This window comes from Paenibacillus sp. LT-B23, assembly GCF_059417685.1.
This window is the reverse complement of the sequence record NZ_JBSQBM010000002.1, coordinates 367,415-463,698: the sequence shown is the minus strand read 5'-3', so window position 1 is coordinate 463,698 and position 96,284 is coordinate 367,415. Positions and strand designations below refer to the sequence as shown.

Sequence of the window (96,284 nt, the reverse complement as noted above, 5' to 3'; positions counted from 1 at the left end):
CGGGTGTGGAACGGGTCTCGTCGGAATGAACTTGTTAAACGATTTTAATTCTATGCTTTTTCTGGATACTTCACAAAACATGATTAATCAAATAAAGCAAAAAATTACTGATTTTAATATTCATAATGCAGATACAATATGCTTTGATTTTGAAAAGGAAGGTCTATCGGATTTGCATGCTGACTATATTTTTATGGCTCAGGTTCTGCTCCATATTCATGATGTTGAATTCGTTTTATCCAGATTATTTGATGTTCTAAATGAAGGAGGACATTTATTAATCGTAGATTTTAATAAAAATGAAAAAGTAGTTTCAGATATAGTTCATAACGGATTTAGTCAAGAAGAGCTGACTGACATTATGACTAAAATAGGATACAGAGATATTCAGTCCAAAACTTTTTTTAACGGAAGTAAAATATTCATGGGACATGATGCATCTATGTTTATTCTTGATTCTAAAAAATAAACTTTTATGCAGAAATGATCCCGTTAGTAGATTTGAGACTATTGAGTAGCGGCAAGTTTTTTTGGAAATAATGAGTTAAAAGGAGAGATGGAAATGCCCTATATCGTTGATTTTAATAATGTGTCTACGGTTGGTTTAGAGTCTTCACCTGTAGTAGAAGCGCTTGCTGGTTTGCGTGCTAATGAAGCCCGTTACTTTATGAACAAATACAAGCATGAATTTACGGTTGTGCCAGCTAGTGAAAGTCAGGAGACCCTTGATTATGTGAACCTAGTTTTGAAAGAGCGTGATATTGAGTTTGCGGCCAAACCTTTAGAAACGTCACGTTTTCAAGTTGAAAATATTAAATTTGCTTATGTCTTTTATGAGGATGGTCTTGAGGTCAACGTCATGTATACGGTTGATGATACTAAGAAGCGGGCCGTTGGTTTTAAGCTTTCTGAGGGGATGGAGGTACCAAAGGAGCTAGAAGGGAAGTTTAAGTTTGCTAGGCAGAAGTCAAAACTAGCTGGAACAATTCGGGGTTCGTTTTTTGTAATTAAAGGAGAATATTAAAGTAAGCAAAAGTGCAATTGGAGAAATCCATCCACTTTTTCTATTTGTAAAAAAGATGCGAGATCAAAGAAAGGGCTATCCCGCAAAATGATGGTCCTAAATCTTGCCGTTACAAACAGCACGGAGATCCGTATTATAAGCAGGGACGAATTTTTTCCAAGGAAAGGATTGGGCGATCTTCCGCATTTCAACCCTGATCTCGATTTCGATGAAGGACCTGCTTCGGTAAGAGAACTACGGACACAGCTTAGGGAGGCAAATGATGTACTTTTATGTACATCTGAATATGGGAATGGCGTGCCCGGTGTGTTAAAAAATGCCTCGGATTTGAATGCTGGGATTGTAGAAAGAGGGAGCTATTTAATATTTTTCTTTAGTAACAGTAGACGTTCCAATCCCACTGCTCATTTTTTTGAATAGCAAGATGGCAAGAAGTAATGCAACGCTTACAGCAGCCAGACCTACCCAATTTAAATTCAGAACAGAGGTACGGCTGATGACAAGGCCGCCTAATCCAGATCCTAGCGCAAAACCAAATTGGATGAAGGAAGTATTTACGCTCAGGGCAATGTCTGGATTTCGAGGTACCAGAGTGACCAAAAATAGCTGCTGAGCAGGGGAAATACTCCAGGTTGCTAACATAAAGATCATTAAAACCAAGATTAATACAATGATATTGACACCAGCTACAGTGAATAAAAGGAGCATTACTCCCTGTAACAGGAGTCCAATACAAATTGTGAATTTCGATCCCTTTGTATCTGCCAATTGTCCACCCACTTTGGATCCGATAAAGCTGCAAATTCCCGCTAGGAATAAAACACCGCTAATTTCGGTTATGGAAAGAGAGGATGCGGCTTGCAAGAAAGGTGTAATATAAGTAAAGAGCGTAGAGTAACCACCAATATAAAATAAAGTAATAGCCAAGGCAGTTACAATTTTTGAATCCTTTAAAATAGAGAGCTGCATCCTGAGGGTAACAGCTTCTTCTTCTCTGATTGCAGGAACCTTTTTATAGATGATAAACAATGGAAGAACGCTTATTATACCGATCAAAATAAACAAAACTCTCCATCCAAACATCTCGCTAAAAAATGTACCAGCTGGAACACCCAGAACTAACGAACTACTGAGCCCCATCAAAATAATACCGATGGCATTGCCCCTTCTTTCTTTTTCGACGAGTCGTGTCGCTACTGCCATGGCTACTACGGTAGCGATTCCTCCGCTAACCCCTTGAATAATTCGTACCCATAGTAATGTTTCGTAAGAAAGGTTTACAAGCATAAGTCCGTTGCTGGTAATAAACACACTGAGGGCAGCCATCAGTAGCTTCTTGCGATCCATATTTATTGTTAATGCAATCAGAATCGGAGCAACAATGGCCGCTGCGAGAGCAAATACAGTCACCAGTAAACCAGCTTCGGAAGTAGATACTCTCAAGTCCATGGCGATCATTTCAATGACTCCTGTAATAATGTATTCAATGGTTCCGATTAGAAAAACAGCAAGTGCTAGGACATATATAATCAATTTATTTTTCAATTTAATCCGCTCCTCCTCAGTTTCATTCAAGCAAGAAACTTTTTAGACTTTTATCTATAAATACGGAATCTGGTTCATGCTGTCCAATGCCTGCGCAATGCCCCCACTTGGATTCAATCGGGAGGAAGAATGCATTTGGCATATGTGATGCTTCAACTTTGTTATCCTGGGGAGGGAAGAAAAGGTCTGTACTTCCCGGCATAACCAAGGCCCGTGCTGTTATCCTGCTTAATGCAAGGTCAAAATCGCCGTTATACGTCGGATTAGCGCTAATGTCACCTGTAATTCCGGTACGTAACATGGTGATCAGGTCATTAGCGTCAAAGGTCAAAAATACTTGATCCCAGTAATCGACGAGATATTCCTCCAGTGTGTGGTAGCCCTCTTGCTGATAGAGCTGCTCTAGATAATAAGCCTGAGAGAACCCCCAAGCTGCGTAGACTCGACCCATGGCTGCCAATCCCGTTTTGGGTTTCTGCGTGTAGAAGCCATTTTTCCAAGCAGAATCAGCCTGAAGAGCAGCGATCATTCCTTCAAATACAACCTTTGCATGTGGCCGGGTCATGGCAGTCCCGCCGAATGGAGCGATTCGTTGTACCATATCAGGATAACTTGCCCCCCACTGAAAGGTCTGTACAGCCCCTAGTGACCAACCTACAACGAGGGCGATTTCTTCAATACCAAACTTTTGATTCACCAGTTGATGCTGCAGTCGCACATTATCATAAATCGAAATCAGCGGGAAATTTGCTTGATGATAAGGTGGTGGCGTATTGCTTGGCGAGGAGGAGAGTCCATTGCCCAACATATTGGGGACGATGATAAAATATTTTTCTGGATCCAGTGCCTTGCCAGGTCCGATTAACCATTCGTTATCAGTATGCAAGCCGGCAAACCAGGTGGGATAGACAATCACATTATTTTTGGCTGCATTTAGCATGCCGTATGTTTTGTAGGCGAGAATGGCATTTGGCAGAGTGTCACCGGATTGCAGCAGAACATCTCCTAATTCATAAATTTCATAATCCCTCATATAAAAAACTCCTTTTCATAGCTAAAAGTATGAACTACCTTCCTTGTCATCACTCTACGATGCTGCTATTGTTAAGTCAAAGAAACGTTTATAAAGAGAACGTTCATTTTTTTTGAATTAAGGAGCGGAACTCCATGGAATTGCGCCAATTAAAAACCTTTTATACGCTTGCTTCCACACTCAACTTTACCCGAGCTGCCGAAGTGCAGAACTATGTCCCTTCCACGGTTACGATGCAAATGAAGGCCTTAGAGGAAGAATTGGGTGTCAAGCTGGTGGACAGATTGGGTAAAAATGTGACTTTGACCGATGCAGGGAGAACGTTCCTGCGCTATGCAGATAACATATTGAGTGTGGTTGAAGAAGCACAGCATGCCGTCAAGCAATCCGGCGAATTGACGGGTACGGTAATCATAAGTGCCGATGAAACGTTGTGTACGTACCGGCTGCCGGCTGTATTGCGCCAGTTTCGTTTGAGCTATCCAGGGGTTCGGTTAATGTTCCGACCGCTGCCTAATTCGAACCTCAAACAGAGCTTGCGTGAAGGGGACGCTGACATTATTTTTACGCTGGATGAGGACAAGGGCGAGACCGGATTTTGCGGTGAAAAAATGCTGGATGAGCCCTTTTATCTATTGGTATCACCGGATCATCCTTTGGCAGCACATCCTGCATTGGCCATTGAAGATTTTCATGGCGAGACCTTTTTGTTGACGGAGAAGGGATGCTCCTATCGCACTTTTTTTGATCGAAGTCTGTCACAGAAGGGCATGGGGGGAATTACCGAATTGGAGTTTTACAGTGCTGAGGCTATTAAACAATGTGCGAAAATAGGAATGGGCATTGCCATACTGCCTGAAATGGCCGTAATCGGAGAAGTGAATCGGGGAGAACTGGTTCCGTTGCCTTGGGATCTGACCGCCACATCGTTTGCAACGCAAATGTTTTGGCATGAAGAGAAGTGGATCTCGCCTGCAATCGAAGCCTTTTTGAGCTTGACCAGAGAAACATTTTTGAAAAATAACACCTAAAGAGATTTCGCGCACAGGTGTGCAATTAGAATGATACTTTATCCGACATGGGGGTCGTAAAGGGTACGCCGGACAGTTTATTCAAACCGAACGCTAATGCGACTATCGCGGTGAACTGAGTAGACAGTTAGGAATAAGCCCCTTACTGTATATACTCAGGAATTCAAGTTGGAAATTGTAAAAATGTACTTGGCAGAGGAAAAAAACCTATCAACTATCCAAAAATCTGAATCTGGAGGGGCTTTTTAAAGGTCCCTTAAATATTACGGGTTTTGTACTCGTTTAGGCACTCATTTGAAGTGGCGTTGAACTTCTTACAGGGGATAATGAACATCGAGTTAACGTCTTTAAAAATGCACTCAAAAGAGTGAAAATAATTACAGACTAGTTTAAAGTTAGTCTGTACATGTATGGTAAATGAAGTGGGTGTATACCCACAATGAAAAAGCACTTAAATATGTTCTACCTAGTTGTCTAAAAAACATGAAGATAGGGAGAATACTGCATTGCACGGCTGGATAAGGTGCTGTCAGAAGCGTTGAAGAAATTGGTTACTGACGTCTCGTTGAACGGACAGTATATCCAGAAATACCGCCTAAAGTCTGTTATAAGATCATGGAATATGGAATGACACTGAGTTCGATCTTTGAAGTGTTGCATGAATGGGGAAAAGAACACAATAACCAGTCGAACTAACGGTACGGTTAGTTTTGCTTCCAACGTTTGGAGCAGACTAATGCCCCGGTGACGGCGAGCCCATCAAGCAATTTTGGGCGTGCACATGCCCCATTCGCACAAGCAGCCCGCCCGCCCCTGGCGTAAACTGAATTATAATCAGTGAGCGAGGTGAACTTCCATGGCACAGTCGAAAGAGATGCGCGCACGGGCTAAGAAGCTTCAGGGCCGTCCGGTCTGCGTCACCCTGCACAGCGGAGAGACTTACGTCGGCTACATCACCGACGTTAATTGCGGTGGGTTGGTACTTGCCAGCCCTGGAGCCCCCCCACGCGCTTCTTCCGGGAAGCAAGGCTCCCGATCTCCCAAACGCAGAGCCGGTTCGCCAGCCCCGGGCGTCCGTCTCGGCAACCGGAGAAGCGGCGCGCGCAAACCGTCCGTCCGTTCGCGCTCCCGCAAACCGGACGCCAAGGTGTCGGCATTCCTGCCGATGATGGGCTCGTTGCTCGGCGGCCTGGGCGGCGCCAGTGCGGGCGCAGGTGCGCTCGGCGGTGCGCTCGGTGGCGGCCTGCGGCTGTTCGGCATGATCCAGAAATTTGTTCCGGTCGTGAAGATGGGCTACGGCATGATCAAGTCCATTCGTCCGTTCTTCGGCGCCGTTCAAGGCTTGATGACCCCGGCCGCGCCGGATAACGAATAATCGTATATCTGTCAAAGGGGGCTATTCGCGATAGGTGCGGACGCATATTCTGCGCGGATCAAGGGGGCGTCTCCAGCTTCTCGTGAAATTAAAGTTGACCATTGACCATTTTCGAGTTTGTTAACGCCTAAATTGAAAACACTGACCGTAACTGTCAGTGTTTTTTTTGTATGCTGGTATTGCTTAAAGCCAATAATGAAATAGAGGGATGAAAAATGTTTACTAGGATTGAAGATTTTGCGTTAGAGTGGACTGGCGAGGCAGAACTAACCGCTAGTGTGCTGGATTTGCTCACGGATGCTTCTTTGGGACAGGAGGTTATCGAAGGTCGGCGTACGCTTGGACAAATCGCGTGGCATTTGGTACATTCATTGCATTATATGACGAACCTGGGGCTCGTATTCGATGCTCTCTCTGGAGGAGAAGAGGCACCGGCTTCTGCCGTATTAATAGCATCGGAGTATCGGCGGATCAGCAACGATCTGCTGCATGCGGTTCGTACGCAGTGGAATGATGGAACTTTGTTCGAATCGGTCGTAATAAACAAGGAAGCTTGGCTGATTGGAAGCTCTCTTCGTTATTCGATCATGCACCAATCGCATCATCGCGGACAGATGACCGTTCTCATGCGTCAGGCTGGCCTTCAATTGCCGAATATCTATGGCCCTACTTACGAGACCTGGATCGAAAAAGGGGTAACACCTTTAGCCTAAAAAATCTTTACAATGAAAGTATTGAAGGAGTAAAAGTTTAAAACGAGAAACTGGCTCAGGGAGTGAAGTGCGGCATGTCCAAAGCGGATAATATGCTATCCATTCTATGGTTGCTTCGTTCAGGGAAGCGGGTGACGGCGCAACAGCTTGCGGATGATTTGGAGATTCATGTCCGCACCGTTTACAGATGCATCGATTCACTGTGCGCAAGCGGTGCCCCGATTATAGCCGATTCCGGTCCGAACGGCGGTTACCGGCTGCTCGGCGAGTTCGTCAGTTCCCCGCTGCTCTTCGATTCCGAAGAGCAGAAGGCGCTAGTGCATGCGTCGGTCTTCGCCCGGGAAGCAGGTTATCCCTTCACAGATGCGCTCGTCCGAGCAGTAGATAAGCTGAAGCGATACACCAATGAAGAGCAACTTGAATGGATCAACAGACACAGCGACGGGCTCGCCGTCATCCACCCTCCCACGGACGCGCGCGAGCTTGAGCTGCTCAAACATCTAGAGGAGGCCGCAGCGCGGGGAGAGTCGCTGGACATGGTCTATGCCAAAGGACCGGAGCTGGCCCGTACCAACCGAGTCCTCAATCCCTACGGCATCGTGCATTGGAAAGGGATTTGGTACGTTGTCGGATTTTGCTGTTTGCGGCAAGAGATCCGGAGCTTTCGCGTGGATCGAATAGTCCATTTGGAAGCAACGGGGACACGCTTCGAACGTCCATCCTCCTTCTCCGCAAGGGATTTCCTTTTGCGCTCTTTGCTCCCGGATTCGCTCGATGCCGAGACTTTGGTCACGGTAAGGCTAAAGGGGCATGAACACGCGCTTAACGAGCTATGCAGACATTGGCTATTCGGGCATGCGTTAAGCGAGCGCAGGAGACCCGACGAAGCTCTCTTTAAGATCGGGGAACCGTCTTTGAAGACGTACGTGCCTTACTTTCTTCTCCCATATGGGAAGTCTTTTGAAATACTTGAGCCCCTCATGCTGATCGAAAGAATGGCGGAGGTAAGCCTGGAAATGTGGAAGCACTACGAAGCGATGCCATTTAAAACGGCTAATAAGAAAGGATGAAAAAAGAGATGGACAAGTTCACTATGTATGGTAAGTTGACGGCTCACCCCGGGAAGCGAGAGGAACTCATATCATTATTGCTGGAGGCTTCCCGGAGCCTGAACGATATGGAGGGCTGCGAGCTCTATATTATCAATGAATCTGTGGACGATCCTGACACGGTTTGGGTCACGGAGCTGTGGCGCGATGCCCAAGTTCATGCCGACTCTCTCAAGAATGAGCAAGTGGTGGCAGTCATTCGGCGTGCAAATCCTCTAATCGCGGGCGTAGAGCCGATACGACTACGTCCCGTAGGCGGCAAGGGATTGGGCGTATAACGTGAAATCTCATGCTCACTAAAGAAACAAGGCCATCCTAACAGTCCGTAAATTTGTCTTGACTCTCTTTTAGACCAACGAAGCGACGACGTTTACGGATGTGAAGGCTGGTGACGGGTACAGACAGCGTAGGTTCACGCCATTTTGGCAATGGTACTCATAGCTCATTTGATGGAGGCTGCTGTTGGCGTAGCAGCCAGTTCCCATATAGAACAACTTGAACGTGGAAAGAGTTAGTAGTAATTATCAGTATTATGAATATCGCTCTTTTTTCCGATAATCTATTTAGATAGTTGTTTGGATAGGAACTCAAAGCTCACCGAGCATTTTGTGATTCAAGTAATACCTTACATATCGGGGCGGAGGAGATTTAAAGTGGATAACAAGAAACAAGAATGGCAAAATTCTTATAAAAACGGGGAAAATCACGTTTTTTATCCCCATGAAGAAGTGATACGTTTTTTTGCGAAATATATTACAAAACGAGTGGGACTCCAAGATTACAAGACCATCCACACTCACCAAGCACAACCAAGATTCCTAGATGTAGGTTGTGGTATAGGCAGACATATTATTTTCAGCAAGCAGATGGGTTTGGATTCCTACGGGATTGACTTGTCGGATGAAGCGGTAATGAAAGCTCGTGAATGGGCTTCAAGCGCTGGCATTGATCATATAGAAAGTAAAATTGTAGCAGGCAGTATTACCGAGATGCCTTGGAACGATGGTTTTTTTCAATTTGCGGGCAGTAACGGTGTATTCGATAGCATGAACTTCGAAATTGCTAAAGAGGGTATACGAGAGACTGCAAGGGTGTTAGAAAAAGAGGGGTTATTTTATTGTGATTTAATCTCTGGAGATGATTCGAACCATTCGAGGGAATTCACTGGCGAAGAAATTTGCGGTACAGGGCACGAACAAGGAACTGTGCAAATGTATTACAATTACTCAAAAATTTTGGACCTGATTGGCAGCAACTTTACTATTGAAGAGATTGTGATGATTCGTAATGAAAATATATTAACAGGAATTTTCCATTCCAGGTATCATTTGGTGCTAAGAAAACGGATGAATTCAGGAGGCTAAATCCATAGGTGGCCGAGAATTGAGCTGTGGGTCCTGTGTTTTGAGTTATACGAGTTAAGGGAAGGTGTACCCCACGCCTTCCTTTTTTTATGAGAAAAAGGAGTACCCTATTGGGAAGATGGCTATGATTCTGGACATGCAGTCTTTTCGTTGCTGTTTCAGACAGCGCGGTGAACCATATTATAAATAATGGAAAATTTTTGGTATAATATTCTGGGAGGGAGAAAAACATGCACACGATAGAGAGCTTAATGAAGCAGTTAGAGCAGCTGGGCATTGACAGCAAAGGGACGTTGTTGGTCCATTCTTCGATGAAAAGTATGGGGCTGGTCGAGGGTGGTGCGGACACAGTCTTGGATGCGTTTACAGAGTATATGAAGGATGGGCTGCTGGTGTTACCTACCCATACGTGGTCCTACATCAATGCGGATAATCCGAGATTTTACGTGGATCAGTCAGCTTGCTGCGTTGGTATCCTACCTGAACTTTTTCGCAAACGGCCTGGCGTGGTGCGTTCGTTACACCCCACCCATTCGGTGGCAGCATTAGGTCGGGATTCCATAGCTTTCACCAACGACGATCATCGTTATGATACACCATGCGCAAGAGGCTCCGCCTGGGGGAAGCTGCTCGATCGAAAGGCGACCATCTTGTTGGTTGGGGTCGATTTAAAACGCAACACATTTATCCATGGAGTTGAAGAATGGGTGGACATCCAGGGCAGGTTAACGGATGAGCATGAGATGCTTTACACGGTTCTACCTGATGGAACGGAAATCCCTGTACCTTCCCGCAGACATTGCGGGTTGTCGTGGTCGGAGCATTTTTGGAAAGTAGATGAGGTCCTTGAACGTAAAGGTGCGATGTATAAGGGAGAGCTTGGCGATGCGGTTGTAAGGGTTTGTGATGCGGCTATGGTGGCGGAAGTCATCACGGAAATGCTCAAGGACAATCCGGATTTGTTCTCGGATAATCTTCCCTTGGATCATTAATATGGATTATGAAAGGGCCGTCCGGTAACGGATGGCCCTAAAAACTTGCCGTTACAGACAACGTGGTGAACCGTATCATAAGTGATAGTAGAGCGAAATATTGCGATATAAGGTGTGTTTTTGATTAAAGTACTGACTTCCTCAGTGGGATGCTAAGTTCTACAGTGCAGATGATAGTTTACCTTATAGAGTAAAACAAGATATATAGAGCTTCTTTCAGTTAGAATTGGTTGGTTTGTATGATAGCTGGACTGTGGGGAACTAAAGGTGCTCCCGGCATTAATCCAAGATTGGATAAAGGCTGACCAATTAGATTACAAAAAACTCTGGGTTCCTTGGTGCAGGTACCCAGAGTTTTGCTTTGTTGATCGTATGCAGGGAGCCGTGCGGCCCCACTCTTCGGTCATCAATCGGCTTCCGATCTCTCCGCAAACATTGTCATGACTTGGATTAATTATCTTTGGAGTGTCGTTCCCCCACTTGGTACTCATTCGCATGTTCAAACATATATTTCACCGTTACGGGATCTTGGCCCGTCAGCTTCTTGAAGTCGTCCGTAAATATATCCATTTTCCCTAAGCGAATTGCTTGTCCAAAGGTAACCATACCTTCAGAAGAGAAGGGGGCTTCGGAATCTTCTGCAAATTTGCCATCCGTTGTTCTGGGAACTCCCATGGCATCAAATACGCCGTAATTTTCTTCATCCGTGATATGCTTGTAGGTTACATGATGACCCGTTACTTCATTTCCAATCTCGATAAAGTCGGACATTGTTATTAATTCAGGACCATTTATATTTAATATCGCCTCATGATAATTGCTTGCTGCTAATGCATAAGCGACAGCTTTTGCACAATCTTTCCGTGAGATATAGGCCATCTTGCCGTCACCCTGGTTATTTTTCAACACGCCGTCCGACTTCACAAAGGTGAAGTAATTGGTAACCATGGCTTCCGCATATTGCGAATTACGCAGGAAAATATAATCTAACCCGACACTTTTGATATAATCCTCCGTATACACATGGTCCAGTTTTTCAACACTTGGATTGGATTCATCAGCCGCGTTAACCAATGAAGTATAGATGATTTGTTTTACTCCAGCTTCTTTCGCCGCATCGACCACGTTTTTGTGTGCATTTTGGCGTTTTATCCCTACAAAAGGCATGGAGATTAAAGCAAGCTTATCTGCATTAGCAAAAGCTTTTGCAAGACCGTCTATTTTATTGAAATTGGTCACATGCGTTTCAATGCCTTGTTCTGCATACTCTTGTAAAGATGCTGGATCATATGCGCAAAAAATAATTTGGTCTTTTTCCACTATTTTCAATAAATATTCAGCCGCTTGTCTGCCCAGATTGCCATCCACACCCGTTAATAATAACTTACCCATGTTTGTCGTCACTCCTTGCTGAAATGATCTATACTTATATATTATGTGAAAAAAATAACAATGTATAACACAAAAAACTTATGGACTATTGCTAAAACGAATTTTGTATTTGCCGTAGGAATGAGTATAATGCCGGATTTGAATTATTTTTTAAGTAGCCGATTTCGATTTTAAAAGTATGGTTTGAATCATGTATAGGAATGAGTCGGACCTCTTCTTTCAGGTCAGCAAGATCATAGTTATCTGGAAAAAAGCCAATTAAATTCTCCGTAATGATATAAAACAGCTCTGTTTCGACATCATCTGCGGTTCGAAGGATGCTTGGCTGGTAACCATCTTCCATGGTATGTTGAATCATTAAATAATAGGAGTCTCCAATAACCATTGGATTCAGCATAACAAGCGGATGCTCATATAATTGATCCTTTGAGATGGATTCAAAACAGAAGAGAGGATGTTGTTTACTTACAGCCGCGCAGTATCGTCCGCTATATAATGTATGGGTTAGGATTTCTTCTTTCCCTTGAAACTCTGAGTCAAAGGCCACGGCCACGTCATATATTCCTTTTTGCAGATACTCAGCGATATCCTTTAGCAATACTTTATTTAATTCAAGTTTAATCTTTGGATGATTTTCTTTAAATGAAGGAATGAGTTTTAACAAGCTTTGGATATCTGTGATCGCAGCATATTCGATGCTCAATAGTTGGGTATTATTTTTCTGGAAATTTTCCATGCTTGTTTTCATATGATTATATTGCTTCCAGAGCACGACGGCCTCTGCATAAAACAGCCATCCCGCTTTTGTGGGCTCAATCGGAATTTGTTTTCTGTCAATTAACTGAATGTTGAACTCATTCTCAAGTGCGGCAATTTGTTGGCTAATTGTAGTCTGCGATACAAAATTTTTCTTTGCTGTTTCTGTAAAGTTTCTACATTCAACGAGATCTATAAAATATTTTACCCTTTTTAGATTCATGTGTACCTCCAATTGTATGAAATTTATTATACCTTACGTTCCCGCCATAAATTCAAGCCAGTATACCCTAATGTTAATGGCAAACCGGCGGTTCATAATTTGGAGGTAATTAGTACAAGATAGTCGCCAAAATTATCACTATCATGAGGAATAATTTCATAGGGAAAATCGTAGATGGAACACATTATAATCCATCATTAGTATATCACGCTTACAGGTTCTTAGACACACCAAGCAGACCTGCAAAAGCGGAATCAGTAAGGATGTTCCATTCAGATTAAGGCTCGGTTTTATATTCTTGGAGCCCTGTGGACAACTTATCACTTTTTTTTCCATATTCAAATGGTTTATAATTATCAGATAATAGTCGATATAATTTTTAATAGACTATATTTTAGTTATAATAGAGATAGAAAAGGTATGTTCCTGAGTGGAGCCTTGCTTCTTGTATCACCTAAGCAGGAGGGCCTGCTCTTTTTTGCAAAATAAGAGATAAGGAAGGTTTTTATGAGTAGCATACAGAGAAAAACAGACGTTATCTTAATTGGTGCCGGAGTCATGAGTGCGACTCTGGGATCATTGCTGAAAGAGTTAGCACCGGAATGGGAAATTAAAGTGTTTGAGAAACTCGCAAACGCAGGAGAAGAAAGCTCTAACGAATGGAATAATGCGGGTACGGGTCATGCTGCACTGTGTGAGTTGAACTATACATCCGAAAAAGCTGACGGATCTATAGATATTAGTAAAGCTGTAAACATTAATGAGCAGTTTCAGCTCTCAAGACAATTTTGGTCTTTTCTTGTAAACAGCAATTTGATTCGTAATCCGCAGGACTTTATCAAGCCAATACCTCATATGAGTTTGGTAATAGGGGAACAAGACGTATCTTTTTTGAATAAGCGATTTAAAGCGCTATCAAACGTTCCTCTGTTCCAAGGAATGGAATTTTCTGATGACCCTGAAAAGCTGAAGGAATGGATTCCGCTGATCATGGAAGGCCGTACATCGAGTGAACCGATCGCGGCAACCAAAATCGACTCCGGAACAGATGTCAACTTTGGTGCTTTAACACGCATGTTGTTTGATCATTTACAAAGTAAAAACGTCGAGATCAAATACAAGCATAGTATTAAGAATATTAAACGTACGAGCGACGGTTCGTGGGAAGTCAAAGTGCATAATCTTGAAAGCGGTAAAATCGAATACCATACTGCCAAATTTATCTTTATCGGTGGTGGTGGCGGAAGTCTGCCTTTACTACAAAGAACCGGTATTCCTGAGTCCAAATATATTGGAGGATTCCCGGTAAGTGGACTGTTTATGGTGTGTAACAATCCTAAAGTTGTCGAGCAGCATCATGCAAAAGTATACGGTAAAGCTAAGCTTGGTGCTCCTCCCATGTCTGTTCCGCATCTGGATACAAGATACATCGGCAGCAAAAAAGCACTGTTGTTTGGACCGTTTGCCGGCTTCTCACCAAAGTTTTTGAAAACGGGTTCAAATTTGGATTTGATCTGTTCTGTCAAACCCAATAACCTCTTCACGATGTTGGCGGCAGGCGCAAAAGAGATGGCATTGACCAAATACCTGATCCAGCAAGTGATGTTATCGAATGAAAAGCGTCTGGAAGAATTACGCGAGTTTATTCCGAACGCCAAAATCGAGGACTGGGAGATCGTGATAGCGGGCCAACGTGTGCAGGTGATCAAAGATACGGAGGTCGGTAAAGGAACCCTTCAATTTGGTACGGAAGTGGTTAGTGCCGCTGATGGCTCGGTAGCTGCATTGCTCGGTGCTTCTCCGGGTGCTTCTACTGCTGTTAACGTTATGCTGGAAGTATTAGAAAGATGTTTCCCACAACATATGAAAGAGTGGGAACCGAAGATAAAAGAAATGATTCCTTCTTATGGTGTGTCACTAGCAGAAAACCCGGAGCTTTTCCAGGAAATTCATGCTTCCACAACACAGGCGCTTGGTTTGGGCGAAAAAGAACCGCTTCATCGTTAATTTTGGATGTAGAAACAAAGATATCTCGGGCTTGTATTCCTTTCTTTAGAAGCAGTTCGTTGATGGATTGACTCTCGGGGAGGCCTGAGCGAAAACAACTAAAAGCATTGCAGACATTATTGATATATCCTTTTTACCGTACTTTTACCTTTCCTTTGGTATCCTAAACTTATTATTCTACGTTCGGCGGTGAAACTAGGTGAACATTCTTCTTGCTGAAGATGATAAAAAACTGGGGAAATTGGTGAAGTACATGCTGGAGAAGAAAGGCGGTTACCATGTCGATTGGGTAGAAACCGGTGAGGATGCATTGGATTATGCCGGAGGCTCATCCTATGACGTACTGATTTTGGATTGGATGATGCCCCTTACGGATGGAATTGAAGTTTGTAAGAGCTTACGAGCTGCGAACTATGGCCAGGCCATCCTCCTGTTAACTGCGAAAGATGCATTACAGGACAAAATACTCGGATTGGATGCCGGAGCTGATGACTATCTGACGAAGCCCTTTGAGATGGACGAATTACTCGCTCGCCTCCGCTCGCTCACACGGCGAAATTTCGCACCCATTCAAACGGATGTTGTGACGTTCGGGGAATTTACGTTAAATCGGACGTCTCATCAATTGTCCAAAAATGGGGAGGAGATCCTCCTCAGTCAACGGGAGTATCAACTGCTCGATTTATTTCTTCAAAACATCGGCAATGTTCTGACGAGGGAAGTCATTCTGGATCGTGTATGGGGGATCGGCAGTGAGGTATCCTATAAGAATGTGGATGTCACAGTTAAAATGCTTCGGTACAAATTGGAGACTGCGAAAGGGGAACCGATGATCCACAGCGTCAGGGGGGTAGGCTACCGCTTTGAAAAATAAACGTGTGAAAAAGATAGACTTGTTTGTTCAAACGCAAAAAAAATTAACTTTCACCTATACCTGGCTGATCATCCTCTTCTTGGTGTTGTTTTCTATGATTGTTTCCGTGTTCTTTGTAGGGATGGTGTATCGGGAGCAAAGCCAAACTCTCCTGTCAACTTTGTATGCGACGGAGAATGGAAGCGTGGTGATTCCTGATCTGTCCAACTCCCGTGATGAGGATTTGTATTTTTTTTATATAGTGGATACCGATGGTAACGTGGTAGCGGGTAGTGAAGCCTTTCCGCAAAACGATAACGTCAATCTGGAGAAGATTGAAATGTGGCATCCACATCGGGATGAGTTTCGATTGGTATGGCTGCCGGAGCACGATAACCACCGTGACGCCAAAAAATCCAGGGAAAGGGAAAGGCTGCTTTTTGTAGGGGCGCGTCCGTCTATGACGGATGACGGGAGAACGGCCGCCATCTATGCGGCGAAAGATGTGACCTTTTACTTTGAGGTGTTTCAAAATCTTCTCGTTGTGTTTCTCTTTATTCTCATTCTCTTTTTTATCGCTGCCGTATGGTTAAGCTATTCCATGTCCAAGAAAGCAATGATTCCGATACAACGGGCGTATAGGCAGCAGCAGCAATTTTTAGCCGATGCGTCACACGAGCTTCGAACGCCCCTTAGTATTATGAATACGTCTTTGGATGTCATCGAGCTGGAGAACGGGGAAGACTTCTCTTCCTACACCAGGGAAGTAGTGTCGGATATGAAAGAAGAAGTAGGGCGGATGAGCCGAATGGTTCAGCACTTGCTGATGTTGGCCCGTTCCGACTCAGGCTCGGTCGAATTTGAGATGGTTTCTTTTGACTTGGTACCGAAGGTCCGCCAATGGGTGCTGGCTTTTGAAGCCGTCGCACACAAGAAACAGATCACAATCAAGACCCAACTGCCTGGGGAGATGGCGGTTACAGGAGATATCGAGCGCATCAAGCAACTGGTGTATATTCTCTTGGACAATGCCATCAAGTACACGCCAGAGAACGGGATAGTCGACGTTGCCATAGGCAGCAATCCCAAACAATGGTGTCTATCCATTCGGGATACAGGCATCGGGATTCTGGAGGAAGAAAAGCAACGGATTTTCGACCGGTTTTATCGGGCGGAGGAACATCGTTCGCGTGAGGAAGGAAGTGCAGGGCTTGGTTTATCGATTGCGAAGTGGATTGTGGAAGCACATCAGGGATCGATCGAAGTCGAGAGTTTTCTTGGTGAAGGAAGTACCTTTATTGTGAAGTTCCCCCATGTATAGAATGTTGTGCCCTTTCTCTGTACAAGTAGAGAAAAGGGTATTTTTTTGTCCATTTACCGTACTTTTACTTTTCGAGGCTATAGTGAGATATGTCAAGAAGATAAACGTAACGAAAGGATGGATGGAGCATGAGATCCGGTAAACCTTGGATCAAGAAAGTACTTCTCATCGCCGTGATAATCGCCATTGTCGGAGCCGGAGTGAACTGGGTTGCAGGGATGGACAGGTCCAACTATAAGCAGGCATTCGATCAGGCGAAACAAAATGCCGAACAGTACATTTCGGGAAGCGGTGAAAAAGTTTCGGTTGGACCCAAGGACCATCATGAAAGAGAGATGAGCGAAGGGGGTCAACACCACCATGAATGGGATGCCGGAATGGCCGTAGGCGGAACCATTCTCGCTGCCGGATTGCTATACTGGACCATCAAGAGAAGAAAGAGATCCAGCAGAAATACTGCAGCGAATGCAACAACTCCTGTGATCCCTTCCACTTCCGATTTCTTAGATCAATGGGAAAACAATCAAATCAATACAAAGGAGTCGAATTAACATGGGTATCTTAAGACGGGTAAAAGATGTATTTTTAGCTGAGACGAATGGGCTTTTGGATAAGTGTGAACAACCCCTCAACATGGTCAATCAATACATTCGTGAGTTCGGACAAGAGCTTGCGAAAGGACAGAGGGCTTTGGCAAATCAATTGTTTATTGAAAAAAGACAAGTTGCTCTTATTGCCGAGACCGAAGCAACCATTGAAAAAAGAGAACGCCAGGCTAAGCTTGCCGTGGAGCAAGGTGAGGATCATATTGCGAAGCTGGCGTTGCAGGAAAAGCTACTGCAAGAGAAAAAACTGGCTGCCTACCGTGCGCAGTATGCAACGATTCAGGAGCAAACCAAGACATTGGAAGAAAGAATCGACCAACTTCTCGTACAATCTGAAGAATTCAATCATCGCCGACTTCTGTTGATTTCTCGGGCAAATGTCGCCAGTTCCCTTAAGGAGATGAACCAGAGCGCAGTTTCTTTTCAAACGGATAATGTAACAAAAGGGTTTGCTCGTGTGGAAGAAAAAGTATTGATGATGGAAGCAGAGGTGGAGGCGATGGCTCATTTCTCTTCACCAGCCAAGCGTTCCGCTCCTCAATATTTGGATCCAAGTCTTACGGTTGATATCGAAAAAGCCTTGGACGAACTAAAACAACAAGCATAAGAATAGACTGTATTGACTTGGCTCTTGGTGTCCAAGCAAATGTTTCGGCGCAAACATATCAATCTCGGTCTTGGAAATGTTTGCCGACGTCAAACCGTAATCTAATTTGCAAACCATTCATGCCTCCGCAAGATGGTCATGTCATCTGCGGGGCTATTTTATTTCAACATGAGCTATGAGTCTGCGTACTCCTTTGCTTTCGAGCATCGTGTAAAAGACATTCCCCGTGTATTCCATCGGTTGTCGTACGCTTACTGCCAGCGGCCCTAACAGCCTTATTGTAATGTCGATCAAGTACCCGCCAGAGTGCTCCCGTCCCTATATACTGATGTGATTTTTAAGGTCAAATGATATGTTTTAATACAGTAACCTGCTATTAATATGTGTACTATCTGCGATGGTAAAGTGAAGAATCGGCAGGTGTTGAATTGCCTTAAATTTTACAGGGGAATCGTATCATAGGTAGTAGCAGTTAAAATTGAACTCATTCCGAATTACTTAAGCAGTGTAAGTGTCACCGCTATCGTGTTATCAATAAATGATCGCTCTGGACGAGACTTCATCATTACGGTCAGTCCAATTAACGATACGATTAGCGCCTGTGATACAGCCTTCGCATCTAGCCCGATCTCAAGCTCACCTGATTGTATTCCTCGTTCAATGGTTTCTTGAAATATGACCGATAGGTACATTTGATGTTCCCTTGTAAGAATTTCAAATTTCTCATCATGAGGCGCAAGTTCGACCATTGTATTGATGCAAAAGCATCCTTTTCTAGGGTCTCCTGTATATTCCTCATCGACCACACCTTCAAAAAAAGTGCGAAATGCCTCTTTTACAGATGGGTTGATTTGAAGTCTGGTTCGAACCAGAGAAGCACGGGTCATCATGTATTTGCGTAGCGCGACTTCGAACAATTCTTTTTTGCCCCCAAAAGCTGAGTATATACTGGGGCGTTGAATTTCCATTCTGGAAGTTAAATCACTTAATGAGGTAGCCTCATATCCCTTCTCCCAAAATAGTTGCATAGCTGCATCTAATACTTTTTCTTCGTCAAATTCGCGGGTTCGTCCCATAATCAATACCTCTCGTTACTCTTGATTTTATTCTTAATTCAATGACTCTGATCATGTGCAATTGTCAGCGGTCTTTATTTGCGTACCAATTAGTATGTTATTATCTTATAATTAGCCGTTTATATTGTCAAATGCAGTTTGGTTTATCTCGACAAGGGGAGATCAATATTAAGATGAATCAAAGTTATTGTACTATAGTTATTGACAGTATTCTTTTTGATGAGTTATATTTACTGGGAATTATATCTTACTGATCGGTATGATATTTTACCGCTATTTAATTGGCATACAAAGAAAGCTATTAGAATAGGAGAGATTGACCATGGAGATAGGTATTACTTCGTTTGTAGAAACGAAACCGGACGTTCAGACAGGTGAAGTGATGAGTCACGCACAGCGATTGCGCGAAGTTGTCGAGGAAATTGTCCTTGCTGATCAAGTGGGACTTGATGTGTTTGGCGTAGGTGAGCATCATCGGAAGGATTATTCGGCATCTTCACCAGCAGTTGTGCTGTCTGCGGCTGCATCGCAGACGAAACGGATTCGGCTGACCAGTGCAGTGACGGTGCTTTCTTCAGCTGATCCGGTGCGCGTTTTTCAGGATTTTGCTACGCTGGACGGCATTTCAAATGGACGTGCGGAGATTATGGCGGGCCGGGGCTCCTTTATTGAATCTTTTCCACTGTTTGGCTATGACTTGGACGACTACGATGAGCTGTTTGAACAACATTTGGAATTGCTCCTTAAGATACGGGAGTCCGAAAAAGTAACCTGGAAGGGCGGGCATCGGCCAGCGATTAACAATTTGGGCGTGTATCCAAGGCCGGTTCAGAATCCTTTACCGATATGGGTTGGCAGTGGGGGCAGACAGGATTCTGCTATCCGAGCAGGTCTGTTAGGACTGCCATTGATGCTGGCGATCATTGGTGGAAACCCGACGAATTTTGCACCGCTCGTGCAGCTTTATAAGAAAGCAGCAGCACACGCTGGTCATGATGAATCGCAGCTTAAGGTTGGGTCGCACTCGATAGGATTTGTCGGAGAGAATACTGAACGAGCTGCAGATACATATTTCCCTTCTACGATGGCAGGTATGAATAGATTAGGCAAGGAGCGGGGCTGGGCGCATTACGATCGTTCTAGCTACGATGCCGCGCGCAGCTTTGAAGGTGCACTGTATGTCGGCGATCCGGAGACTGTTGCCCAGAAGATCATCCACCTTCGCAAAAATGTAGGCGTTACACGCTTCATGCTGTATGTTCCGTTAAGCACGATGCCGCATGCCGAGGTGATGAGAGCCATTGAGCTGCTAGGAACAGAGGTAGCACCCCGAGTCCGGGAGGAAATAACCAAGTGGGAAGCTGAGACGGGAAAAAGATCATAATTCAAATATAGGAGTGATTCGAATGGATTTTGAAAGTCGGGTATTACCAGAATTAAGGACTATATTAGCACAATTTCCTGGTTTTCAACTGGAAGAAAATTTAGCATTGAGCAGAAGCTATTTGTCGAGTCCTCCCATTGAGAAATCGGAGCACGTACATACGACAAGCCGGATGATTCCAAGCGTAGCAGGCGAAATATTGGTCAAAATCTACGAACCTGTCCAGCGCACTGACGCTAAGCTTCCGGCCATGCTGTGGATTCACGGGGGAGGCTATGTGATGGGGCATCCTGATATGGACGACGCTTTGTGCGAACGCTTCGTGCAGGCGGCTAAATGTGTCGTCGTATCGGTCGATTATCGACTTGCTCCGGAGCACCCCTACCCAGCTGCCATCGATGACTGTTATGCCGGCTTGACGTGGATGACGGGCGAAGCTGAGCTGCTGGGCATCGACTTGGATCGGATCGCGATTGCTGGTGCAAGCGGGGGCGGCGGTCTGACCGCAGCGCTTGCTTTAATGGTTCGCGACAAAGGCGGGCCAGCCCTCGTCTTCCAAATGCCGCTGTATCCGATGATCGACGACCGCAATATTACGGCGTCAAGCCGTGAAATTACGGCCGATAACGCAACATGGAACCGGACGAACAATTTGGCGGCCTGGAACATGTACTTGGGTGATCGTACCGAAGACAGCGAGATGTCCCCATATGCGGTGCCGTCGAGAGCGGAAAGCTTGGCGGGGCTGCCGCCGACCTATACGTGCGTAGGCCAGCTCGATCTGTTCCGAGATGAGACGATCGAATATGTGGCACGTCTTGCTCAAGCGGATGTAGACGTCGAATTTCATCTGTATCCCGGCACATTCCACAGCTTTGAAGGGATGGTTCCGCAAGCGGAAGTAAGCCAGCGCGCCAGCCAAAGTTATGTGGACGCCGTTGCAAGAGCGCTTAATCCTTAAATAATCCAGGGGGCTGTCTCCAAAGGTCTGAAACGACTTGGGAGATAGCTCCTTTGTAATACACAGTTCAGGATTTTGCAAATTCCTCAGTTATCAAAGATGGTAGGGAATGAAAGGCACCTTTTCCGTAGAAAATTAATACAATGAAGCATGACATTAGCCCAGAAAGGTGTGTGATTATGGACGGAACGATCCTTAATTTCTATGCCAGCGGCAATACGGCTGAAGGATTTGCCAACCTGTATAATTCGTCACTTCAAGGATTAACACGTTTGTTTGTCTTAAAAGGAGGCCCTGGTACGGGGAAATCAAGGCTTATTCGAGAAATTGGAGAGCATATGGCACAGCAAGGCTATGAGATATGGATTCTCCATTGCGCAGCGGATAACGATTCGTTGGACGGAGTAATTATACCCAAGTTAAAAGCAGGAATCGTGGATGGAACGGCACCACATGTCATTGAGCCCGAACTGCCTGAGACAGTCATCGTACACGTGGATGTAGAGCAGGCAGCCGATAGGCTTCAGTTGAATCTGCAGAAGCAAGAAATAGACAGCTTGACCGAACAGATCACGCAAGCACATAACCAAGCCTATTCTGGCTTTGCCGAAGCACTCCGTATTCACGACGAATGGGAAACCATATATATAGCCAGCATGAATTTCCAATTAGCTGATGAACTGACCCAGGAGTATATTGAACTTCTCTATGGTGATCGGAAACTGGAGAGAGTAAGTCGGGTAGACCGTCGTTTTCTAGGTGCGACTACGCCGAAGGGGGCTGTTGATTACGTCCCTAATCTGACTGCGGGCTTAAAGAGGTATCTGGTTAAAGGCCGCGCCGGATCCGGTAAATCTACTCTGTTAAAGAAATTAGCGGATGAAGGAATACAACGTGGCTTTGATATCGAAATCTACCATTGTGGCTTCGATCCGAACAGTCTCGATATGATTATCGTGCGAGAGCTTGGGTTTGCTATTTTCGACAGCACGGCACCGCATGAGTACGAGCCCGTCCACGCCACCGATGAAATCGTCGATATGTATTCGCGATGTATACAGCCCGGCACAGATGAAGCGCATTCGGATGCTATTGCCGACATTAAAGAGCGATACTCTAAAGCCATGAAGCAATCCATACAGCATCTGACACAAGCTAAGTCCTTACGGGATGAGCTAAAGGAAATCTATGCGGCGACGATGGATGTCCACCTTGTAGATCAGATAATATCCCGGATAGAACAGGAAATTGGGGGATAGCTGGCAGTCATGAGCAGGAACAACTGACCTCCATAAATAAAAGGGCTAGAGGAAAGGTACGTCTATAGCGCCTTTCTTCTAGCCCCTCTTTTTTACCGTGTAATCTCTACTTATTCCCCTTGCGTACCTTTAACAGTTTACCTTTTACGGTCGTATTCTTCATAATCTCCAGCACAAGTGGGCCCTTACCATTCAGAATCTCAACATCGGTTACATGATCAAAAATCGTAATGATCCCGATATCGTCTGCGGTTACCCCGTCAAGCTTAGCGATGGTTCCCACAAAGTCTACGGCTCTAAATTTCTTCTTCTTGCCGCCATTGAAGTTAAGCTTCATAATCTGTTGGTTTAATTGCTCACGCTTGTCTTTTTTAAGTACAGTTCTGACATGCAGCCTCTGCTCAAAATCTTCTCTACGGCGATCTACAGCCTCTTCTGAGGGTGCCTTTACTTTCGGAATTGAGAATCCAATGTATGCTTCAATATCGGCTAATCGTCGGTCATCCTTAGGCGTAACCAGGGTAATGGCTTTCCCCGTCTTCCCTGCACGTCCCGTACGTCCTGTACGATGAACATAGCTTTCCTTCTCAAGGGGAATATCATAGTTTATGACATGGGTGATATTCGTGATATCAATACCTCTAGCAGCTACATCAGTCGCAATCAAGTAACGAAATTGTCCTCTTCTGAACGCATTCATCACCTCGAAACGCTCCTCCTGCTCCATCCCCCCATGAATACGATCACACGGATACTCGAGATCAGCCAAGGCTCTGAATAATGTATCTACATTCTCCTGCGTACGACAGAAAATAATGCAGCTCTCAGGATTCTCAACAATGAGCAGATTTTGAAGTAATACCAGCTTGTCCGCCTCTGCCACCTGAATCAAAGAGTGATCAATTGTAGCTGTCGTTATACCGGCTGCTTTTATTTCAATTTCAACAGGATCGTTCATATACTTGTGTGACAGTTTGGCTACATCTTCAGGAAAAGTAGCGGAGAATAACATCGTAACCCTGTCATCAGGCAGAGCCTGAATGATCGACTGAACTTGCTCGATAAAGCCCATATTCAGCATTTCGTCAGCCTCATCAATCACGAGATAGGCAATCCGATCTAACGATAGCGTGCCTCGTTCAATATGGTCCAGTACACGTCCTGGCGTACCTACAGCCATATGTGTTCTTTGTTTTAACTCGGCCTTTTGTATATGAAAAGGATGTTTCCCATAAAGGGGCATTGCTTTTATCCGCTTAAAGCGTCCAATATTCGTGATGTCTTCGGTGACCTGTAATGCGAGTTCACGGGTTGGCGTCAGGATTAAAGCTTGGGGTTTATTCTCATTCCAATCTACTAACTCGCAAAGTGGAATACCATATGCCGCTGTTTTGCCGCTACCTGTTTGCGATTTGGCGACAAGATCCTTCTTCTCAAGTGCAACTGGAATGACTTCCGTCTGAATTTCGGTGGGCATCTCATAACCCAAGCTATTCAGCGCTCGCACAATTTCTTCACTTAATGGGTAATCTGTGAAATGCTTTTGACTCATTTTCAACCTCTTCTGCGCTGTATTTGGAATACCTATACATATAGAATGTCATCGTGTATCTAACTTATACTTATATAGTATACTCTATATCCAGATTCACTCTAATACATATCGAATATTCCCCAATCTTGCCGTACAGACTGCAAAAGCAATTTTTCGCTTAGATTTAATCGAAACGATGTATAGCAAAGAATCGCAGATGTTTGGCTGTCCCGCAATGATGTAAAGTTTTTCGAGCTAAATCTTTATTTTCACAGGTAGCAGAAAATAATCACTCATTCTTATAATTATAAATGTAAGCGTTTTATTTTAAGAGGAGAGGTATTAAAAACTATACCTATGAGGAGGAGATTTTATGTTGAGGCTTAAAGTAGGCAAATTGGTGAGCAGTTTGGCGTTGGCAGGTGTGTTGTTATCGTCTGTTCTGGTGAATCAGGCTGATGCTGGTCTGGCGAAGGGAAGCAAATTCCTCGGGAATGTCATTGCCGGCAGTGTCCCTCCTAGTTACGGAACGTACTGGAATCAGGTGACGCCGGAGAATTCAACCAAGTGGGGCTCGGTTGAAGGCAGCCGTAACAATATGAACTGGTCGCAGGCGGATACGGCTTACAATTATGCCCGTAATAATGGCTTCCCATTCAAGTTTCACACCTTGGTATGGGGTGCCCAGGAGCCAGGATGGATTGGCGGATTGTCGGCTGCTGATCAGAAGGCGGAAGTGACCCAGTGGATTCAAGCTGCCGGTCAGCGCTATCCGAATGCGGCGTTTGTAGATGTGGTGAATGAGCCACTGCATCAGAAGCCGTCCTTCCGCAATGCCATTGGTGGTGACGGGTCGACCGGATGGGATTGGGTAATATGGTCGTTCCAACAGGCCAGACAAGCTTTTCCAAATGCCAAGCTACTTATAAATGAATATGGAATTATCAACGATCCTTCATTAACCGACCAATACGTTAATATTATTAATCAGCTCAAGAGTAGAGGCTTAATTGACGGAATTGGCATTCAATGCCACCAGTTCAGTATGGACACCGTCTCAGTTAACACGATGAACACTGTACTGAACAAGCTATCGGCAACAGGATTGCCAATCTATGTGTCGGAGCTGGATATGACCGGCGACGACAACACCCAGCTTGCCAGATACAAGGAGAAATTCCCGGTATTATGGCAGCATTCTTCGGTGAAGGGCGTTACGCTCTGGGGATACATCCAGGGGCAAACCTGGATATCGAATACGCATCTGCTGAACTCGAACGGCTCGGAACGTCCTGCGCTCCAATGGCTGAGACAATATCTGGGCAGCTAATGCCAATGGCGGTGCTAAAAACCCCGGATGTGGGAGTTTTGCCAAATGTCTGGGCTGGGTAGATGTTTATTTGACGAAGTCTTGGCTGAAATGTTATACGCCCAAGGCTTCTTTTTATTTAGCTTAAACGTAACGTATCAAAACCTAATCCAACTCAATTAGGCTTACATACCCAATCCATCACTTTAACCCACTTGAAATAAAACCGTCTGGACGGTATAATAAAAGGGGGGTGATCAATATGAATACAACTAAAAAAGCATTAAAAAGAGAATTAATTCTTAAAGCGGCCTCGATGATTGTGCACGAAGAAGGAGTAGAGAAATTAACGTTAGAAGCGGTGGCTAAGAAAGCGGGAATAAGTAAAGGAGGATTGCTTTACCATTTTCCTAATAAAGATGAATTGATTCTGGGAATGGTTGAACAACTATCGACCAGCTTTGTCACCGAATTTAATGAGAGAGCAGAAAACGATATGCATTCCCAAGGAAGATGGACTCGTGCTTATATGAATACATCATTTTCTGGCGATCGGAATGCAAGTGACCTGTATACCGCTCTCTCAGCAGCACAGTTTACGAACCCTCAAATGCTAAAGTTACTTCAGGATGAGTATGAGAATATCCAAAATAAAATTGAAAACGACGAATTGGATCCCGTTCATTCCACGATAGTCCGATTAGCTGTAGACGGTTTGTGGTTTGCCGAAATGTTTGGGCTTGCTCCTCCCAATGAGGAAATGAGGCAAAAAATGATGAAAGAACTGAAGACATATATAAAGGAGAATGAATAATGGCTTATCTTTTCTTGGCAATCTCTATTGTTGGTGAGCTTATTGGAACTTCAATGCTTAAAGCTTCAGAAGGCTTTACCAGACTGTACCCGACTTTATTTACATTTGTCGCGTTTTTTATTTCCTTCTTTTTTCTCTCTTTAGTTCTCAAAACGCTCCCTCTAAATATGACTTATGCAATCTGGTCAGGTGTAGGAGCTGTTGCTACAACGCTGATTTCAGTATTGATTTGGAAAGAAAAAATCAATGCAGGAAGTATCGTAGGCATTTCTTTAATTGTTATTGGCGTGGTGGTGCTGAACATGTTTGGTGCAGGACATGGTGAGGCAAAAGGTACAACAGAAGCAACGAGTTCAATCGTTCAAAAATGAGATGAAATAGCATAGACACAAGAACATTCTGGAGAAAATGTATTCCAAAGGAGAGCCCTAATGAAGGGAAAGAACCACTTCATTAGGGCACTGGAGATTTAGGCACTGGAGATTTATTACCACTATCGATCACTGCCAGTTTGTGTGAAAGGATCCTGCTGCATCACTTCGTTCATAAGTATGGGCACCAAAATAATCCCTTTGTGCTTGCAAAAGGTTAGCATTCGAAATGCCTGTCCGGTAACTATCGTAATAAGTAAGTGAAGCACTTAAACATGGAAACGAAGTGCCAGAATTAATACCCTCACAGACAACTTTTCGTAATCCTTTTTGATACTCTTTAACCTTTTCAGCAAAATACGGGGCGATTAATAGATTAGCCAAATTCGGCTGTTCTTGATATGTTTCGCTTATTACGTTTAAGAATTCGGCACGAATGATGCAACCACCACGGAAAATAAGGGCTATATCCTTTAAAGGTAAATTCCATCCGTAAAGTTCAGAAGTCATTTTATATTGTATAAATCCTTGCGCGTAGGCACAAATTTTACCCATATAAAAAGCTTGTCTAATGTACTCAATCCACACATCTTTATTTAAACTTCGCTGATCAATCTCTGGTCCTGTTAGAATATTTTCTGCATAAACTCGTTCTTCTTTTAAAGAGGAGATGTAACGGGCAAACAATGACTCTGTAATAATGGATGATGGGATCCCATTGTCAATTGCTTGAATGCTTGTCCATTTACCTGTGCCCTTTTGCCCTGTTTTATCAAGAATCACATCGATTAGTGGTAAGCCTGTTACATCATCCTTTTTCCGTAAAATCTCTGCTGTGATTTGGATTAAATAACTTTTCAGCTCCCCTTGATTCCATATTTCAAAGATATCAGCAATTTCATACACAGATAAACGTAACCTTTTTCTTAAAAATGTATAGGTTTCTGCGATTAACTGCATATCTGCATACTCGATTCCGTTATGTACCATTTTTACAAAGTGACCGGACCCTTTTGGACCCATATAAACACAGCAAGGGTCTCCGTCCACTTGGGCTGCTATTTTTGTTAGAATAGGAGCTGCTTTTTCATATACGTTTTTATCTCCACCAGGCATGATCGAAGGTCCATTTAAAGCCCCAACTTCACCGCCGGAAATACCGATTCCTAAATAACCGATTCCTTTTGACATCAATTCATCATATCTACGTTCCGTATCTTTGTAATGGGAGTTACCACCGTCCATGATCACATCGCCTGCTTCAAGAAAGGGTACTAATGTACCTATTACCGAATCGACCGGTTTGCCCGCTGTTACCATAAGGAAGATTTTTCTTGGAGTTTTTAAGGAGTAAACAAAATCTTGAATTTCGTAGTAGGGATGGATGGGGTGGCCTTCACTTTTTTTAACAAGATCGTCAGTTAAATCCCTCGTATAATTATAGACAGCGACTTGCTCACCCTTACCAGCCATGTTTAAGGCGATATTACGGCCCATTACCCCTAAACCAATGACACCAATTGTGTTGGACATTTTTTCTGCTCCTTTTATTTGAAATAATAGGCCGTAGATCCTCACTTATAGGCTTAGAAGATTCTAAGAAAAATAAGTGGGGGGATCTACCGCCCGGGAATCATGGTTTATACGAATAAACTTAGTACTAAAATAAATCCTAATCCAGCTACAGAAATGATGGTCTCAAGCAATGTCCATGTTGCAAATGTTTCTTTCATACTTAAACCAAAATATTCTTTAAACATCCAGAAACCAGCATCGTTAACATGTGAAGCTATTAAACTACCCGCCCCCGTTGCAAGCACAACTAAAGCAAGATTAACGTCGGATTGTCCTAACATCGGAATAACTAAACCAGCGGTTGTTAAAGCTGCAACAGTTGCAGAACCTAAGGAAATACGTAATATTGCAGCGATGATCCAGGCAAGCAAGATGGGTGATAATGTAGTTCCATTGAATAATTCAGCTACATAGTCACCTACGCCGCCATTAATCAGTACTTGTTTGAAGGCTCCGCCACCCCCAATGATTAAGAGCATCATCCCAATATGAGTAATAGCAGTTGTACAAGATGCCATTACATTTTTGATTGGAATTTTCCTTGCTATTCCCATGGTGTAGACAGCTACCAGTAAGGAAATTAACATGGAAGTTGATGCATCACCAATAAAACGGATCGCTGCTAGTAAACTACTATCTTCAAATCCCATTGTTTTTTGAAGCAAAGTAATAACCGTAGCAATAGACATTAAAATAACAGGAAGCATTGCAGTAAATACACTGATACCAAATCCCGGAGTTTCCTCGGATTTAAATACTTTTTGTTCACCTAAAGAGGCAATATTACCCGTTTTCGTAAATGATGCAGGTACGAGTTTTTTGGCAAGCTTAGTAAATACAGGTCCAGCTAAAATAACAGTTGGAATGGCAATAATGAAACCGTAAAGTAAAACCTCACCAAGGTTTGCGCCATATTCACCAGCAATAACTGTTGGCCCTGGATGTGGAGGTAAGAAACCATGTGTTACGGATAAAGCTGCAACCATCGGAATACCGAGATATAAGATAGAAACCTTTAATTCTTTTGAAATGGCAAATATGATTGGAATTAACAATACTAATCCTACTTCAAAAAATAACGCCACACCGATAATGAATGAAGCAGCTACGACTGCCCATTGGATATTTTTTTCACCAAATTTGTCTACGAGGGTCATGGCAATTCGTTGAGCACCACCAGAATCAGCGATCAACTTACCTAACATCGCTCCAAGTCCAAAGATTAACGCTAAGTGACCAAGGGTTCCGCCTAATCCGGCTTCGATGGTTTTGACAATTTCCTCTAATGGCATTCCAAGTGCTAAAGCGACGCCGAACGATACAATGATTAATGAAATAAAGGTGTTCAATTTGAAACCCATTATTAAAACTAATAATGCTAAAATTCCAATCGCTACGATAACTAATGGCATTGTGATTACCCCCTGTTTTTATCTTTTTAGTGTTCTATTAAGCTTCTTTGATAGTTGGAAATTCGTGTATAATCATCTTCTAATACTCTGGATAGGTTAATGAAAATCGGCAGCAATTTCCTATATTCCTTGGTTGCTTCTTCTTTTGGTGTATGTTTGTTGGTACTGCCAACCATTTCAGAAACGACTTCAAAGGACTGGATTTGTCCGGTGGCATACAAGCCTAAAATACAAGCTCCTAGACAAGAACTTTCGTAGCTTTCTGGAACGACGACTTCAGATGCGAATATATCGGACATCATTTGCCGCCAAACAGCTGACCTTGCGAAGCCTCCAGTAGCTTGGATTCGGGTCACGGGACTGTCCATGCATTCAGTTAATGCCAAAAATACGGTGTACAAATTGTAAATGACTCCTTCTAGGGCTGCGCGAATCATATGTTCTTTCTTGTGTGACATCGTTAAACCGAAGAATGAGCCACGTACGTCTGGATTCCATAATGGCGCACGTTCACCAGCCAGGTATGGATGGAATAACAATCCGTCAGATCCTGGTCTTACACGTTCAGCAATCTTGGTTAGTACATCATATGGATCAATTCCTAGTCTTTTCGCTGTTTCTACTTCTGATGAGGCAAGTTCGTCACGGATCCAGCGAAGGACCATCCCGCCATTGTTCACCGGCCCCCCAATAACCCAGTGCTTTTCTGTTAAGGCATAACAAAATATTCTTCCCTTTTCGTCTGTTTGAGGCTTGTCTATAATGGTTCGAATAGCTCCGCTTGTCCCGATTGTAACGGCAACTTCGCCTTTTCGTATCGCATTTACACCTAGATTAGAAAGGACTCCATCGCTAGCTCCAATGACAAACGATGTTTTTGGATCGATCCCCATCTTTTTTGCTAAATCTGAATCACAGTTGGTAAATATCCTGGTTGTTGGCACGAGCTCAGATAATTGAGAAGGGGTTATACCAGCAATTTTTAATGCTTCTTCATCCCAATCTAATTTTTCTAGATTCATCATGCCCATGGCAGAAGCTAGGGAATAATCCACTACATATTGATCAAAGAACTTTTTAAAAATATATTCTTTAATTCCGATATACTTTTTAACCTTGACAGCGGTTTCAGGAAGGTCATTCACAATCCAGGCTATTTTCGTTAAGGGTGACATGGGGTGAATGGGTGTTCCTGTTCGTTTATAGACTTCATGGCCATTCAGCTCATCTTTTATTTTATGTGCCCATGCTTCACTTCGATTATCTGCCCAAGTGATACAAGACGTCAGTGGGCGGTCATTTTCATCCATCGCAATGACACTATGCATGGCACTGCTAAATGAAACAAACGATAGCTTTTTTTGTGAGTGATGTTTCATAATATTCGAAGTGGCTTGCAGGACAGCCTGAAAGATCTCTTCTGGGTTTTGTTCAGCTGTCGCTATATCCGGTGTATAAAGTGGGTATCCAATATTCTCTTGTTGGATGACTTCGCCTTTTTCGCTAAATAGAACGGCTTTCGTACTTGTGGTTCCGATATCTATACCTAACATATAGTTAGTCATTTTGTTGCACTACTCCTTTAGATAGCATTTGTTGTGACATCCATAGGTCTTCTACTTTACCTTGAACATCATCAAAGTTTTCATGTAAAGACTTGATCATGAGGTCTCTATCTTTTGCTTTGATTGCTTCAATATAAAGTTCGTGATTGTTTATAATCCGTGTAAAATCTTCATACTTTTCTTTGAAACGCATACGCATCGACAAAAGAATGAGACTTTCCATAACAGGCTTTAAATTATTCCAGATCATCAGAATATGCGAATGATTGACTGCACGAATAATCGTTTCATGGAACAAGACATCTTGATATGAAAACTCATCAGCATCACTATATTTAACGGCGACTTTCATCATTTCGAGTATTTTACTAAGTTCCTTCGCCAAATCATTAGTGTCCATCTTTACAAGACGTTCAAATACGAAGGATTCTATGAGCAGACGGACATCATAAATTTCTTCTATTTCTTTTTCTGATAGGCCAATAACAACGACTCCCATTCTTTCTAATCGAATGATATTTTCGGATGCCAGTATTTTTAACGCTTCACGAATGGGTGAGCGACTTACAGTGAAATCAGCAGCTAGTTTATTTTCAGATAATATGGTACCGCTTTCAATCCCGCCAGAAATAATGCGCATTCTAAGCTCGGATGTTACGCGATCACCAGCAGAGGCTTTTAAAAGCCATTTGGAGGGATATAGGAATTCTGATTCGACCATCATTTCACCTTCTCTATTAATCAAGTATACTTGTATACAGGTATTATAATCTGAAATTTAAATTTCGCAAGCGTACACATTAAATTTTTGTGTGTTCGTCCGATATTTTTCTAAGCTTGATGGGTTTACGAATATTATGTGGCAGCGAGTATTTAATATGAAGATATAAATTTTTCGTAAGTCCGGATTCTAATTGAAGAACATGGGCTTTTTTATGTGCAAATGCACAATCAATTTCGTCTGTTCTTCAATATTTTTAACGTGCGGCAATCGATATAATGAAAGCGTAATCAAAAAATTGCCCGGGGGGTTAGACAGATGGAAGGATTGACGATCAGTTGGATAGGAGCTCTGGCAGGGCTGGCTATTGCAATTATTCTGATATTAAGAAAGCTGAATCCGGTTTACGCTTTATTTTTGGGAGCTATTGTAGGCGCTTTATTGGGCGGAGCCAATCTGGAGCAGACGATCAGCGTGTTAATAAGCGGTACGCAAAGTGTGATGGGGACGGTCATTCGTGTGCTTGCCGCAGGTGTATTGGCAGGCGTAATGATGGAATCCGGGGCAGCGGAGACAATTGCGCAGGCTATTGTGAAGAAGTTTGGCGGTAGCAAAGCGATTCTCGCACTGGCCCTGGCGACGATGATTATTACGGCGGTAGGCGTATTTATTCCCGTTGCCGTGCTGATTGTGGCACCTATTGCATTGTCGGTCGGTAACAAAATGGGGATTTCCAAGCTGGCGCTCCTGTTGGCTTTGTCTGGAGGCGGAAAAGCGGGGAACATCATCTCTCCCAATCCTAATACGATTGCAGCGGCGCGCGGATTTAATCTGGATTTAAGCCACGTTATGTTGGCGGGTGTGGTTCCTGCGATATGTGGTTTAATCATGACTGTTTTGGTGGCGTCTATGTTGAAAACCAAAGGTGTGAAGGTGTCCGATCAGGATATCATGGACAGTGATGTCGATACATCGAAATACCCGGCGTTGGGACGGGCGATTGTAGCCCCGCTGGTAGCTGTTATTTTGCTGATGATTAACCCGATTGGTTCCATCTCTGGTATTGAAGCACTTTCGAGTTTCAAGGTGGATGCGATGTACATTTTGCCGATTGCTGGGATTGTGGGTATGCTGGCCATGGGGCAAGGGCGTAATATCTTGAAGTATTCGGCCTCCGGTTTGAATAAAATGACGGCGACCGTGCTAATTTTGATCGGTGCAGGCGGGATTGCGGGTCTGATCTCTGCCTCCAACTTGTCTGCTCAGGTGGTTGGCCTGATTGAAGCTTCGGGAGTTTCCGGTACATTTTTGGCACCGCTTGCAGGTATTCTGATGGCAGCTGCCACGGCGTCCACCTCGACGGGAGTTATTTTGGCGACAGGCTCGTTTGGGGAAGCCATTCTGAATATGGGAACGGCCCCGCTTGCTGCAGCTGTGATGGTGCATACAGGAGCTACAGTCATTGATTCTTTGCCGCAGGGCAACTATTTTCACGTCACGGCAGACAGCATGAAAATGAGTATTAAACAACGGATGGGACTCATCCCTTATGAAGCTATTGTGGGTGGAACGATGACGATTGTGGCGACATTGATATATGGATTTTTACTTTAACATTGATGATGAGGTGAGAAGATGAGAGAGAAGACATTTGTGCTGGCACCGGATTCTTTTAAAGAAAGCATGACGGCTAAAGAAGTGTGTATTGCGATGGAGAAGGGACTGCGCAAGGTCTATCCGGCAGCGAATTATGTCCACGTACCGATGGCGGACGGCGGTGAAGGAACGGTGCAGTCACTGGTGGATGCGACAGGGGGACAGATTCGTTATATCGAGGTGACAGGACCGCTTGGAGAACCTGTAACTGCTGCATACGGCCTGCTGGGAGACGGCACTACGGCGGCAATCGAGATGGCGTCCGCTAGTGGAATCCATCTGGTCAACAAGGATAACAAAAACCCGCTAAAGACAACAACCTACGGCACAGGGGAGTTAATCCGTGAATGTTTGAACCAGGGAATTCGAAAAATTATTATCGGCATTGGTGGAAGCGCGACGAATGATGGTGGTACAGGAATGGCGGAAGCGCTGGGCGCCAGATTTCTGGATGCAACAGGCAATACTCTTCCGCGCGGCGGCGGTAGTCTGGGCGAGCTGGCCAGTGTTGATATTTCATCACTGGATGATCGCTTGCAGCAGGTACAACTGATTGTAGCCTGTGATGTAACAAATCCGCTGTGCGGAGAGCATGGGGCATCTCAAGTATTCGGGCCACAAAAAGGGGCAACTCCGGAGATGGTGCAGCAATTGGATGCCAATCTTGCTCATTACGCCGATGTGGTGAAGCAGCAACTGGGCAAGGATGTGCGCGATCTCCCAGGCGCAGGCGCAGCAGGTGGATTGGGTGCGGGACTGTTGATTTTTACTCAGGCAGCGCTGCAAAAAGGCATTGAAATTGTGATCGAATACACCGGGTTAAAGCAAAAGCTGGCGAAGGCGGATATCGTTTTTACGGGGGAAGGCGGCATTGATTTTCAGACCAAATTCGGGAAAACTCCATATGGGGTAGCTCAGGCTGCCAAACAATCCGGCAAAAAGGTCATTGCAGTCGCTGGCTATATCGGGGAAGGGATCGATACGTTGTACAAGGAAGGAATAGATGCGGTGTTCGGCATCGTGCCGGGAGCCTCGGAGCTGGATAAGCTGTTGGTAGAAGGGCCGCAAAACGTAGAGCGTACGTGTGAGAATATCGCAAGGGTGCTTCAATTCGGCGAGAAATGAACAATCGATAAGCGAGGTAACATAAAACGGCATAATACAAATACGATATAATACGAGCGCTCGCCTGTAATCCCGAACTTAGCCAAAGCCGGATTGACTGAGAAACTTGGGAGTGACGGCGAGCGGAAATATGGTATTACTGGCGTATGGTCTGGCGTGATACAGGAGTTCATTGATACAGTGCCAATAAGCCGTGCGTAAGCTCAAAAAGCTGAAGGAGATTCCGGGGATCTTTACCGGTTAAGGTATGGATGCGCTTCAGGCGGTATTGCAGCGTATTTCGGTGAATATTTAATTCATCTGCGGTAAAGGAGACACTACCGTTATGGTTAATAAAGCTTCGCAGCGTATCCAGCAAATCCACGGTATCTTCCAGCTTGCTAACCGGATAGATCGTGTTCGTCAGGTTCGTTTGACTCAATCTGACCAGAAATTCGACTTCCGCAAAAGAAATTTTTTGCACAGGCGGGCGCAAAGCCAGTAAAACATTCATAGCTGACTTGGCTTGCATATAAACATCCGCAATGTTGTGCTCTTGTCTGCTGACCGTAATCAGCACATCGGGATGGCTGCGCACAAGTGGCTCTAGCAGTTTGTCTGTCGGCTCCTGATTTTGTATCAGAATGAGATAGCAGTCTTCCTCCATACGAAAGGATGGATGCTGCATGAATATATTGGACAACTCGGCTAAATGAGCTGGATCAGCAGGCAGGTACTTTACATATACAGCCGAAGTTTTTAAAAGCAAATCAATGTGATATTGAGCTGCTTCTTTTTTTATTTTTTGCGTGTAGGCTCCCTGATGATTTAACAACATTTCCAGCACAGATTTTTTGCGATTGGCTTCGTGGGCCAGATGCTCCAATGAGATGCGCTGTTCAATCAGGAGAGACACCGTCGTTTTAACAATATTGCAAAAAGGCCGCACTTCATCAGGATTGCCTGAAATACCAATGACACCAACTAACTCATGATGAATGACAATCGGTTCATTGGTTCCCTTTTTCTCATAGTGGCCGTCCTGCCACACTTCAACCATTTTCCCAGTTTCGAGCGCCTGAACAGCGCCTTGGTGAATGGTTCCGATTCGTTCACTCTCGCCGCTGCCAATGATGATGCCTCGTTCATTCATAATATTGATATTGTATGGAATATCTTTCATCATTTTGTCTACGATGTCTTGGGCTTGTTTTACGGAGAGCTGAAACAAATCAGGATTCCTCCTTTATCTATAGTAATATAGTGTATTTTAATGTACCACCTTTATGAAAGGGTTTCCAATTTATTGTGCATCTGAACAATATGATAAGGCAGGTCGCCGATCATGTCAGTCAATTTTATCATAGATGTGAAATTGCAGCGTATTATGATAATCCATTAAATGATGTTATATATTTTAGTATTGAGTTGTAATCTATGGAGGAGAGTGTAGTTGTACGCAAAAAAACAGGGCTCTAAGGAGCACCTGCTTTTTGTGTCTTATCCTTTTTATTGCCAGCCACGCTGTCTAATGATGAACCTCGCGGAAGCTATAGGTAATGTCGTGCAGTTCTTTCTTTAAACGGCCGTCTTTAGACGCTGGTGCATATCCAAGCACCTGGTAGTAATTCCTTTCGGTCTCAATAATCGCTACATGGGTGACATATTTGTCCACATCTTTCTTGCCTTTAATCACGAACTCAAGGGCAGGATATCCATAAATGGTTGTGTTAGAGACAGGTCCTACACTGGACAGGTTCCACTCTTTGGTTAAGTTATTTTCAGCTTTCTTACCATACTGTTGGAGAGTTATATTGCCCAATTGCTTTTTTGAGTGGGATAGTACCACAACGGACTTTTGGATGTACGGATTAAATATCGCAATCTCTGCTTTTTCTTCACGGTCCGGGTCTGTTGACCAGTCCAGCGGGGCCGTGATTTGAAACCGTCCATCTTTACTTACATAGCTTTGCTCTTTCTTGCTCACCGGAACTTCAGGAGGTACGTAACTGTCTGCAAGTATAAAAATAGCATTTACAAGCGAGGCTCCCAAGATCACCATTGCGGTAAAAAATATAAAGAGCGAACGTTGCATTGTCTTTTTGCTAATCGGCTCTAAATCCCGTACCTTTACAACATATGTACCTGCAGCTAAATCACCAATTCGTTGTCTTGATGCAGTTACTAACACACTGATACCAGCAGGTATCCCACCCATTAGCAACGGATTGGTGTCTATTAGCCTGAGCAGCGTACGAATGAGTGATTTAAGAAAACCAGGAGGCTTTCCTTCCCCGTTAACCACCTTAATACGAAAAACGAACTTACCAAGCGTGTAGCCTGTGTAACCTTCCAAAAGCAAATAATAGCTGAAGAAAGCAACAAGCAGAATACAACGGGATGCAATCGCTAAAGGCAAAAACCATCTATCCGTTATTTGAATGACAGAAATAAAAAAACAAACATACCCGATTAAAAAAAATATGAAATCAAAAACCGTTGCTCCCCACCGTCTAAACAGAGTAGAATTACCGTACGTTTTTGATATTTCGGCCATCCTGTTGGTGTCTGCCCCATAATTTTGACCATGCCGAATGTACATCTGTCTTGAAGTTTCCTGCGGATTGTGTGATACGTGCTGTTCGTCCAAAAAATACACCTCTTCTTAATAATTAAAAACATACTCCTTATATTAACGGTCATTTTACAATCCATGTTTAGGAAAACATTCTATAAACAAAGAAATTATTATAAATATCCCTTCCTCTCATTGAACCGCATTCAGGCGCTAGTAGAGCCAGAGAAGGCACAATCCTTGCGTTTGCTTGAAAAAGCAGGCTTTCGGCAAGAAGGGCTCCTCTCCCAATATGAATTTACGTCCGGGAAATATGATGATCTTTACATGTGCGCCTTAGTCAAATCAGAGTATATCAATCGTTCTCAGAAATGATAGATGTAGGTGGATCAAACGGGGGAGCATGGATGGGAAGAAGGTTGATCATTATACAACATGATCAACCTTCAGCGGCATACACATTTCATATTGCTCAATGGGGTCTTTCGAGAGACCTATTTTTTGGATAAAGCCTTCAAGAGAGTCATTGTCGGACAGACAAATGTATACCTTCTCAACCTTTTGGATCTTTGCTGCTCTATGAAGGAGGGCGCATCCTAATCCTTGGTTGCGATGCTCAGGATCGACCCAAAGAAAGTTGATTTTACCCTGAGCACTCATGCTCACCATGCCGAGACACGTTTGATTCACCTCGTAGATGCCGAGAAAAGCCTCCTGTGTACTGGTAGCGTAATAAGGTGTGTCACTTTGCCAATGGATGTGGCAGTCGGTGAGGGTCTTACGAAAAGCTGCGACGCCATCAAATGTAACTTCCTTAAGAATATACGAAGATGAGAGGGCAGCGGGTAGGGCGGAGGGCAGAGTGCCGTTGTAGTATTTCAGCGTATAGCGTGGCTGATACCCTTGCTTTTCATATAATTTGACGGCCCGATGATTATCCTTGATGACTTCGAGCCATAGCTGCTGGCAGTCCGCGAAGATGGCTGTTTGTTTATGTAATTCCAGCAGCTTGTTGCTAATCCCCCGACCACGGTAAGCCGGAGCGATGCATAGCGTGCCGCAACGCATGGTCTTGTACCCGTCGAACTGCCGGACACCGCCGAGAATTAAGCCGATCGGTTGATTCTCATCCATGGCAAGGAAAGAGTGATTCCGTGTATTACCCTCTGGACCAAAAAAACGTGCCGCGAAATCGTCCTGATCCGTGGTCAGGCGAATAGAATAATCTGAGAACCCAAGCGAAAATGCTTGAAAAATATGTTCCATGCTGACGTCATTGCATCTCATATAGGTGATCACCGTTATTCCCCCTAGGAATTCATGCTATATTTGGATTATAGGCAATTAAGGGGGCTCCATCAATCTCCCACTGAAAATGAAAATAACCCCTTAAAAAAGGGGATTGGTGCTGGGTGTTGTAGGGTTACAATTCGTGTCGCTAAGATCAGGATTGGTAGAGAGGTCACGATAATGGTTGAGCTTATATTCAATAATTTTTTGGGTTTCCATCAGTCTAGAAATTTCCTGTTGAATCTTCTGATTATGTTTTTCAAGTAAGGAGTGTCTAATCGGAATGGTGCTGTTGCCTTGCATCGAAAGTTCTCGATAATGCTTCATTTCCTCTATGGTCATTCCAGTGGCTTTTAATCGGGTTAAAAAGATAATCCCCAGAATCTGATCTCTACTGTAGAACCTGTGTCCGTTAGCCTTTCGTTCTGCATAAGGCAGCAAGCCAATTCGCTCATAATAACGTATGGTATCCTCTGTTAAACCTGTTAGTTCTGCAGCTTGACTAATAGAGGTTATGGTCTCCGGAATTTCCTGCAAAGTATCCCACTCCTTAATTGTAACGATTACCAAGGCACTTCTCCATTCGCGTCGAAAAACCCTCCTGACGGCCCATCATTATTTAAAGTGGCTAAACGAACAACGACAGCAGCGGCTTGTTGTACCGAACCCGGTCCTGTAAAGCTATTTAAGTCAGTGGCGGTAAAGCCAGGGTCAGCCGAATTAATTTTGAGAGGTGAGTCTTTGAATTCTTTGGCAAGGGTGACGGTGAACATATTAACTGCTGCTTTGCTGCTATTGTAGGCAAGCAAATTGAATTGGGCATGCTCGTGCTCAGGATCGCTATTATAGGTTAACGAACCAAGGCCACTCGACAAGTTAACGATTCTACCACAAGGAGATTCTTGCAGTAAAGGCAGCATGGCTTGCGTCACCGCGACCAAACCGAAAAAGTTTGTTTCATACGTTTCTCTTAAATCGTCCAAAGGGAGCTGACTTGGAGGAGTTGCTCCTCCCCGAGATACGCCGGCGTTGTTGATGAGTACATCAAGGAAACCGAATTCTTGTTGGATCTGATGTGCTGCAGACTCAATCGCAGCTTGATTCGTCACGTCTAATAATATCAATCGGGCTTCTACTCCCTCATTAGCCAGCTTACCCACTGCTTCCAGGCCGCTCTGCTCATTACGTGAGCCAAGCAGGATTGTAAAACCCAAGCCCCCCAATTGTTTGGCTGTTTCGTACCCGATGCCTTTGTTGGCTCCAGTAATAAGAGCTGTTTTCCCGATAGTCATGAGCGATTCCTCTTTTCATTATTCTTGAATTTGGCGGCCACCATGCTTTAAATGTACTACTTGGAGTATACTTAAAGTCAACACAAAACCAGCAACAATATAGCTCGAAATGCCCTAGACATTCTTTATTTTGGAAGATGGGAGAATGGAATGAATAAAAGGCAAATGGAAATTTTACGCATGTTGTTAACTGAACCGGACCGGTTGTGGTTAGCGCAGGATCTGGCGGATCTGACCGACTGCTCTGAAAAGACGATCCGCAACGATCTGAAAGTAATTGAAGATTATATCGCCAAGCATTCTGATGCCAATCTGGTGAGAAGGCCGGGACGCGGCATTTATCTGGAGATGGGTAAAGCGGATCAGAATGAATTGTTCCATCGACTGTATGCGGATGAGAGTACAGCCCAACACGAGTCGGATGAGGAAAGGATGCTGCATCTCGCCTATCGGCTCTTGATGAATGCCAAGCCTGTGACCATCCAGGATCTAGCTTCACAGTATTATGTGAACAAGACGGTGATCCGTAGAGATATGGAGAAAATTGATGGCTGGCTGCATAGCTTTGATCTAGCCTTGATTACCAAGCAGCGCGTAGGCTTGGCCATTCAAGGCTTTGAGAAAAATAAGCGAATCGCTTTGGCGCGGATGAACCAGCTGATTGACAGTCCTGAGTTAACGGGACAGATGATGCGCAAACAGTTTGAATCGCACGAGATCACAACCATAAATCATGAATTAAAAGCATTTCAAAAACGCCATGAGCTCAGCTTTACTGACGAAGCTTTCGAAGCTCTAATGCTGCATATCCTCTTAATGGTCAAACGAACCAAGATGGGACAACCCATTTCCCTCTCCAAGCAGGACATTGCCTTTTTGCAGGAGAGACGCGAATTTACATGGGCTACATCTTTTTTGCAGCAGTTGCAAAAGTTGTTTGCCGTGCCTTTTTCCAAGGAAGAGACGGCGTATTTAACTCTGCACCTGCTTAGCGGGAAGTTCCGTTATCAGCAGGAGGAAAGAAGGGGAAAACAAGGCGAGCTGGCAGATAGTCACCCGCTTTTGCCTGAGTTGATTGAGCAATTAGTCCGGCGGATGTCCGAGCTGAATATGATTGCCTTTTCCAAGGACAAGGTGTTGCTGAAAGGGTTGAATGTCCATTTATATACGACCCTGAACCGTCTTCAATATGGGTTGACCGTGTCCAATCCTATGCTGGCCGAGATCAAGAAGATGTACCCCTACATGTTCGACCGGGTTATTATTACACTGGAAGAGGTGGGGAAATGGATCCGGCTATCCTTCCCCGAGGAGGAAGCGGCGTATTTAACGCTGCATTTTCAGGCTTCTGTGGAGCGATTGCACCAGAAAGAGAGTCATCCTCAGAGAGCCATCATTGTGTGTCACATGGGTATCGGTATGTCCCAACTGCTGCGCACCAAGGTGGAACGTAAATTTCCGGCTGTACATGTGGAGACAACCCTTTCCAAAGCAGAAGTCCAGGACTATCTGGCAGCCCAAGAGGTGGATCTCGTCATTACCACTGTAGATCTCCCAGAGATGAACGTTCCGCATATTCTCGTCTCTCCCTTGCTGGATGCCAAGGACGAACGTCGGCTGGAGCAAGTGATCCGGCGACTGGATGAGCCGGAACATAGGGCGGCAGACGAATCTGTATTTTTTAAATATACAACACCTTTTTTGGTCTTTCCCCAGCAGGAAGTGCAGCATCCGGAACAATTGATCTCCAAGCTGGCACAAATACTGGAGGACAAAGGATATGTGGAGCCCGGTTATGTGGATAGCGTACTGGCGCGAGAAAAAATGTCGGCTACGACGATTGGGGGAGGCATAGCCATTCCGCATGGTGGTTCTGAATGGATAAGGCAGTCCTCCATTGTAATCGCTACCTTGAAGCAGCCGCTTACCTGGGGAACCGAGAAAGTAGAGCTTGTGTTCCTGCTTGCGGTTAAACAGGATGGGCGGGAAGAGATGCGCCAGTTATTCAAGGAATTGTCCCTGATCAGTGAGCAACCTGCTTTGGTTCATGCCTTATCTAAGGAGACCGATGCAATGAGACTATTAGGGAAAATGAAGGGATAAACTAAAATCAAAAGCTGTGCTCTGGAGCAGGACTTATAGATAAGTCCTGTTTTTTGTCGGTATAATTCCGTTTTTCCGAAAGTTCCGGTAAAAAGTTCGTCCGATAACAGCAAGATAGGCGTTTATACTATCAATGTAAGCGGAAACATCAGAGAGAAGGGGAATGACTATGAAGATATTGGCGATTACCTCATGTCCTAACGGAATTGCACATACGTATATGGCAGCTGAGAATCTGCAAAAGGCAGCAGCAAAGCTGGGCATCGAGATGAAGGTCGAGACACAAGGCTCCATTGGAGTCGAGAATCAACTGACTGAGCAGGAGATCCGTGAGGCAGATGGCATTATTATTGCAGCGGATAAAACGGTGGTTAAAGACCGCTTCGTCGGTAAGAAACTGCTGGTCGTTGGCGTACAGGATGGTATTCGCCGTCCGGAAGAATTGATCCAGTGGGTGATGAAGGGCAATGTACCTGTGTACCAGGCAGAGTCACGTTCTGCCGAAGCTAGCTTACAGGAGAACGAACCGAAACAAAATCCCATCTACCGCCATCTGATGAACGGTGTATCCTATATGGTACCCTTCATTGTCATTGGGGGATTGCTCATTGCCATTGCGTTGACAATTGGTGGTGAGAAGACACCAGGCGGTTTGGTTATACCGGACGGTTCTTTCTGGAAGACGGTTCAGGATATCGGCTCGGCTTCGTTTACCTTTATGATACCGATCCTCGCCGGATTTATCGCGATGAGCATTGCGGATAGACCGGGGCTTGCACCGGGTATGATTGGCGGATTCATTGCTGCGAACGGCAGCTTTTATGGAAGTGAGGCGGGGGCTGGATTTATCGGCGGGATTATCGCTGGTTTCCTGGCGGGTTATGTTGCACTTGGGATTCGAAAAATTAAAGTTGGCCGAGCATTACAGCCGATCATGCCTATTATAATTATCCCTGTATTGGCATCTTTAATTGTTGGATTAATCTTTGTCTTTGTGATTGGTGCTCCAGTCGCACAATTGTTTGAAGCTTTAACAGGTTGGCTTGCAGGTATGCAAGGTACAAGTTCAATTCTACTGGCATTGATTCTAGGTGCGATGATCTCCTTTGATATGGGCGGCCCTGTGAACAAAGTCGCTTTCTTATTCGGTTCGGCCATGATCGGCGAAGGGAATTATGAAATTATGGGGCCAATCGCCGTTGCGATTTGTATCCCGCCAATTGGGATGGGACTTGCAGCGATGATCAACAAACGTAAATTTGCACCTGAAGAACGCGAGGCTGGGAAGGCAACATTCACGATGGGGTTGTTCGGTATTACCGAAGGTGCGATTCCATTCGCGGCGCAAGATCCACTGCGTGTTATTCCCAGTATCATGGTAGGGTCCATGGTCGGCTCTGTCATCGCGATGTTGGGAAATGTAGGTGATAAGGTAGCTCACGGTGGACCGATTGTAGCTGTACTTGGTGCAGTGGACCATGTACTTATGTTCTTCATCGCCGTTATTGTCGGCGTAGCCGTATCGGTTGTCCTGGTGAGCTTGCTGAAAAAAGATATTGCAGCAACTGTAACTCCGGATGTTGCTGGGGACGCGATGCCTGGACATTCTACCGCAGGAGCAGGACAATCTGTGATTACTACAACGGCCGCTGCGGAGTCATCTGCGTCAACAACTGTCACAAATAACGGGCCAGCCGTGCCTTCACAAGCCATTCACATTGAGAAACTGACGGATATTGTAACGATGGATCTGATTAATTTGGATCTGGAAGGAACGACACGAGATGCTGTGGTTGATGAAATGATCGGAGCACTTGAGAGAACTGGAGCCGTAAGCTCTGCCAGTGATTTCAAACAGGCGATATTGGCCAGAGAGGAAGAAGGCTCCACAGGCATTGGAATGAATATTGCCATTCCTCATGGCAAATCGGAAGCTGTCCTGAAGCCAAGTGTGGTCTTCGGCATCAAGCAGGGCGGTGTTGACTGGAATAGTGCAGACGGAAGTGAAGCAAAACTGATCTTCATGATTGCCGTACCGCGCAATAACAAGGAAAATGCGCATCTGAAAGTGCTGCAAATGTTATCACGTAAGCTGATGGACGATCATTTCAGAGAAACGCTCTTGGCGGTTGCTTCGAAGGAAGAAGCATATCAATTGCTGGATCAGGTGCATTAATTCAATGCGATAAGAACTTGAATCAAAGAAAAGAGGCTCCCGAAGTTTCAGCCGGGAGCCTCTTTTCTTGAGAAGGTCTTTGCGTAAGTCAGCGGCGTTCACCGCGTGATATAAGTATGATGCCGAGAAATACAAAGCCTGCACCAGCCAGATGAGCAAATGAGAAGGATTCACGGAGGATGATATAGGACAGCAGCAGTGTACTGACGGGAATACAACCCGTATATACAGCTGCTGCACTAGCCGATACCCTTGACACGCCCCGAAACCATAATACGTAGGCTAATGCTGTGACAAAGATACCATAATATAAGACAAGCCCAATCTCTCCTGCTCCAACGTGGTTAAAGTTGAACTGTCGGGCCTCCCCGAAGGAACAAGCCAGGAACATGAAGAATGAAAAGAGTGTTATATACATGGTTCCAAGCAGGGAAGAGACATGGCTGGATAGCATCTTGCGTAACACTGTCAGTGCCGCTTCTCCGAACACAGCAGACAGAACAAGCAGCAGGCCAATGAACGAGGTTGCGTTAGGAGCATTGAACCAGAGCGCCGATATGTGAGGTACTTGCAGTGCCAAAACACCGAGCAGTGAACAGGCAATCCCTAGTCCGGGGCGGAGCGTAATCTTTTCTCTCAGCAGTATATACGAAAGAAGTGCAACGATAGCTGGGGTTAAGCTAGTTAAAATTCCGCTTTCGGAAGCAGAGGCGTAGGCCAGCCCGTACAGCATTAGGACACGGAAGAGAAACATGCCGACCAGTGCTTGAATGAACAGGATTAAGGCATCCCGTTTGCTGATCCTTAGTGAATATTTCTTGATGAATACAATGGGTACCAAGAACAGAAGGGCAACGGCCAGACTGGCAGATTGCGATAAAAAAACAGGCAGCCGCATCACGACCAGTTTACCGACTACTACAGAACTGCCGACAATGGAGGTTGCGATCACTAATTCCATGTAAGTCGAAAAGGTTGGTTTGTTCATTTCATCTCACCTCTTGTACAGATATTGATATATACTGTAGCAATAGAAACTGGGCACTTGTAGATCCAGTTGAAGAGGTTTTTGACAGTACCGCTTGAGGGGGCAACCTATGTGGTTATCTATCGATAAGAATGTGACAGTTCCGATGCTGCGTCAGGTGTATCAAGCGATACGGGACCGTATTTTAGCCGGAGAACTGCATGCAGGATATAAACTTCCTTCGACCCGGGTGCTGGCCTTACAGTTGAATGTTTCCCGGAATGTTATCCTCGAAGCTTATGAAATGCTGCTAGCCGAAGGCTTAGCCATTGCGCGCTCGGGTTCAGGTACCTATGTAGCCGAGGGGGCCGTTCTTCCAGGTTATGTATCCGCACGGCCTATCGAGGCGTCTGCGTCTGCAATGAATACTTCATATTCAAATGAGGTGTCGGTAATATCCTTCCGGACAGGCCTCCCCGCATTGGAATTGTTCCCGCGCAAATCATGGGCAGACTTGCTTCAGAGCGTATGCAAAGAGGCTCCTGATCTGGCACTGGGTTATGGCGACCCTGCTGGAGAGCCTGAGTTACGAAGGGAGCTGGCCGACTATTTGGTTCACACCAGAGGAGTGAAAGCTAGCCCGGAACATATTGTAATCACTAGCGGAGCAGTACAAGCGATTCAGCTTGTCACCCGTCTGTTACTGTCAGCTGGAGACGAAGCTCTGGTAGAGGAACCGACAAATGAAGATTTAAAAAGCATTCTGTCGGCTACAGGGGCCACACTGCGGAGCATGCCTGTTGATGATTCGGGAGTTATAACAGCCGATCTGCCGCAAAAGAGACACCCCAAGCTGGCATATCTGACACCCTCGCACCAGTTCCCGCTGGGAGGTATCTTGCCGATCCAAAGGCGGATCGAGCTTATCCAGTATGCAGCCCGGACAGGATGCCTGCTGCTCGAAGATGATTATGACAGTGAGTTCCGGTATGATGGGGCGCCCGTCCACTCCTTGCAGAGTCTGGATCCAGAACGGGTGCTATATGTCGGGACGTTTAGCAAAATTTTGTTCCCCGCACTGCGAATCGGCTATATTGTTCTTCCCCCGTCACGAGTCGCTGATTTTATCCGTTTAAAGCAACTGGCGGATTACCAGACGGCGAGCTTGGAGCAAATTGTGTTGAGTCGGTATATCAGGAAGCGACTCCTTCATAAGCATGTCCATAAGATGAAAAAAGTGTACGCCAAGCGTCGTCAGGTCCTGCTTGATAGCCTGGAACAGCATTTTACAGGGCAATACCGGGTATGTGGCCGATCAGCTGGTTTACATTTGGTAGCAGAGTTTCAGTTCCCACTCCGAGAGAATCTGCTAGAACATCTCCGTAGCGAAAATGTATTTGCAGCACAGCTCGAAGGAAACCGACTGCTAATGGGCTACGGGCATCTAAAGGAAAACGAAATTCGTGAAGGGGTTAGCAGGATTAGGAATGCCCTGCAACGGTAGTACACGCAAAAGCATCCTATCCTTAAGTGAGGATAGGATGCCCTTTTCATAGCAAGATATCGTGTTCCATGATCACTATTCATACGAGGTTTGAGCAATGTAATTGCTACATAAAGTCAAAAAAATAACGGATTACATGAAAAAAGACGGGCGAGGTGTAGGTCAAACTATCGACCCGGCTTAAGTAGCTTTTTTTCAAAGCATCGAACTTGTCATCATCGCCGATTAATAAATCCCGCTTCAGCACGGAAACCGTTAGGCTGCCGAAGAAACCGCTCAAGCTGATCAGCATACCGAAAATAATTCCAAATTTTAGGTCAAATGGCGTCAGGTAGGGATAGATCAGATACGAAGCCCCTATTGTCACGATAAACGCAAATGCAAAGCCTTCCCAAGTTAAATGTGGGTTGGAGGTTGGGACGACTTTCCGCTTACCGAAATAGAGGGATGCCAGATAGTGTGCAACATCATTGAGTTGCGTCAACACCACTAGAAAAAGTACGAGTTTCGCTCCGTATTGCGGTGTAGCGAATTGAAAGTAGGCCAAGTGACTAAGCCCGAAAACCATCAGCATAAGCCCCCACTGGGTTGAGCTGACACTGCGCAGAAAACCGACCGTTCCTTTGTTAATCAATCGCGGGAGCGGCAGGAGCAAGAATACATAAATAGGGATAAAGACAATAAACATCCCGTACCACCCGATATAAATCCAATAAAACTGCACAGGAATCGCCAAGTACGCCCACAAAAAAAGTCTGCGATCGGCTTTTCTGGATTTGATCATGGAGAAATATTCTTTCAGCGCAAAGAAAGTGAGTGCCATCAGGGAAAGCAGTGAAACAATCGGATTAAAAAGAGTTGCCAAGCAAAAGATAAAGAACATGCCCCACCAGGTTTTGATGCGAAGTCCGATGGCTGCATAGTCTTTGTTGGGCTGTGTTTTGACGATCACAACATAAATCAATTGGATAGCCAATAAGGCTGTGAAAATAAGGATTAACGTTAATAGCGAGCTGTCCATTGCCAATCACCAACTTATCGCGAGGTAGGAGTCCATTATAGGATTCCTATGTTATTATGAAGGAATAACCCAAACTTGATAAGGAGAAATTTTGTAAATGGTAGCTGATCAATCCGTCTTTATCTTACTTACGAATACGGGAACGTTTCTTACGAGAGTCATTAAGAGCTATACGAGGGCACCATACAATCACGCCTCCATTTCCTTCAACCGGGAACTTTCGGAGTTATACAGCTTCGGGAGAAAGACCCCTAATAACCCGCTGGATGGTGGTTTCGTGAAAGAGGATATTAAGACAGGTACATACAGCAGATTTCCGAATACAACATGTGTCATCTACGAGCTTCAAGTAACCGAGCGTGAAGTCGAGAAAATGAAACGGGTCCTACACGTCTTTATCAGAAGTCGTCAAAAATATATGTATAACTTACTGGGTTTGATTGGTATTGCACTCAAAGAACCCGTCGAGTTCAGTAATTCCTATTTTTGTTCGCAATTCGTCGCAGAAATTTTACAGCGATCCGGCATAAAAATATGGAACAAGTTGCCCGCTCTTATTACGCCGGACGATTTTCGGCAAAGCGACCGACTGCATTTGATTTATGAAGGAAAATTGAGCGACTACGATCCTCAATCCTAAGCTGGATAGCCGCGAGCGCCCCTTTTATTCAAACGCCCCCGCGTACCTCTTTAACAATTCGCTTTAATGCATCAATCTGCCTAACATTTAATTCGCTGACAGCAGCCGTGTATTCATCAATTCCAGAATAGACAATCGTCATATTTATAGTTACTATAGAAAGGTAAATAAAATCTGAATGGAGGATTTCATATGAAAATCGCATTAACAGGAGCAACCGGGCAACTGGGTTCCATCGTGGTAGAGGCGTTGCTTGCATCCGTATCGGCAGAAGACCTTATTGTTAGCGTGAGAAATCCGGAAAAAGCAGAAAACTTGCGTGCCCGTGGCGTTGACGTTCGTCATGGCGATTTTGATAAACCGGAGACGCTGGACCAAGCGTTTGCTGGTGTAGACCGACTGCTGATTATATCCGCAGACGGCGATAATGATACGAGAATCCGCCAGCATAAGGCTGCTGTGGATGCTGCTGTACGTACGGGAGTAGGCTTCATCGCTTATACCAGCGCTGCCAATGCGGCCGACAGCACTCTGTTCCTTGCACCTGTACATCGTATAACGGAAGAGTTCATTCGCGAATCGGGCATCCCTTACTCTTTCCTGCGCAATAACTGGTATCTTGAAAATGAAGCAGGCACGATTCAATCCGTGCTGGCCGGGGCTCCTTGGCTGACCTCAGCAGGTTCCGGTAAAGTAGGTTGGGCTGCCCGTGCAGATTATGCGCAAGCGGCGGCAAACGTATTATCCGGCGAAGGGCATGAAAACACAATATATGAGCTTTCCGGCAAGCCGATTACCCAAGAAGAGTTTGCGACGATTCTTGCTGAGGTGCTGGGTAAGGATGTGCCTGTACAGCAGGTAGACGATACTGCGTATGCCGACATTATGCTTGGTGCGGGCGTACCGGAAGCCGCAATCCCTATTGTGGTCGGTATTCAAAAAGCGATTCGTGAAGGAGCTTTGGATGTTGTAAGCAACGATTTCGAGAAGCTTCTGAAAAGCCCGCTTACGCCGCTTAGCCAAGGAATTCGTGAGCTGGTTGAGCAAACAAAGGCATAAACGTGCCGTAGAGTACATTTTTAATATATGATTCTGCTCATGATGAAGGATGCTACCCTAACAAGGCGGGCATCCTTTTTTAATCCTCATAATCATTTCAAAAGGAAAGGGAAATCCTAAACTAATTTCCTCTATTAGTGGAATCGTTGCTGATTATCCAATATACTTGTAAGGAACTCCAAGGAGGGCTTGGAGCAAGGTTTGTTTCATAGGACGATCACAGGTGTAGAATTGATAATGAATGGAGTACATACGATTATGTCTAATTTGCCAAATTGCCCGGAATGTAACTCAGAATACACGTACGAGGATCGGAGTCTTTTCATTTGCCCGGAATGCGCTCATGAGTGGTCTTCCAATTCAGAAGCAGCAAATAACGAAGATGTAAAAGTCATCAAAGATGCCAATGGTAACGTTCTGCAGGACGGTGATTCTGTAACCGTCATTAAAGACCTTAAAGTCAAAGGAAGCTCATCCGTCCTGAAAATCGGCACAAAAGTAAAGAATATCCGTCTGGTGGAAGGCGATCATGATATTGATTGCAAAATTGATGGCTTCGGAGCGATGAAATTAAAATCCGAGTTTGTGAAAAAGAACTAAAAGCTATGTTAATGCAACCCAACGAGTTTGGAGTTTGTACTGGAAAAACCCTTTGATATAAGAGGGGTTTTTCTTTATATTTTCACCCTTTTCAGTTCAATGAGGATTAAGAAAAGGAGAAGCTAGACGCTTCTCCTTGGCAAGTGCTTCGTTATAACGGTGCTAGCCAAACGGTTCCGGTTCCCCTGTACACATTGACCAGCCCTTCGCCGGAAGCGGCAGAGCCCAGTTTGGTTTTTCCAGATTTCTCGACGGTAAACTGTAAGGTATTGGACCACATGAGGGCAAAATTGCCGTCCACTTTTAGCACATCATTTTGCAATTCAACTACGACGGCTTCCTCTGAAGGGATAGGCGCTTGCAGGGCAAGAACTCCTTTTCCCCGAGCGCTTAAATTAAATAATCCTTCTCCACCCAGAGCGGCCGAGGAAAGGTTGCTACGGGCAACAACGGATATGTCCAGCGTAGTTTCACAAGCTAAAAATAAGCCGTCTTCGATGGCAATGTGATCATTATCGACATCAATGAGCCAAATGTAACTATAAGTAGGTTCCAGCATAATCGTACCTGTGCCTTTATAGAGAGGTTTGATGGCACTTGTTCCCGTTACAGCACCGGACACCAAATTGCGCATTAAGCCCCCTACGCCTTTTACGCCGGTAGTCATCTCCATACTGCCCACCGTATATTGCATGGCGCCCGCCTTCATCATGATTTCACTATTGTTGATTTCGATCATGAGCTGCTTGCGGCGCATGTTACTTTTGCTCATATAGTAATTGGCTTCCGCAGCCGCAACCGAAGTGCAGCTTAAATCCGATATGTATTCCAATACGGTAAATCCACCTAATTGGTCTGCGATGGCAACATTGCTGTTATCTTTTAGGTTATTGATGACAAAAGCCATGGATGTATGAGCCCCCTTGTTGTATTCACGCTGTGAAGATTGAAATCTCTTTTATTCCATAAAATATTCGACAGAAAGATATCGTTTCCTGCGGAAAATCCTCAGGTTCTCTTAAGCCGGTTCCATATTTAGAAAGCAGAGCTTGAAAAAGTTATAAAAAAAGTTCAAAATAAAGATATCGGTTTTTAAAATGGTTTGCTTACAAGCAGCCGATGGGAACGAGACATTGAAGTAGGGGGTAGGGCAAGTGGAGATAGGTATCAGCACATTTGTAGAAACAACGCCGGATACACAAACGGGTGAGGTCATCAGTCATGCGCAACGAATACGTGAAGTTGTCGAGGAGATTGTGCTTGCAGATCGGGTAGGGCTGGATGTATATGGCGTGGGAGAGCATCATCGTAAAGATTATGCGGCATCTGCTCCTGCGGTAATACTAGCTGCTGCTGCTTCGCAGACCCAGCGGATTCGGCTGACCAGCGCGGTCACAGTGCTTTCCTCGGATGATCCGGTACGTGTATTTCAGGATTTTGCTACGCTGGACGGCATCTCGAATGGACGAGCTGAAATCATGGCAGGCCGGGGTTCTTTTATCGAATCCTTCCCGCTGTTTGGCTATGATTTAGATAACTATGACGAACTGTTTGATGAAAAACTCGAACTGTTGTTGAAAATACGCGATTCTGAAAAAGTCACCTGGAAAGGTGGACATCGGCCTGCGATCAATAATCTGGGCGTATATCCACGTCCGGTTCAAAATCCGTTGCCCGTATGGATTGGTAGCGGAGGGAATCAGGAATCCGTGGTTCGCGCGGGCTTGCTCGGGTTACCATTGGTTCTGGCGATTATTGGCGGTAGTCCTGTGCAGTTTGCGCCGCTTGTGGAGCTGTATAAAAAAGCGGCTGCGCACGCAGGGCACGATGCATTATTACTTCCGGTTGCATCACACTCACATGGTTTTATCGCGGAAAGTACCGAGCTTGCAGCGGAAAAGTTTTTCCCTTCCACCCAGCAGAGTATGAATGTGCTTGGGCGTGAGCGTGGATGGGGTCCTTACACCCGTTCCAGCTTTGATGCCGCGCGTAGCTTTGAAGGGGCGCTGTATGTAGGCGATCCCGATACGGTTGCCAAGAAAATCATTCACCTGCGCAAGCAGGTAGGCATTACACGCTTTCTGTTGCACGTACCTGTAGGTACGATGCCGCACGAGGATGTCATGAGAGCCATTGAGCTATTGGGAACAGAGGTAGCTCCGCGGGTTCGCGAGGAAATATCCAAATGGGAAGCCGAGAGTAAATAAACGTTTTTCAGCTAATAGTATAGTTATAAAAGAAAGGAGCAGGCCCTTGATATAAGGTGGCTCCTTTCTTTTAGTTCAAGAATAATGTATATAAGCTGAGCAGGAAATGATCTGCGATTGAGGGTTACAGGTGCGCCCTTTTTCAGCTTATATTAATCTACTGTGTATAGTATGAGAATTTTGAAAGTAAGGAGTGGACAAAGGTTTCTTAATCGCTGAAATTGAACCATTTGCTGATGTCTATTTTTTTATGCTCATACCTGTACCGCCACTCGTTGGATTCGGGCTGATACGTATAATCCTTTTGCCACGCTATGATATTTTCCACAACCGCTCGTATGGAAGAGGTAAGATAGGAGACTTCCTGATGGGTCATCATGGGATGAAGGGACAGGCGCACCCAGCCGGGTTTTCTCGACAGGTCTCCCGCATGGATGAGGTCTGACATCTCATTAGAGGTTTGTTGGTCGATGCCCAACAAATAGTGTCCATACGTTCCTGCACAGGAGCAACCGCCGCGGACCTGGATTCCGAACCGATCATTCAGTAATTTTACGATCAGATTGTAGTGGATATGGTCGACAACGAAAGAAACGATCCCGAGTCGTTCTTGGCTTCTTCCACCTAAAACGTGCAAGTGTGGTATTACTTCCAACCCTTTTAACAATAATGACGTTAACTCCTTTTCACGCTCCAAAATGCGGTTTTGGCCCATCTGTTCTTTCAGTTGAATGCAAAGTGCCGTTCGTATGGCCTGTAGAAAAGCAGGAGTCCCCCCATCCTCGCGTGCTTCGATATTGTCTTTATATTCGTACCCGCCCCAAGGATTGGTCCAGCTTACCGTACCGCCTCCAGGCTGGTCCGGGGCATGGTTGAGGCTTAGTTTCGAATCCATAATGAGAACACCGCTTGTTCCGGGGCCACCGAGAAATTTGTGGGGAGAAAATACAATAGCATCCAATCTTTCAAGCGGCTCTGCGGGATGCATGTTGATCGCGGCATAAGGAGCGTTTGCAGAAAAATCAATGAAACACACCCCGCCATGCTCATGCATTTTGCGGGACAGTTGATAAATCGGCGGCTCAAACCCCGTAACATTGGAACAGGCTGTAAAAGCGCCGATCTTGATAGGGCGATGACGGAATTGAAGCAGCAAACGTTCCAGATTTGCCGGATCAACGGTACCACCGGGACCGGGAGGAATGCACACGACGTCTCCAATCGTTTCAGCCCAGGAGATATGATTCGAGTGATGCTCCATATGTGTGACAAAAATAACGGGACGTTCTTTTTCAGCGATAGGGTAATGATGCTTTAATTTTTCATGTATTTTCAATCCCAGCATGCGTTGAAGCTTATTTATTGCCCCTGTCATACCGGACCCGGCAAACAGAATGATGTCTTGTTCGTTGGCATGAACGTGGTTCTTAATGATTCGCTTTGCCTCTTCGTAGGCTTGGGTCATCAGGGTACCTGTCAAATTAGACTCCGTATGGGTATTCGCCACAAAAGGACCGAAATGGTTAGTTATTTTGGACTCAATAGGTCCATACAGACGACCGCTGGCTGCCCAATCCGCATACACCAGCTTTTTTGGTCCGTATGGAGATTCAAAGGTTTGACGATATCCAATCGTACCTTCCCGATACCGTGCGAAATAAGCCTCGCCAGAAGGCTGATATGCACTATTGTTGCTTCCGATCCGAGCCTTGAGCATACGGGCGCCTCCCATGTGGTTCTGTCTTCTTAGGGTACGTAGGAAGACGCGAATGGGTTAAAAAAATAGGCGAATGTCATCATTTTGACAAAATAAAGCCTCATCCGAAAGCCGGACAAGGCATGGGTACATCTTATATGAACAGCTGCATATCGGATTCGAGCGCATCCCTGAGATATGTCTTGGCCTCGATAATTTCCAGTTCAGGTATAAATTCTTCCGGTTTAAAACCCATAATGTCCACGGAAAGCTTGCAGGCATAAAATTTGACGTTCTTTTTCCGTGCCCCCTTCAAAAAGTGAATCAGTTTCGGGGCTTCGTTATCTTCGATCATTTCCGTCAGCATCAGCTTGCCCAGACCGCTAAAATTCATTTTGGACAACGGTAGCTGCTCAGGTCCTTTTGGAGTCATCCAACCCATGATTTTTTCATAAATCGTCTTGTCCTCAAGCGTCATTTTATCAGGATCACGAACCAGAAATAGTCCCCAGAACGCAAAAAACATCGTCACGTCCACGTCCAATTCCCGAGCCGTATTCGCCAAAATCAGTCCAGCCATCGCCTTATCGTAATCCCCGCTGAACATGAGCAGGTTCATCTTTTTGTCCACTACCTTCCGCCTCCATTACCAACAGATATATTCAGTATGGATTTGGAAATGAGAAGTATGCCCAGTTCACATATCGCTCACAATTATGGGATGCGTGTTTGGTAAGGAAGAGTACTGATTATAGTGTTGAAATCTTTATTCCACCCAATGCGAAGGAAAACAACATACGGATATGGTGATCATTCGGTTTCAGTAAAACCTGTCATTCGCATTGAAAGAATAGAACGTATGAAAACGTGATTTTCTTTAAATACAAGTCCTTTACCAAGATATCTATACTGATTGGGAAAATTACAAAAAGGTTGGAGTTAAATAATAGTGTCTTTTTATAAAGAGTTATCTTTTATTCTAATTTTACGATGTAGAAGTTTGGTGAAGTAATCTCTATCATCTTTAAGTTCAAATATAAACCATTTTTTAATTTCGTTATAATCTAAAGTTTTTTTGTTTGTTGCTACTCTAATTAAGGGCTCTAAAACATTAAAAATAGAAGTTATTGTTTTTTTATTTTTGAAAGAATTCCCTATATAGGATTTACCTCCAAAATCGGACAATCCATTAATGGAATTTTTTAGAATTTCGCTCAAAGGCTTAGGTAAAAGAACGCCTTGGGCTATTTCGCATAGTTCTAATGATAACGTATCTATGCTAATACCATAGAGATTTACATCCCACAATGTACAAATACTAATAGTTACATTTTTAAAGTCCGCATTCTTAAATGATGCCCCTGAAAAACTCGAGCTATAGAAATAGACATATGAAAGCTTAGTGTTAGCAAAAGAGCATCTTATAAGATCACAATGTTCTAAAGAGATATTACTCATGTCAGAGAAAGAAAAATCCATATCTCTTAAATTTAGACCCTTTAATGTGTATTTAAGGTTATGGCTGAAAAAGAATGGGTGCAAATTTTCATATTCAAAATTGCTCTTCGGCATTATAAGTCCACGAAATAGTTTTTTTCCCCATTCAGGAGAGGCAGTCTCGGAGAAATGATGCCAATTCTTCAACATATCAAAGACAATCTTAGTGTCACCTATAGTACTTGTGAAAAATCTCCTTTCTTTATCGATATTATGCAAACTATTACCGACTAAGAATGCTATCCAGCGATCTATATCCGGTGGAATATGAGATATCTCATCATTGATTTGGATTATTTCATTATTGTACAGTGAGGTGTAATGAGAACTTACCGTTGTTAATAAATATTTAGATTTTGATTCAATAATATCACGAGCTAGGTTGACTATTTTATTAATTACTTCATTTGTAATAATCCAATTTTCCAATAACTCTAAAGGTGGCTCAATGGTATTGTTACTAATCGGATAATTATCAAACCATTTGAGCTTAAGATAGTGACTGAATAAACCTTTACTAAAATCTGCTGTAGATAGAGAGGCAAGCATTGGGAATAACAGCTTTCTTTTTTGGATTACTACCTTGCTAGGATTGATATCATTCTCTGAAACACTTTCTTTTAAAAGTAAAAGCATTCCTACAAAAAAATCGATTGTCTGTTCTGTAGGGTTTCCTAACAATAGACGTATTCTAATATCATCAGGGGCGGAGGATTCATCTAATGCATAATGAATAAATAATTTTAAATAGTACTCTGCAAGTAATATCTCAGCAAAAGATTGATGCTGGAAATAAAAGGTATCCCCCTTCTGTCCAAAATAAGATTGGGCCAAGAACTCGACGTTCTCTATGTCTTTATACTTTGTCATTTTGTTTGTATCTGTCTTGTCGATTATAGAACCTTCTATAGTATTACTTATATCATGCTTTTTTAAGAAGCCTTGATTACTTCTATACGTTTCATACATCCATAAAGCGGAGGTTGCGTGTAAAATATTCCTGAATTTATACTCATCTTTCAGGTTTACTTCTTTTAGTGAGTCGATATACTTAGCCTCTTTTGTTAAGACATTAATGAAAGAAAGATATACACCTACTTTATTTGAAGAGGATAGATCTGCCTTATTAATGATTAGTTTGTATATCATATAGGAAAAGATAGGTCTCCTTAATTCGCTATATGTTAGCAAATTAATACTAGTGAATTCTTCATGAATATTAATCACTTGTGAATTATTAATTCCCTCGATTATTTTCTTGGATATACCACTGAAACTTTCTGAATCTAGAGGCAGTGCTCTTTTCAGTGAATCTGTAATTGAGTTATTAAATTGCTCCTTTTTAAAACCATAAATAGATATATAATGATTAATCGGACGGTTATCTCCATTTTTTATAATGAAGGGCTCATTGTTATTTAAATGTTTAAGCAACCCATGTTCAATAGGACGGGAGGCAACGGCTATACGGTTCTGTCTACACTTTTTTACGTTAATATTCTGTATTTTTTTTATTGAAGTAATAACCTTATCGATTTTTTCTTCGGTTAAGTTTCCACATTCATCTAATGAGTCGATTAAATAGAAATATTCCTTGGTTTGAAAGTCGCTGTCTTGCACATCAACCCCATATTTCTTTCCAAGAAAATCACTAATAACTCCAAAACTACTATTTTGATCATATTTATCAAAGTCTCTCAAATTAAAGTAAATTGGAATAAAGCCTTCTCCACGCTGTTCATATTGTCTAGCAAGCGTAGAAGCCTTTTGCTTTAAATATACGGATTTTCCTTTTCCAAAATCAGCTAAGATGAATAATGCTTTTTCAATTGTGTCACTCCCCCTATTGAAAAAAGTTTCTATTAACTCATCTATAGGTGATAGGTTTTCCTCAAATTCTTCAATATCCGTTTTATTTTCTGACGAATTTCTATATTCACTAACTTTATTCCAATACGCATAGGTTTGTTGATATTTTAAGTCTTCATATTCGGCAAAACCAATTCTATTTAACTCTAACATGTCATTTAAGATCTTTCCTTCTTTACTTTTGGTCCATTTCTCATCTACTTCTCCTATATGTTTCTCATAGTCATCCCCAAATGCTAAAACAATCTTGTGGCCTATATTTTCGTTGAAATCTTTTGTGAAGCAGTCAACTATTTTAGCTTTATTCGGTTCATTAATATACTCAAGCAATAATGATTCGCAAACAGTACGCACAATAGAGACTGCCGGATGTTTATTAGGAGTAAAGTGCAGTATAAGGTTTGAATTATAAATTGACTCCTGTTTTTCTTTTAAAATTTCCTCGAAACGTTCAATTATTGCTTTGCGTGTTAAAAGATCCAAACTGATACTTTCAATATTATTTAAGGACTCTTCAGCTTGTTCACATGCTGTCGTAAAATAGATTCCAATACCGAAATTATGCAACTTATCTTCTGATAGTTCATCGAAATATTTATCAATAAGTTGTCGACCTAATAATTTTACCGCGATCCCTAAGATACCATTTAGATTATTGAACATCGACTGTCCATTCTCATTAAAACTATCTTTAAGATTTTCAATAGCCATTTTAGAAATCAATGGTATTGTATCTTTAATATCGTTAAGTTTACTTTTTGTCCATGTCGCTACCATAATAATTCTCTCCTAAAATATATTTTTATAGTTTAAATTCGACATTTTTTTGAATCCCCCTGCTTTATTAGGCTAAATTAAGTGTGAATATAGTGCAATGAAGTTAGGAATTATACAACAATATCTTGGGTGCTAGATAACCCAATAAGTAGGGTAACTACAATCCCCAGTAGAATATTTGTACTTATCTCCATTCCCAAGTAAACAATGCTGTTAATTTTTATATTACAAGTAATAGAAAATAACGGAGATAGATTCGGATCAAGTAACGGATAATAGTTTATCAGATGTACAAAATGGATTGACCGATCAAGGTACTTTTCTGCTGTATCAAGAAGTACTTGAACATTGGGCTATTGTTCTGAAATTATAAAAAACGCAGTGTGCATAAAAATTTTTCCTGAACTGCTGGTGTAATATACTCGCTGATGAAATTATTTGCTGATATAAACTACTATCTTCTAAATATTACTTTTTTTCGATAACCCGCTCCTTACGCTATATAGATAAAGCCCAGCGACAAGGCCAACACAACTTGCTACCGCCAACCGTTACCAAAGTCATATCTCCAAGCCATCCTGATTCTGTATAATCTCAAGGGAATTCAAGACACAAGCCTGAGATCGGGAGGGTCATGGAAGTGACTACAGAGAATAAATATAAATCGCTTGAACTGGAAAAGCCGGGTATCTACGAGTTGGAGGGGCTGGAAGTTGGAGTCACCTCCAATTGTAATTTCAAATGCGATTATTGCTGCGCATACCGGCGTAATGATGGACAATGCATCAGCAGTAAAGAAGTGATACGCATCATTGATGAAATTCCCACCTTAAAGCGCGTGCGGCTGTCCGGGGGAGAGGTGACCTTGAAGTATCAGGATTGTCTGGACATTGTGGCTCACTGTTCGAGCAAGGGAATCGCTACCCAGCTCAACACTAATGCCAGCTTGCTCAGTCCTGAACGGATTGAGAGGTTGCGTGACGCGGGACTTTCCAACATCCATATCTCCTTCAACTTCACGGACCCCGAAAAATACGCGGCATATTATCATGTTCATCCACGCATGTATGAGACAATCGCCCAGAATATTCGGTTATGTACCGAAGCCAAGCTGGAAACGGTGCTGGAGACTTTGTTATTCGCCGAGACGCAGAACAACATGCCGGCAATCAGCGAGAAAGTATATGAACTCGGTGTACGAATTCATGAAATCCAGAACAGCATTGTGATGGATCATACCAACTGGAACGCTATCTCCACCAAGGAAGCACTCGTCCGTTCCGTTCATGACTTGATCGCACATAAAAAGGAAGACACCGTGCTGTATTTCACCTGTATGGATCGTTTTGCAGAAGCACTGGGCTTCAAGGAGCAGCCGGGTGTTTACTTTTCAAACTGCGTGGATGGTAAAAAGCAGCTTCATCTTCACGGGAATGGTGATATTCTGATTTGTGAACTGTGCCACCCCGTTGTCATCGGCAACATTTACAACGGAACCTCTCTAAAAGACATTTACACCCATAAACCCAAGCAGCTTCAGGATTTTCTCGACAAACTGCCTTGTCCTGCATACGATGCGCTTTTTCCGAATGGGGTCTGAGAGAGGAAAGATGTAAATAACGGAGTGGTTGCCCTTAAAAGCGGCTATTGCTAAATAGCAGGGATGTTACAGCACAGCCGCGGGGCTGATGCCTCCGTCAATAATGTCACCAGCAGTTACATGAACGATACCGTTCTAAATTGTGTCCAGGAGCTGGATAAGCTGGCGAAGGATTTGGGTGTCACCCTGTCACAGCTCGCGCTTGCCTGGATTCTGAGAGAACCGGGTATCAGCGCTGCACTCATTGGGGCCACTAAACCGATACAAATCGAAGAAAATGTAAAAGCAGTCGAAGTGACGCTGCAACCGGAGACATGCGCGGAAATTGAGCGGATTCTGAAGCAAGTAGAAGGATTTGAGCCTTTGCGTTAAGCATGTATACTGTTCTTGGAAAGGGAATATTCCCACGGATAAAGCCTCACGCTTCTCTGTCACAGACAGGAAGTGCGGGGTTCTTTTAACTTGCTCCTAGCATGGCATAAATACCTGAAATCTCACTTAATAAAATGCCGCTGATCACAAAAATGGATTGTTTCTTACTGAGATCAACCCGATCGAAAACCATAGGTAACAACCATTTTATACTTATGAAGAACCATGCGGCCTCCAACAAACCTATGATTAATACTTTTCTCCCCCAGTAAAACTGCATTTCTGATGTGAGCGGACCGGAAAAACTCAAGACACTTGAAGTACGGATATTCCAGGAAATGATGACTACAAATATAAGAAGAATCAACAGGGTCAAAAAAATATAGATGATATCTTTGACAGCCTCTTTTGTGAGCTTTGGCGATTTTTTAAACTCAGGTAAACCAATCAGGAAAAAGACGATTCCTACGATAATAGCCACCCCTACAGAGGAACCGAGGATGATATTGGCTACGATGCTGATGCCATTGATGAGTAATAATAAAATAAGCTCTCCCCCTTTGGGGTAACGATGATAGTCATTTTATTGTACACGCAGGAACGAAGATGCTCAAATATTTGGAAAAAGCCCCAGTGCTTTCGCCTGGAGCTTTTGACCGATTATAATGCTGATTTAATGACTTTTTTATAATAAAGGATGGATAGTATCCCGAAAATGGAATATAAGGCGGTGTATAGTACCATAACGATGATCATAGGCATCCAAATTTCGGTTCCAAACAAGAACCAGCCGGATTGGACGGCGAAATAGCTATGTGAAAGGCCAATCACTAATGGGATGCCGAAGTTAAAGAGTTGTTTTATTTTAATGCCTCTAAGCAGGTCCCCTTGTGTGAACCCTAACTTTCTCAACACCGTATAATTCGCTTTTTCGTCTTCGCTCTCATCCATTTGCTTAAAATAAAGGATACAGCCTGATGTAATAAGAAAGGTGAGTCCTAAAAATCCAACTACAAACATGATCACCCCCATGTTTCTCTTCTGATTGCTGCTCATTTCAAGGCGTGATGTTTGTTGCCCACTAAAGTTGGCGGCTTTAAAAAGGCGATCGGCTTCTTTGATCTGTTCTTCGTCAATCATATCAATTCCGATATATAAGGACGATTTCTTTTGAATTACAGGATTGATATCCTTCTTTAGCCGATCAAATACAGTTTCGTCTACAATCGCCGTAGGAAGTCCCCCGGCTGTAAAATAGTAGGGAATAACATATTCCTTTTTTAGACCCAAATATTGTTGATGTATGACTTCCTTTTTCCCCTTCAAATCCAATGGGCCAAAGCTTTTCAAGGACATAAATTTCTGTAACAGATCATTATAGCCCGTTAAAATCGTTTGATCTGGAGATACATCCGTCCCTTCCACGAATTGATCGCTTATGACAGGCAGCGTCATGGAATTCGCATTGCGATTTAGTCCTTCCAGAGGAGTCTCCATAATTTGCGCTGTGTTCACACTGACTTGAATGACTTCAATTTTCTTTTCACGATACTGTATGTCATGCTCCTGAAGTAACGTTTTGAATTTCTCCGCATCCGGTACATTCGTCATTGCAAAATGGGAAGGTACATTGTCCTCAGCTGCTTTATCCGCAGAATAATAGGCGATATAGCTTAAGGAGAGTAAACCGATGGCAAGTGCTGATACTGTTGTAATAATGGTCAACAACAAAGCATTGGATTTCATGCGGAACATAATGGATGAGAGAGACAGCACCTCATTAATGTTTAAATAGCCGCCTTTACTTTTTCTGATGATATTTGAAATAAAGCGGATGGATCCTTTATAAAAAAGAAGTGTTCCGATGATGACAGAGCCTAAAATAAACACCATAGCCATAAATAATTCATTCATGGATGTAAAGTCTCCACCAAACAATTTGGAAGAAACATAGTATCCTAAAGCGATGAATGAAACCCCAATGATCCCAATGATCATCTCAAAGATAGATATTTTCTTGATTTTCCCTTCGGTGGTTGAGGTCACTCTGAACAAAGACAAAATACTCTGTCTTTTAATAAAGGAATAATTCATGACCATGATCAACAGGTAGATGATACAAAAAATGATGAGTGTTTGAATAAGTGCCTGGTTAGAGAAATATAGAGTGGCAATGGCTTCGACGCCCGTCGTCTTAAATAAAATCATGATCACTAATTTGGAAAAGGAAAATCCAACCATAATGCCAATGAATAAGGAACCCAAGTATAGAATTAAGTTTTCAGCACTCAGAATGCGAAAGATTTTATTTTTGGTCATGCCGATTAATTGAAATAAGCCAATTTCTTTGCTTCGTCTTTTGATGAAAATATTATTAGCATATAAGAGGAAAATGCAGACAATGGCAACCAGCAGGACGGATGCTGCACGTATGGAAGCTGCACCCTTAACAGAGCCCTTCACTTCGTCCATAGAGGGATCGTATTGTAATGTGACAAAAGCGAAATAGAGCGCGACACTGAAAATTAAAGCAAAGACATAAAGGTAATAATTTTTCAGGTTTTTTTTCAAATTTTTCAGGATGAGTTGATTAATATTCATATTGGACCCCACCTAAGACCCCTTGGGTTCTCATGATATCTTGGAAGAAGCTTTGTCTTTCTTGTTCACCTTTATGAAGCTGTGTATACATTTGTCCATCTTTAATAAAAATGACTCTACTGCAATGACTGGCAGCGACGGGGTCGTGCGTGACCATAATGATGGTTGCCTTGCGCTTCTGGTTTAACTGGCCCAGCTTGTTCAATAAATCGGAAGCTGATTTGGAATCCAGCGCACCCGTAGGTTCATCAGCAAAAATAATACTGGGCTCATGAATAAAGGCTCTAGCCGCAGATGTACGCTGTTTTTGTCCGCCCGAAATTTCATTGGGGTACTTATCTTTCAGTTCATAAATTCCCAGTTCTGTAGCTACTTCCTGAAATCTTCGGTTTGCTTCTTTTTTAGGCGTTTTGGTGATGGATAAGGGTAAAAGAATGTTCTCCTTCACGGTTAGCGTATCCAGCAGGTTATACTCTTGAAAAATAAAGCCCAGATGTTTTTTGCGGAATTCAGCCAGTTGCTTCTCCTTCATTTTCGTCATTTCGATGTCTTTAATTTTGATGGACCCGTGGCTTACCTTATCAATGGAGGAAAGGACATTGAGCAGAGTGGTTTTACCTGAACCGGAGGCTCCCATAATACTGACAAATTCCCCTTCTTCAATATGGATATCAATTCCTTTTAATACCTCTTGAATATTTAGTTTGTTGCCGTAGCTCTTATGAATTTTATTTGCTTCTAAAATATTCACCTCGACGCACTCCTTTTTGTTCTTGTAACTTTATTATAAAAATAGGGATGCTGCTTTTCCTTTGATTGAGCGAACAATACATAAAAGCATGTGACATCTCTGTCACATGCTCACCATACTCACGAAATCATTTTGTTTGGGAAAAATTAAAGTAAAGGTTGTACCGGCGTCCGGTTTGGAATGCACATCTATATGTATGAGCAAAGGCGTTGCTGCCTTTTTCGTTAAATATAACCCCATGCCCGTTGAAGTATGATCAGAATGTTGGGTCGTGGATGTAAAACCTTTCTCGAAGATACGGGGTATATCCTTCGGATCAATACCGCGCCCAAAGTCTTGGACCTCAAGCTGTATTCGATCCTTTTGCTCATAGCTGTGAATGATAATATCACTGGCATCGCTATATTTGATGGCATTGGTTAAGAGCTGCCTAACGATAAAAGTAAGCCATTTGGCATCACTCAGCACTTCCATGTGCTCCAATTGGATATCAAAACCGATCCCTTTTTGGATGCACCATGATTGTAATGTTTTAATCTCTTTAAAAACCAGAGATTTTAAATTCACATGTTCTACATACAAATCATTTTCAATACATGATATGCGTTTTTGGTGGAGCTGCTGGTCCAGTAGTAAGTGAATTCGTAACCATTCATAAGTTAGTTGAGCCTTTAGGGATTTATCGTTCAATCGCTCAATCATCAAATGCATGGCGGTCAAAGGTGTTTTTACCTCATGAATCCAGGATAATAGTTCATCTTTTTCGTGTTCAAGTGTCAATTGATTTTGCGAGATGATTTGTTGTAATCGTTCGGTCTGGTCAGTGATTTTTTGTTCAATGATTTGCTCAAATGGACTCTCCGGTTCCCCTATACCCGTTAATTCGAGAGGGCTTTCCCATTCTTCTAGTGTTTTATAGAATTTGGTTTCTTTAGGGTAGCGGATAATTAAAAAACCCAAGAATATCATCATAGATAAGAAGACAATATAAATGATCGGCATAAACGGGATTGCTGCATCCACATAAGCGATGAGCAGGATAAGGAATTGCTGACATACAAAAAGTAGAATCCAGCTTCGCCTTTCCATAAGATATTTTTTAATCATAGGCAAGTGCCTCTTCCGTAGCCATGTAGCCTTGCCCCACCTTCGTTTCAATGAAACGACCCAAATCCAGCTCATCCAGTTTTTTTCGCAGGCGATTCAAGTTGACGGTCAGGGTATTGTCGCTGACAAAACGTTCATCATCCCAAAGGCTTTTAATTAATTCCTCCCGGGAGACAATTTTGTTTTTTTGCTCAATTAGAAGCTTTAAAATAAAAATTTCGTTCTTGGTTAATTCGATGGAGCCAGCCTTATTGGCAACTACATTTTTTTCGTAATCGACCGTGGCTCCACACCATGTTTTCAGAGAGACAGGTTCTGTATTGTAATTGTACACGCGGCGAAGTGTCGCCTGTAATTTTGCAATGAGTACATCAAAATGAAACGGTTTTTGGATAAAATCATCCGCTCCAAGCTGCATCGACATCACCATATCGGTAGGGTGATCACGTGATGATAAGAAGATGATAGGGACATTAGAGCGGGATCGAATCATTCGACACCAATGAAACCCATCAAATTTCGGTAATTGAATATCAATCACGACCAGATCAGGCTTTATCGTTGTGAATTCCTGAATTACCTTACTAAAGTCCTGGATGCCATACACATCATAGGCCCATTGAGTTAATCTATCTTTAACTTCATGAAATAAAGTTTCATCATCTTCAATTAGCAAGATTTTAAACAACGATTTCACCGCACTTTTAACTTTTTTATATAAAGTGTATAGCAAAATTGGTTTGCATGCTATATGTGTAATCCTCTACTTTATACTGCGCTAATCTGCTGTTAATAGTTGAGCCCTATAGTAGGATCTATATCCACAAATATCATATAAACTAAAGGATGGATGCAAGTATGGGGATTCATACGTATTTTCGATCATTAAACGAGTTGGAAAGGATCATCCGCTGTCCAGGCAAGTTTAAATTTGAAGAACACAGCGTATCTGCTCATTCATGGAAAGTGGTACAGTATGCCAAAACGCTGGCTGATATTGAAGAGCGAAACGGCGTAAGCATTGACTGGAAAAAGCTTTACGAGATCACAAGCAGCCACGATTATGGGGAGATTTTTATTGGAGACATAAAAACGCCTGTTAAGCATTCCTCCAAGGAACTCCGGTTATTAATCCAACAGGTCGAAGAAGGCATGATTGAGTATTTTATTGAAGAGAACATTCCGGAGGAGTTCAAAGCCATTTTCCGCAAACAGCTCCGAGAAGGCAAAGACAATTCAGTAGAAGGTTTGATCCTTGAAGTTGCTGACAAGATGGATCAGGTGTACGAAGCATTTGCCGAATTACAGCGGGGAAATACTGAAAAAGAATTTATAGTCATGTATCGTAATGCGCTCGTTAAAATCAAAAATATCCAATTAAAATGTGTTGATTATTTTCTGGAACATATTTTGCCGGATATGGTTAAGGAAGAAACGCCTTCATCCATTGATATTAAAAAGATTACGGAAGAAGCCTTAGCCTTGTAAATGAATTTCCCAACCGTCCAGAAGCTACAGAAGCGCTTCTGTTCATACATAATGATGTTTTTTTAGTAATGGAGTCACCCCCGTATAAAAATAAAGAGCAATAAGTGGCAGTGATTAAACTGCCCTTATTGCTCTTTTCTTCATGAATAGTCCGTGAACACTTTCTTAATATATGAAAATGTTTTTTATTCCGAAAAAGGATTCGGGAAATTCGTTTTAGTAGCTGCATTTTGTTGCTTGGTATTACCAATTCCAAGCTCGCCATTTTTGTTATATCCCCAAGACCAGACCGTTCCATCCGCTGTCAAAGCGTGCGAATGGTTGCCTGCTGCACTGAATGCTACTACATCAGTAAGTGGAGTATTCATTTCATCTACAACTTGGGTAGGGACTTTAATAGAAAATACATCAGTTCCATCACCTACCTGCCCATCATTATTCGTTCCCCATCCCCACAGAGTTCCGTCATTTTTGAGTGCGAACGCTTGGGTTTTGCCTGCTTTCAGTCGACTTACATCAGAAATATTAATCAATACGGGTGATCGTCTAAAAGTCGAGGTTCCATCCCCAAGCTTTCCAGAAGTATTGCTACCGGAAGCGTATACTTCTCCGCTGTTGGTCAATACATAAATGCGGTCAGACCCGGCTGAAAAAGTTTTGATATCATCAATTCGATATTGGACAGGAGTAAGCTGGTTTTCTTTATCATCCTGTCCCAGTGCGCCATCATAACCTTTTCCCCATACCCATAGCTGATTATTTTTGTCTAAAGCTGCACCAAAGCTATCGCCAGCATCGATGGCTACAATGTCCTCCAAGCCTTGTACCTGGACAGGCTTAACGGAAAAGGCGGAAACCCCTTTTGTGCCAATGCCTAGTTGGCCAAAGTTGTTTTCTCCGTAGGCCCACACGGTTCCGTCATTTTTTAGGGCAAGTGTGAATTGACCTCCTGCTCTCACTTCCTTAACATCATTAATATATTTGTTTTTCACTGGCTCTCTTGCCGTATCCCTTTTATTTCCTGTCCCCAGCTCCCCGTAGCTTGCAAAACCCCAGGACCAGATGGTTCCGTCTTTTTTGAGCAAGGTTGAATGCAAATCACCAGCATCAATCATACCGATATCAGATACAGCCGCTTGCATCGGACTTGTTTTATTATTTCCTCCACCAGCGCCTACGCCGAGTTTGCCATTACTGTTACTTCCAGTTGCATAAAATGAAAATCCATCTTCCATGGCCAGGAAAGCATTAGTAGTCCCTGCCGAGAGCAAATGATCGTAATTTACAGTAGAATCAGCGCTTGCTGTAATGGAACTTCCCATCAGAAGTGTGGATGCGGCGAGAGCTGCGAAACCTAGTTTTTTTAACATATTACTAAACACACCTTTCGAAATATAATAGATAATACATGACTAAAGCAACCAAATTGTTCCTGCCCGCGTCTTAATAGTGAATCGTATTTTATAAACCAGATTAGGGAGGATCACTTATGAAAAATAGAGTTTCTGCCCTTGCCCTTACCTTGCTTGCAGCAGCATTATTGCCGGCATGTTCTAAAACAGAATCGGCTAGGCTGGTTAACGAATCTAACGAAGCGGTAGCTCAATCTATTTTTGATTTAGATCGTCTGGAAAGCACAACGGTATACACGGGGCGTGCTAAAATCGAAAGTATTGAAAAGATTGAAAAAGAAGTAGAACAACCATTAGCTGCCCCCACCATGGACTATTTGATCCGATTTGAACAGCCTGTTCAATTTGCTAAAGGACTACCCAAAAGTGATGATCCAACTGAAAAGCCTATCCAATCCGTCTATATATCTGTTCCAGATACACATATTTATAAGCAGCTGGATGAGCAGCGCAGGCAATTAATCAATCCAGCAGAATTACAGGTGGGGGAACCCATTGAAGTCTCTTATGTGTACCCTGTAACACCTGTTTTCCTGGCATTGGAAATCGTCGTGCTGGATGAATGATAAGGGAGGCTGGTAAGGCCTCCTTACTCATACGGAAGCACATCGTAAGGCTAGGTGATATTAATGAGCTTTACCATGTTGTAGATATAACGTGTTTGCTCATACTTCACCATGGTACCTGCAGAATTTTTAACTTGAATACCGGACGAGCCTCCACCATCAAGAAGAATGGCTTCAAAGCAATCCTGTTTGATAAAATAATTGCGAAGCTGTTTCAGAGTCGCATTTTCATGAACAACCAGATAGACCTGCCAAATATTATTAACGACTTTGAAGCCCAGGCCAGTTCGCCCGGTGGAATCGGTGTATCGCAAGGTTCCATTCAAATCGAATTTTTCAATATCTTTTAAATCCTCAAGCCATTTTTCTTCCTCCTTCTTCAGCGACAGGCTGCCGCCGCTAATAATAGACTTATACGTAATCGAAGTCCCCATTTGTTTTTTGAGATCCGTCACACTTGAAGCACGGGTAATACCTATTTTTGTTTTGTTGCTCTCCGTGTAAATAAATGCTGTACCTCGGCTATTCCCTTTGGCATTCGCCTTGCTGTCATGGGTATTATTGGGTGTGACCGCAATCGATAGGCAATCAGTCGGCGGCTTTGTTGTGCTGATGGGGTTAAAGAAGCCCCCATTAATCCCATAGTCGGTTTGCTGTGTGATCCGGCTTCTAATATTTTTATTTTGAATATTCGAAGCTGGCGTAATGATCACATGAAAACCATCGGACGTTTTGGTATAAGAGTAGTTTGCTGGCATTATGGGCAACCTCCTGGTGGATTATTTTGAAACCGAATCTCGCGCGATAATTCGTTTCTCATATATATAGGAAATTTACAGCCGTCTCTTACAACCCAGAAATCACATTTTCCTAAAAATATTCGATATAGGGTGTTAGGGTGTAATGAGACAACGCTTGACTTCAAGTTAACTTTAAGTAGTAACATACTGGATGTAACGTGATGGTGATTAGAAAGGCCGATGACATTCTTTTGATATAGGAGTGATGGAAATTGAAAAAGAAACAACTGGGTAAAAGTGATCTTCAAGTATCTGCACTGGGTCTGGGCTGCATGGGAATGTCCGAATATTACGGTGAGTTGAATGATCAGGAGTCGATCAAAACGCTTCATCGTGCGTTGGAACTGGGGATCAACTTCTGGGATACAGCGGATGTCTATGGTATGGGAGAAAATGAAAAACTGATCAGTGAAGTTCTGCGAAGCCACCGGGATGAGGTGGTATTGGCTACGAAATTCTCCATTATGCGCGGAGAGGATGGGGCATTCTTGGGTGTCAACGGCCGTCCTGAATATGTAAAACAGGCATGTGACCGCAGCCTGCAAAGACTGGGAGTCGATGTCATTGATTTGTACTACCAGCACCGTGTCGATCCGAATGTACCTATCGAGGAAACGGTCGGCGCGATGAGTGACTTGGTTCAGGCGGGAAAAGTCCGCTATTTGGGGCTGTCCGAAGCTTCTCCTGCACTCATTCGGCGTGCTCACAAGGTTCACCCGATCACAGCCCTGCAAACGGAATACTCTTTATGGAGCCGGGAAGCTGAAGATGAGGTTATACCCGCTTGCAAGGAGCTGGGAATTGAATTTGTAGCGTACAGTCCGCTGGGACGCGGCTTTTTGAGCGGGCAAATTCAGAAGTTTGATGATTTTGCAGAAGATGATTTCCGTCGCACCGTGCCACGCTTTCAGCCTGAGAATTTCCAGAAAAATCTCGATCTCGTACAGCATATTAAGGACCTCGCTGCTCAAAAAGGGGTCAAGCCTTCTCAACTGGCCTTGGCATGGCTGCTTGCGCAAGAGGGAATTGTACCGATTCCAGGCACCAAGCGGGTTACTTATTTAGAGGAAAATGCGGGGGCAGTCGATATCGCTTTATCTACGGAGGAAATGGAAAATATTAATGCGATCATTCCCAAAGGGATGGCAGCTGGCCTTCGTTATGCGGCAGAGCGGATGCCGAATTGGCAAGCCGAATAATTCCAACTTTATAACCCAAAAAGCCGTCCTTAACGCGGATCGGCGCGAAAGGCGGCTTTGCGGGGCTTACATATACAGCTAAGGACGTGGTTTGAAAATACCGAAGGGACGTCCTACAGGCAGGAACGTACGGCCAAAGTGAGCATTCAGAACAGCGGCTCCTGTACCATACAGCGAGAGAAGACCAATACCCATTTCAGCATAAGCGGCGAGGGTGTGGAACACCTCTGGAGCAACGCCGAATGCATCGAAGCTAAGACCGAGGAACAGAAAATCAATCAGGACAAAGATAAAGAATAGGACCTTATGCGTCTCCATCGCTCCGATGGTCATGAATAGCGTGAAGATGAGATAGCCGGCAAAGGCAAAGCCGAGCTGCTTACCGTCTATAGCAGACGCCAGCTCAGGGCCGAATACGCCCATTTTGATCATCCAGCTACTAGCTATCGCTAACCAGAAGAAGGCGTAAGCGCCAAAAGCCGTCATGCCAAAGGTGTTGTTATGCTTTGCATCCTGAATGCAGGCAAATAGCTGTGCAAAGGCACCAAGGAAGATAGCCCAAGGGATGATGAAGCTCAAGCCCTCAGTGAGACCAAGCTTTTGGGATGAAGCGACAAGCGTTACAATAGCCAAGCCAAACAGACCGATCGCGCTCGGATCGGCCGTTACGATTTTTACGTTAGAATGAGATTCGTTTTGCATGAAAAAATAGAAGCCTCCAATAATGTTCAAGTACGCGTCAATCTGCCGATGCCAGAATCACACTGACATATTGTAACGGAAACAGAGGAACTAGCATAGTACATAATTCTGCTACCGATTGCGGTTGCCTTTATTCACATTATTGCTCCCACCCTCAATACTGACTGATTTGCCTGAAGTATCTGTGATGTTGTCCTTAATTTCATTGGAGCTGGAATCGGTGACACGTATTCCTATGTTGGAGAAGCCAGAGTGCGTAGTCATCTCGTTACCGATCACCTTATTGTTGTTTGCACTGGAAAGGCGAATGATTGCGTCAGGATTAAGCGAAGAATTGGTTTGAATAAATTCATTGTCTGTGAAGGTATTGCCATCCGATTGGACCAGCAGACCTTGCAGGGATGCATTTTTTACCGTATTCCCGTATACGTTGTTACCTGTCGCTCCAGTCAGTACAAAGATTCCCCGCGGATAATTTTCAATTACATTATTGTTGACAGTATTGTTGGCACCATTATTAGGGATGCGAATGCCAGCATATCCGTCAGATTGATGGGTTTTATTAATGATTTGATTTCCAGTGACCGTCGTGTAGGTTGCACGTGACAGATTGATTCCACTGCCTCCACCCGAGTTGGTAATCGTGTTGTTCGTAATTTTGACGTTACGGAACTCACCTGCCGGATAGCTTTCATGTCCGGTGGCAATAGCATGTCCATTATTCCGGTCAAATCGGCTGTTGGTAATCTCTGAATCTCTGGTTCTGCGAAGCAGCGCTCCGATGGTCGTGTCACGAATCTCTACTCGATCCAGCGTGAAGTGCGAGACGGCCGCATCTATAATAATACCGCCTACCTGACTTTCGCCGCGGGCTTCACGGTTCGTACGGTCTGCATCAATCGTAAGATTGGATAATTTCACATTTAATCGCTCAGAATTATCCCGCAGGACAGGATTCCCAATCACGTATTGGTTTTTAGACCCTGTTTTTTTGAAAATCGTTTTGCCCATTCCGTCACCGTTCAGACTCACCCCGGCATATAAACGGATCGAATCGTCAACCAGATACGTACCTGCCGGGAAGTACACGGTTCCCTCTGTACCACGATCATAGAAATACTTTAATGCATTCTGAATTTCCCTGGATTGTGAGGAATTCGAGTTGGGTTTAACGCCAAAATCCTTGGCATTAACCACATTGTCGGCTGCTTGGGCCACTTGCGGGTTTCCTCCTATAGAACCTTCAATAACGAGAGCAATGACGGCTACCAGCAACAAGCTGAGCCTGGCCTTCCGATTAAAGATGTTTAACATTTTACACACTCCTGTCAGATTTTATGTAATCGTAGAAACTTTTGTTTCATGCAAAGCCTATGCGTGAATCTCCCCTCCCAATGTTAAATATGTTGGAATAATACCATAATTACCCTTTATATTTTCGGTCAAAATGGGTTATATTTCAAGTATTAACTTAAATAAAACGAGGGTTTCTAACTTTCAGCGTGCTTTAATCTTGTTTTCAGCTTGACCGGGTACAATCAAGGCAATTTTCCTGGGAAGGGTGTATAACTAATGAAAACAAAAAAGGTCGTTTGGATTCCAGCAATGATTGCAGTTATGGTAGCAGCTCTGCTCGTAATCTACTATTACTACATGTCTTCGGTTTCCGACGGCGGACTTGGCCCGCGACCGCCAGAAGGCGGCGTAAGCAACGTGCCTGCAGGGCAAATGGGCGGACGTCCCGGTGGAGAAGGAGGTGGGGGCAACGGTGAAATATTCAAGACTTTGGGTACGATCTCCGTTTTCCTTGGGGCGTCCGCTTTCTCTTGGTTCTGGTTTAAAAAGAAGTTGAGATCGCCATCAATGTTGGTTAGAAAAGCCGGGAAGTTGTTACATTCGATGCATAAATTGCTGGGTTGGGCGATCTTGATTCTTATTGCCGTTCACGGTGTCTATTTTTTGATTACCAAACTTCAAGATAACAAAACCTACACCGGGCTTGCGGGCTTTGCCATTTTGCTGGCGATCGCCGGGTATGGTTTCTTTATTAATAAAGTACGTAACAAGTGGATGCGGACCGTGCATCGTTCGCTCGGATTGCTTTGGGTTCCCGTGCTGCTGCTACATGCCGGCGGATCCGCGATCATGGCGGTCGTCGCCAGCCTTGCAGTGGGAATTCTTGTCTGGGTTCTGGAAAGAATGGCGGGAAAAACGGCGGAATCGATAATTAGCAAGTAGCAGTCAAGCGGCCGTGAGCCATATACCACCTGGCACGAGAGCAGGCTGCATCACTAGCGTCTTACTGGAAATAAAAGCTCCGCTACCTTCCCGGTTGCGGAGCTTTTGTGATTTGGCGACAGCCTATTTTCTGTGGTCCGAACCCAGAGCCTGTCCGAAAGGTTGTCGCCTAGGGGTTTTCGTATTTATAACAAGCTGGGACATGCCGTTTTGTGACATGAATCTTGGTTTCTAGCAGAGGTAGCGGCCCACGCAGAAGGGGATCCGGATGCATATGCATACTGTATGCGCAAAAACCCAAAAAGATAAGAGGGATGACAAGTGCCCATTGGAAAAATGAAAAAGCATAAAGAAATGTTGCAACATCCCGTTTTGCGTCCGCATTTACCTGAAACCCACTGGTTTACAGATTCAAGGACCTCGCGGATGCTGAATACCTATTCATCGGTCTTCATAAAACCTAATCACGGGAGTGGTGGCAGCGGGATCATCCGAGTCAAGAGATTGAAAAAAGGATATGAGGTTCGTAGCGGTTCAAGTCGAAAGGTTGTTGGATCTCGTTTTGTCTTAAAAGCAATTAAGTCATACCGGAAACCCAGACACCGGTATTTGGTACAGAAAGGGCTTTGGTTGGCTAAGTACCACGGGTCGATTTTTGACACAAGGATATACCTACAGAAACCAGGGAGGAAATGGGTTATTTCCGGCACGGCCGCCCGTGTCGCGGCACCCCATAAGTATGTTACCAATTATCTTAAAGGAGGGCATGCAGTATCCTTGCATCGAGTGCTTTTCAGCCTTTTTAAGCACAACCGCACGAAAGCGGATGCCTATTTTCGTAAAATATCCAAACTATCCGTCATCATTGCCAAAACGATTAATGAACGGCATCCGGTTCGCGAATTGGGGGTTGATATTGCCATAGATAAAAAAGGTCATATTTGGATTATCGAGGCCAATTCACACCCTGGACATATGCTGTTTACCCAGCTTCCCGATCCTACTATGATCAACACGATCATGAGAAACAAGAGGCTTATTTGGAAGTAGATTCCTTGCACATTATTTTTAGGGGAGAAGGAGAAAGTTTCAATGAAAAAAACAAAGCAGCTAAGAGAGTTGGTCAATTCTCAAAAACTGGAGTTTATCATGGAAGCTCATAATGGTCTGTCAGCCAAAATTGTGGAGGAGGCGGGGTTTAAAGGAATTTGGGCCAGCGGGTTATCCATCTCTGCAGCGATGGGAGTCAGGGACAACAATGAGGCCTCCTGGACGCAGGTATTGGATGTTTTGGAATTCATGAGTGACGCTACCTCCATCCCGATTTTACTGGACGGAGATACGGGGTACGGCAACTTCAATAATGCAAGGCGGCTGGTGAAGAAACTGGAGCAGCGTCATATTGCGGGGGTATGCATCGAAGATAAGCGGTTCCCCAAAATGAATTCTTTCATTAACGGTCAAGGGCAGGCATTGGCTGATATCGAGGAGTTTTCTGGGAAAATAAAAGCGATAAAAGACACGCAAACCGATGAGGACTTTACAGTGGTGGCCAGGGTAGAGGCATTTATTGCTGGGAAAGGGCTTGAAGCGGCACTGCAGCGGGCGGAGGCGTATCGGAAGGCAGGAGCCGATGCCGTATTAATACACAGCAAAAGAACGGATGCCGCAGAGATTGAGGCATTCATGAAGGAATGGGCCGGAAGATTGCCGGTAGTGATCGTGCCTACCAAATACTATACGACTCCAACCATCAGGTTTCAGGAGATGGGGATTAGCCTTGTGATTTGGGCAAACCATAATTTGAGAGCATCCATTCAAGCCATGAAACGATTATCTGGCCGAATTTATCGGGATGAAAGCCTTGTTCATGTCGAAAAGAGCGTCGCAACCCTCGAAGAAGTATTCCGGCTTCAAGGGGTCGAGGAGCTGCAGGCTGCGGAACGGCAATACCTCCCGTCGTCAGAACCGGATTCGGGTGAGCACGTATAATGGACACAAAATTGTTAGGAGAAGAGCTGAAAAAATTAGGATTTACCTTTTTTAGCGGTGTTCCATGCTCCTTCTTGAAAAGCTTGATCAATTATGCCATAAACGAATGCGATTATATTGCAGCAGCTAACGAAGGGGATGCGGTCGCCATTGCATCCGGAGCTTATATAGGGGGGAAGAAGTCGGTAGTCCTTATGCAAAATTCGGGGCTGACCAACGCTGTTTCGCCATTGACCTCCCTTACTTACCCTTTTCGTATTCCTCTGCTTGGATTTGTCAGCCTGCGCGGAGAGCCGGGGATACCTGACGAGCCTCAGCATGAACTGATGGGCCGGATTACAACGCAAATGCTGGATTTGATGGATGTAGAATGGCAGTATCTCTCCAAGGACTTGGAGGAGGCCCAAAATCAGCTAATCCAGGCTAATGAGCAAATTGCCCGACATCGCCCGTTCTTTTTTGTCGTTAAGAAAGGGACTTTTGACAAAGAACCATTGCAAAAACAGCAAACCTCCATTCATTTAAATCAGATCCGGCAGCATGGTCATGGGGACCACCAAATGCCTACGCGGTATGATTCATTAGCTGCGATTAACTCCATGAAAGACAGTAATACCGTACAGCTCACAACAACTGGTAAAACCGGGCGCGAACTTTATGAAATTGAAGATGCAGATAACAACTTGTACATGGTGGGTTCTATGGGATGCATCGGTTCCTTTGGACTGGGGTTGGCTCTGAGCCAATCAAGCAAAAATATCGTCGTGATTGACGGAGACGGATCTCTGTTGATGCGTATGGGGAGCCTGGCAACCAACGGTTACTACCATCCAGCCAATATGGTTCATATTCTGCTCGATAATAACGCCCATGAATCAACAGGCGGGCAAAGCACGGTATCCCATAATATGGATTTTATAGGTATTGCCGCTTCCTGCGGGTATACAAAGTCGATTCTTGTTCACAGTCTCGAGGAACTGAAAGCCTCTTTACAAGAATGGAAATTAAATAAAGAACTTACATTTTTATACCTAAAAATATCCAAAGATTCCAAGGATCAGCTTGCTCGTCCACATATGAAGCCTCACGAAGTAAAAGAACGTCTGGAGCGTTTCATTCATAACGACCCTTTGAAGGGCAAGGAAGTGGGTGGTTCATGAGTTCTTCCGTCAAGAAAAACATTTTGCTTACCCCTGGTCCGGCAACGACTACAGAAAGTGTGAAATGGTCACAGGTGGTTCCGGATATCTGTCCTCGTGAAGCCGAGTTTGGCCAAATCATGGAGTATATTTCTACAGAGCTTACCCGCCTGGTCGCAGACCCGGATCATTATGCAACCGTATTGTTTGGTGGATCGGGTACTGCAGCGGTGGAATCCATCATCAGCTCGGTCCCGAATCACGATGCGGTGATCATTGTCAGCAATGGAGCCTATGGAAAACGGATGTGCGAGATAGCGAAGGTTAATGGAGTGGATTATTTTGAATTCAAAAGTCCTCCCGATGATGCTATTGATTTGGCTGAATTAGAAAGGTATATCCAATCTTCCGAACGCACCATCTCCCATCTGGCCGTCGTACATCACGAGACGACAACGGGCCTGCTTAACAAGATAAAGAATATCGGAGAATTGTGCAAAAGGTATCAAATCGACATGATTGTGGATGCCATGAGCTCATTTGCGGCCATTCCAATTCAATTGAAGGAAATGAACATTGCCTACCTGGCGGCAAGCTCCAACAAAAACTTACAGGGAATGGCCGGGGTTTCGTTTGTGATCGCCGACAAAAGCAAATTGGAGAATTTGAAAGGCCAGAAACCAAGAAGCTATTATTTGAATTTGTATGCTCAATACCACTATTTTGTGGAACATGGGCAGATGCGGTTTACTCCTCCAGTCCAAACCTTATATGCGCTTAAACAAGCGATTGAGGAATTAAAGCAGGAGGGGGTGGATAAAAGATACGAAAGGTACACGACATCCTGGAAAACCTTAATTAACGGGTTAGCCCGCTTAGGTCTAACCTATATCATTCCCGAAGAGCATCATTCCAAAATCATTACTTCCATTCTTGAGCCTCATTATGCAGGTTATGATTTTCAATCGATGCATGATTATTTTTACAGCAAAGGTATTATGATTTATCCCGGCAAGCTTGAGAAACTAAATACGTTCCGGATTGCCAATATAGGTGATATCACGTATAAGGAAATGGAGTTATTTTTGGAATGGCTTGAACGCTATCTCAGTAGCATAAAATGCGGATGAGAAAGGTGGAGTCCCCATGGCATCAGCAGCAAAAGATAAGTGGTACAAATATTTGTTATTGAGAAGGCATGCGTCTCTGAGGTCTTACGTCCCCGAAACGAAGCTCCTGGACAGGTATAATTTTTCGAAACTTCTCTCCAAGTACGTGCATGTGATCGTGAAACCAGTGTGGGGGAGTCGTGGCCAGGGGATCTTTCAGGTCTCCTGGTTAGGAAACCATAAGTACATCGTACATTACGAGAATAAACGAGTTTTAGTACGGGGCAGAACCAATACGTATCATTATATTAGAAGAAAAATCGGGAACGCCAGTTATATGGTTCAACGCAGAATTACTCGTCCGACCATCTACAAACGCCCTTTTGATATGAGAGTCATCATTCAACGGAGAACTGGCTCATCTGTATGGGTAGTCACAGGAAAGGTTATCAAAGTTGCAGGCAAAGGCTATATTGTATCCAATAATACACGGAGTAAAGGGACATTGCTCAGCTTTAAATCCGGTATTCAGCAATCTTCTGTTCGGCACTTGTCTGCCAGTGCATTAGAGTCCCATATTGATCGTGTTTCCATCCGTTCCGCGAAGAGATTAAGTGCTTTTTTCCCGGGACACCGTATATATGGACTGGACATTGGAATAGACCGGAAAGGACATATCGGGATTATTGAAGCTAATCTTTATCCGGCAAGGTCTCATTTCCGTAAGCTGAAGGATAAAACGATGTATCACCGCATTACGGATTACAAAAACGGTTGACATAAAATGAAAAGGTGGCTCTGTATTCATCAGGGGCATCTTTTTTTCATACAGTTTCTAAGTTGGGCCTTTTATCCATGGTACAAGGATTATCGAATGGTGTTACATCGGGATTTGTGATAGTATTTACACCTATATAGAATGAGGAAGTGACATAGTGATAAACATAACGATTCCAACCCCGGACATCACGATTACCAAACAGGTTAACCCTGAGCTGAGCCATATTTACGGATTTACAGATTTCCACTTGATTCCCAGAGATAAGAGCGGTATTTTTATGTTCTACAACGCGCAGGAGGAATTGCTGTTCGTTGGTAAAGCAAGAAAGCTGAGACAAAGAATCAAAAAGCATTTTGAAGATACCGTATCACCAATCAAGGACAAGCGGAACGAAGTGGCGATTATTGAGGTTTGTATTGTGGAAGATGCGGTGGAGCGAGAAATCTATGAAACCTACATCATCAATTCACAAAAGGCTAAATATAACGTCGAAAAAGTGTTTTTCAAGTAATGAAGTAACTTTCGTATGAAAAAAAGAGCAATAAGTTGCAGTGATTGTACTGCCCTTATTGCTCTTTTGTATTACTGTATTTTAGATCTTTCCAGAGAGGGTGCCGTGGTATGAACAAAACAGACCGCCTGCTAGCTATCTTGCTAGAATTGCAACGTAAAGATATTTTACGAGCCGAGGATTTGGCGGCCATATTCGAAACAAGTGTGAGAACCATCTATCGGGATATTCAGGCACTAAGCGAATCGGGTGTACCGATTATAGGTGCACCCGGCATTGGATATTCCCTGATGGAGGGATATTTTTTGCCCCCGGTGAGCTTTAGCGTGGAAGAAGCAGTAGCGTTGCTCATCGGGACAGATTTTGTCGAACAAAAATTTGATGCAGATTACGGCATTAAGGCGCAGGCTTCTCGCAGAAAGATTGAAGCTATTCTACCGGAGAGTGTTCACAGGGAAGTTTCCCGGGTGCGTACGACCATCAGACTGCTCGCGGTGGGTGAAGGGGCAAACCTTAAAGAGAAAACCTGTTTGGAAACGCTGCGTCTCGCTATATTGGGAAAACGGAAGGTACGGTTCGGCTATTCCAAAAGAATGCCAGAGGCTGACGGGAATCGTCAAAGCGTGCGTGTGGTCGCCCCCTATGGGCTTGTGCTGATTCGTGGTTCGTGGATGTTGATTGGGCAATGCGAATTGCGGCAGCAACTTCGCCATTTCCGCTTGTCCCGGATGGACGAGCTTATCGTGCTGGAGGAAAGGTTTCAGTTCCCCATTGATTTTAATTTGCAGGATTACAAGCAAACCGATGATCGCCATATACGTGTCCGTATATTAGCCCGTTCGGATATCGCTGATAAAGTGAAGGAAGCGAACAATTTTTACATGGAGGCTGTAGAGGAGCGTGCAGATGGACTGCATGTACTTTTCCGCGTCAGGCAGCCAGAGGAATTACTACAATGGATACTCGGGTGGGGTGCAGATATGGTCGTGCTGGAGCCTGAATCGCTCCGGGATCGGGTACGATCGGAAGTCGAAAAAATGTTGAAATGCTACTGACATAATGCTGTCAGTAGCATTTTTGTATAGTAAAGCTACTTGAAGGAGAGGGGCAGTTAATAGTATATGAATACAACAACCGAAACATTGCAGCGTTTTGAACAAACGGTACAACACTATCTTCTTGAATTGGACCACTTTAGCTTGGAGCAATTGCAGTACACACCGCAGGAGGGCGAATGGTCGCTTGGACAAATGTACCTTCATTTGGTGAACTCTGCTCTTTATATGCATCTGAAGAACATTGATCTTTGTCTAAAGCCAGATGGAGAGATAGGGACTAAAACGGAGGCAGGCACGGCCATTTTTGATCTGGGAGGCTTTCCGCCAATACGTATCCAGGTCCCACCATCCACGCAGTACACTCCCCCGCAACCGACTGGCAAAGAAGAAATTGTAGAGGGATTAAACGTCGTAATTCGCAAAATGAGAGAGATTGAACCGCACGTTGGGGAAACAGCAGGGAAGTCTACCGTTTCTCATCCCAGATTCGGCGCGTTGAACGCTAGAGAGTGGTTTACGCTCATCGAGATGCATTATCGCCATCATCTTTTGCAGAAGGAGCGCTTGAAGCACGCAATAGCCGGTTAATCGTCTCCCGGCGCAGCCCGATGAACTGGCCGATTTCCTCCTGCGTCAGCACGTCTGTTAACGTGGCGGGTGCGATGTAGGAGTGGAACCAGCGTTGAAGCTTCCGAAGCTTCTCGGCAGGTGACACCTCGGTAAGCTGGTCGATTCGTTGCTGCATCATGCGCAATTTATCCTGTAGCTGCAAAGCGACAGCCCGACATCGCGCCGGGTCTTGCTCCAGCGCGAGATACCATTCCTTTTGCGACAGAACTTCAACCTCTGAGGTTACCAGCGCCACCGCTGTACCATAATAAGGATTGGGACTGATCAGGGAGTGATGCGGGATGATTTCATCGGGCACAATCACATTAACTAAAATTTGCGAGCCGTCTTCATGGACTCGGATAATTTTTAACAGGCCGCTCTTTAAGTGATATAGAGGACCGGATTCCCCTTGCCGAAACAGGGTCTCGCCTTTGTGTAATATCATGAGCGTGAACAGCCTCCATTCCATGTATTCCAGCTTTTAAATGAATCCGCCGTTGACGCGAATTGTCTGTCCGGTAACCCACTGTGATTTGGCGCTGACCAGGAACTCAATCACATCAGCGATATCTTCCGGTTCACCGAGCCGACCCATCGCATTCATTTTTTTCATGACTTCGATCTGTTGCTCGGTTTTTCCTGCTTGAAAAAGCTCGGTGTTCACGGGACCGGGAGCCACGGCGTTGATCGTAATTTGTTTACTCCCGAATTCTTTCGCAAGCTGGCGGGTAAATTGCTCCACCGCGCCTTTCGTACCCGCGTATACGCTATAGGTCGGAAACATTTGTCCGATGACGGACGTAGACAGGTTCACGATCCTTCCGTAGTTTTCCATGTATTTCATTGCTTGTTGACAGGCAAAGAAAGTCCCTTTTACATTCAGTGCGAATTGTTTGTCAAAATCGGACTCGGTTACCTCAGCCAGAGGTTTGGTGATCATCAATCCGGCATTGTTAACCAGAATATCCACTTTGCCGAATTCAGCAATCGTATGTGTAAATAAGGCTTCAATATCACTCATCTTGCCCAGATCAGCGCGGAGCGCTATGGCTTTTCCGCCTTTTTGAATAATGCCCTCCACGACTTCCTGAGCTTTGTCCGGACTGCTGGCATAATTGATGACTACATTAGCGCCCAGATCAGCCAGTTGCTCGGCAATAGCACGTCCAATTCCTCTGGAGGAACCGGTGATAATCGCTATTTTTCCGTCCAAATGTTTCATAGGTATTTAACCTTCTTTCTATAATTTTTTAAGAGATTCCTTTTTCTAAAAGCATCCACACATCCGAAAACTCCTGATCAATCGCAGGACTCTTCCATTCGTAAGCATGAGCGGGATGATGAAAGCGGGCTGTGGCATGGAAAAGGGTACGCGCCAGTTGGGCTGGCTGATCCGATGTGATGTTCCCGTGTGCAATGATGTCAGCGAGCTGATCCACAATGTGGGTGATATGCTGGTCGATTAAATCAGCGGCTTGCTCGGTGACCCGGGTATACATCTCGAACATTTCCTCGTCATCGCGGGCATAATACTGCTTGAGTTCGATCAAGGTCTGTATATATCGTTTTAAATGCGGCGTTCCCAGCAGGGATGAATCCTGACACACCTCCGTTAACGGAGCGATAATCTTTTCATTCAGCCATTTTTCGGTCACGCCTTCAAGAAGTTCGGCTTTGCTTTTAAAATGTCGATAAATGGTGCCATGACTTACTCCTAATACTTTGGCAACATCGGTCACGGAGGTTTTAGCTACACCAAAACGTCTAAGTGTGTCTTCTGTAGCGATGAGAATCTGTTGCTTGGTTAGAATATCTGAGGATTTTTCCATAGAGACACGGTCAAGTTGCCGTGTGAGTCACCTCCTTGAAGTCAGGATAACACAAAAGAGTATCAAATGACAAATATTTATTTTTGTCATTTGATACTCTTTTTTTTCTAAACAAATTCAAAGAAGTAAACTGAAACCCTACAACAGTGATTCGATGACAGAATCTATTTCAAAGGGCTCCGTCGTTGATTCAAATCTTCCATTTACATGACCATCGCGATCGATCAGAAACTTGGAGAAATTCCACTTGATCCCGTCGCCAGCGTATATTTCCGGATACTTATCCCGCAGGAAATCCTCCATCCATTGACCGTCCTTGGTTTGGGTATCGAAGCCTTGAAACGGTGCCTGTTGTGTCAGATATTGAAATAAAGGATGAGGAGATGGACCTCTTACATCCGTTTTCTCAAATAGCGTGAATGTTACTCCATAGTTAATTTGGCAGACTCCCTGAACTTCCGAATGGCTACCCGGCTCTTTTTCATTGAATTGGTTACAAGGAAACGCGAGAATTTCAAAACCCTGTTCCCGTCGACTTTCATAGAGCTTCTGTAGATCAGCGAATTGACGGGAAAAGCTACATTTGCTGGCTGTGTTTACGATGAGGAGAACTTTTCCGCTGTAGTCTGACAGTTTAATCGGCTTCCCGTTAATTGAGGTTGCTTGAAAATCATAAATAGACATATTAAAGTCCCTCCTCATATTATTTTTTTATACATCATATATCCAGAGTGTCTATTGGTCTAATATATTATTCGAATGACTTTTATAGGTAGAAGGGGGTTCGCCTCTTTCATAGCAAACTGTGACATTAGCCGTTACCAAGATAGAATATGGATGCATATTCATGTAATGCGTGCAAAAACCCAAAAGAATAGAGGGATATTCGTGCCCATTGGAAAGATGGTTCAATACAAGGAAATGCGACATCATCCCGTTTTGAGCTCTCATTTGCCTGAAACCCACTGGATTTCTACTGCGAAGACCTTACGTATGCTAAATACCTATCGCACGGTCTTTATCAAGCCCAATTACGGGAGTGGGGGGAATGGTATCATACGGGCCAAAAAGCTGGGAAGGAAATATGAGGTCCGTTGCGGCTCCAGTCGCAGGGTCGTCAAATCCCATGCGGTCCGTAGAGCCATTAGATCCTACAGGAAGCCCCATCGGCGCTATTTGGTACAGAGAGGACTGCGGTTAGCGAAGTACAAAGGCTCTATTTTTGATGCCAGAGTGTACATGCAGAAACCGGAATCAGAATGGATCATTTCAGGGATAACCGGGCGTGTGGCAGCCCCATCCAAATTCGTGACCAATTACCGGAAAGGGGGACATGCGGCTCCGATATCCAAAGTGCTTTTAAGAGTTTTTAAAAATGACAGAACGAAAATGAGACAGACTCTGGATCAGATCATCGAACTTTCCAAAATGATTGCCGACACGATAGAGCAAAACCATTCGGTTCGCGAGTTGGGCATTGATTTGGCTATTGAGAAGAGCGGTCAGATCTGGATTATCGAGGCCAATCCGCACCCCGGACATATGCTGTTCACGCAACTCCCTAACCAAACCATGATCCGTACCATTTTGAAGAACAAGCGTCGGATTAAAAAACATTAGTATAGAGTTGCTCAAGCACGTTGGAATCTCATCAATCAAAAACCAGTCGAAGCACGAAAATAAAGAAGTGTTAGGCTGGTTCTGTTTTATCAAGCTATGATAGTTCATTAGTGAAATGTGCTAGTTATCTCTAATACATTGCATATTAATATGCTATATAGTATATTTATTCAATCGTAAAAAGAGGGGGAGTTAACATGTCATTTATCGTAAGAAATGCTGAACCTAACGATGTGAATGGTTTGACGGAGTTAATGTATGAGTATATTGTTGGTTTTTATAAGAATCCCAGACCGGCTGCTGAGAAACTACATAATTTGATTTTTAACCTTTTCGAGAAGCAGGCAGGTATACAGTTTGTAGTAGAGCAGGATGGGGAGCTGATTGGCTTCGCTACATTATACTTTGCTTTCAGCACGATGAGAGCGGATAAAATTACCATCATGAACGATCTGTTTGTTATGGAGCCATACAGAGATACAGAGGTGGAATCGCAACTGTTTTTGGAATGCCGCCGATACTCACAAGAGCATGGGTATGCGTACATGTCCTGGATCACGGGGCCCAGCAATCAGCGGGCACAACGTTTCTTTGAAGAAAAGGGTGCTGTCCAGACAGATTGGATTAACTATTCCATTAACTAAATCAAGGGTTCTTGCAAGCTAATGTGAAGCCATTGACGCCCTCGTTTTGTTGGAACTATACTGATTACAACAAAGAGGGTGATTCGATGAAACAAATTAGCAGCCGATTTTCAATTGCGGTGCATACCATGTCCATGATTGCTTTGCGTCCATCGTTATGTACAGGCGATTACATTGCCAAAAGCGTCAATAGTAATCCTGTCATCATACGCAAAATTATTGCGCAATTAAAAAAAGCCGGATTTATCCAAGTCAAAGCAGGTGTCGGTGGGGCTTCTCTATTAAAAGAAGCAGAGCAAATTACACTACTGGATATCTATAAAGCCGTTGAATCGACAGACGATGGCGACCTGTTCAGGTTCCATAAAGACCCGGACCCCGAATGCTCGGTGGGGAAACATATTGAAGAGGTACTGCATCCTGAGATGGTGCAGGCACAGTTGGCGCTGGAAGGAAGGCTTTCTTCCGTCACGTTAGGACAAATTGTTGCCCAACTTCAGCAAAAAGCGGGCTACTAATGAGCAGAAGATGCCCTGATACACTCCATTTTACAGCCTGAATCCGGTTCTAATCAAAAGCCGAATTCAGGCTGATGTGTTATTTTACCTTGTATTATTGTTTGGTCATTGGCCTTGCGGTTCAACATATTCAATAAAAGTGCCATCCGGGTGTTCTACAAAAATACTCGGTCCCACAGGACCGTGCTGATCCCTTACAATCGGGGTGCCTTCTGCGGCCAGAATGGCTTTAAGCTCTGTCATGGAGTCCACATACACTACAGAGCGCAGGTTTTTGGCAAGCTCCAAAGCTTGCTCAGTCCCCGAAACGATGACATAGGGATAGACCGTGGCTAATTGAAGTTCGGCGTCGGGAATAGCCCATTGTCTGTCAAACGGCTTTCCGGTGATTTTTTCATAATGGGCTACAGCCGACTCCAGATTACTCGCAAATACCGGAATAAAATGATCTGTAATATTCATAAATTCATCCTCCAGTTGAGTTGTACAATAACTTATAGCATTGTTGTAACTAATATTGTTATAACAATATTAGTTACAACGTAGGTGCGATGTCAAGTGGATTCTATGAATTGCTGTTTATAAATCTGGTCGACCTTGCTAAGGACTTGGGAGCTGTGCTGAGTGAAAATTAAAGGGGTGACTTTTCCCTTCTTCAGAAAAATGCCAGCTTGTTCGCTGAATTCACCCAGAGCGGCTTCGTATAGACGAGAGGCTCCTTTGCTGGGGTGGGAAAAAATCAGGTTCCGAATCGGAATCATATACCCCGGCATTCCTGAACTCGAAGTCATCGTTGTTTTATTCGCACCCGGGCAGACGCTACGTATCTTGATCCCCTCAGCGGCGGCTGCCGGAGCGATCTCTTGGGTCCACAGAGAAAGAGCGAGCTTGCTTGAGGCGTAGGGACCGAAAAGCTTTTTGAATTCGGCAGGGCGTTCCAGCAGCTCCACCTCGAACCGTTTTACGATGAGGGAAGCGTTCGAGGAGGTGTTAATGACGGTTCTCAGGTTTCCTTGCCGCAGAAGCTCCTTAAGCTCCATAAAAATGATGTAGGGAACGACGGTATTGACTTCAAAGTGCATTTCGCGCCCTAATGGAGAGAATATCATTTCTCCGAGCGACACACCTGCATTATTAAAAAGGACATCGATATGAGATTCGCTTTTTTGGATCTGCTCCAGTGCCTTTCTAAGGCTTGAAAAATCGGCCAAATCGGCTTTATATATCCTCAATTGTCCTGTGCTTAATGCGTGCTGAACCCGAGATTGGTTATCGTTCGGGAATCCAGAGCGGATCAGGGCAAGAACATGCCAGCCCTCGGAAAGGAGCTTTAGGGTTAACTCCAATCCCACCCCCGAGTTGGCGCCTGTAATGAGCGCCGTTTTATGATGCTTGGTTGTAGCCATGCTGGCATTCTCCTATTCTTTATCCGTTGTATGAGCCGCTGCATCTGTATCAAGCAGGGATTGCTGGTTGTTTAATTTATGATCTATAAATCCCACAATGCGCTGTAAATCGGCTATTTGTCCGATCACTTTTTGACGATAGCTTTGTAACAGAGCATTCACTTCCGGAACGCTTGTTACGTCTTCTTGATAGGAGAGAGGGACATAAGCCTTCATGTCTTCCAGCGACATGCCTGTTTTCTTCAGGCAAATGATCAGCTTCATAACCTCTGTATCCTCGATGCTGTACACACGGTGTCCATTCTTATTTCTTTTAGGTGGCGGAAGCAGTCCGATTTTTTCATAATACCGAAGGGCATCCTCCGTTAATCCAGTTTTTTGCGAAACTTGTTTGATAGAAAAGAATTCACCCATGCTGTTTTCACCTGCTTTTCGTTAGGGTTAACGTTATGCTACACCTTGGTGTTCACACCAAGTCAAGCAATTTTATGTAAAAAGAAGCCTCTCAAGATCATGAGAAGGCTCCTTCTCATCAGGTTCCCCTTTTGAACAGACTGTTGTTCATCTTTTGCTCACTTTGAATGAGCAGAATAAAATTAAGGGGTATAAGTGAAAATGCGTAATGTTTGATGTTATATATTACGTATTGTTATACGCAATATATAATGTTGTACGGTATACTTAATTGTATGATCGGAATAATAATATATAAATATAGGAGAAGATAAAGGATGGGAACAATAATGAAACCCACTTTTGACGTTGATCAAATGATTACGTCCTCTGAGGCTTCAAAAAGGTTTGGGGAGCTTCGTAAAAAGGCTAAACATCTTCCTCAGTATATTACGGATAATGGTTTAGTTGATTCGGTTTTAATGGGATATGAAATTTTTGAACAACTGTACGATCGTTTAACTCGATTGGAGCAACAAGAGGAAGAACGTATATTAGTCGAACGTATAGAAAGTCTTGATCGGGACCCAGCATCCGCGAAATCTTGGAAAGATGTCCGTCGAACTACTTGAACTGAATGAAAGAATTGTTTGATATTCGTTTACATGAGGCTGCGGAAAAAGAATATAGCCAGCTGGATGGTTCAGTTCTTGATGAGGTCAATAAAGCAATGAATGAGTTAATATTCCGGTATGGAAAAGACAAGATGATTAGAATGGTGAAGATCATTATAGAAGCAGACTATCCTCATTTGGGAGCCAGTCTGCTTTTTTAAAAGGTGCCTTTTAATATAATCTGGACTGCTGTTAACTACATGAGTCCCTCTTCCTTCATGCTAATGAACGTTTTGTCTCCTAATATGACATGATCCAGCAATTCGATGCCGAGTAAAAGGCCTGCGTCTCGTAATCGGAGTGTTGTGCTTACATCTTCTGAGCTAGGAACAGGTGTACCTGAGGGATGATTATGACAGGCAATGATAGATGCAGAGTTTGCAAGTACGGCGAGTTTGTAAGTTTCTCTGGGGTGAACCAATAAGGTATTCAATGTACCACAAGATACTTGGTGTAGCGCAGTGGGCTCATTTTTAGTATTTAAACAAAGAATGCAAAAGGCTTCACGATCATAGTCACCGATAAATCTTCTGAATAATCCGACTGCATCCTGAGGTGAGCTGATCGTCCGGTTAGGATAAAGTAACGAAGTTTTTTCCCTAACTATACGCAAAGTTATGATTTCTACACGCTTGGCTGGTATACGCTTAGATTTATCCATTTTGCGATCTCCTTTTGATACGTTATAAATATGTAATTTTTGGATTTTTATTTCGTAGCGTTTTGTGACCTCGGCATGTTCATTACCTCATTTAAGAATAACCGAGGTAACCCAAAGGATTAACCCTCTATATATGTTGATTTACTGCATTTTAACATCTATAGATAATAATATAGCAGTATTTTACAGAAAAAAACCGACTGCCGTGGGCAATCGGTTCATTGTCTTACTTTTTATTAATCGGAATCCATACCTCGCAGCGGTAGTCCTCAGCCCGCGAGTCCCCCATCATATATACCTCCAGCTCGGGTCCGCCTGAATGCTCATAATTGCTGGCCGGGAACCATTCCTGAAAAATTCTTTGCCATACCTTTTGAATCGTATGAGGCATAGGGCCGATGGATGTAAACACTGCCCAAGTTTCGGCTGGGATGGTTCTGAACTCTAGTCCGTTGGAGGTGGCTACGTCCTCACTGCCTTCGGCGGCAATCAGGTACGTGAATTTCTCTTCCCCATGCTTGAAATCCAAACAAATACCGAGGATATCCTCGCTTGTTCCCAAGGCTTGAATCCGATCCGATGTACCATCAGCGTTCAGCTCGTCCCAGAATTTCGGGATTTCCCGGAAATTTTCACCGTCTTTCGTTGTGACTTGGATGGACTTGCCAATGACCGTAAAGGCCGCTTTCTCTACGATTTTATAATCCATATCCTGATCTCCCTTCAACGATAGATGAAAGGTAATGCGTGGAAAGGCTTTCAGGTTCACCCCAGGGCTTCTGGCCTCAGAGGGAGATATACCGTGTACCTTACGGAACGCTTTAGAAAAAGATTCGGGGGAATCATATCCGTATTTGAACGCTACATCCAAGACCTTGGTGGTAGAAAGACTCAATTCCTGTGCAGCCAAGGTCAATCGACGTTTACGTATATATTCGGCTACCGTGACGCCGGTTAGCATATGAAACATACGTTGGAAATGAAAGGGAGACGAATAGGCTGCCTTTGCAATTTCGTCGATATCCAGCGGCTGCTGCATTCTTTCTTCCATCAGATCCAGCGCGTTCTTGATCCGAAGTAACCATTCCAACCGCATCACCTTCCTTGGTTGTAATCATATCATTAGCGGTGTCCGTAATCCTGTCTTTGCGTGCTCTTGTTGAACAGGCTCTGTCGCCTAGTTTAATGGGACGCATACTCTGTTTCAAGTCGGAATTTCATACTGAAATTTTAGAGGATACATTTCGCCTGCCCCCTTGTGTTCATAATTAAAATTTGGGACAATGAAAGAAGTGTTTAAATAGCGAAGACTGCTTAAACATGCTATGATGCAATGATGGCTGAGACGATTGGTAAGTGCTTTGTTTTAAATAAATGGATTGTATATAGAGGAAGACGAATTTTAACGTTTTGAAAAGAGGATCGAACATGAAAAAAGAATCCATTTATGGATTAACGCTAGATCAGTTGACAGCATGGCTCATCGAGCATGGACATAAGAAATCCCGGGCGTTGCAGGTATGGGATGCACTTTATCGGAAACGGGTTACTGATTTTGCCGCGATGACGGAGGTTCATGAGAACTGTACCCGCCTGCTGGCAGAGCATTTTCCGATTCAAACATTGGAAGAGCATGTGAAGCAGCAGTCGGCGGATGGGACGGTCAAATTCTTGTTCCGTCTTCAGGATGGTAATTTGATTGAGACGGTATTGATGCGACACAAGTTTGGACTGTCGGTATGTGTGACAACGCAGGTGGGCTGTAACATCGGGTGCAGCTTTTGCGCGAGTGGGCTGTTGAAGAAGAGCCGTGACCTGTCCAGCGGTGAAATCGTCGAGCAGATTATGAAGGTGCAGTTGTATCTGGATCAGGAACGTCCGGGCGACCGGGTCAGTCACGTCGTCGTGATGGGGATTGGTGAGCCGTTTGATAACTTCGTGAACCTGTCCGACTTTATCCGAGTCATTAAGGATCATAAAGGGCTGGCTATTGGTCCGCGACATATTACGGTTTCTACGAGCGGACTTGCCGATAAAATTATTGAATTTGCCGATTCCGATCTGCATGTCAATCTGGCGATTTCCCTTCATGCGCCGAATAATGAGACTCGCACCCGCATCATGAAGATCAATCGGGCGATTCCGATTGAGAAGCTGATGGAGGCGATTGATTACTATCTGGATAAAACAAATCGTCGGATTACGCTGGAGTATATTTTGCTGAAGGATATTAATGATACCAAGGAACATGCGCTGGAGTTGTCTGAGTTGGTGGGCCACCGTCGCAATTTGGCAAATGTAAACCTGATTCCATACAATCCGGTAGATGAGCATAGCCAATACCAGCGGAGTGAGTCGGAGTCGATTACGGGCTTCTATGATGTTCTGAAAAAACAAGGCATTAGCTGTAGTGTTCGGTTGGAGCATGGAGTCGACATTGACGCGGCTTGCGGACAGTTGCGCAGCAAGCAAATCCGCAAGGATGCAAAAGGTAGTCGCACATCGGAACGTGAAGCGATTAGTTAATACAGAAGCGTACTCTTTAACAGGAGTACGCTTTTTTTATGCCTGGGTTATTGAGGAGAAAGAAAAGCACTCAAACCTAACTCAGTCTATAAATGTGAAAATAGTCACGTAATCATTGCTGTTTTTACGTTATAGTGAGTGGTTAGTGGAGGGGTTATATGGCTAACGTAATTTCGAATGTGGCGCTCGTTCCGGGCATTTATGTGATGAAAATAGAGGGAACCTTTAAAGGGGAAATGGGCCAGTTTTACATGCTGCGTACCAGAACCGGTTACCCATTGCTACCTAGACCTATCAGCATTTACGATATCGGGGAAGAGGACATTTCCTTTCTATATCGGGTTGTGGGAGAAGGGACAAGTTTGTTTTCCCGGTTGCAGCCGGGGCAGGAGGTTCAGTTGGAAGGGCCTTTCGGCAATGGCTTTCCTCAGGTAGAAGGCAGCTTGGCCTTAATCGGCGGTGGTATGGGCACGGCTCCATTGCTGCTGGCTGCAAAGCATTATCCGCATGCACATGTTTATCTGGGGTTTGCGCAGCAAGCCTTTGGGGTGGATGCTTTTGAAGCTGTGGCAGCCTCTGTACAAGTCAAGGTAGGGGGAAGCATCGTCGAGAAGGTCGATCCTCATCTCTATGCGAATATGTTTTCCTGTGGGCCGACTCCGATGCTACAAGCGCTTGCGGTGAAAACAGCTGGCACGTCGTCCCGTTTATATATTTCAACAGAAAGACACATGGCCTGTGGTATTGGCGCGTGTTTGGGCTGCACCATGCATACCCGTGGAGGTAATAAGAGGGTGTGTAAGGAAGGGCCTGTATTCCCGATAGAGGAGGTGGACTTTGATGATCTCCATGGCGTGTAATATTGCGGGCGTCCCGTTCAAGAACCCGATCATCATGGCATCTGGTACATTTGGGTTCGGGCGTGAGTATGCAGAGTTTTACTCTCCTGAACTGTTGGGCGGCATCGTCGGCAAGGGATTAACCCTTCATCCGAAGGCTGGCAATACCGGATCACGCATACATGAAACAGCATCCGGTATGCTCAATAGTGTGGGACTGGAAAATCCGGGTGTGTCGGCCTTTTTGAAGGATGAGCTGGATGACATGACGCGCTGGAATACGGCTGTCATTGCTAACGTGGGTGGCTCCAATCTGGAGGAGTATGTTCAGGCCGTAGCCATGATTACGGAAAATGCGCAAAAACGGCGCACGATGAACCGCAGAGGCGTCGATATGCTGGAACTGAACATTTCCTGTCCCAACGTAAAGCAGGGCGGGATGCAATTTGGCATTCAGACCGAGGTGGCGCGGGACGTGGTACGGCAGGTGCGCAACGTAACGGCGCTTCCGCTGGTCGTGAAGCTGTCCCCAAATGCAGAGAATATTACGCAGATGGCGGTTATGTGCGAGGAAGAAGGCGCAGACGGGGTTTCGCTGATCAATACATTTTCTGCGATGAAAATAGATATACGTCGGCGACGCAGTGTTTTCGCAAATACGTATGCAGGTCTTTCCGGCCCGGCGATCAAGCCGATTGCCTTACGCATGGTTCATCAGGTGGCGCAGGCGGTATCCATTCCGGTGATCGGGATGGGTGGCATCAGCTCGGTGGAGGATATTATCGAATTTACGATGGCAGGAGCAGCTGCAATTCAGGTGGGAACGTACAATTTTGTCCATTTACATGCAGGGGCTGAGCTGGTACACGGCCTTGAACAATGGATGCAGCGGGAAAAGGTGCAGTCATTGGATGAGATACGGGGAATTTTGTGAATTTGGAACCTTTTTGCATACACTAATTCATATAAACCGGCTTGTCTTTAAAAGACAAGCCGGTTTTATTTATTTTACTGAAATAGCCAAGCTTCAACTAGTGGTTAATATCGCACTTGTTCAAGATGAACGAAATTTGATTTTCCAGCCGATGAATGGCTTCCACGGACGCTTGGTCGTTCGCACCTTGTTCCTGAAGCGCAGCGAGTTCCTGCTTGAGCTGATGAAGATCCTGCCCTGCATTGGCGCAGTTGTAATTACTTTCGAGATTTTTGATCATTCCTATGTCCTCCATTTCGTTAGGTATACGTCCTTATTATGGAGAATTGACTCTTCCTTATTCAGCATATTGTTGTATTTCAGATAGAGGCTATGTTTGTTGTCGTTGGAGGTTTTTTAGAGCTTGCAGATTAAGAAGGAATTTGTCAAACGATGTCGAATAACAAGGGATTAGAGGAGCAGAAGACATGCTTTCTTCCCAATAGAGAGCTTGAGAAAGAAGCTAGGTGATGGGGTTGCGCTTAAAAGGTAAGTCGAAACGGAGACGACAATTCAAAGTTTCGCTGCAGTTCATGATTATTATTTTGGTTGTTTTAGTTATCATTATTTCCTTAATTATATCCTTGCTTCTCATTCGTAATTTCGTGATTAACAAGCATTTTGATAATACGAAGGAAAAACTTTCGGGTATTGCCAAAATGGTTGCCAGTGACAACGATGTTATTCGTAATGTCGAGCAGGGAGTTCCTGTGAAGCAGATCCAAGACTACTCGCTTGGAGTAATGCATAACGTTAATGTGGATTTTGTTGTCATTCTGAACCACGATTTAATTCGGCTATCTCATCCGAATGCAACGATGGTTGGCAAACCGTTCTCTGATTTGAATGATGCCAGAAGAGCGCTATCCGGTCAGGGACATTTTTCTGAGAATATAGGTATTTTGGGCAAAGGTTACCGATATTTTACGCCGATATTTAATCAACAGCATGAGGTCATTGGCATTGTATGTGTAGGGCTGACCATGAGAACCCTAAATCATGATTTGATGCAGGCGCAGTATACCATTTTTGGGGGGCTGATGCTTGGACTCTTTAGTGGAGTTCTGGGTGCGATCATACTTGCTCAGAAAATCAAAACGATTTTATTTGGGCTTGAACCGCAAGAGATAGCAACACGATTGCGCGAAAAAGAAATTATTGAAAATGAGGTCGCTGAAGGAATTATAGCCATTTCGGCTGACAAGAAAATTATGCTCATGAACAAAGAAGCTCAGGCCAAGTACCAACTGGCAAACCAAGACATGAAAGACCCAATTGGCGAGCAGCTAGATACCAACTTTTATAACGTGCTCTTCAAGAGAGTATTTGATGATAAGAAGAAGATCAAGGATCGCTCATTTTATGTGAATGGTATAGAAGTCATTGCGACAGTAACCCCTATATATGTTGAAAATGAGTTTTTTGGGGCAGTTGCTACGCTGCGCGACCAATCCGAGATGATTCATCTCAGTAACCAGTTAAGTGGCACAAAATATTATATTAACTCTCTTCGTGGGCAGACTCATGAGTTTATGAACAAAATGCATGTCATATCCGGACTGATTGAGATGAGGAAATATGTAGAGGTCAGTCAGTATATTCAGCAGCTAAATCACCGGTATCAAAATGAGGTAGGCTTTCTGACCGAGAGAATTAAAGTTCCGGCATTAGCAGGTTTTATTATGGGTAAAATCAACGAAGCACGCGAGCAGAATATTTCGGTTCTTCTGGAAGAAAGCTCGAATGTCTCTAATGTAGAGATGCAGGACATCGTTCATGATGTCATACACATACTGGGTAATTTTTTTGACAACGCCATAGACTCGATTTTATTAAAAAAACAACCCGGTAGAATTGAGTTGAAATTGAACTATGAGTGTGAGGGAAATGTGTTCATTCTAAAAGTGAAAGATAATGGTATGGGGATTGATTTTGAGATGCAAAAAAGAATATTTGAGCATGGCTTTTCAACCAAAGGAGAAGACAGAGGCTATGGCTTGAATCTGGTTAAAACCATGGTGGACAATCACCAGGGCATCATTGAGATTGACAGCCAGCCGGGCCTGGGAACAAGTATATATGTAGAGTTGCCCTGTACATTGGAGGTGACAAATGAATGAAGGTTCTGATTGTTGAGGATGATCCCATGGTTGCTGAGCTAAATCAACAGTTTATTGAGCGCATGGACAATTTGGATGTTGTATGTAAGGCAGATACCGTCAAGAAAGCACAGGATTGTCTTCAAAAATGGACACCGGATTTGGTATTGCTGGACGTTTATTTACCTGGGAAAAGCGGATTAACTTTATTAACACATATGCAGGAGCATCAGTATCATGCGTCCGTTATTTTAATTACGGCTGCAAAAGATATTCAAACGGTGAAGGAAGCTGTTTTTTATGGAGTTGCAGACTATTTAATTAAACCCTTTACATTCGAACGCTTTAAGTTGGCTGTTGAGAAAATCCAGCGTCTGGCCACGGTGATGGAGGAAGGGAACGGAATTAATCAAGCTGCCATTGATCATTATTTTAATAAAGATGAGCATACGGGTATGGAGAAGAAAGGATCTCCTGAAAACCTATCCAAAAATCTTTCCAAAAACCTGTCCAAACTGACCATGACCACGATACTGAAGAGCATCCAAGAGCTGAACGGACCATTTTCCGTCGAAACCTTAGCCAGAGAAGTGGACTTGTCCCGTATTACGGTGAAAAAATATATTCAGTTCCTGGTGGACGATGGCTTCTTGATTGAATCGATAGAATACCACAAGGTTGGAAGGCCGCTAATGCTCTATCAGGTGAATCCTAATTTAAAAGAACCGCTATTTCCATTGTAATTCTGGAAATAGCGGTTCTTTTTTGTGAAATAATAATGCCGAGCTTCCTAATTATTTCATAGAAAGAACAGGGAGTGGGACCAGATTGTCCGAAGTTTGGGTTGTAAGTATATCATGGAAGTTGTCGTAGCTGGTTTCAATCATGTTGGATAACGCTGTAACGGTATTCGAGCCAGCATGAGGCGTCACCAAAACTCTTGGATACAGCTCCACAAGCTTCTGGACCGTTGGATCCGGGAGCATTTGCCATGGATCAAATGCTCTGAAAAATAATTCTTCTTCTTTAGGGAAGACATCCGTAGCGAAGCCTTCCAGATGGTTGCTGAGCAAAGCGTCCAAAATGGCTTGGTTATCTTGTAATTCTCCACGTGAAGTATTAATTAGAATAGATCCCTTTTTCATTTTTTCTAAAAAGCTGGCGTTAATCATTTTGTCGTTCTGTCCCGGCAGATAAGGAACATGCACACTGACGATATCACTCTCTGCCAATAGCTCATCTAAAGTTGTGAATGGAATGACTTCCTTGGCTGCGTCGGATTGGTACACATCATAGCCAATAACGGATGCTCCTAATCCTTTAAACAATTTGGCTTCCGTCAGACCAATGCGACCGACCCCAATAATCCCAACTTTACAGTTATGGATCTCTTTGCTGAATGTATGCTCGTCCACAATAAAATTTTTGAACGAGCTTTTGGCAGTCATATAAGCCGTGTGACGGAACAGCATCATGGCCAGAGTTAAGGAGAGCTCCGCAATGGCATTCGGAGAATATGATGGCACACGTGCGACCTTCATCCCGAATTCGCTGCAGGCATCTAAATCAATGTGGTTGATTCCGACCGTTCTGGTGAAAACATATTGAATGCCGTAATCCTTGAATTTCGTGAGATTCTCTCGATTCGCAGCGCAGTTTCCTCTTAACAAAACGGCATCATGATGCTGTGCCAATTCTGCATTGCTGGAAGTTAACAGTTCTTCTACCAGCGTTAGTTGAAAGTTATATTTATTGAGGTCATGGAAATATGGTTTCTCATAAGAACGGACGCCGTAGCAAATTATTTTTAACATGTTGTTTTCCCCCTGATTTAGAAAATCCCAATTTTATCAATGATATTTAGCGTAATAATCCAAACTGGAATCATGACGACAGAAGTTATAGTAGATAGAAGCGATGCATTGGAAGTCAATATGGCTTCCTTATCAAAACTGATGGCATAGGCTGCGGCTACGGTAGCAGTAGGAGTAGCCATCATAATGACAATAGTAGATAAAGCGACAGTATCGACCGACAGAATATGAGATACAGTTAACAAAGCCAGCAAAACGATGTTAACAATAGGTACAAGCCAAACCT

96 protein-coding genes and 2 pseudogenes (1 of these 98 cut by a window edge) are annotated in these 96,284 nt (G+C 43.9%); 56 read left to right on the top strand and 42 right to left on the bottom strand.

The features are described 5' to 3' along the window. The 3 genes from ACWXW9_RS04770 to ACWXW9_RS04760 all read left to right on the top strand — a co-directional run. A partial coding sequence (locus tag ACWXW9_RS04770) for a class I SAM-dependent methyltransferase (protein ID WP_494928505.1) occupies nucleotides 1–469 on the top strand: 469 nt, incomplete at its 5' end. A 93-nt stretch (nucleotides 470–562) separates the two neighbouring features. Continuing rightward, on the top strand, nucleotides 563–1,024 hold the full coding sequence (locus ACWXW9_RS04765; RefSeq protein WP_494928504.1) for a DUF8821 family protein: 462 nt from the start codon (nucleotides 563–565) through the stop codon (nucleotides 1,022–1,024). A gap of 87 nt (nucleotides 1,025–1,111) precedes the next feature. Further along, nucleotides 1,112–1,444, top strand: coding sequence for an NADPH-dependent FMN reductase (locus ACWXW9_RS04760; protein ID WP_494928503.1), 333 nt, complete (start codon nucleotides 1,112–1,114; stop codon nucleotides 1,442–1,444). On the opposite strand, the gene ACWXW9_RS04755 is transcribed toward ACWXW9_RS04760, so the two are convergent. Beyond that, nucleotides 1,385–2,569, bottom strand: coding sequence for an MFS transporter (locus tag ACWXW9_RS04755; protein ID WP_494928502.1), 1,185 nt, complete (start codon nucleotides 2,567–2,569; stop codon nucleotides 1,385–1,387). The genes ACWXW9_RS04760 and ACWXW9_RS04755 overlap by 60 nt on opposite strands. A gap of 22 nt (nucleotides 2,570–2,591) precedes the next feature. Next, nucleotides 2,592–3,602: an alpha/beta fold hydrolase gene (locus ACWXW9_RS04750; protein WP_494928501.1), complete on the bottom strand. Its 1,011-nt coding sequence runs from the start codon at nucleotides 3,600–3,602 to the stop codon at nucleotides 2,592–2,594. A 134-nt stretch (nucleotides 3,603–3,736) separates the two neighbouring features. Between ACWXW9_RS04750 and ACWXW9_RS04745 the strand changes: the two genes are divergently transcribed. The 9 genes and pseudogenes from ACWXW9_RS04745 (at nucleotide 3,737) to ACWXW9_RS04705 (ending at nucleotide 10,186) form a co-directional block, all read left to right on the top strand. After that, nucleotides 3,737–4,633: a LysR family transcriptional regulator gene (locus ACWXW9_RS04745; protein WP_494928500.1), complete on the top strand. Its 897-nt coding sequence runs from the start codon at nucleotides 3,737–3,739 to the stop codon at nucleotides 4,631–4,633. A 41-nt stretch (nucleotides 4,634–4,674) separates the two neighbouring features. Beyond that, a pseudogene (locus ACWXW9_RS04740) lies at nucleotides 4,675–4,752 on the top strand (S-layer homology domain-containing protein); the annotation flags it as partial. Nucleotides 4,753–5,206: 454 nt separating this feature from the next. Further along, nucleotides 5,207–5,329: pseudogene (locus ACWXW9_RS04735) on the top strand (winged helix-turn-helix transcriptional regulator); the annotation flags it as partial. Between the two features lie 160 nt (nucleotides 5,330–5,489). Beyond that, nucleotides 5,490–6,008, top strand: coding sequence for a hypothetical protein (locus ACWXW9_RS04730; RefSeq protein ID WP_494928499.1), 519 nt, complete (start codon nucleotides 5,490–5,492; stop codon nucleotides 6,006–6,008). 215 nt (nucleotides 6,009–6,223) lie between these two features. Continuing rightward, the gene (locus ACWXW9_RS04725) at nucleotides 6,224–6,721 is read left to right on the top strand and encodes a DinB family protein (RefSeq protein WP_494928498.1); all 498 of its coding nucleotides are present in this window, start codon (nucleotides 6,224–6,226) and stop codon (nucleotides 6,719–6,721) included. Between the two features lie 74 nt (nucleotides 6,722–6,795). Beyond that, the gene (locus tag ACWXW9_RS04720) at nucleotides 6,796–7,791 is read left to right on the top strand and encodes a helix-turn-helix transcriptional regulator (protein ID WP_494928497.1); all 996 of its coding nucleotides are present in this window, start codon (nucleotides 6,796–6,798) and stop codon (nucleotides 7,789–7,791) included. A gap of 8 nt (nucleotides 7,792–7,799) precedes the next feature. Next, complete coding sequence (locus ACWXW9_RS04715; RefSeq protein ID WP_494928496.1) at nucleotides 7,800–8,108, top strand: putative quinol monooxygenase; 309 nt, start codon at nucleotides 7,800–7,802, stop codon at nucleotides 8,106–8,108. Nucleotides 8,109–8,483: 375 nt separating this feature from the next. Beyond that, nucleotides 8,484–9,194, top strand: a complete 711-nt coding sequence (locus tag ACWXW9_RS04710; protein ID WP_494928495.1) for a class I SAM-dependent methyltransferase — start codon at nucleotides 8,484–8,486, stop codon at nucleotides 9,192–9,194. A gap of 230 nt (nucleotides 9,195–9,424) precedes the next feature. Next, on the top strand, nucleotides 9,425–10,186 hold the full coding sequence (locus ACWXW9_RS04705; protein ID WP_494928494.1) for an AAC(3) family N-acetyltransferase: 762 nt from the start codon (nucleotides 9,425–9,427) through the stop codon (nucleotides 10,184–10,186). A 450-nt stretch (nucleotides 10,187–10,636) separates the two neighbouring features. On the opposite strand, the gene ACWXW9_RS04700 is transcribed toward ACWXW9_RS04705, so the two are convergent. Together ACWXW9_RS04700 and ACWXW9_RS04695 are read right to left on the bottom strand one after the other, a co-directional pair. Continuing rightward, entirely contained in the window at nucleotides 10,637–11,578 is a 942-nt protein-coding gene (locus ACWXW9_RS04700; RefSeq protein WP_494928493.1) for an NAD(P)H-binding protein, read from the bottom strand. 91 nt (nucleotides 11,579–11,669) lie between these two features. Beyond that, nucleotides 11,670–12,557 carry a LysR family transcriptional regulator gene (locus ACWXW9_RS04695; protein ID WP_494928492.1) on the bottom strand — a complete coding sequence of 296 codons (888 nt, stop codon included), beginning with the start codon at nucleotides 12,555–12,557 and terminating at the stop codon, nucleotides 11,670–11,672. Nucleotides 12,558–13,064: 507 nt separating this feature from the next. Here ACWXW9_RS04695 and ACWXW9_RS04690 point away from each other — a divergent pair. The 5 genes from ACWXW9_RS04690 (at nucleotide 13,065) to ACWXW9_RS04670 (ending at nucleotide 17,950) form a co-directional block, all read left to right on the top strand. Beyond that, nucleotides 13,065–14,564: a malate:quinone oxidoreductase gene (locus tag ACWXW9_RS04690; RefSeq protein ID WP_494928491.1), complete on the top strand. Its 1,500-nt coding sequence runs from the start codon at nucleotides 13,065–13,067 to the stop codon at nucleotides 14,562–14,564. 199 nt (nucleotides 14,565–14,763) lie between these two features. Next, nucleotides 14,764–15,438, top strand: coding sequence for a response regulator transcription factor (locus ACWXW9_RS04685; RefSeq protein WP_494928490.1), 675 nt, complete (start codon nucleotides 14,764–14,766; stop codon nucleotides 15,436–15,438). Further along, nucleotides 15,428–16,738, top strand: a complete 1,311-nt coding sequence (locus ACWXW9_RS04680) for a sensor histidine kinase (protein WP_494928489.1) — start codon at nucleotides 15,428–15,430, stop codon at nucleotides 16,736–16,738. Before ACWXW9_RS04685 ends, ACWXW9_RS04680 begins: the two co-directional genes overlap by 11 nt. A gap of 128 nt (nucleotides 16,739–16,866) precedes the next feature. Beyond that, nucleotides 16,867–17,289 carry a hypothetical protein gene (locus tag ACWXW9_RS04675; RefSeq protein WP_494928488.1) on the top strand — a complete coding sequence of 141 codons (423 nt, stop codon included), beginning with the start codon at nucleotides 16,867–16,869 and terminating at the stop codon, nucleotides 17,287–17,289. Between the two features lies 1 nt (nucleotide 17,290). After that, nucleotides 17,291–17,950, top strand: coding sequence for a PspA/IM30 family protein (locus tag ACWXW9_RS04670; RefSeq protein ID WP_494928487.1), 660 nt, complete (start codon nucleotides 17,291–17,293; stop codon nucleotides 17,948–17,950). 494 nt (nucleotides 17,951–18,444) lie between these two features. Here the strand turns inward: ACWXW9_RS04670 and ACWXW9_RS04665 are convergent, their stop codons facing one another. Continuing rightward, entirely contained in the window at nucleotides 18,445–19,026 is a 582-nt protein-coding gene (locus ACWXW9_RS04665; RefSeq protein WP_494928486.1) for a TetR/AcrR family transcriptional regulator, read from the bottom strand. Between the two features lie 322 nt (nucleotides 19,027–19,348). On the opposite strand from ACWXW9_RS04665, the gene ACWXW9_RS04660 reads away from it, so the two are divergent. From ACWXW9_RS04660 to ACWXW9_RS04650, 3 genes are all read left to right on the top strand, one after another. Then, nucleotides 19,349–20,410 carry an LLM class flavin-dependent oxidoreductase gene (locus ACWXW9_RS04660; RefSeq protein ID WP_494928485.1) on the top strand — a complete coding sequence of 354 codons (1,062 nt, stop codon included), beginning with the start codon at nucleotides 19,349–19,351 and terminating at the stop codon, nucleotides 20,408–20,410. A gap of 22 nt (nucleotides 20,411–20,432) precedes the next feature. Next, complete coding sequence (locus ACWXW9_RS04655; RefSeq protein ID WP_494928484.1) at nucleotides 20,433–21,371, top strand: alpha/beta hydrolase; 939 nt, start codon at nucleotides 20,433–20,435, stop codon at nucleotides 21,369–21,371. Nucleotides 21,372–21,550: 179 nt separating this feature from the next. Further along, nucleotides 21,551–22,630: a PRK06851 family protein gene (locus ACWXW9_RS04650; RefSeq protein ID WP_494928525.1), complete on the top strand. Its 1,080-nt coding sequence runs from the start codon at nucleotides 21,551–21,553 to the stop codon at nucleotides 22,628–22,630. Between the two features lie 106 nt (nucleotides 22,631–22,736). Here ACWXW9_RS04650 and ACWXW9_RS04645 read toward each other — a convergent pair whose 3' ends face one another. Beyond that, nucleotides 22,737–24,182: a DEAD/DEAH box helicase gene (locus ACWXW9_RS04645; protein WP_494928483.1), complete on the bottom strand. Its 1,446-nt coding sequence runs from the start codon at nucleotides 24,180–24,182 to the stop codon at nucleotides 22,737–22,739. Nucleotides 24,183–24,537: 355 nt separating this feature from the next. On the opposite strand from ACWXW9_RS04645, the gene ACWXW9_RS04640 reads away from it, so the two are divergent. From ACWXW9_RS04640 to ACWXW9_RS04630, 3 genes are all read left to right on the top strand, one after another. Next, entirely contained in the window at nucleotides 24,538–25,494 is a 957-nt protein-coding gene (locus tag ACWXW9_RS04640; RefSeq protein ID WP_494928482.1) for an endo-1,4-beta-xylanase, read from the top strand. Nucleotides 25,495–25,735: 241 nt separating this feature from the next. Next, a complete protein-coding gene (locus ACWXW9_RS04635; RefSeq protein WP_494928481.1) occupies nucleotides 25,736–26,287 on the top strand; it encodes a TetR/AcrR family transcriptional regulator in 552 nt (183 codons plus the stop codon). After that, nucleotides 26,287–26,658 (top strand): DMT family transporter, encoded by a 372-nt coding sequence (locus ACWXW9_RS04630; protein WP_494928480.1) that lies wholly within the window; start codon nucleotides 26,287–26,289, stop codon nucleotides 26,656–26,658. The genes ACWXW9_RS04635 and ACWXW9_RS04630 overlap by 1 nt, the downstream gene beginning before the upstream one ends. A 129-nt stretch (nucleotides 26,659–26,787) precedes the next feature. Here ACWXW9_RS04630 and gnd read toward each other — a convergent pair whose 3' ends face one another. The 4 genes from gnd to ACWXW9_RS04610 all read right to left on the bottom strand — a co-directional run bounded on the left by gnd (nucleotide 26,788) and on the right by ACWXW9_RS04610 (nucleotide 31,934). Next, nucleotides 26,788–28,191, bottom strand: coding sequence for a decarboxylating NADP(+)-dependent phosphogluconate dehydrogenase (gnd, locus tag ACWXW9_RS04625; RefSeq protein ID WP_494928479.1), 1,404 nt, complete (start codon nucleotides 28,189–28,191; stop codon nucleotides 26,788–26,790). A 107-nt stretch (nucleotides 28,192–28,298) separates the two neighbouring features. Further along, nucleotides 28,299–29,645, bottom strand: a complete 1,347-nt coding sequence (locus ACWXW9_RS04620; protein WP_023991059.1) for a GntP family permease — start codon at nucleotides 29,643–29,645, stop codon at nucleotides 28,299–28,301. Nucleotides 29,646–29,671: 26 nt separating this feature from the next. Further along, nucleotides 29,672–31,210, bottom strand: a complete 1,539-nt coding sequence (gntK, locus tag ACWXW9_RS04615; RefSeq protein WP_494928478.1) for a gluconokinase — start codon at nucleotides 31,208–31,210, stop codon at nucleotides 29,672–29,674. Further along, nucleotides 31,203–31,934, bottom strand: a complete 732-nt coding sequence (locus ACWXW9_RS04610) for a GntR family transcriptional regulator (protein ID WP_494928477.1) — start codon at nucleotides 31,932–31,934, stop codon at nucleotides 31,203–31,205. The genes gntK and ACWXW9_RS04610 overlap by 8 nt, the downstream gene beginning before the upstream one ends. Nucleotides 31,935–32,249: 315 nt before the next feature. On the opposite strand from ACWXW9_RS04610, the gene ACWXW9_RS04605 reads away from it, so the two are divergent. Continuing rightward, nucleotides 32,250–33,545 (top strand): GntP family permease, encoded by a 1,296-nt coding sequence (locus ACWXW9_RS04605; protein WP_494928476.1) that lies wholly within the window; start codon nucleotides 32,250–32,252, stop codon nucleotides 33,543–33,545. A gap of 21 nt (nucleotides 33,546–33,566) precedes the next feature. Next, nucleotides 33,567–34,712, top strand: a complete 1,146-nt coding sequence (locus tag ACWXW9_RS04600; protein ID WP_494928475.1) for a glycerate kinase family protein — start codon at nucleotides 33,567–33,569, stop codon at nucleotides 34,710–34,712. Between the two features lie 169 nt (nucleotides 34,713–34,881). On the opposite strand, the gene ACWXW9_RS04595 is transcribed toward ACWXW9_RS04600, so the two are convergent. The 5 genes from ACWXW9_RS04595 to ACWXW9_RS04575 all read right to left on the bottom strand — a co-directional run bounded on the left by ACWXW9_RS04595 (nucleotide 34,882) and on the right by ACWXW9_RS04575 (nucleotide 39,848). After that, on the bottom strand, nucleotides 34,882–35,922 hold the full coding sequence (locus ACWXW9_RS04595; protein ID WP_494928474.1) for a CdaR family transcriptional regulator: 1,041 nt from the start codon (nucleotides 35,920–35,922) through the stop codon (nucleotides 34,882–34,884). Between the two features lie 297 nt (nucleotides 35,923–36,219). Further along, nucleotides 36,220–37,350, bottom strand: a complete 1,131-nt coding sequence (locus ACWXW9_RS04590) for an RDD family protein (RefSeq protein ID WP_494928473.1) — start codon at nucleotides 37,348–37,350, stop codon at nucleotides 36,220–36,222. A 342-nt stretch (nucleotides 37,351–37,692) separates the two neighbouring features. Then, nucleotides 37,693–38,565 carry a GNAT family N-acetyltransferase gene (locus ACWXW9_RS04585; protein WP_494928472.1) on the bottom strand — a complete coding sequence of 291 codons (873 nt, stop codon included), beginning with the start codon at nucleotides 38,563–38,565 and terminating at the stop codon, nucleotides 37,693–37,695. A 90-nt stretch (nucleotides 38,566–38,655) separates the two neighbouring features. Next, nucleotides 38,656–39,126 (bottom strand): MerR family transcriptional regulator, encoded by a 471-nt coding sequence (locus ACWXW9_RS04580; protein ID WP_023991051.1) that lies wholly within the window; start codon nucleotides 39,124–39,126, stop codon nucleotides 38,656–38,658. Next, nucleotides 39,120–39,848, bottom strand: a complete 729-nt coding sequence (locus tag ACWXW9_RS04575) for an SDR family oxidoreductase (RefSeq protein WP_494928471.1) — start codon at nucleotides 39,846–39,848, stop codon at nucleotides 39,120–39,122. Before ACWXW9_RS04575 ends, ACWXW9_RS04580 begins: the two co-directional genes overlap by 7 nt. A 150-nt stretch (nucleotides 39,849–39,998) precedes the next feature. On the opposite strand from ACWXW9_RS04575, the gene ACWXW9_RS04570 reads away from it, so the two are divergent. Both ACWXW9_RS04570 and ACWXW9_RS04565 read left to right on the top strand, forming a co-directional pair. Continuing rightward, nucleotides 39,999–41,951 carry a BglG family transcription antiterminator gene (locus tag ACWXW9_RS04570; RefSeq protein WP_494928470.1) on the top strand — a complete coding sequence of 651 codons (1,953 nt, stop codon included), beginning with the start codon at nucleotides 39,999–40,001 and terminating at the stop codon, nucleotides 41,949–41,951. A 169-nt stretch (nucleotides 41,952–42,120) separates the two neighbouring features. Further along, complete coding sequence (locus ACWXW9_RS04565) at nucleotides 42,121–44,127, top strand: fructose-specific PTS transporter subunit EIIC (RefSeq protein ID WP_494928469.1); 2,007 nt, start codon at nucleotides 42,121–42,123, stop codon at nucleotides 44,125–44,127. 88 nt (nucleotides 44,128–44,215) lie between these two features. Here the strand turns inward: ACWXW9_RS04565 and ACWXW9_RS04560 are convergent, their stop codons facing one another. After that, nucleotides 44,216–45,088: a DMT family transporter gene (locus tag ACWXW9_RS04560; RefSeq protein WP_494928468.1), complete on the bottom strand. Its 873-nt coding sequence runs from the start codon at nucleotides 45,086–45,088 to the stop codon at nucleotides 44,216–44,218. 136 nt (nucleotides 45,089–45,224) lie between these two features. On the opposite strand from ACWXW9_RS04560, the gene pdxR reads away from it, so the two are divergent. Next, a complete protein-coding gene (gene pdxR / locus ACWXW9_RS04555) occupies nucleotides 45,225–46,598 on the top strand; it encodes a MocR-like pyridoxine biosynthesis transcription factor PdxR (RefSeq protein WP_494928467.1) in 1,374 nt (457 codons plus the stop codon). Nucleotides 46,599–46,704: 106 nt separating this feature from the next. Here pdxR and ACWXW9_RS04550 read toward each other — a convergent pair whose 3' ends face one another. Continuing rightward, complete coding sequence (locus tag ACWXW9_RS04550) at nucleotides 46,705–47,619, bottom strand: phosphatidate cytidylyltransferase (RefSeq protein WP_494928466.1); 915 nt, start codon at nucleotides 47,617–47,619, stop codon at nucleotides 46,705–46,707. Nucleotides 47,620–47,716: 97 nt separating this feature from the next. Between ACWXW9_RS04550 and ACWXW9_RS04545 the strand changes: the two genes are divergently transcribed. The 3 genes from ACWXW9_RS04545 to ACWXW9_RS04535 all read left to right on the top strand — a co-directional run bounded on the left by ACWXW9_RS04545 (nucleotide 47,717) and on the right by ACWXW9_RS04535 (nucleotide 49,918). After that, nucleotides 47,717–48,259: a hypothetical protein gene (locus ACWXW9_RS04545; protein ID WP_494928465.1), complete on the top strand. Its 543-nt coding sequence runs from the start codon at nucleotides 47,717–47,719 to the stop codon at nucleotides 48,257–48,259. A 192-nt stretch (nucleotides 48,260–48,451) separates the two neighbouring features. Then, on the top strand, nucleotides 48,452–49,318 hold the full coding sequence (locus ACWXW9_RS04540; protein WP_494928464.1) for an SDR family oxidoreductase: 867 nt from the start codon (nucleotides 48,452–48,454) through the stop codon (nucleotides 49,316–49,318). Between the two features lie 258 nt (nucleotides 49,319–49,576). Then, nucleotides 49,577–49,918 carry a zinc ribbon domain-containing protein YjdM gene (locus tag ACWXW9_RS04535; protein WP_494928524.1) on the top strand — a complete coding sequence of 114 codons (342 nt, stop codon included), beginning with the start codon at nucleotides 49,577–49,579 and terminating at the stop codon, nucleotides 49,916–49,918. A 151-nt stretch (nucleotides 49,919–50,069) separates the two neighbouring features. Here the strand turns inward: ACWXW9_RS04535 and ACWXW9_RS04530 are convergent, their stop codons facing one another. Then, on the bottom strand, nucleotides 50,070–50,825 hold the full coding sequence (locus ACWXW9_RS04530) for an AIM24 family protein (protein ID WP_494928463.1): 756 nt from the start codon (nucleotides 50,823–50,825) through the stop codon (nucleotides 50,070–50,072). A 247-nt stretch (nucleotides 50,826–51,072) separates the two neighbouring features. On the opposite strand from ACWXW9_RS04530, the gene ACWXW9_RS04525 reads away from it, so the two are divergent. Further along, entirely contained in the window at nucleotides 51,073–52,125 is a 1,053-nt protein-coding gene (locus ACWXW9_RS04525; protein WP_494928462.1) for an LLM class flavin-dependent oxidoreductase, read from the top strand. Between the two features lie 208 nt (nucleotides 52,126–52,333). On the opposite strand, the gene ACWXW9_RS04520 is transcribed toward ACWXW9_RS04525, so the two are convergent. The 3 genes from ACWXW9_RS04520 to ACWXW9_RS04510 form a co-directional block, all read right to left on the bottom strand. Next, nucleotides 52,334–53,842 carry an aminotransferase class V-fold PLP-dependent enzyme gene (locus ACWXW9_RS04520; RefSeq protein WP_494928461.1) on the bottom strand — a complete coding sequence of 503 codons (1,509 nt, stop codon included), beginning with the start codon at nucleotides 53,840–53,842 and terminating at the stop codon, nucleotides 52,334–52,336. A gap of 133 nt (nucleotides 53,843–53,975) precedes the next feature. After that, complete coding sequence (locus tag ACWXW9_RS04515; protein WP_494928460.1) at nucleotides 53,976–54,452, bottom strand: DsrE/DsrF/DrsH-like family protein; 477 nt, start codon at nucleotides 54,450–54,452, stop codon at nucleotides 53,976–53,978. Nucleotides 54,453–54,778: 326 nt separating this feature from the next. Next, nucleotides 54,779–57,964, bottom strand: coding sequence for a pentapeptide repeat-containing protein (locus ACWXW9_RS04510; protein ID WP_494928459.1), 3,186 nt, complete (start codon nucleotides 57,962–57,964; stop codon nucleotides 54,779–54,781). 640 nt (nucleotides 57,965–58,604) lie between these two features. Here ACWXW9_RS04510 and ACWXW9_RS04505 point away from each other — a divergent pair. Then, nucleotides 58,605–59,564 carry a radical SAM protein gene (locus ACWXW9_RS04505; protein ID WP_494928458.1) on the top strand — a complete coding sequence of 320 codons (960 nt, stop codon included), beginning with the start codon at nucleotides 58,605–58,607 and terminating at the stop codon, nucleotides 59,562–59,564. A 63-nt stretch (nucleotides 59,565–59,627) separates the two neighbouring features. After that, nucleotides 59,628–59,936 (top strand): aldo/keto reductase, encoded by a 309-nt coding sequence (locus ACWXW9_RS04500; protein WP_494928457.1) that lies wholly within the window; start codon nucleotides 59,628–59,630, stop codon nucleotides 59,934–59,936. A gap of 85 nt (nucleotides 59,937–60,021) precedes the next feature. Here ACWXW9_RS04500 and ACWXW9_RS04495 read toward each other — a convergent pair whose 3' ends face one another. The 5 genes from ACWXW9_RS04495 to ACWXW9_RS04475 form a co-directional block, all read right to left on the bottom strand. Further along, entirely contained in the window at nucleotides 60,022–60,417 is a 396-nt protein-coding gene (locus ACWXW9_RS04495; protein WP_494928456.1) for a hypothetical protein, read from the bottom strand. Between the two features lie 179 nt (nucleotides 60,418–60,596). Further along, nucleotides 60,597–62,537 carry an FtsX-like permease family protein gene (locus ACWXW9_RS04490; RefSeq protein ID WP_494928455.1) on the bottom strand — a complete coding sequence of 647 codons (1,941 nt, stop codon included), beginning with the start codon at nucleotides 62,535–62,537 and terminating at the stop codon, nucleotides 60,597–60,599. Further along, entirely contained in the window at nucleotides 62,527–63,288 is a 762-nt protein-coding gene (locus ACWXW9_RS04485) for an ABC transporter ATP-binding protein (RefSeq protein WP_494928454.1), read from the bottom strand. The genes ACWXW9_RS04490 and ACWXW9_RS04485 overlap by 11 nt, the downstream gene beginning before the upstream one ends. Nucleotides 63,289–63,390: 102 nt before the next feature. Then, nucleotides 63,391–64,395, bottom strand: coding sequence for a sensor histidine kinase (locus ACWXW9_RS04480; protein WP_494928453.1), 1,005 nt, complete (start codon nucleotides 64,393–64,395; stop codon nucleotides 63,391–63,393). Further along, nucleotides 64,388–65,083, bottom strand: coding sequence for a response regulator transcription factor (locus ACWXW9_RS04475; protein WP_494928523.1), 696 nt, complete (start codon nucleotides 65,081–65,083; stop codon nucleotides 64,388–64,390). The genes ACWXW9_RS04480 and ACWXW9_RS04475 overlap by 8 nt, the downstream gene beginning before the upstream one ends. Nucleotides 65,084–65,253: 170 nt before the next feature. Here ACWXW9_RS04475 and ACWXW9_RS04470 point away from each other — a divergent pair, with 170 nt between their 5' ends. After that, on the top strand, nucleotides 65,254–65,883 hold the full coding sequence (locus ACWXW9_RS04470) for a YfbR-like 5'-deoxynucleotidase (RefSeq protein ID WP_044646380.1): 630 nt from the start codon (nucleotides 65,254–65,256) through the stop codon (nucleotides 65,881–65,883). A gap of 185 nt (nucleotides 65,884–66,068) precedes the next feature. Here ACWXW9_RS04470 and ACWXW9_RS04465 read toward each other — a convergent pair whose 3' ends face one another. Then, complete coding sequence (locus ACWXW9_RS04465) at nucleotides 66,069–67,253, bottom strand: RCC1 domain-containing protein (protein ID WP_494928452.1); 1,185 nt, start codon at nucleotides 67,251–67,253, stop codon at nucleotides 66,069–66,071. 119 nt (nucleotides 67,254–67,372) lie between these two features. Between ACWXW9_RS04465 and ACWXW9_RS04460 the strand changes: the two genes are divergently transcribed. Beyond that, on the top strand, nucleotides 67,373–67,861 hold the full coding sequence (locus ACWXW9_RS04460) for a hypothetical protein (protein WP_494928451.1): 489 nt from the start codon (nucleotides 67,373–67,375) through the stop codon (nucleotides 67,859–67,861). Between the two features lie 50 nt (nucleotides 67,862–67,911). On the opposite strand, the gene ACWXW9_RS04455 is transcribed toward ACWXW9_RS04460, so the two are convergent. After that, nucleotides 67,912–68,619, bottom strand: coding sequence for a phosphodiester glycosidase family protein (locus ACWXW9_RS04455; protein ID WP_494928450.1), 708 nt, complete (start codon nucleotides 68,617–68,619; stop codon nucleotides 67,912–67,914). Nucleotides 68,620–68,873: 254 nt separating this feature from the next. On the opposite strand from ACWXW9_RS04455, the gene ACWXW9_RS04450 reads away from it, so the two are divergent. Continuing rightward, nucleotides 68,874–69,860 (top strand): aldo/keto reductase, encoded by a 987-nt coding sequence (locus tag ACWXW9_RS04450; RefSeq protein ID WP_494928449.1) that lies wholly within the window; start codon nucleotides 68,874–68,876, stop codon nucleotides 69,858–69,860. Nucleotides 69,861–69,938: 78 nt separating this feature from the next. Here ACWXW9_RS04450 and ACWXW9_RS04445 read toward each other — a convergent pair whose 3' ends face one another. Together ACWXW9_RS04445 and ACWXW9_RS04440 are read right to left on the bottom strand one after the other, a co-directional pair. Beyond that, on the bottom strand, nucleotides 69,939–70,562 hold the full coding sequence (locus ACWXW9_RS04445) for an acetate uptake transporter (protein WP_494928448.1): 624 nt from the start codon (nucleotides 70,560–70,562) through the stop codon (nucleotides 69,939–69,941). Nucleotides 70,563–70,673: 111 nt separating this feature from the next. Further along, entirely contained in the window at nucleotides 70,674–71,876 is a 1,203-nt protein-coding gene (locus ACWXW9_RS04440; RefSeq protein WP_494928447.1) for a glycosyl hydrolase family 28-related protein, read from the bottom strand. Between the two features lie 258 nt (nucleotides 71,877–72,134). Here ACWXW9_RS04440 and ACWXW9_RS04435 point away from each other — a divergent pair, with 258 nt between their 5' ends. The 9 genes from ACWXW9_RS04435 to ACWXW9_RS04395 all read left to right on the top strand — a co-directional run bounded on the left by ACWXW9_RS04435 (nucleotide 72,135) and on the right by ACWXW9_RS04395 (nucleotide 79,978). Continuing rightward, nucleotides 72,135–72,800, top strand: coding sequence for a hypothetical protein (locus ACWXW9_RS04435; protein WP_494928446.1), 666 nt, complete (start codon nucleotides 72,135–72,137; stop codon nucleotides 72,798–72,800). Nucleotides 72,801–73,121: 321 nt separating this feature from the next. Continuing rightward, nucleotides 73,122–73,850 carry a YheC/YheD family protein gene (locus ACWXW9_RS04430; protein WP_494928445.1) on the top strand — a complete coding sequence of 243 codons (729 nt, stop codon included), beginning with the start codon at nucleotides 73,122–73,124 and terminating at the stop codon, nucleotides 73,848–73,850. A gap of 42 nt (nucleotides 73,851–73,892) precedes the next feature. Continuing rightward, entirely contained in the window at nucleotides 73,893–74,792 is a 900-nt protein-coding gene (gene aepX / locus ACWXW9_RS04425) for a phosphoenolpyruvate mutase (protein WP_494928444.1), read from the top strand. Further along, complete coding sequence (gene aepY, locus ACWXW9_RS04420; RefSeq protein ID WP_494928443.1) at nucleotides 74,792–75,952, top strand: phosphonopyruvate decarboxylase; 1,161 nt, start codon at nucleotides 74,792–74,794, stop codon at nucleotides 75,950–75,952. Before aepX ends, aepY begins: the two co-directional genes overlap by 1 nt. After that, complete coding sequence (locus tag ACWXW9_RS04415) at nucleotides 75,949–77,061, top strand: 2-aminoethylphosphonate aminotransferase (RefSeq protein WP_494928442.1); 1,113 nt, start codon at nucleotides 75,949–75,951, stop codon at nucleotides 77,059–77,061. The genes aepY and ACWXW9_RS04415 overlap by 4 nt, the downstream gene beginning before the upstream one ends. Before the next feature lie 16 nt (nucleotides 77,062–77,077). Then, nucleotides 77,078–77,818 carry a YheC/YheD family protein gene (locus ACWXW9_RS04410; RefSeq protein ID WP_494928441.1) on the top strand — a complete coding sequence of 247 codons (741 nt, stop codon included), beginning with the start codon at nucleotides 77,078–77,080 and terminating at the stop codon, nucleotides 77,816–77,818. A 157-nt stretch (nucleotides 77,819–77,975) separates the two neighbouring features. Beyond that, nucleotides 77,976–78,332, top strand: a complete 357-nt coding sequence (locus tag ACWXW9_RS04405) for a nucleotide excision repair endonuclease (RefSeq protein ID WP_134911862.1) — start codon at nucleotides 77,976–77,978, stop codon at nucleotides 78,330–78,332. 110 nt (nucleotides 78,333–78,442) lie between these two features. Further along, nucleotides 78,443–79,387 (top strand): helix-turn-helix transcriptional regulator, encoded by a 945-nt coding sequence (locus ACWXW9_RS04400; protein WP_494928440.1) that lies wholly within the window; start codon nucleotides 78,443–78,445, stop codon nucleotides 79,385–79,387. 66 nt (nucleotides 79,388–79,453) lie between these two features. Continuing rightward, nucleotides 79,454–79,978: a DinB family protein gene (locus ACWXW9_RS04395; protein WP_494928439.1), complete on the top strand. Its 525-nt coding sequence runs from the start codon at nucleotides 79,454–79,456 to the stop codon at nucleotides 79,976–79,978. Here ACWXW9_RS04395 and ACWXW9_RS04390 read toward each other — a convergent pair. The 4 genes from ACWXW9_RS04390 to ACWXW9_RS04375 all read right to left on the bottom strand — a co-directional run bounded on the left by ACWXW9_RS04390 (nucleotide 79,911) and on the right by ACWXW9_RS04375 (nucleotide 82,515). Further along, nucleotides 79,911–80,447 (bottom strand): Crp/Fnr family transcriptional regulator, encoded by a 537-nt coding sequence (locus ACWXW9_RS04390; protein WP_494928438.1) that lies wholly within the window; start codon nucleotides 80,445–80,447, stop codon nucleotides 79,911–79,913. The two genes, ACWXW9_RS04395 and ACWXW9_RS04390, sit on opposite strands and share 68 nt — an antisense overlap. A gap of 36 nt (nucleotides 80,448–80,483) precedes the next feature. Further along, a complete protein-coding gene (locus tag ACWXW9_RS04385; protein ID WP_494928437.1) occupies nucleotides 80,484–81,224 on the bottom strand; it encodes an SDR family oxidoreductase in 741 nt (246 codons plus the stop codon). 28 nt (nucleotides 81,225–81,252) lie between these two features. After that, nucleotides 81,253–81,831: a TetR/AcrR family transcriptional regulator gene (locus ACWXW9_RS04380; protein WP_494928436.1), complete on the bottom strand. Its 579-nt coding sequence runs from the start codon at nucleotides 81,829–81,831 to the stop codon at nucleotides 81,253–81,255. Nucleotides 81,832–81,969: 138 nt separating this feature from the next. Continuing rightward, entirely contained in the window at nucleotides 81,970–82,515 is a 546-nt protein-coding gene (locus ACWXW9_RS04375; protein WP_494928435.1) for a glutathione peroxidase, read from the bottom strand. A 204-nt stretch (nucleotides 82,516–82,719) separates the two neighbouring features. Here ACWXW9_RS04375 and ACWXW9_RS04370 point away from each other — a divergent pair, with 204 nt between their 5' ends. The 3 genes from ACWXW9_RS04370 (at nucleotide 82,720) to ACWXW9_RS04360 (ending at nucleotide 84,613) form a co-directional block, all read left to right on the top strand. Continuing rightward, nucleotides 82,720–83,451, top strand: coding sequence for a YheC/YheD family protein (locus tag ACWXW9_RS04370; protein ID WP_494928434.1), 732 nt, complete (start codon nucleotides 82,720–82,722; stop codon nucleotides 83,449–83,451). A 197-nt stretch (nucleotides 83,452–83,648) separates the two neighbouring features. Beyond that, on the top strand, nucleotides 83,649–84,095 hold the full coding sequence (locus tag ACWXW9_RS04365; RefSeq protein ID WP_494928433.1) for a GNAT family N-acetyltransferase: 447 nt from the start codon (nucleotides 83,649–83,651) through the stop codon (nucleotides 84,093–84,095). An 86-nt stretch (nucleotides 84,096–84,181) separates the two neighbouring features. Beyond that, nucleotides 84,182–84,613: an Rrf2 family transcriptional regulator gene (locus ACWXW9_RS04360; RefSeq protein WP_494928432.1), complete on the top strand. Its 432-nt coding sequence runs from the start codon at nucleotides 84,182–84,184 to the stop codon at nucleotides 84,611–84,613. 105 nt (nucleotides 84,614–84,718) lie between these two features. On the opposite strand, the gene ACWXW9_RS04355 is transcribed toward ACWXW9_RS04360, so the two are convergent. From ACWXW9_RS04355 to ACWXW9_RS04345, 3 genes are all read right to left on the bottom strand, one after another. Further along, nucleotides 84,719–85,075: a VOC family protein gene (locus tag ACWXW9_RS04355; RefSeq protein ID WP_494928431.1), complete on the bottom strand. Its 357-nt coding sequence runs from the start codon at nucleotides 85,073–85,075 to the stop codon at nucleotides 84,719–84,721. A gap of 92 nt (nucleotides 85,076–85,167) precedes the next feature. Continuing rightward, nucleotides 85,168–86,019: an SDR family NAD(P)-dependent oxidoreductase gene (locus tag ACWXW9_RS04350; RefSeq protein WP_494928430.1), complete on the bottom strand. Its 852-nt coding sequence runs from the start codon at nucleotides 86,017–86,019 to the stop codon at nucleotides 85,168–85,170. 12 nt (nucleotides 86,020–86,031) lie between these two features. Continuing rightward, nucleotides 86,032–86,433 carry a MerR family transcriptional regulator gene (locus ACWXW9_RS04345; protein ID WP_494928429.1) on the bottom strand — a complete coding sequence of 134 codons (402 nt, stop codon included), beginning with the start codon at nucleotides 86,431–86,433 and terminating at the stop codon, nucleotides 86,032–86,034. Nucleotides 86,434–86,750: 317 nt separating this feature from the next. Here ACWXW9_RS04345 and ACWXW9_RS04340 point away from each other — a divergent pair, with 317 nt between their 5' ends. Both ACWXW9_RS04340 and ACWXW9_RS04335 read left to right on the top strand, forming a co-directional pair. Continuing rightward, nucleotides 86,751–87,044, top strand: a complete 294-nt coding sequence (locus ACWXW9_RS04340; RefSeq protein WP_494928428.1) for a hypothetical protein — start codon at nucleotides 86,751–86,753, stop codon at nucleotides 87,042–87,044. Between the two features lie 5 nt (nucleotides 87,045–87,049). Further along, entirely contained in the window at nucleotides 87,050–87,247 is a 198-nt protein-coding gene (locus tag ACWXW9_RS04335) for a hypothetical protein (protein WP_494928427.1), read from the top strand. A 35-nt stretch (nucleotides 87,248–87,282) separates the two neighbouring features. Here the strand turns inward: ACWXW9_RS04335 and ACWXW9_RS04330 are convergent, their stop codons facing one another. Next, entirely contained in the window at nucleotides 87,283–87,747 is a 465-nt protein-coding gene (locus ACWXW9_RS04330) for a JAB domain-containing protein (protein WP_494928426.1), read from the bottom strand. 226 nt (nucleotides 87,748–87,973) lie between these two features. Next, nucleotides 87,974–88,843: an AraC family transcriptional regulator gene (locus ACWXW9_RS04325; protein WP_494928425.1), complete on the bottom strand. Its 870-nt coding sequence runs from the start codon at nucleotides 88,841–88,843 to the stop codon at nucleotides 87,974–87,976. Between the two features lie 332 nt (nucleotides 88,844–89,175). On the opposite strand from ACWXW9_RS04325, the gene rlmN reads away from it, so the two are divergent. The 3 genes from rlmN (at nucleotide 89,176) to ACWXW9_RS04310 (ending at nucleotide 92,046) form a co-directional block, all read left to right on the top strand. Next, complete coding sequence (gene rlmN / locus ACWXW9_RS04320) at nucleotides 89,176–90,273, top strand: dual-specificity RNA methyltransferase RlmN (protein ID WP_494928424.1); 1,098 nt, start codon at nucleotides 89,176–89,178, stop codon at nucleotides 90,271–90,273. 158 nt (nucleotides 90,274–90,431) lie between these two features. Then, nucleotides 90,432–91,133: a dihydroorotate dehydrogenase electron transfer subunit gene (locus ACWXW9_RS04315; protein WP_494928423.1), complete on the top strand. Its 702-nt coding sequence runs from the start codon at nucleotides 90,432–90,434 to the stop codon at nucleotides 91,131–91,133. Then, complete coding sequence (locus tag ACWXW9_RS04310; protein ID WP_494928422.1) at nucleotides 91,114–92,046, top strand: dihydroorotate dehydrogenase; 933 nt, start codon at nucleotides 91,114–91,116, stop codon at nucleotides 92,044–92,046. Before ACWXW9_RS04315 ends, ACWXW9_RS04310 begins: the two co-directional genes overlap by 20 nt. Nucleotides 92,047–92,143: 97 nt before the next feature. Here ACWXW9_RS04310 and ACWXW9_RS04305 read toward each other — a convergent pair whose 3' ends face one another. Further along, entirely contained in the window at nucleotides 92,144–92,326 is a 183-nt protein-coding gene (locus tag ACWXW9_RS04305; RefSeq protein ID WP_494928421.1) for a DUF2524 domain-containing protein, read from the bottom strand. Between the two features lie 292 nt (nucleotides 92,327–92,618). On the opposite strand from ACWXW9_RS04305, the gene ACWXW9_RS04300 reads away from it, so the two are divergent. After that, nucleotides 92,619–94,205 carry an ATP-binding protein gene (locus ACWXW9_RS04300; protein ID WP_494928420.1) on the top strand — a complete coding sequence of 529 codons (1,587 nt, stop codon included), beginning with the start codon at nucleotides 92,619–92,621 and terminating at the stop codon, nucleotides 94,203–94,205. Further along, on the top strand, nucleotides 94,202–94,927 hold the full coding sequence (locus ACWXW9_RS04295; RefSeq protein ID WP_494928419.1) for a response regulator: 726 nt from the start codon (nucleotides 94,202–94,204) through the stop codon (nucleotides 94,925–94,927). Before ACWXW9_RS04300 ends, ACWXW9_RS04295 begins: the two co-directional genes overlap by 4 nt. Nucleotides 94,928–94,978: 51 nt before the next feature. On the opposite strand, the gene ACWXW9_RS04290 is transcribed toward ACWXW9_RS04295, so the two are convergent. Further along, nucleotides 94,979–95,998: a 2-hydroxyacid dehydrogenase gene (locus ACWXW9_RS04290; protein ID WP_494928418.1), complete on the bottom strand. Its 1,020-nt coding sequence runs from the start codon at nucleotides 95,996–95,998 to the stop codon at nucleotides 94,979–94,981. A gap of 17 nt (nucleotides 95,999–96,015) precedes the next feature. Then, a protein-coding gene (locus ACWXW9_RS04285; RefSeq protein WP_134911881.1) for an AEC family transporter crosses the window boundary here: on the bottom strand, nucleotides 96,016–96,284 show its final stretch. The gene runs 787 nt beyond the window's last position; 269 of the gene's 1,056 nt are visible here — the last part of the coding sequence; its start codon lies beyond the right edge, outside the window; the stop codon is at nucleotides 96,016–96,018.

Excerpts from the sequence above, each read along its gene's own strand:
- ACWXW9_RS04600 (WP_494928475.1), top strand. The coding sequence starts at position 33,567 with ATGAGAGAGAAGACATTTGTGCTGGCACCGGATTCTTTTAAAGAAAGC.
- rlmN (WP_494928424.1), top strand. The coding sequence starts at position 89,176 with ATGAAAAAAGAATCCATTTATGGATTAACGCTAGATCAGTTGACAGCA.
- ACWXW9_RS04610 (WP_494928477.1), bottom strand. The coding sequence starts at position 31,934 with ATGATGGTCGAATCAGAATTCCTATATCCCTCCAAATGGCTTTTAAAA.
- ACWXW9_RS04565 (WP_494928469.1), top strand. The coding sequence starts at position 42,121 with ATGAAGATATTGGCGATTACCTCATGTCCTAACGGAATTGCACATACG.
- ACWXW9_RS04510 (WP_494928459.1), bottom strand. The coding sequence starts at position 57,964 with ATGGTAGCGACATGGACAAAAAGTAAACTTAACGATATTAAAGATACA.
- ACWXW9_RS04675 (WP_494928488.1), top strand. The coding sequence starts at position 16,867 with ATGAGATCCGGTAAACCTTGGATCAAGAAAGTACTTCTCATCGCCGTG.
- ACWXW9_RS04540 (WP_494928464.1), top strand. The coding sequence starts at position 48,452 with ATGAAAATCGCATTAACAGGAGCAACCGGGCAACTGGGTTCCATCGTG.
- ACWXW9_RS04715 (WP_494928496.1), top strand. The coding sequence starts at position 7,800 with ATGGACAAGTTCACTATGTATGGTAAGTTGACGGCTCACCCCGGGAAG.
- ACWXW9_RS04340 (WP_494928428.1), top strand. The coding sequence starts at position 86,751 with ATGGGAACAATAATGAAACCCACTTTTGACGTTGATCAAATGATTACG.
- ACWXW9_RS04650 (WP_494928525.1), top strand. The coding sequence starts at position 21,551 with ATGGACGGAACGATCCTTAATTTCTATGCCAGCGGCAATACGGCTGAA.
- ACWXW9_RS04490 (WP_494928455.1), bottom strand. The coding sequence starts at position 62,537 with ATGAATATTAATCAACTCATCCTGAAAAATTTGAAAAAAAACCTGAAA.
- ACWXW9_RS04325 (WP_494928425.1), bottom strand. The coding sequence starts at position 88,843 with ATGCGGTTGGAATGGTTACTTCGGATCAAGAACGCGCTGGATCTGATG.
- ACWXW9_RS04730 (WP_494928499.1), top strand. The coding sequence starts at position 5,490 with ATGGCACAGTCGAAAGAGATGCGCGCACGGGCTAAGAAGCTTCAGGGC.
- ACWXW9_RS04385 (WP_494928437.1), bottom strand. The coding sequence starts at position 81,224 with ATGAAACATTTGGACGGAAAAATAGCGATTATCACCGGTTCCTCCAGA.
- ACWXW9_RS04345 (WP_494928429.1), bottom strand. The coding sequence starts at position 86,433 with ATGGGTGAATTCTTTTCTATCAAACAAGTTTCGCAAAAAACTGGATTA.
- ACWXW9_RS04760 (WP_494928503.1), top strand. The coding sequence starts at position 1,112 with ATGATGGTCCTAAATCTTGCCGTTACAAACAGCACGGAGATCCGTATT.
- ACWXW9_RS04700 (WP_494928493.1), bottom strand. The coding sequence starts at position 11,578 with ATGGGTAAGTTATTATTAACGGGTGTGGATGGCAATCTGGGCAGACAA.
- ACWXW9_RS04465 (WP_494928452.1), bottom strand. The coding sequence starts at position 67,253 with ATGTTAAAAAAACTAGGTTTCGCAGCTCTCGCCGCATCCACACTTCTG.
- ACWXW9_RS04670 (WP_494928487.1), top strand. The coding sequence starts at position 17,291 with ATGGGTATCTTAAGACGGGTAAAAGATGTATTTTTAGCTGAGACGAAT.
- ACWXW9_RS04605 (WP_494928476.1), top strand. The coding sequence starts at position 32,250 with ATGGAAGGATTGACGATCAGTTGGATAGGAGCTCTGGCAGGGCTGGCT.
- ACWXW9_RS04530 (WP_494928463.1), bottom strand. The coding sequence starts at position 50,825 with ATGGCTTTTGTCATCAATAACCTAAAAGATAACAGCAATGTTGCCATC.
- ACWXW9_RS04330 (WP_494928426.1), bottom strand. The coding sequence starts at position 87,747 with ATGGATAAATCTAAGCGTATACCAGCCAAGCGTGTAGAAATCATAACT.
- ACWXW9_RS04545 (WP_494928465.1), top strand. The coding sequence starts at position 47,717 with ATGGTAGCTGATCAATCCGTCTTTATCTTACTTACGAATACGGGAACG.
- ACWXW9_RS04480 (WP_494928453.1), bottom strand. The coding sequence starts at position 64,395 with ATGATTAAAAAATATCTTATGGAAAGGCGAAGCTGGATTCTACTTTTT.
- ACWXW9_RS04665 (WP_494928486.1), bottom strand. The coding sequence starts at position 19,026 with ATGGGACGAACCCGCGAATTTGACGAAGAAAAAGTATTAGATGCAGCT.
- ACWXW9_RS04690 (WP_494928491.1), top strand. The coding sequence starts at position 13,065 with ATGAGTAGCATACAGAGAAAAACAGACGTTATCTTAATTGGTGCCGGA.
- ACWXW9_RS04635 (WP_494928481.1), top strand. The coding sequence starts at position 25,736 with ATGAATACAACTAAAAAAGCATTAAAAAGAGAATTAATTCTTAAAGCG.
- ACWXW9_RS04415 (WP_494928442.1), top strand. The coding sequence starts at position 75,949 with ATGAGTTCTTCCGTCAAGAAAAACATTTTGCTTACCCCTGGTCCGGCA.
- ACWXW9_RS04520 (WP_494928461.1), bottom strand. The coding sequence starts at position 53,842 with ATGCTCAAGGCTCGGATCGGAAGCAACAATAGTGCATATCAGCCTTCT.
- ACWXW9_RS04500 (WP_494928457.1), top strand. The coding sequence starts at position 59,628 with ATGTTACAGCACAGCCGCGGGGCTGATGCCTCCGTCAATAATGTCACC.
- ACWXW9_RS04355 (WP_494928431.1), bottom strand. The coding sequence starts at position 85,075 with ATGAATATTACAGATCATTTTATTCCGGTATTTGCGAGTAATCTGGAG.
- aepY (WP_494928443.1), top strand. The coding sequence starts at position 74,792 with ATGGACACAAAATTGTTAGGAGAAGAGCTGAAAAAATTAGGATTTACC.
- ACWXW9_RS04705 (WP_494928494.1), top strand. The coding sequence starts at position 9,425 with ATGCACACGATAGAGAGCTTAATGAAGCAGTTAGAGCAGCTGGGCATT.
- ACWXW9_RS04315 (WP_494928423.1), top strand. The coding sequence starts at position 90,432 with ATGGCTAACGTAATTTCGAATGTGGCGCTCGTTCCGGGCATTTATGTG.
- ACWXW9_RS04630 (WP_494928480.1), top strand. The coding sequence starts at position 26,287 with ATGGCTTATCTTTTCTTGGCAATCTCTATTGTTGGTGAGCTTATTGGA.
- ACWXW9_RS04290 (WP_494928418.1), bottom strand. The coding sequence starts at position 95,998 with ATGTTAAAAATAATTTGCTACGGCGTCCGTTCTTATGAGAAACCATAT.
- ACWXW9_RS04300 (WP_494928420.1), top strand. The coding sequence starts at position 92,619 with ATGATTATTATTTTGGTTGTTTTAGTTATCATTATTTCCTTAATTATA.
- ACWXW9_RS04295 (WP_494928419.1), top strand. The coding sequence starts at position 94,202 with ATGAAGGTTCTGATTGTTGAGGATGATCCCATGGTTGCTGAGCTAAAT.
- ACWXW9_RS04640 (WP_494928482.1), top strand. The coding sequence starts at position 24,538 with ATGTTGAGGCTTAAAGTAGGCAAATTGGTGAGCAGTTTGGCGTTGGCA.
- ACWXW9_RS04765 (WP_494928504.1), top strand. The coding sequence starts at position 563 with ATGCCCTATATCGTTGATTTTAATAATGTGTCTACGGTTGGTTTAGAG.
- gnd (WP_494928479.1), bottom strand. The coding sequence starts at position 28,191 with ATGTCCAACACAATTGGTGTCATTGGTTTAGGGGTAATGGGCCGTAAT.
- ACWXW9_RS04305 (WP_494928421.1), bottom strand. The coding sequence starts at position 92,326 with ATGATCAAAAATCTCGAAAGTAATTACAACTGCGCCAATGCAGGGCAG.
- ACWXW9_RS04655 (WP_494928484.1), top strand. The coding sequence starts at position 20,433 with ATGGATTTTGAAAGTCGGGTATTACCAGAATTAAGGACTATATTAGCA.
- ACWXW9_RS04620 (WP_023991059.1), bottom strand. The coding sequence starts at position 29,645 with ATGCCATTAGTTATCGTAGCGATTGGAATTTTAGCATTATTAGTTTTA.
- ACWXW9_RS04435 (WP_494928446.1), top strand. The coding sequence starts at position 72,135 with ATGAAAACAAAAAAGGTCGTTTGGATTCCAGCAATGATTGCAGTTATG.
- ACWXW9_RS04455 (WP_494928450.1), bottom strand. The coding sequence starts at position 68,619 with ATGCCAGCAAACTACTCTTATACCAAAACGTCCGATGGTTTTCATGTG.
- ACWXW9_RS04660 (WP_494928485.1), top strand. The coding sequence starts at position 19,349 with ATGGAGATAGGTATTACTTCGTTTGTAGAAACGAAACCGGACGTTCAG.
- ACWXW9_RS04720 (WP_494928497.1), top strand. The coding sequence starts at position 6,796 with ATGTCCAAAGCGGATAATATGCTATCCATTCTATGGTTGCTTCGTTCA.
- ACWXW9_RS04470 (WP_044646380.1), top strand. The coding sequence starts at position 65,254 with ATGGGGATTCATACGTATTTTCGATCATTAAACGAGTTGGAAAGGATC.
- ACWXW9_RS04695 (WP_494928492.1), bottom strand. The coding sequence starts at position 12,557 with ATGAATCTAAAAAGGGTAAAATATTTTATAGATCTCGTTGAATGTAGA.
- gntK (WP_494928478.1), bottom strand. The coding sequence starts at position 31,210 with ATGACTAACTATATGTTAGGTATAGATATCGGAACCACAAGTACGAAA.
- ACWXW9_RS04360 (WP_494928432.1), top strand. The coding sequence starts at position 84,182 with ATGAAACAAATTAGCAGCCGATTTTCAATTGCGGTGCATACCATGTCC.
- ACWXW9_RS04440 (WP_494928447.1), bottom strand. The coding sequence starts at position 71,876 with ATGTTAAACATCTTTAATCGGAAGGCCAGGCTCAGCTTGTTGCTGGTA.
- ACWXW9_RS04375 (WP_494928435.1), bottom strand. The coding sequence starts at position 82,515 with ATGTCTATTTATGATTTTCAAGCAACCTCAATTAACGGGAAGCCGATT.
- aepX (WP_494928444.1), top strand. The coding sequence starts at position 73,893 with ATGAAAAAAACAAAGCAGCTAAGAGAGTTGGTCAATTCTCAAAAACTG.
- pdxR (WP_494928467.1), top strand. The coding sequence starts at position 45,225 with ATGTGGTTATCTATCGATAAGAATGTGACAGTTCCGATGCTGCGTCAG.
- ACWXW9_RS04395 (WP_494928439.1), top strand. The coding sequence starts at position 79,454 with ATGAATACAACAACCGAAACATTGCAGCGTTTTGAACAAACGGTACAA.
- ACWXW9_RS04570 (WP_494928470.1), top strand. The coding sequence starts at position 39,999 with ATGAATAAAAGGCAAATGGAAATTTTACGCATGTTGTTAACTGAACCG.
- ACWXW9_RS04335 (WP_494928427.1), top strand. The coding sequence starts at position 87,050 with ATGAAAGAATTGTTTGATATTCGTTTACATGAGGCTGCGGAAAAAGAA.
- ACWXW9_RS04725 (WP_494928498.1), top strand. The coding sequence starts at position 6,224 with ATGTTTACTAGGATTGAAGATTTTGCGTTAGAGTGGACTGGCGAGGCA.
- ACWXW9_RS04380 (WP_494928436.1), bottom strand. The coding sequence starts at position 81,831 with ATGGAAAAATCCTCAGATATTCTAACCAAGCAACAGATTCTCATCGCT.
- ACWXW9_RS04445 (WP_494928448.1), bottom strand. The coding sequence starts at position 70,562 with ATGCAAAACGAATCTCATTCTAACGTAAAAATCGTAACGGCCGATCCG.
- ACWXW9_RS04645 (WP_494928483.1), bottom strand. The coding sequence starts at position 24,182 with ATGAGTCAAAAGCATTTCACAGATTACCCATTAAGTGAAGAAATTGTG.
- ACWXW9_RS04745 (WP_494928500.1), top strand. The coding sequence starts at position 3,737 with ATGGAATTGCGCCAATTAAAAACCTTTTATACGCTTGCTTCCACACTC.
- ACWXW9_RS04400 (WP_494928440.1), top strand. The coding sequence starts at position 78,443 with ATGAACAAAACAGACCGCCTGCTAGCTATCTTGCTAGAATTGCAACGT.
- ACWXW9_RS04365 (WP_494928433.1), top strand. The coding sequence starts at position 83,649 with ATGTCATTTATCGTAAGAAATGCTGAACCTAACGATGTGAATGGTTTG.
- ACWXW9_RS04535 (WP_494928524.1), top strand. The coding sequence starts at position 49,577 with ATGTCTAATTTGCCAAATTGCCCGGAATGTAACTCAGAATACACGTAC.
- ACWXW9_RS04390 (WP_494928438.1), bottom strand. The coding sequence starts at position 80,447 with ATGATATTACACAAAGGCGAGACCCTGTTTCGGCAAGGGGAATCCGGT.
- ACWXW9_RS04575 (WP_494928471.1), bottom strand. The coding sequence starts at position 39,848 with ATGACTATCGGGAAAACAGCTCTTATTACTGGAGCCAACAAAGGCATC.
- ACWXW9_RS04750 (WP_494928501.1), bottom strand. The coding sequence starts at position 3,602 with ATGAGGGATTATGAAATTTATGAATTAGGAGATGTTCTGCTGCAATCC.
- ACWXW9_RS04560 (WP_494928468.1), bottom strand. The coding sequence starts at position 45,088 with ATGGAATTAGTGATCGCAACCTCCATTGTCGGCAGTTCTGTAGTAGTC.
- ACWXW9_RS04410 (WP_494928441.1), top strand. The coding sequence starts at position 77,078 with ATGGCATCAGCAGCAAAAGATAAGTGGTACAAATATTTGTTATTGAGA.
- ACWXW9_RS04550 (WP_494928466.1), bottom strand. The coding sequence starts at position 47,619 with ATGGACAGCTCGCTATTAACGTTAATCCTTATTTTCACAGCCTTATTG.
- ACWXW9_RS04310 (WP_494928422.1), top strand. The coding sequence starts at position 91,114 with ATGATCTCCATGGCGTGTAATATTGCGGGCGTCCCGTTCAAGAACCCG.
- ACWXW9_RS04350 (WP_494928430.1), bottom strand. The coding sequence starts at position 86,019 with ATGGCTACAACCAAGCATCATAAAACGGCGCTCATTACAGGCGCCAAC.
- ACWXW9_RS04460 (WP_494928451.1), top strand. The coding sequence starts at position 67,373 with ATGAAAAATAGAGTTTCTGCCCTTGCCCTTACCTTGCTTGCAGCAGCA.